The 115,343-nt window shown below is 63.3% G+C and carries 86 protein-coding genes and 3 tRNA genes (1 of these 89 running past the window's edge); 44 read left to right on the top strand and 45 right to left on the bottom strand.

The genetic code is table 11. The features are described from left to right. Together C8267_RS09095 and C8267_RS09090 are read left to right on the top strand one after the other, a co-directional pair. Nucleotides 1–1,360 carry the 3' portion of a hypothetical protein gene (locus C8267_RS09095; RefSeq protein WP_106634395.1) on the top strand. It extends 17 nt beyond the left edge of the window, so the window shows 1,360 of its 1,377 coding nt (coding positions 18–1,377); its start codon lies beyond the left edge, outside the window; its stop codon occupies nt 1,358–1,360. Then, a complete protein-coding gene (locus tag C8267_RS09090; protein ID WP_087360219.1) occupies nt 1,357–2,445 on the top strand; it encodes a trypsin-like peptidase domain-containing protein in 1,089 nt (362 codons plus the stop codon). Before C8267_RS09095 ends, C8267_RS09090 begins: the two co-directional genes overlap by 4 nt. A 105-nt stretch (nt 2,446–2,550) precedes the next feature. Here the strand turns inward: C8267_RS09090 and C8267_RS09085 are convergent, their stop codons facing one another. Continuing rightward, complete coding sequence (locus C8267_RS09085; protein WP_106634394.1) at nt 2,551–3,597, bottom strand: hypothetical protein; 1,047 nt, start codon at nt 3,595–3,597, stop codon at nt 2,551–2,553. Nucleotides 3,598–3,750: 153 nt separating this feature from the next. Between C8267_RS09085 and ftsY the strand changes: the two genes are divergently transcribed. The 5 genes from ftsY to rny all read left to right on the top strand — a co-directional run bounded on the left by ftsY (nt 3,751) and on the right by rny (nt 8,856). Beyond that, on the top strand, nt 3,751–4,764 hold the full coding sequence (gene ftsY, locus C8267_RS09080) for a signal recognition particle-docking protein FtsY (RefSeq protein WP_087360213.1): 1,014 nt from the start codon (nt 3,751–3,753) through the stop codon (nt 4,762–4,764). A gap of 49 nt (nt 4,765–4,813) precedes the next feature. Beyond that, nucleotides 4,814–6,112, top strand: coding sequence for a 30S ribosomal protein S12 methylthiotransferase RimO (gene rimO / locus C8267_RS09075; RefSeq protein WP_087360210.1), 1,299 nt, complete (start codon nt 4,814–4,816; stop codon nt 6,110–6,112). 5 nt (nt 6,113–6,117) lie between these two features. Next, nucleotides 6,118–6,501: a hypothetical protein gene (locus tag C8267_RS09070; RefSeq protein WP_317046026.1), complete on the top strand. Its 384-nt coding sequence runs from the start codon at nt 6,118–6,120 to the stop codon at nt 6,499–6,501. Between the two features lie 3 nt (nt 6,502–6,504). Then, complete coding sequence (locus tag C8267_RS09065) at nt 6,505–6,810, top strand: cell division protein ZapA (RefSeq protein ID WP_087360204.1); 306 nt, start codon at nt 6,505–6,507, stop codon at nt 6,808–6,810. A gap of 498 nt (nt 6,811–7,308) precedes the next feature. Continuing rightward, nucleotides 7,309–8,856 (top strand): ribonuclease Y, encoded by a 1,548-nt coding sequence (gene rny / locus C8267_RS09060; protein WP_087360201.1) that lies wholly within the window; start codon nt 7,309–7,311, stop codon nt 8,854–8,856. Between the two features lie 260 nt (nt 8,857–9,116). On the opposite strand, the gene C8267_RS09055 is transcribed toward rny, so the two are convergent. From C8267_RS09055 to C8267_RS09045, 3 genes are read right to left on the bottom strand one after another with little or no spacing between them, the layout of a single operon-like run. Then, nucleotides 9,117–9,851, bottom strand: a complete 735-nt coding sequence (locus C8267_RS09055) for a DUF6064 family protein (RefSeq protein WP_087360198.1) — start codon at nt 9,849–9,851, stop codon at nt 9,117–9,119. After that, nucleotides 9,848–10,351 carry a threonine/serine exporter family protein gene (locus C8267_RS09050; protein WP_106634393.1) on the bottom strand — a complete coding sequence of 168 codons (504 nt, stop codon included), beginning with the start codon at nt 10,349–10,351 and terminating at the stop codon, nt 9,848–9,850. The genes C8267_RS09055 and C8267_RS09050 overlap by 4 nt, the downstream gene beginning before the upstream one ends. Continuing rightward, nucleotides 10,348–11,115 (bottom strand): threonine/serine ThrE exporter family protein, encoded by a 768-nt coding sequence (locus C8267_RS09045; protein WP_106634392.1) that lies wholly within the window; start codon nt 11,113–11,115, stop codon nt 10,348–10,350. The genes C8267_RS09050 and C8267_RS09045 overlap by 4 nt, the downstream gene beginning before the upstream one ends. A 137-nt stretch (nt 11,116–11,252) precedes the next feature. Here C8267_RS09045 and C8267_RS09040 point away from each other — a divergent pair, with 137 nt between their 5' ends. Next, complete coding sequence (locus C8267_RS09040; protein WP_106634391.1) at nt 11,253–11,882, top strand: HD domain-containing protein; 630 nt, start codon at nt 11,253–11,255, stop codon at nt 11,880–11,882. Between the two features lie 272 nt (nt 11,883–12,154). Here C8267_RS09040 and gcvT read toward each other — a convergent pair whose 3' ends face one another. Both gcvT and C8267_RS09030 read right to left on the bottom strand, forming a co-directional pair. Next, the gene (gene gcvT / locus C8267_RS09035; protein WP_106634390.1) at nt 12,155–13,255 is read right to left on the bottom strand and encodes a glycine cleavage system aminomethyltransferase GcvT; all 1,101 of its coding nucleotides are present in this window, start codon (nt 13,253–13,255) and stop codon (nt 12,155–12,157) included. Nucleotides 13,256–13,415: 160 nt separating this feature from the next. Next, nucleotides 13,416–14,624, bottom strand: coding sequence for a hypothetical protein (locus tag C8267_RS09030; RefSeq protein ID WP_087360183.1), 1,209 nt, complete (start codon nt 14,622–14,624; stop codon nt 13,416–13,418). Nucleotides 14,625–14,822: 198 nt separating this feature from the next. Here C8267_RS09030 and C8267_RS09025 point away from each other — a divergent pair, with 198 nt between their 5' ends. The 3 genes from C8267_RS09025 to C8267_RS09015 all read left to right on the top strand — a co-directional run bounded on the left by C8267_RS09025 (nt 14,823) and on the right by C8267_RS09015 (nt 20,169). Then, nucleotides 14,823–17,810 carry a PEP/pyruvate-binding domain-containing protein gene (locus C8267_RS09025; RefSeq protein WP_106634389.1) on the top strand — a complete coding sequence of 996 codons (2,988 nt, stop codon included), beginning with the start codon at nt 14,823–14,825 and terminating at the stop codon, nt 17,808–17,810. Nucleotides 17,811–17,903: 93 nt separating this feature from the next. After that, nucleotides 17,904–19,241 (top strand): NADP-specific glutamate dehydrogenase, encoded by a 1,338-nt coding sequence (gene gdhA / locus C8267_RS09020; protein WP_087360177.1) that lies wholly within the window; start codon nt 17,904–17,906, stop codon nt 19,239–19,241. Nucleotides 19,242–19,581: 340 nt separating this feature from the next. Beyond that, complete coding sequence (locus tag C8267_RS09015; RefSeq protein WP_087360175.1) at nt 19,582–20,169, top strand: DUF4840 domain-containing protein; 588 nt, start codon at nt 19,582–19,584, stop codon at nt 20,167–20,169. A gap of 121 nt (nt 20,170–20,290) precedes the next feature. Here C8267_RS09015 and C8267_RS09010 read toward each other — a convergent pair whose 3' ends face one another. From C8267_RS09010 to C8267_RS08980, 7 genes are all read right to left on the bottom strand, one after another. Continuing rightward, nucleotides 20,291–21,538, bottom strand: coding sequence for a phosphatase PAP2 family protein (locus C8267_RS09010; protein WP_106634388.1), 1,248 nt, complete (start codon nt 21,536–21,538; stop codon nt 20,291–20,293). A 154-nt stretch (nt 21,539–21,692) separates the two neighbouring features. Beyond that, a complete protein-coding gene (locus C8267_RS09005; protein WP_106634387.1) occupies nt 21,693–24,275 on the bottom strand; it encodes a calcium-translocating P-type ATPase, PMCA-type in 2,583 nt (860 codons plus the stop codon). Between the two features lie 22 nt (nt 24,276–24,297). Next, the gene (gene rodA / locus C8267_RS09000; RefSeq protein WP_106634386.1) at nt 24,298–25,740 is read right to left on the bottom strand and encodes a rod shape-determining protein RodA; all 1,443 of its coding nucleotides are present in this window, start codon (nt 25,738–25,740) and stop codon (nt 24,298–24,300) included. After that, complete coding sequence (locus tag C8267_RS08995; protein ID WP_106634385.1) at nt 25,730–27,556, bottom strand: peptidoglycan D,D-transpeptidase FtsI family protein; 1,827 nt, start codon at nt 27,554–27,556, stop codon at nt 25,730–25,732. The genes rodA and C8267_RS08995 overlap by 11 nt, the downstream gene beginning before the upstream one ends. Beyond that, nucleotides 27,553–28,071 (bottom strand): rod shape-determining protein MreD, encoded by a 519-nt coding sequence (locus C8267_RS08990; protein WP_106634384.1) that lies wholly within the window; start codon nt 28,069–28,071, stop codon nt 27,553–27,555. Before C8267_RS08990 ends, C8267_RS08995 begins: the two co-directional genes overlap by 4 nt. Nucleotides 28,072–28,073: 2 nt before the next feature. Next, nucleotides 28,074–28,937 (bottom strand): rod shape-determining protein MreC, encoded by an 864-nt coding sequence (mreC, locus tag C8267_RS08985; protein WP_087360161.1) that lies wholly within the window; start codon nt 28,935–28,937, stop codon nt 28,074–28,076. A gap of 179 nt (nt 28,938–29,116) precedes the next feature. Next, complete coding sequence (locus tag C8267_RS08980) at nt 29,117–30,136, bottom strand: rod shape-determining protein (RefSeq protein WP_087360158.1); 1,020 nt, start codon at nt 30,134–30,136, stop codon at nt 29,117–29,119. Between the two features lie 179 nt (nt 30,137–30,315). On the opposite strand from C8267_RS08980, the gene C8267_RS08975 reads away from it, so the two are divergent. Together C8267_RS08975 and C8267_RS08970 are read left to right on the top strand one after the other, a co-directional pair. Next, entirely contained in the window at nt 30,316–31,323 is a 1,008-nt protein-coding gene (locus tag C8267_RS08975; RefSeq protein ID WP_106634383.1) for an NAD(P)H-dependent glycerol-3-phosphate dehydrogenase, read from the top strand. Between the two features lie 3 nt (nt 31,324–31,326). Continuing rightward, a complete protein-coding gene (locus C8267_RS08970) occupies nt 31,327–32,658 on the top strand; it encodes a glucose-6-phosphate isomerase (RefSeq protein WP_106634382.1) in 1,332 nt (443 codons plus the stop codon). Nucleotides 32,659–33,082: 424 nt separating this feature from the next. Here the strand turns inward: C8267_RS08970 and C8267_RS08965 are convergent, their stop codons facing one another. Then, nucleotides 33,083–33,541 (bottom strand): lipocalin family protein, encoded by a 459-nt coding sequence (locus C8267_RS08965; RefSeq protein ID WP_158699768.1) that lies wholly within the window; start codon nt 33,539–33,541, stop codon nt 33,083–33,085. 549 nt (nt 33,542–34,090) lie between these two features. Further along, nucleotides 34,091–34,657 carry an elongation factor P gene (gene efp / locus C8267_RS08960; RefSeq protein WP_087360147.1) on the bottom strand — a complete coding sequence of 189 codons (567 nt, stop codon included), beginning with the start codon at nt 34,655–34,657 and terminating at the stop codon, nt 34,091–34,093. A gap of 219 nt (nt 34,658–34,876) precedes the next feature. Here efp and C8267_RS08955 point away from each other — a divergent pair, with 219 nt between their 5' ends. Next, complete coding sequence (locus C8267_RS08955; RefSeq protein ID WP_106634380.1) at nt 34,877–35,947, top strand: hypothetical protein; 1,071 nt, start codon at nt 34,877–34,879, stop codon at nt 35,945–35,947. 329 nt (nt 35,948–36,276) lie between these two features. Here C8267_RS08955 and C8267_RS08950 read toward each other — a convergent pair whose 3' ends face one another. Continuing rightward, nucleotides 36,277–36,849, bottom strand: a complete 573-nt coding sequence (locus tag C8267_RS08950; RefSeq protein ID WP_087360142.1) for a polysaccharide deacetylase family protein — start codon at nt 36,847–36,849, stop codon at nt 36,277–36,279. Nucleotides 36,850–37,016: 167 nt separating this feature from the next. Here C8267_RS08950 and C8267_RS08945 point away from each other — a divergent pair, with 167 nt between their 5' ends. Then, nucleotides 37,017–38,012 (top strand): DUF4837 family protein, encoded by a 996-nt coding sequence (locus C8267_RS08945; RefSeq protein WP_106634379.1) that lies wholly within the window; start codon nt 37,017–37,019, stop codon nt 38,010–38,012. Between the two features lie 41 nt (nt 38,013–38,053). After that, nucleotides 38,054–39,469: a cardiolipin synthase gene (gene cls / locus C8267_RS08940; RefSeq protein ID WP_106634378.1), complete on the top strand. Its 1,416-nt coding sequence runs from the start codon at nt 38,054–38,056 to the stop codon at nt 39,467–39,469. A 162-nt stretch (nt 39,470–39,631) separates the two neighbouring features. Here the strand turns inward: cls and clpB are convergent, their stop codons facing one another. Further along, nucleotides 39,632–42,232 (bottom strand): ATP-dependent chaperone ClpB, encoded by a 2,601-nt coding sequence (gene clpB / locus C8267_RS08935; RefSeq protein WP_106634377.1) that lies wholly within the window; start codon nt 42,230–42,232, stop codon nt 39,632–39,634. A gap of 296 nt (nt 42,233–42,528) precedes the next feature. After that, nucleotides 42,529–42,942: a hydroxyisourate hydrolase gene (gene uraH, locus C8267_RS08930; protein WP_199792095.1), complete on the bottom strand. Its 414-nt coding sequence runs from the start codon at nt 42,940–42,942 to the stop codon at nt 42,529–42,531. Nucleotides 42,943–43,256: 314 nt separating this feature from the next. On the opposite strand from uraH, the gene C8267_RS08925 reads away from it, so the two are divergent. The 10 genes from C8267_RS08925 to C8267_RS08880 all read left to right on the top strand — a co-directional run bounded on the left by C8267_RS08925 (nt 43,257) and on the right by C8267_RS08880 (nt 62,160). After that, nucleotides 43,257–45,119 carry a DNA polymerase III subunit gamma/tau gene (locus tag C8267_RS08925; protein ID WP_106634434.1) on the top strand — a complete coding sequence of 621 codons (1,863 nt, stop codon included), beginning with the start codon at nt 43,257–43,259 and terminating at the stop codon, nt 45,117–45,119. Nucleotides 45,120–45,216: 97 nt separating this feature from the next. After that, a complete protein-coding gene (tyrS, locus tag C8267_RS08920) occupies nt 45,217–46,512 on the top strand; it encodes a tyrosine--tRNA ligase (protein ID WP_106634375.1) in 1,296 nt (431 codons plus the stop codon). A 13-nt stretch (nt 46,513–46,525) separates the two neighbouring features. Next, nucleotides 46,526–46,879 (top strand): dihydroneopterin aldolase, encoded by a 354-nt coding sequence (gene folB, locus C8267_RS08915; protein WP_106634374.1) that lies wholly within the window; start codon nt 46,526–46,528, stop codon nt 46,877–46,879. A 297-nt stretch (nt 46,880–47,176) separates the two neighbouring features. Continuing rightward, complete coding sequence (locus C8267_RS08910) at nt 47,177–48,526, top strand: sodium-dependent transporter (RefSeq protein ID WP_106634373.1); 1,350 nt, start codon at nt 47,177–47,179, stop codon at nt 48,524–48,526. A 505-nt stretch (nt 48,527–49,031) separates the two neighbouring features. Further along, complete coding sequence (locus tag C8267_RS08905) at nt 49,032–50,438, top strand: calcineurin-like phosphoesterase C-terminal domain-containing protein (protein ID WP_106634372.1); 1,407 nt, start codon at nt 49,032–49,034, stop codon at nt 50,436–50,438. Nucleotides 50,439–50,489: 51 nt separating this feature from the next. Then, nucleotides 50,490–52,676: a calcineurin-like phosphoesterase C-terminal domain-containing protein gene (locus C8267_RS08900; protein ID WP_106634371.1), complete on the top strand. Its 2,187-nt coding sequence runs from the start codon at nt 50,490–50,492 to the stop codon at nt 52,674–52,676. An 18-nt stretch (nt 52,677–52,694) separates the two neighbouring features. Then, a complete protein-coding gene (locus C8267_RS08895) occupies nt 52,695–55,337 on the top strand; it encodes a BACON domain-containing protein (protein WP_106634370.1) in 2,643 nt (880 codons plus the stop codon). An 84-nt stretch (nt 55,338–55,421) separates the two neighbouring features. Further along, nucleotides 55,422–58,757: a SusC/RagA family TonB-linked outer membrane protein gene (locus tag C8267_RS08890; RefSeq protein ID WP_106634369.1), complete on the top strand. Its 3,336-nt coding sequence runs from the start codon at nt 55,422–55,424 to the stop codon at nt 58,755–58,757. A gap of 13 nt (nt 58,758–58,770) precedes the next feature. Further along, nucleotides 58,771–60,441, top strand: coding sequence for a SusD/RagB family nutrient-binding outer membrane lipoprotein (locus C8267_RS08885; protein WP_106634368.1), 1,671 nt, complete (start codon nt 58,771–58,773; stop codon nt 60,439–60,441). Between the two features lie 21 nt (nt 60,442–60,462). Continuing rightward, nucleotides 60,463–62,160 (top strand): BACON domain-containing protein, encoded by a 1,698-nt coding sequence (locus tag C8267_RS08880; RefSeq protein WP_106634367.1) that lies wholly within the window; start codon nt 60,463–60,465, stop codon nt 62,158–62,160. Between the two features lie 120 nt (nt 62,161–62,280). Here C8267_RS08880 and C8267_RS08875 read toward each other — a convergent pair whose 3' ends face one another. The 3 genes from C8267_RS08875 to C8267_RS08865 all read right to left on the bottom strand — a co-directional run bounded on the left by C8267_RS08875 (nt 62,281) and on the right by C8267_RS08865 (nt 64,660). After that, the gene (locus tag C8267_RS08875; protein ID WP_234025738.1) at nt 62,281–62,571 is read right to left on the bottom strand and encodes a DUF721 domain-containing protein; all 291 of its coding nucleotides are present in this window, start codon (nt 62,569–62,571) and stop codon (nt 62,281–62,283) included. Next, nucleotides 62,568–63,656 carry a DNA replication/repair protein RecF gene (gene recF, locus C8267_RS08870; RefSeq protein WP_106634433.1) on the bottom strand — a complete coding sequence of 363 codons (1,089 nt, stop codon included), beginning with the start codon at nt 63,654–63,656 and terminating at the stop codon, nt 62,568–62,570. The genes C8267_RS08875 and recF overlap by 4 nt, the downstream gene beginning before the upstream one ends. A gap of 113 nt (nt 63,657–63,769) precedes the next feature. Further along, a complete protein-coding gene (locus C8267_RS08865) occupies nt 63,770–64,660 on the bottom strand; it encodes a helix-turn-helix transcriptional regulator (protein WP_087360100.1) in 891 nt (296 codons plus the stop codon). A 150-nt stretch (nt 64,661–64,810) separates the two neighbouring features. Here C8267_RS08865 and C8267_RS08860 point away from each other — a divergent pair, with 150 nt between their 5' ends. From C8267_RS08860 to ribH, 3 genes are all read left to right on the top strand, one after another. After that, nucleotides 64,811–65,482, top strand: coding sequence for a YczE/YyaS/YitT family protein (locus tag C8267_RS08860; RefSeq protein ID WP_106634366.1), 672 nt, complete (start codon nt 64,811–64,813; stop codon nt 65,480–65,482). A gap of 121 nt (nt 65,483–65,603) precedes the next feature. After that, nucleotides 65,604–66,287, top strand: a complete 684-nt coding sequence (locus C8267_RS08855) for a tetratricopeptide repeat protein (protein WP_106634365.1) — start codon at nt 65,604–65,606, stop codon at nt 66,285–66,287. Between the two features lie 15 nt (nt 66,288–66,302). Further along, complete coding sequence (gene ribH / locus C8267_RS08850; protein ID WP_087360091.1) at nt 66,303–66,833, top strand: 6,7-dimethyl-8-ribityllumazine synthase; 531 nt, start codon at nt 66,303–66,305, stop codon at nt 66,831–66,833. A 496-nt stretch (nt 66,834–67,329) separates the two neighbouring features. On the opposite strand, the gene C8267_RS08845 is transcribed toward ribH, so the two are convergent. The 3 genes from C8267_RS08845 to C8267_RS08835 all read right to left on the bottom strand — a co-directional run bounded on the left by C8267_RS08845 (nt 67,330) and on the right by C8267_RS08835 (nt 71,819). Next, entirely contained in the window at nt 67,330–68,517 is a 1,188-nt protein-coding gene (locus tag C8267_RS08845; RefSeq protein WP_106634364.1) for an OmpA family protein, read from the bottom strand. Between the two features lie 185 nt (nt 68,518–68,702). Next, the gene (locus C8267_RS08840; protein WP_087360085.1) at nt 68,703–71,255 is read right to left on the bottom strand and encodes an adenosylcobalamin-dependent ribonucleoside-diphosphate reductase; all 2,553 of its coding nucleotides are present in this window, start codon (nt 71,253–71,255) and stop codon (nt 68,703–68,705) included. A 189-nt stretch (nt 71,256–71,444) separates the two neighbouring features. Further along, nucleotides 71,445–71,819: a RidA family protein gene (locus C8267_RS08835; protein WP_087360082.1), complete on the bottom strand. Its 375-nt coding sequence runs from the start codon at nt 71,817–71,819 to the stop codon at nt 71,445–71,447. A 153-nt stretch (nt 71,820–71,972) separates the two neighbouring features. Between C8267_RS08835 and C8267_RS08830 the strand changes: the two genes are divergently transcribed. Beyond that, on the top strand, nt 71,973–72,419 hold the full coding sequence (locus tag C8267_RS08830) for an META domain-containing protein (protein WP_106634363.1): 447 nt from the start codon (nt 71,973–71,975) through the stop codon (nt 72,417–72,419). 322 nt (nt 72,420–72,741) lie between these two features. Here C8267_RS08830 and C8267_RS08825 read toward each other — a convergent pair whose 3' ends face one another. The 5 genes from C8267_RS08825 to C8267_RS08805 form a co-directional block, all read right to left on the bottom strand. Further along, nucleotides 72,742–73,740, bottom strand: coding sequence for a malate dehydrogenase (locus C8267_RS08825; RefSeq protein WP_087360076.1), 999 nt, complete (start codon nt 73,738–73,740; stop codon nt 72,742–72,744). A 210-nt stretch (nt 73,741–73,950) separates the two neighbouring features. Continuing rightward, entirely contained in the window at nt 73,951–74,547 is a 597-nt protein-coding gene (gene recR, locus C8267_RS08820; protein WP_106634362.1) for a recombination mediator RecR, read from the bottom strand. A gap of 228 nt (nt 74,548–74,775) precedes the next feature. Continuing rightward, complete coding sequence (locus C8267_RS08815) at nt 74,776–75,657, bottom strand: tetratricopeptide repeat protein (RefSeq protein ID WP_106634432.1); 882 nt, start codon at nt 75,655–75,657, stop codon at nt 74,776–74,778. 52 nt (nt 75,658–75,709) lie between these two features. Beyond that, complete coding sequence (locus tag C8267_RS08810; protein ID WP_442778178.1) at nt 75,710–77,554, bottom strand: BatD family protein; 1,845 nt, start codon at nt 77,552–77,554, stop codon at nt 75,710–75,712. A 99-nt stretch (nt 77,555–77,653) separates the two neighbouring features. Continuing rightward, nucleotides 77,654–79,267, bottom strand: a complete 1,614-nt coding sequence (locus C8267_RS08805) for a fumarate hydratase (protein WP_087360064.1) — start codon at nt 79,265–79,267, stop codon at nt 77,654–77,656. 448 nt (nt 79,268–79,715) lie between these two features. On the opposite strand from C8267_RS08805, the gene C8267_RS08800 reads away from it, so the two are divergent. Continuing rightward, the gene (locus C8267_RS08800; RefSeq protein WP_087360061.1) at nt 79,716–80,708 is read left to right on the top strand and encodes a class II fructose-bisphosphate aldolase; all 993 of its coding nucleotides are present in this window, start codon (nt 79,716–79,718) and stop codon (nt 80,706–80,708) included. A gap of 402 nt (nt 80,709–81,110) precedes the next feature. On the opposite strand, the gene C8267_RS08795 is transcribed toward C8267_RS08800, so the two are convergent. Further along, the gene (locus tag C8267_RS08795) at nt 81,111–81,716 is read right to left on the bottom strand and encodes a superoxide dismutase (RefSeq protein ID WP_106634361.1); all 606 of its coding nucleotides are present in this window, start codon (nt 81,714–81,716) and stop codon (nt 81,111–81,113) included. 192 nt (nt 81,717–81,908) lie between these two features. Here C8267_RS08795 and C8267_RS08790 point away from each other — a divergent pair, with 192 nt between their 5' ends. Further along, a complete protein-coding gene (locus tag C8267_RS08790; RefSeq protein ID WP_106634360.1) occupies nt 81,909–83,285 on the top strand; it encodes a tryptophanase in 1,377 nt (458 codons plus the stop codon). A 298-nt stretch (nt 83,286–83,583) separates the two neighbouring features. Here C8267_RS08790 and C8267_RS08785 read toward each other — a convergent pair whose 3' ends face one another. The 4 genes from C8267_RS08785 to C8267_RS08770 all read right to left on the bottom strand — a co-directional run bounded on the left by C8267_RS08785 (nt 83,584) and on the right by C8267_RS08770 (nt 90,533). Further along, nucleotides 83,584–84,576 carry an aspartate-semialdehyde dehydrogenase gene (locus C8267_RS08785; RefSeq protein ID WP_087360055.1) on the bottom strand — a complete coding sequence of 331 codons (993 nt, stop codon included), beginning with the start codon at nt 84,574–84,576 and terminating at the stop codon, nt 83,584–83,586. Nucleotides 84,577–84,754: 178 nt separating this feature from the next. After that, nucleotides 84,755–87,190 carry a transglycosylase domain-containing protein gene (locus tag C8267_RS08780; protein ID WP_106634359.1) on the bottom strand — a complete coding sequence of 812 codons (2,436 nt, stop codon included), beginning with the start codon at nt 87,188–87,190 and terminating at the stop codon, nt 84,755–84,757. Nucleotides 87,191–87,225: 35 nt separating this feature from the next. Then, a complete protein-coding gene (locus C8267_RS08775) occupies nt 87,226–90,186 on the bottom strand; it encodes a hypothetical protein (protein WP_106634358.1) in 2,961 nt (986 codons plus the stop codon). Then, nucleotides 90,183–90,533 (bottom strand): translation initiation factor, encoded by a 351-nt coding sequence (locus C8267_RS08770; protein WP_087360046.1) that lies wholly within the window; start codon nt 90,531–90,533, stop codon nt 90,183–90,185. The genes C8267_RS08775 and C8267_RS08770 overlap by 4 nt, the downstream gene beginning before the upstream one ends. A gap of 104 nt (nt 90,534–90,637) precedes the next feature. Between C8267_RS08770 and C8267_RS08765 the strand changes: the two genes are divergently transcribed. Next, nucleotides 90,638–91,732 (top strand): DUF4435 domain-containing protein, encoded by a 1,095-nt coding sequence (locus C8267_RS08765; RefSeq protein WP_087360043.1) that lies wholly within the window; start codon nt 90,638–90,640, stop codon nt 91,730–91,732. Nucleotides 91,733–91,897: 165 nt separating this feature from the next. Here C8267_RS08765 and C8267_RS08760 read toward each other — a convergent pair whose 3' ends face one another. The 3 genes from C8267_RS08760 to C8267_RS08750 form a co-directional block, all read right to left on the bottom strand. Next, nucleotides 91,898–92,608 (bottom strand): hypothetical protein, encoded by a 711-nt coding sequence (locus C8267_RS08760; RefSeq protein WP_143256071.1) that lies wholly within the window; start codon nt 92,606–92,608, stop codon nt 91,898–91,900. Between the two features lie 76 nt (nt 92,609–92,684). Then, nucleotides 92,685–93,938, bottom strand: coding sequence for an aspartate kinase (locus C8267_RS08755; RefSeq protein ID WP_087360639.1), 1,254 nt, complete (start codon nt 93,936–93,938; stop codon nt 92,685–92,687). 396 nt (nt 93,939–94,334) lie between these two features. Continuing rightward, the gene (locus C8267_RS08750) at nt 94,335–96,467 is read right to left on the bottom strand and encodes a prolyl oligopeptidase family serine peptidase (RefSeq protein ID WP_106634357.1); all 2,133 of its coding nucleotides are present in this window, start codon (nt 96,465–96,467) and stop codon (nt 94,335–94,337) included. Nucleotides 96,468–96,582: 115 nt separating this feature from the next. On the opposite strand from C8267_RS08750, the gene C8267_RS08745 reads away from it, so the two are divergent. From C8267_RS08745 to gcvH, 3 genes are all read left to right on the top strand, one after another. Further along, nucleotides 96,583–97,410 (top strand): 2,3,4,5-tetrahydropyridine-2,6-dicarboxylate N-succinyltransferase, encoded by an 828-nt coding sequence (locus C8267_RS08745; protein WP_087360034.1) that lies wholly within the window; start codon nt 96,583–96,585, stop codon nt 97,408–97,410. Nucleotides 97,411–97,449: 39 nt separating this feature from the next. Further along, the gene (locus tag C8267_RS08740) at nt 97,450–98,199 is read left to right on the top strand and encodes a biotin--[acetyl-CoA-carboxylase] ligase (RefSeq protein WP_106634356.1); all 750 of its coding nucleotides are present in this window, start codon (nt 97,450–97,452) and stop codon (nt 98,197–98,199) included. A gap of 384 nt (nt 98,200–98,583) precedes the next feature. Then, nucleotides 98,584–98,961, top strand: a complete 378-nt coding sequence (gene gcvH, locus C8267_RS08735) for a glycine cleavage system protein GcvH (RefSeq protein WP_087360028.1) — start codon at nt 98,584–98,586, stop codon at nt 98,959–98,961. Between the two features lie 669 nt (nt 98,962–99,630). Here the strand turns inward: gcvH and greA are convergent. Then, nucleotides 99,631–100,107, bottom strand: a complete 477-nt coding sequence (gene greA, locus C8267_RS08730) for a transcription elongation factor GreA (RefSeq protein ID WP_106634355.1) — start codon at nt 100,105–100,107, stop codon at nt 99,631–99,633. A gap of 1,111 nt (nt 100,108–101,218) precedes the next feature. Here greA and C8267_RS08725 point away from each other — a divergent pair. The 6 genes from C8267_RS08725 (at nt 101,219) to C8267_RS08700 (ending at nt 107,958) form a co-directional block, all read left to right on the top strand. Then, entirely contained in the window at nt 101,219–102,037 is an 819-nt protein-coding gene (locus tag C8267_RS08725) for an outer membrane protein assembly factor BamD (protein WP_087360023.1), read from the top strand. Nucleotides 102,038–102,039: 2 nt separating this feature from the next. Next, the gene (locus tag C8267_RS08720) at nt 102,040–102,414 is read left to right on the top strand and encodes a DNA-directed RNA polymerase subunit omega (RefSeq protein WP_087360020.1); all 375 of its coding nucleotides are present in this window, start codon (nt 102,040–102,042) and stop codon (nt 102,412–102,414) included. A gap of 14 nt (nt 102,415–102,428) precedes the next feature. Then, nucleotides 102,429–103,649 carry a bifunctional phosphopantothenoylcysteine decarboxylase/phosphopantothenate--cysteine ligase CoaBC gene (gene coaBC / locus C8267_RS08715; protein ID WP_087360017.1) on the top strand — a complete coding sequence of 407 codons (1,221 nt, stop codon included), beginning with the start codon at nt 102,429–102,431 and terminating at the stop codon, nt 103,647–103,649. A gap of 103 nt (nt 103,650–103,752) precedes the next feature. After that, complete coding sequence (gene recN, locus C8267_RS08710) at nt 103,753–105,444, top strand: DNA repair protein RecN (protein ID WP_106634354.1); 1,692 nt, start codon at nt 103,753–103,755, stop codon at nt 105,442–105,444. Nucleotides 105,445–105,934: 490 nt separating this feature from the next. After that, complete coding sequence (locus C8267_RS08705) at nt 105,935–106,423, top strand: RNA polymerase sigma factor (RefSeq protein ID WP_106634353.1); 489 nt, start codon at nt 105,935–105,937, stop codon at nt 106,421–106,423. Between the two features lie 26 nt (nt 106,424–106,449). Then, complete coding sequence (locus C8267_RS08700) at nt 106,450–107,958, top strand: zf-HC2 domain-containing protein (protein ID WP_106634352.1); 1,509 nt, start codon at nt 106,450–106,452, stop codon at nt 107,956–107,958. Nucleotides 107,959–108,189: 231 nt separating this feature from the next. On the opposite strand, the gene groL is transcribed toward C8267_RS08700, so the two are convergent. Together groL and C8267_RS08690 are read right to left on the bottom strand one after the other, a co-directional pair. Then, nucleotides 108,190–109,818, bottom strand: coding sequence for a chaperonin GroEL (groL, locus tag C8267_RS08695; RefSeq protein ID WP_087360005.1), 1,629 nt, complete (start codon nt 109,816–109,818; stop codon nt 108,190–108,192). A gap of 4 nt (nt 109,819–109,822) precedes the next feature. Beyond that, on the bottom strand, nt 109,823–110,092 hold the full coding sequence (locus C8267_RS08690) for a co-chaperone GroES (RefSeq protein ID WP_087360002.1): 270 nt from the start codon (nt 110,090–110,092) through the stop codon (nt 109,823–109,825). 223 nt (nt 110,093–110,315) lie between these two features. Between C8267_RS08690 and C8267_RS08685 the strand changes: the two genes are divergently transcribed. After that, nucleotides 110,316–110,391 (top strand) — tRNA-His (locus tag C8267_RS08685). Between the two features lie 501 nt (nt 110,392–110,892). Here the strand turns inward: C8267_RS08685 and rpsT are convergent. The 5 genes from rpsT to C8267_RS08660 all read right to left on the bottom strand — a co-directional run bounded on the left by rpsT (nt 110,893) and on the right by C8267_RS08660 (nt 114,526). Continuing rightward, nucleotides 110,893–111,144: a 30S ribosomal protein S20 gene (rpsT, locus tag C8267_RS08680; protein ID WP_087359999.1), complete on the bottom strand. Its 252-nt coding sequence runs from the start codon at nt 111,142–111,144 to the stop codon at nt 110,893–110,895. Nucleotides 111,145–111,436: 292 nt separating this feature from the next. Further along, nucleotides 111,437–111,508: transfer RNA gene (locus tag C8267_RS08675), tRNA-Glu, on the bottom strand. A 95-nt stretch (nt 111,509–111,603) separates the two neighbouring features. Continuing rightward, nucleotides 111,604–112,371 carry an ABC transporter ATP-binding protein gene (locus tag C8267_RS08670; RefSeq protein WP_106634351.1) on the bottom strand — a complete coding sequence of 256 codons (768 nt, stop codon included), beginning with the start codon at nt 112,369–112,371 and terminating at the stop codon, nt 111,604–111,606. A 13-nt stretch (nt 112,372–112,384) separates the two neighbouring features. Next, complete coding sequence (locus C8267_RS08665) at nt 112,385–113,386, bottom strand: FecCD family ABC transporter permease (RefSeq protein WP_106634350.1); 1,002 nt, start codon at nt 113,384–113,386, stop codon at nt 112,385–112,387. A 3-nt stretch (nt 113,387–113,389) separates the two neighbouring features. Further along, on the bottom strand, nt 113,390–114,526 hold the full coding sequence (locus C8267_RS08660; protein ID WP_106634349.1) for an ABC transporter substrate-binding protein: 1,137 nt from the start codon (nt 114,524–114,526) through the stop codon (nt 113,390–113,392). 126 nt (nt 114,527–114,652) lie between these two features. Here C8267_RS08660 and C8267_RS08655 point away from each other — a divergent pair. Further along, nucleotides 114,653–114,727 (top strand) — tRNA-Pro (locus tag C8267_RS08655). Nucleotides 114,728–115,343: the final 616 nt, after the last annotated feature.

Below are 115,343 nucleotides of genomic sequence, written 5' to 3'. Positions count from 1 at the left end.
ATTCACCCCCTCGGTCATCCCCTCGACGGCCAGCCGCCTCGACCCCGACGCCTTTGACCGCAGTCTGGAGGCCTTCAACGAGAAACGCTACCGCGACTCGTTCCTCGCGCTGCTCGACTTCATCGGCAAGGGGCTGCGCACGCGCTACGGCAACGCCGATGCCACCGCATTCGAGATTCCCCACGGCTCCATCGTGGTCCGCATCCGCACCGACGGCGGGCGGCTGCGCATCGAGGCCCCCTTCCTCGAACTGCCCGGGAAGGGGCGCATCCCGCTGCTGCGCCAGGCCGCCGTGCTCAACATCTGCGGCATGGACCTGCCGCGGATTGTACTGCGCGGCGAGCGCCTCTACTTCGAATACGAGTGCCCGATGACGCTCGTCCACCCCGCCAAAATCTACTACGTGCTGCGCGACATCTGCCACACGGGCGACCGCTACGACGACGAGTTCGTCACCAAGTTCCACGCCCGCCGCATCTGCGAGCCCCGCATCGAGCGCTACGACGCGGAGATGGTCGCCCGCCTCTGCGACGCAATTCGCGCCGCCTGCGACGAGGGGCTGCGCGAAGCCGCCGCCTTCCAGAACGAGCGCAACTACGGCTACGCATGGAACATCATCGCCACGACGCTGCTGCGCATCTGCTACCTCGCCCGGCCGCAGGGGCAGCTGCTCAACCAGCTCGACCGCGCCATCCACGAACTCGACCGCGAGGACATTCCCCTTCCGGAGGTGGTCTCGCGCGGCTGCTCGTTCGCCCGCACGCTCGGCGCCATGAGCGACGAGGAGCTCGCCGAGGGGCTCTACCGCATCGAGACCTTCATTCCCGAGAAGAGCCGCGCCACACTCAAGAGCATCCAGGACGCCTTCTCGGAGAGCGCCGCACGGTGCGCCGAAGCGCTCGAACGCAAGGATTACGCCGTCTGCTGCCTCTCGACCGTCTACAAGTTCTATGAGATGTACTACAACAGCGACGTGCCTGAGCAGGTCGACGCCGTCATCTCGCAGGCGCTTGCCCAAAGCGCCTCGCGGCCGCTCGAGGAGGCCGCGCCGCTGCTCAACGACGCCATGGAGTGCATCATGGAGGGCGACTTCGGCGAAGAGGAGGATGGCGACGACGACCCGTCGGCGAAGGCCTCGGCCGGCGAAACGACCCCGTCGGGCGAGGCGTCCGCATCGGAGGCGCCCGACACGGGGGCCGGCGCCGGAGAGCCCACGCCGCTGCAGCGCGAAGCCATGACCGGCGTCCTGCTCCAGAGCGGTTTTCTGGAGCGCTACATGAAACAACGCATCCACGGAACGGAAGCCCCGGACGCCGCCGGCGCCGCGGAGCGCCCCGACCCTAAACAGACCGAACGATGACTGACCGCAATTCGCTCTATGCCGCCGTGCTGAAGGTCAACCATGCCGGCGGTTCGGGAAGCTGCTTCTACCTGAAGCGCCACAACCTCTTCGTGACCAACTACCACGTCATCGAGGGGTTCCACACGGTCGCCCTGCAGGACAACGACCGCCGCGCGTGGCGGGCCCACGTCGTGCTGGCCAACCCGGCCCGCGACATTGCGCTGCTGGCCGCCGAGGGGGACTTCTCGACGCTGCCCGAGCTGACCCTCGCCACAGAGGAGCCCCTCATCGGCGACAAAATCCGCGTGGCGGGCTACCCCTTCGGCATGCCCTTCACCCTCACCGAGGGGAGCATCTCCTCGCCCGACCAGCTGATGGATGGGAGCCACTACATCCAGACCGACGCGGCGGTCAACCCCGGCAACAGCGGCGGCCCGATGCTCAACCTCCGCAACGAGGTCATCGCCATCACGGTGAGCAAGCTCACCGATGCCGACAACATGGGCTTCGGCATCCCGGTCGATGCCCTCCGCCCGATGCTCGAGCGCACGGGCGAACTCGACGCGACGACCTACCGAGTGCAGTGCCCCGGCTGCGACGAGTTCATCGCCGGCGAGGAGGAGTACTGCCCCAGCTGCGGCGTGCGGCTGCCCGAGGGGGTCTTCCGCGAGCGGGGGCTCACCGACCTGGCGCAGTTCTGCGAAAAGGCGATTGCCGCAATGGGGGTCGACCCCGTGCTGGCCCGCATCGGACAGGAGTCGTGGCGCTTCCACAAGGGGAGCTCCGAAATCCGACTCTTCGTCTACGAGGACTCCTACCTCTTCTGCACCTCGCCCATCAACATCCTGCCCAAACGCGACCTTGAACCGGTGCTCACCTACCTGCTCTCGGCCGACGTGGCCCCCTACAAGCTGGGGCTCGAGGAGAACCAGATTTACATCGCCTACCGGGTCCACCTGACCGACATCTTCTCGGACGAGGCGCCGCGCATCGGCCGCGAACTGACGGGGCTGGCCCTCAAGGCCGACGAGCTGGACGACTACCTCCACGAGAACTACGGCTGCGACTTCTCGGAATACGCCCGGCGCGAGGAGCAGAACTGAATCGAAGCAGGTCGAGGACCGATACGCTGAAAAACAGGAGGTCGGCACACCTTCGGGGTGTGCCGACCTCCGTCGCATCATGCAGACCAGGCCGCCGCAGCCGCATCAGAAGCGGTGGACCGCCCGCACGAGGTACTTCGTACCCTTCTGGATTTCGTTCAAATAGGGCGGTTCGAGCCCCAGATGGTTCATCCATACCCGGCGGGCATCAATCTCGGTCGACGAGAGGTAGTAGATGGAGCGGTCGAGCTTCCGCCCGCCGTGCTCCCGCAGCGTGGTGTTGAAGCGCTCGCGGGCGTCGCGGTCGAGCCGCATGCGCGAGCCGCCGTTGTAGTTGTGCCCCAAGGTGAGCAGCTCGTCGATGGCGGGCAGATACCACCCCTCGCCCTTGCGGTGGCACCACTCGAAGGCCGGGAAGTCGGACCACGCAAGCCCGTCGCGTTCGATGACCCGGGCCACAGCCTCCATGTTTTTTCGCCCGTCATCGCGCGAATCGGCCCCCACCGTCTGCAGCCGCTCCTTGTGCAGCAGGCACCACGGCAGGAAGAGCTCGTCGAGCGAGAGCACCAAACCGTGCAGCCCGTCCTCCGTCACGGCGCATACGACGCCCACGACACCGTCCACTTCATAGTAGTCACTCGGCCGGTAGCTGCGCACCGTGCGCACGCCGGAGGTCTGCTCCGGCTGTGGTTGCGGCTGAGGCTCCGGTTGCAACTGCGGCTCCGGCTGCGGGCCATCCGCCGGCGCAGCCGGAACGGGAGCCGGAGTCGGGGTAGCAGGAGCGACCGGTGTAGAAATCGGAGCCGGGACCGGAGCAGGCACCGTGACCGGGGCGGACGTCGGAGCGGAGTCCGGTGTCGGGGCAGAGTCCGGTGTCGGGGCAGCCGGAGCAACCGGAGCCGGAGTTGGGGTCGGGGCAAATTCATCCCGCTCGCCGTTGGGATATTCGATGTAGCTGACCTCGCCGACGGGCAGCACGTAGGTCGGACCGTCGGGGTTCGTGAAGCGCTTGTAGCGCACCGTTTCGGGTGAAATCTCCGTGACGAGGACCTTCAGCCGCTGTCCGTCGCGACGGACCAGCAGGTCCTGCGCCCCGGCCAGCGAGAGCCCTCCGAAGAGCAGCGCCACCAGGCAGATGAGTGCACGTTTCATCGTTTGCGAATGGTTGTTTCTGACAAAGATAGCGTTTTTTCGCAAACCTCGCCGCCCGGGCCGCCTTCCCGACCGAAAAAGCGGGCCCTCTCGACCGGCATTTGTTTGGTTTTGCGCGCGCAGGGTATTATCTTTGCACAAAACATCTACAGAATGGGATTTTTCGACATTTTCAAGAAGAAACAGTCCGCCGAAGCCGCTCCCGAGCAGGCTGAACAGCAGCGCGAGGAGCTCACCGCCGGACTCGAGAAGACCAAGACGGGCCTCTTTTCGAAGCTGGCGCGCGCCGTGGCCGGACGCTCGACCATCGACTCGGAGGTGCTCGACAACCTGGAGGAGGTGCTCATCACCTCCGACGTGGGGGTGGAGACGACCGTCAAAATCATCGACCGCATCGAGAAGCGCGTGGCGCGCGACAAATACATGAACGCCTCGGAGCTGCAGAAGATTCTGCGCGAGGAGATTGCCGACCTGCTCGAACAGTCGGTGGGCTCGGCCGAGAACTTCGGCCTCGACGTGCGCGAGGGCGAGCCCTACGTGGTGATGGTCGTCGGCGTCAACGGCGCGGGCAAGACCACCACCATCGGCAAGCTGGCCGCCCAGCTCACCCGCATGGGACGCAAAGTCTACATCGGCGCGGCGGACACCTTCCGCGCCGCGGCCATCGACCAGCTGGCCGTCTGGGCCGAGCGCGCCGGGGCGACGATGATTCGCCAGGAGATGGGCTCCGACCCCGCCTCGGTGGCCTTCGATACGCTCAAGTCGGCCAAGGCCAACGGCGCCGACGTGGTGCTCATCGACACGGCGGGCCGTCTGCACAACAAAATCGGCCTGATGAACGAGCTGACGAAAATCCGCAACGTCATGTCGAAGGTCATCCCCGACGCGCCGCACGAGGTGATGCTCGTGCTCGACGGCTCGACGGGACAGAACGCCTTTGAGCAGGCCAAGCAGTTCACCCAGGCGACGAAGGTCACCTCGCTGGCCATCACCAAGCTCGACGGCACGGCCAAGGGGGGCGTGGTCATCGGCATCAGCGACCAGTTCCGCATCCCGGTGCGCTACATCGGCATCGGCGAGGGCATCGACCAGCTGCGCATCTTCGACCGCCGCGAGTTCGTCGACGCGCTGTTCGGCGACGGGAAGCAGGGCGCACCCGCAAAATAGCGCCCGGCCGGCACGCCGGCATGCAAACCTCAATACGAGAGAAACAACGATGCGCAAAATCAACGTCATCACGCTCGGCTGTTCGAAAAATACGGTGGACAGCGAACATCTGATGGCCCGCCTCGAGGCGGCGGGCTACGAAGTGGTCTTCGACAGCGACCGGACCGACGCCAAGGTCGTGGTCATCAACACCTGCGGATTCATCGGCGACGCCAAGCAGGAGTCCGTCGACATGATACTCCGTGCGGCGGCGGCCAAGAAGGCGGGCAAAATCGAGCGGCTCTTCGTCATCGGCTGCCTCTCGGAGCGCTACGCCGACGAGCTGCGGGCCGAGCTGCCCGAGGTCGACGACTTCTTCGGCGCCCGCGACTGGACGGGCATCGCCCGCGCGCTGGGCGCCCCCGAGGGGGAGGAGCTGGCCACCGAGCGTCACCTGACCACGCCGCGCCACTACGCCTACCTCAAGATTTCGGAGGGGTGCAACTGGCGCTGCGGCTACTGCGCCATTCCGCTCATCCGCGGCCCGCACGTCTCGGTGCCGATGGAGCAGCTGCTGGAGGAGGCGCGCAAGCTCGCCGCCGGAGGCGTGAAGGAGCTGATGGTCATCGCCCAGGACACGACCTACTACGGCATCGACCTCTACGGCCGCCGCCGGCTGGCCGAGTTGCTCCGCGAACTCTGCCGCATCGAGGGGCTCGAGTGGATACGGCTCCACTACGCCTACCCCACGGGCTTCCCCGAGGAGGTCATCGAGGTGATGGCCAGCGAGCCGAAAATCTGCAAATACCTCGACATCCCCTTCCAGCACATCTCCGACCGCCAGCTCACGGCCATGAAGCGCCACCACACCAAGGCCGAGGCCTACGAGCTCATCCGCAGGCTGCGCACGCGCATTCCCGACATCGCGCTGCGCACGACGCTGCTGGTGGGCTACCCCGGCGAGACGGAGGAGGATTTCGAGGAGCTGCTGCAGTTCGTGCGCGACATCCGCTTCGAGCGGCTCGGCGTCTTCGCCTACTCCGAGGAGGAGGGGACCTACTCGGCGCTCGAGCTCAGGGACGACGTCCCCGACGAGGTCAAGCAGCAGCGCGTCGAGCGCATCATGACGCTCCAGCGCGAAATATCGCTCGAGAACAACCTCCGCCGCGTGGGCCGCACCGGCCGCGTCATCATTGACTCGCGCCAGGGCGACTACTACGTCGGACGCTCGCAGTACGACTCGCCCGAGGTGGACCAGGAGATTCTGATTCCGGCCGCCGGGGGCCGCATGCTGCGGGGGCACTTCTACCCCGTACGCATCGTCTCGGCAGCCGAATACGACCTCTACGGCGAGCGCGCGGAGGCATAAAAAATTTGCTTTTTCCCGTTCTTTTGCATACCTTTGAATTGCGAAAGTCATCCATTCCGACGACCATGGCCGACAAGAGCGTGATAGTAAACATAGAAGCCCGTGTCAGACAGCTCATGGGCGAGCACCGCGACGCCGTGCGGCTCAACCGGGAGCTGACCGCGGAGCGGGACGCGCTGAAGGCCGAGAACCGTGCGCTGAAAGAGCGCATCCGCGCGCTCGATGCCGAGTTGGCGCGGGCGCAGCTTGCGGAGGGTCTGGCCGGAGGGGATGGCGGCAGAGAGAAGGCGCGGGCACGCGTAAACCGTCTTATGCGGGAGGTAGACAAGTGCATCGCCCTGCTCCGACAACCCGAAACGGGCGCCGAAGAGCGGCAGGCAACGAAATAACCGATGGCACAGCAGGCAATAAAGCTCAAACTGGCAGGCAAAAGCTACTCGTTCAAAATCGAGAGCGAGAAGGAGGAGTTGTACCGGCTTGCCGAGAAGGAGGTCAACCAGTACGTAGCCTCCATCAAGCAGAACAACTTCCAGGGCTGGACCGACCAGGACTACCTGGGGATGGCGGCGCTCAAGTTCGCCATTGCGCTGCTCGACCTGAAGCAGAGCCGCGAAGTGGGCGATGAAGACCTCAAGCGGCTGACGGCGCTCGACAACGAGCTCGACCGCTACCTCAACGCTCTGGAGCCCGAACGCTGACCCCGGGGCCGCAACGAAAGAGCCTCCGGACCACAGAAAGGGACCGAGGGAGTGAATCGAAGAAAAGGGCCGAGGAAGCGGACCAAGGAAGAGGGCCAAGGAAGAGGATCAAGGAAGAGGATCAAGGAAGGGAGCCGAAAAGGGGCCGGAAGGAAGAGCTGAAGATAACGGCCGGAGGGGCAAGAGCCACCGGACGACAAGACACAAGACGACAAGCGAACACAAGATAGAAAACCGTTCTTTTACATATTCGGAGGAAAATCTACCCGCATAGATTCCTTAAGCTTTGCGAAACTGAACACTTTTTACATTGGGGCAACTCGTCGGTGCTTCAAAATCAGGCCTTAACCCTTCGGGGTGCATGCATCGGCATGCCGTTGGAAGATTGCGATTCCCGGAGCCCCCACACTTGACTTATCGGCAGATTCGTCAAACGAGACAAGGAACTCTATGCGGTTTTTTTATGACCACAATTAACCTAATTATAAACACAGAGAGATGACAACCATCATTTTGACTGCCTGCATCTCCGCCCTCGTTGCCGTTGGCATCTACATAGCCATCACCAACTTCGTAACGAAAAACACCATAAAGAAACGTTGCGAGGCCGCCGTGAAGGAGGCCGAAGCCGAGGGAGAGATGCTCAAGAAGGAGCGTATTCTCCAGGCCAAGGAGAAGTTCATACAGCTCAAGAGCGAGCACGACCGCCAGGTAAACGAGCGCAACCAGAAGCTCGCCCAGAGCGAGCAGCGGGCCAAGCAGCTCGAGGCCAACCTGCAGAACCAGCAGCGCGAAGCGGAGAACAAGTGCCGCGAGAACGACCGCCTCAAGGAGCAGCTGCAGAACCAGCTCCAGCTCCTCGACCACAAGCGTGAGGAGCTCGAACAAATCAAGCGCGAACAGAACGTGCGCCTCGAACAGATTTCGGGCATGAGCTCCGAGGATGCCAAGAACATCCTCATCGAGAACATGAAGGCCGAGGCCAAGAGCGAGGCGGCCGCCTACATCAACGAAACGGTCGAAGAGGCGAAGCTCACCGCCACGAAGGAGGCCAAGCGCATCATCATCGCCTCGATTCAGCGCGTGGCGACCGAAACGGCCATCGAGAACGCCGTCACGGTCTTCAACATCGAGAGCGACGAGGTCAAGGGCCGCATCATCGGCCGCGAGGGGCGCAACATCCGCGCACTCGAGGCCGCCACGGGCATCGAGATTATCGTCGACGACACCCCCGAAGCCATCATCCTGAGCGGCTTCGACCCCGTGCGCCGCGAGATTGCCCGTCTGGCGCTCCACCAGCTGGTCACCGACGGCCGCATCCACCCCGCCCGTATCGAGGAGGTGGTGGCCAAGGTCCAGAAGCAAATCGAGGAGGAGATTGTCGAGGTGGGCAAGCGCACGACCATCGACCTGGGCATCCACGGCCTGCATCCCGAGCTGATTCGCATGATTGGCAAGATGAAATACCGTTCGTCCTACGGCCAGAACCTGCTCCAGCACGCCCGTGAAACGGCCAACCTGGCAGGCATCATGGCTGCCGAACTGGGCCTCAATCCCAAGCTGGCCCGCCGCGCCGGTCTGCTGCACGACATCGGCAAGGTGCCCGACGACGAGCCCGAACTGCCCCACGCAATCATCGGCATGAAGCTGGCCGAGAAGTACAAGGAGAAGCCCGAGGTATGCAACGCCATCGGCGCCCACCACGACGAGATTGAGATGACCTCGCTCATCGCCCCCATCATCCAGGTCTGCGACGCCATCTCGGGAGCCCGTCCGGGAGCCCGCCGCGAAGTGGTCGAGAGCTACATCAAGCGTCTGAAGGAGATGGAGGACATCGCGCTGTCGTACCCCGGCGTGATGAAGACCTACGCCATCCAGGCGGGTCGCGAGCTGCGCGTCATCGTCGGCGCCGACAAGCTCTCGGACCAGGAGTCTGAGAGCCTCTCGCACGACATCGCCAAGAAGATTCAGGACGAGATGACCTACCCGGGCCAGGTCAAGATTACGGTCATCCGCGAAACGCGCGCCGTCTCCTACGCCAAGTAGCGACCCGGCGGCCGCCCAAGGGAGGGGCGATACGGAATTGCCCGACAGGCCGGAAGGGCGTCCGGGCCGTTCCATACCGGGCCGTACGAACGGCGGCTCGAAGGATGCGCCGAAACCGGCTGCATGAAATCCTCCCGGGAAGAGCCAACGAAAAGAGCCTCCGACACGCGCGCGTGTCGGAGGCTCTTTTTATCTATTGGAATACGAAGGCGCGACCGTCCCAAACGCCAAAAAAGCGGAGCAGAAGCCGCGCGCCGGAATCAGCCGAGCATTCCCGCCACCTGGCGCCAGAGGGTCACGGCGAAGAAGAGCCCCAGCGCCGCGCACATCACCAGCAGCAGGCCGTTCATGACCCGCACGTCGGGCTTCGAATCGCCATGCACATGGGTGTCGATGTATTCGCGCAGGAAGCGGTAGAGGGCCGGCAGCAGCGCACAGGCGAGCAGCAAATCCTCGGGGATGCCGAAAAAGTAGATTTTCGAGAAGCCGATAAGCGCCCAGTGGCAGAGGAAGAGGATGACGAAGAGGTTCACCCGCTTCGAAAAGGCGAGCAGCAGCCCGATGGTGAAGACCGCCACCGAGCAGGGCATCACCGGCGAGGTCAGCGCCGGGAACTCCAGACCGCGCAGCAGCGAGAGGAGCGGATAGCAGAAGGGAACGGCGAAGAAGAACCACACCAGCCGGTCGTGGCGACGCGTACGCTCGAAGGTGGTGTAGCCCACCGCCAGGTCGTAGAGCCAGATGAGGGCCATCACCCCCCAGAAGAAGGCCATCACGCCGCTGTAGGCCCGCTCGCGGCAGGCCACCAGATAGTAGGCCACGGCAATCCACCCGTTGACGAAGACCAGATAGAGCTTCATGGCCAGCTTCGTCGCCCGCGACGGCCGCCGGTAGAGCAGCACCGTGAGGAGGATGCCCGCCGCCAGAATGGCCAGCTGCACGGGCCACGTCGTGGCGTTGTAACGCGCGATGGTCTGCCAGAAGAGTTCGTTCATGATTCGCTGTCGTACTCTTTGCGGCGCGTGAGCGAGTGCGCCCGTTTGTTGAAGAGAAAGATGGGGGCCGCAGCGCCTGCCGCAAGCATGAAGATGACGCTGCAGGTGACGAAGCCGTTGCGGACAATCTCAAGCAGATAGGTGCTGCTGGCGGCCGGATTGTCGATGTTCTGCATGAACATAATCATCGAGAAGACCGTCTTGTAGGCATACATGCCGGGAATCATCGGCAGCAGCGCCGGGATGAAGAGCACGGTCATCGGACAGAGGATGCGGCCGCCGAGCAGCAGGCTCCCCACGCCGATGACCACCGAGGCGCAGAGCGAGGCGCTGGCGATGTCGAGCCCCGCCTGCATCAGGGCGAAGCGGAACGCATGGCCGACGGCAGCCAGCAGCGCGATGACCGGGAAGGCGCGCATCGGCGGGTCGGAGATGGCTCCGAAGCCTATGGCGGCAATCGCCGCGAAGAATCCGTCGGAGAGGAGGTCGAGCAGCGTCATAGCAATCCGTTTTTGACAATCATGAGCGTGCACGACAGCCCGACGGCGATGCAGACGATGAGCATCAGCGCCGAGGTGAGGCGGGCGATGCCGTTGAGCACATGCCCCTCGACGATGTCGATGACGCCGTTGATGAGCGGCACGCCGGGGATGAGGTAGAGCACGCTCGTACCGATGGCTATCTCGGAGGTGGTCTCGAAAATCAGCGCCCCCGAGGCATACATCGAGGCGGTGAACGACGAGGCGATGAAGGTGACGTAGTGGTTGAATCCGCGCGCCTGCATCCGCTGCTTGAGGAAGAAGCCCAGCAGCGTCGCCGTGAAGACGAAGCCCATGGCGCACCAGTCGCCGCCGAAGAGACGGCAGAACGAGGCGTTGGCAAAGCCGACGAGCAGTAGCGTGAAGACGGGGTCGAGCCGCGACCGGGTGATGATGCGCTCGTAGCGGGCGCGGATTTCGGGGAGCGACAGCCGACAGTCGTAGGCCTCCCAGCTCAGGGCGCTCAGCTCGGCGTTGAGCTCGAAGCTGATGGGACGGGGCGGAATGTCGGCCACCTCGCTGTAGACCTCGCGGCTCTCGTCGTCGTAGACCGAGAAGGTCATCTCCTTCTGGAAGGCCGAGACCATCACCCGCACGCCGAGTGCCGCCCCGAGCCGTTTCGAGTTGCGCACCACGCGCGAGGTGTGGACCCCCGAGCCCATGAGCCGCGTGGCATACTCGGCGATGAACTGCGCAATCTCCCTCAACTCCGCACTTGTCTTCATACCGCAATAGTTTCCAGGGGACAAAGATAGTAAAAGGGCCGTGCAAAACGCCATGACGCAGGCAATTTTTGCCCCTAAGGCGCACTCCCGGCGAGGCAAAGCTCCGCAGCGAGCGGATTTTTGGCTATCTTCGCACCATGAAACCCACCCCGAGCCTTGCAACCTACATCGAAGCGGAGATTATCCCCCGCTACGACTCGTTCGACCGTGCACACGACCGGCGGCATGTCCGCTCGGTCATTGACCGCAGCCTGACGCTGGCCCGAGAACTGGGGGCAGACCCCGACATGGCCTACACCGTGGCCGCCTACCACGACACGGGACTTGTGGCCGGACGTGAGCGCCACCATACGGTTTCGGGCGAGATTCTGGCGGCCGACACCGCGCTGCGCCGCTGGTTCGACGAGGAGCAAATCGCTGCGATGCGCTGCGCCGTCGAGGACCACCGCGCCTCGGCCAAGGAGCCGCCCCGCAACCTCTACGGCCGCATCGTCGCCGAGGCCGACCGCCTCATCGAGCCGATGGTCATCCTCCGCCGCACGCTCCAGTACGGGCTTGCCCACTGCCCCGAGCTCGACCGCGCGGAGCAGTATGCCCGCTGCCGGGCCCATCTGCACGAGAAGTACGGCGAAGGGGGTTACCTCCGCCTCTGGCTCCCCGATACGGAAAACGCCCGCGCGCTCGAACGGCTGCGCCGCCTGCTCGACGACGAGGCTCAGCTCCGCACGCTCTTCGAGCGGCTCTACGACGAGGAGTCGGGACGCTGAGCCGCCCCCTCCGGAACTTCCACCCCGAACCAGTCCATCCCGAGGCGTCAGAAGCAGCAGCCAGCGGCAGGCAGCAGGGCGTAGACCCGAGACTGCCGGACCCAAGGCGTCCGGACCCGAGGCGCCCCTCCCCGCAGCGCCCTACCCTGCCCCACCGTAAATCCTGCCCCGCCGCAGATGCCGTATAAAATAAAGAAGCGGTCCCGGTTCCCGGGACCGCTTCTTTGTCTCAGCGTGGGCAGCACCCGCTGCGGGCGCCGCACAACGGACCGCTATACGAAGGGGAGCTTCACCACCTCGGCGCGCAGCAGACGGCCGCGCACCTCGACGGCGATTTCCGACCCCGGCTTCGCGAACTCGGGCTTCACGTAGCCCATGCCGAAGCCCACCTTCATGCAGGGGGACATCGTACCCGAGGTGACGTGGCCAATCTCCGCACCGTCGGGCGAGGTGAGCTTGTAACCGTGGCGCGGAATGCCGCGGTCGATGAGCTTGAAGCCCACCAGACGGCGCGTCACACCCTCGGCCTTCTGACGCTCCATGAGCGGACGGTCGATGAAATCCTTGCCGTCGACAAACTTGGTAATCCACCCCAGACCCGCCTCGATGGGCGACGTCGTGTCGTCGATGTCGTTGCCGTAGAGGCAGAAGCCCTTCTCCAGACGCAGCGTGTCGCGCGCACCCAGACCGACGTTCTTCAGACCGTACTCGGCACCGGCCTCCCAGAGCGCCTTCCACAGTCGGTCGGCATCCTCGTTGGCCACGTAGATTTCGCAGCCGCCCGAGCCCGTGTAGCCCGTGATGGAGAGGATGGCATCGCAGCCCGCCACCTTCATCTTGCGGAAGGTGTAGTACTCCATCTGCTCGACCGGCTCGTCGCACATCTTCTGGACGACCTTCATGGCCAGCGGTCCCTGCACGGCCAGCTGGCAGATTTCATCCGAGGCATTGTAGAGCTGCTTGCCCGGACCCGCCTCGAGCCCCATCTTGGCCCCCTCGGCGCAGATGTGGGCCCAGTCCTTCTCCGTATTGGCGGCGTTGACCACCAGCAGGTAGGTCTCGGCGTCGATGCGGTAGACCAGAATGTCGTCGACGATGCCGCCGCGGCCGTTGGGCATGCACGAATACTGCACCTTGCCGTCGTAGAGCTTCGACACGTCGTTGGTCGTGATGTGCTGCAGCAGCGCCTCGGCCTTGGGCCCCTTGACCCAGATTTCGCCCATGTGGCTCACGTCGAAGACTCCCACGCCGTTACGCACGGTCATATGTTCGTCGTTGATGCCCGTAAACTCGATGGGCATGTTGTACCCCGCGAACTCGGCCATCTTGGCCCCCGCCGCGAGGTGGTACTTGGTGAAAGCGGTTGTTTTCATTATGGTTGTTTTAGGTTCGGTCAATTCGTTTTCCTAAGATTTTCCGGCGCGCCGGCATCCTCCGCCGAAGGCCGCCCCCGAAGAGAGCTGCACGGAGAGGACACTTCCCGGAGCACCGCACGGCCGGCCCGGTGCACGCCGCGCGCGGCGCCCCGCACAGCTACTCGTCGCGCCGCTTGACGCCCAGCCGCGGACAGCGGTGGAACTCCTTCGTGCGGTCGAACAGATAGCGGTAGGTGGTGTGGACCTTGTGGCGCGTGGCGCAGACGTAGGTCTCAATCATGCGGTTCATCACCGGATTGAAGTCGCCAATCCACGCCAGCTCGAGCGTCTTGTAGCGCGTCTGCTGCTCCATCATGAAGTGCCAGTACTTGACCATGATGGCCGACTCGACGCCCTTGCCGTGGAACTCGGGCGCGATGCCGAAAATCACGCCGAAGATGCGGTCGCTGCGCTTGCGCACCTTCAGCTCCCAGAGCAGCTGCAGCTTCTGCCACCAGCCGAAACGGCCGTTGAAGCGGCCGATGATGCGGTTCAGGTCGGGCACCGTGATGAAGAAGCCGATGGGCTCGTCGTTGAAATAGGCAAAGAAGATGATGTTGGGGTCGATGAGCGGCTTCATCTGGCGCATCATGTAGAGCGCCTCCTCCTGCGTCATGGGCTTCACCCCCGAGAAGAGCGCCCAGGCCTTGTTGTAGACCAGGCGGAAGTTCTCGGCCTCCTCCTCCAGATTGTTCATGTCGATGGTCTCGACGTGGTAGCCCGGCGTCGAGTAGAGCCGCTCGGCGCGGTCGAAAATCCGGGCGCTCGTCTCCGAGACGTTTGCACGCCAGATGTAGCTGTTCTGGTTGAAGTAGTTCTGGAAGCCGTAGTTCTCGAACAGCTCCTTGTAGTAGGGCGGGTTGTAGGGGTTGCGGTAGAGGGGCTGGAACTCGTAGCCCTCGACCAGCAGGCCCCACCAGTCGCGCCGCTGTCCGAAGTTGACCGGGCCGTCCATCGCCTCCATGCCGCGGCTGGCCAGCCACATGCGCGAGGCGTCGAAGAGCATGTCGGCCACGCGCTGGTCCTCAATCGACTCGAAGAAGCCGCAACTGCCCGTGGGCTGCTCCTCGAGGGCCGCCTTCTCGCGGTTGTAGAAGGCCGCGATGCGCCCCACCACCTCGCCCGAGGCGTCGCGCACCACCCAGCGGATGGCCTCGCCGTCGGCGAACAGGTCGTTCTTCGCAGGGTCGAAGACCTCGCGGATGTCGACATCGAGGGGGCAGACCCAGTTGCGGTTGCCCTTGTAGATGCGTTTGGGGAGGTCGAGCCACTCGCGCTCGAGGGCCGGCGTGGTGACCTCCTGCAGAACATATTTATCGGAATTCATCTCCTTGAATTTTCGTAAGTCTACGCAAAGATAACAATAAAAACCGATTTGCATCGGCTCCCCCCGATTCATTTCGGGAAAGTCGCCCTTTTGCCGCCCGCAGCGGGTCACAACGCACCGACGAAATGGCTCCTGCTATTGGATATCACGCCCTTTATCTTTATATTTGTATATTCGACAATGTCTAAACCGACTGCCATGGAGAATACCCCCGAAGAGCGGCTGCCCGAGAGCCGGGAGCCCTACCGCTTCATGAAATACCGGATTCACAAGATTCTGCTGGTCTGCTGCAGCTACGACGGCTACATCCTCGAGGAGGACGGCCACATCGAGTCGCAGATTAACCAGGAGTACCTCGAACTCAACCTCTCGAATCCCCCCTCGTTCACCCGCGTGAGCTCGACAGCCGAGGCGCTCGAGCTGCTGGACGAGGATGACTCCTACGACTTCATCCTGACGATGTACAACGTCGGCGAGCCCGACGTCTTCGCCTTTGCCCACATCGTCAAGGAGCGCCACCCGCGCATCCCCATCGCGCTGCTGACCTCCTTCTCGAAGGATATCTACCGCCGCATCGAGGAGCGCGACCGCTCGGCACTCGACTACATCTTCTGCTGGCACGGCAACACGGAGCTCATCATCGCCATCATCAAGCTCATCGAGGATGCCATGAACGCCCGCGAGGACATGCTCCAGGGGGGTGTCCAGGCCATCCTGCTGGTCGAGGACTCCATCCGCTTCTACTCGACCTACCTGCCCGAGCTCTACAAGCTCATCCTGCTGCAGAACACCGAATTTCTGAAGGATGCGCTCAACGAGCAGCAGCAGGTGCTGCGCAAGCGCGCGCGGCCCAAGATTCTGCTGGCCACTTCCTACGAGGAGGCGGTCGACCTCTACGACCGCTACCGCAACAACCTGCTGGGCGTCATCTCCGACGTGGGCTTCGTCCTCCACCGCAACGACCCCTCGCAGAGCGAGAAGCGCGACGCCGGCATCGACCTCTGCCGTCACATCCGCGAGGACAACCCGCTGATGCCCATCCTGCTGCAGTCGTCGCAGACCGAATTCGAGGAGATTGCCCGCCAGCTGGGCGTGGGCTTCATCGCCAAGAACTCCAAGACGCTGCTCTCGCAACTGCACGAATACATCTCCCGGGAGTTCGCCTTCGGCGACTTCATCTTCAAGGACCCCGCCACGGGGGCCGTCATCGGCAGCGCCCGCGACCTGAAGCAGATGCAGGAGATGATTGCCACCATCCCCGACGACGCCTTCGAGTACCACACCTCGCAGAACCACCTCTCCAAGTGGCTCTACTCGCGCGGTCTGTTCCCGCTGGCGGCCGCCATCCGCCGCCACAACAAGAGCCACTTCGCCACGCGCGAAGCGCACCGCCGCGCCATCGTCAACCTCATCAAGGACTACCGCACGCTGCTCGGGCAAGGGGTCATCGCCCGCTTCGACCCAGAGACCTACTCCGACGCGGTGGCCTTCGCCCGCATCGGCGAGGGGTCGCTGGGCGGCAAGGCGCGCGGCCTGGCCTTCATGAACTCGATGCTCATCAAGTACCGCCAGTACGACAAGCACGAGGGGGTACGCATCCTCATCCCCCGCTCGGTGATCATCGCCACCGACTACTTCGACGAGTTCATCCGTCTGAACGGTCTGAAATACATCATCTCGCAGGACCTGCCCGACGACGTGATTCTCTCGGAGTTCGTCGGCTCGACCGTGCCGGTCAAGCTGCAGGAGGAGCTGCGCGCCTACATCCGCACCACCTCCGGACCGCTGGCCGTGCGCTCATCCTCCAAGCTGGAGGATTCGCACTACCAGCCCTTCGCCGGCATCTACTCGACCTACATGATTCCCCACGTGGACAACGAGGGGCAGATGCTCCGCCTGCTGCTCAAGGCCATCAAGAGCGTCTACGCCTCGGTCTACTTCGCCGCCTCGCGCGCCTACATCTCCTCGTCGCAGAACGTCATCTCGGAGGAGAAGATGGCGGTCATCATCCAGGAGGTCTGCGGCACGGAGCAGGAGGGGCTCTTCATGCCCACCTTCTCGGGCGTGGCCCGCTCCATCAACTACTACCCCATCGGCGACGAGACGCCCGAGGAGGGCATCTGCAACGTGGCGATGGGCCTGGGCAAGCTGGTGGTCGACGGCGGCCGCACGCTCCGCTTCTCGCCCAGCCATCCCCGCAAGGTGCTCCAGACCTCGACGCCCGAGCTGGCGCTGCGCGACACGCAGAGCGAGGTGCTGGCCCTGAGCCTCCGCCCCGAGGAGTTCCGCACCTCGATTGACGATGCGGTGAACCTCCACCGGCTCGACCTCACGCAAATCTCCACGCTGCGCAACGCCCGCTACGTCTGCTCGGTGTGGGACCGCGAGAACGAGCGCATCTCGGACAGCCCCATGGACCCTGGGCGAAAGGTCATCACGTTCAACAACATTCTGAAGTACAACACCTTCCCGCTGGCCGACATCGTCTGCGACATCCTGCGCATGGGCACCGAGGAGATGCGCTGCCCGGTCGAGGTGGAGTTTGCCGTCAACATGGACGTCCCGGCGGGCCAGCAGCGGATTTTCAACCTGCTGCAGATTCGCCCCATCATCGACAACCAGGACAACCGGCCGATGGACTGGTCGACGGTCGACACCTCCGAGGCGCTCATCTACGCCGAGAGCGCGCTGGGCATCGGCGCCATGCACGACCTGGCGGACATCATCTACGTGAAGCCCGAGACCTTCGACACGCTCTCGACCGAGCACATCGCTCAGGAGCTGCTGGAGTTCAACCGCAGCATGCGCGAGGAGGGGCGCTCCTATATATTGGTAGGCCCGGGCCGCTGGGGCTCGTCGGACCCCTTCCTCGGCGTCCCGGTCAAGTGGACCCACATCTCCGAGGCGAAGGTCATCGTCGAGTGCGGCATCGAACGCTTCGAGGTCGAGCCCTCGCAGGGCACCCACTTCTTCCAGAACGTCACCTCGCTGGGGGTGGGCTATCTGACCATCAACCCCTTCCGCGGCGACGGCAGCTTCCGCATCTCGCGGCTCGACGCCCGGCCAGCGCTCCGCGAAGGGGAGTTCCTGCGCCAGGTGCGCTTCGAGCGGCCGCTGCGGGTCTATATCGACGGACGTTCGAACAAGGGCATCATCGCCGAGTGCCCGGCCGATGAGACCGTGTGACGAATTTGCTAAAATTTTCCATGGAGAGTTACAATCTATCGGGAATAATACTATATTTGTACTAAACAACAACCAACTAAAACTTCACAGACTATGAATGTAAACAAACTGATGGCCGAGCTCGAGAAGAAGCACCCGGGCGAGAGCGAGTACCTGCAGGCCGTTCGCGAAGTGCTGATGACCGTAGAGGAGACCTACAACCAGCATCCGGAGTTCGAAGCCAACCGCATTGCGGAGCGCATCGTTGAACCCGACCGCAGCTTCACGTTCAAGGTGGTATGGGTGGATGACAAGGGCGAAGTGCAGGTCAACACCGGCTATCGCTTCCAGTTCAACAACGCCATCGGTCCCTACAAGGGCGGTTTGCGTTTCCATCCCTCGGTGAATCCCTCGATTCTGAAGTTCCTGGGCTTCGAGCAGATTTTCAAGAACGCGCTGACGACGCTGCCGATGGGCGGTGCGAAGGGCGGCTCGGACTTCAACCCCAAGGGCAAGTCGGACCGCGAGGTGATGCGTTTCTGCCAGGCCTTCATGACCGAACTGTGGCGCCACATCGGTCCCGAGACCGACGTTCCGGCCGGTGACATCGGCGTGGGCGGCCGCGAAATCGGCTACCTCTACGGCATGTACCGCAAGCTGGCGCGCGAGAACACGGGCGTGCTGACGGGCAAGGGCATGACCTACGGCGGTTCGCTGATTCGTCCCGAGGCTACGGGCTTCGGCGCCGTATACTTCCTGCGCCAGATGCTTGAAAAGGCCGGTATGGACATCAAGGGCCAGACCATCGCCATTTCGGGCTTCGGCAACGTGGCCTGGGGTGCCGCTACGAAGGCTACCGAGCTGGGTGCCAAGGTGGTGACCATTTCGGGTCCCGACGGCTACATCTACGACCCGGCCGGTCTGGACAAGGAGAAGATTGCCTACATGCTCGAGCTCCGCGCCTCGAACAACGACGTTGTGGAGCCCTACGCCAAGAAGTTCCCCGGCTCGCAGTTCTTCCCCGGCCGCAAACCGTGGGAGGTCAAGGTCGACATCGCCATGCCGTGCGCAACGCAGAACGAGCTTGACGGCGAGGATGCCAAGAAGCTGCTGGCCAACGGCGTGAAGATTGTTGCCGAGGTTTCGAACATGGGTTGCCGTCCGGAGGCCATCGACGCCTTCATCGCGGCGAAGATTCCCTACGGCCCGGGCAAGGCGGTGAACGCCGGCGGCGTGGCTACGTCGGGTCTCGAGATGACGCAGAACGCACAGAAGCTCAACTGGACGGCCGAGGAGGTCGATGCCAAGCTGCACCAGATTATGTCGTCGATTCACCACGCCTGCCTCGAGTACGGCACGGAGAAGGACGGCTACATCAACTACATGAAGGGCGCCAACATCGCCGGCTTCATGAAGGTTGCCAAGTCGATGGTTGAGCAGGGCATTCTCTAATCGACGAAAACTACGGAGCGACCCCTGTCGCTTCGACCAAAGACTCCGAGGAGGTTCGGCATCTGCCGGACCTCCTCTTTTTGCGCGCCCCGGACAGATGCAGCCCGCTTCGGCCCGGCTATCTGCTCCGCCAGAACCGGCTTCACCGGCTGTCTGCTCCACCGGTGTCTGCTCCACCGGCATATGCCGCGGCAAATGCCGGGCAAACACTCCCGCCCCGCAAAACCCTTGTGATGGAAAACCGCCTCCCGGTGGGGAAAATCCGACGGTCCGTTGAATTTATTTGACCAAGAGACCGCCCGTCGCTACATTTGAGCCGTATCACCAAAAACAAACGACCATGAAACATCTGTGCAGATTGACGGCTACGGCCCTTTGCCTCCTTGCGACGGCGCTCTTCACCGCCTGCGGCAACAGCAACAAAAAGGAGTCGCCGACTCCCCTCTCGCTCTCCGACATGACGGGCGAATATGCGGGCACCTTCGACTTCACCCCCTCACCGAGCAGCCTCAACCCCTCACCCGAGGCGCAGAACGGCGTCGAAGTATCGCTCCGCGTGGAGGATGGCCGCATCGTCATTCCCCGCTTCCCGGCCTCAACCCTCGTTACGGCCCTCCTGGGCGAGGAGCAGGCCGCACAGTTGCTCACCATGCTGGGCGACATCTCCTACGAGGTGGAAATCGGCACCCCCACGGCCGACGATACGCAACTCTCGGCCGCGCTGACCGCGCCCCAGCTGCGCATCGACCTGGCAGGCGTGCTCGTCGTCCTGATTGACATCGAGGCCCCCGCAAAGATGACCTTTACCCGGTCGGGGACGCTCGCCTTCACACTCAGAACCACTCGCTGTCAGCTGGGTGAGGGCGCAAGCGCAGGCGAGCCCTTCGAACTGGTCAACGAGCTGAAGTTCAAGCTGACGCGGAAGTAATCCGCGACGCAGCAACCGCACGAAACGGCCGAGTCCCCGAACACCGGAAGGAGTTTGGGGACTCGGTTTGTTTTCAGAAAGCGCCTCTGCGGCGGAGCGGCAGAGTCTGCAGGGCCGCGCCTCAGAAGACGGCCGCCACGGCAAGGCCCAGCGTCACCCGATGCAGCCGTTCGTGCGACGAGCGCACCATCGGCGGCGCCATGTCGTAGTCGAGCAGGAAGCGCACGCCGAAGTTCTGCGAGGCAAGGTAGGTAGCCGACACGCCCGTTCCGAGCTGGAATCCGCCGCAGCCCCCCAGGCGGGTCGTATCGGTGTTGCAGCTCTTGTAGCCCTCGTAGCCGCCCAGAAGCTTCGACCCCAGGAGCCACCGCACCGAGAAGGGGTAGGAGAGGTAGAGTCCGGCGCTGGCCGAGGCGCACTTGAGGTTCTCGGTCTGCGAGACATTGTTGACGCTCACGCGCAGATACGACGACGAGAGACGTCCGCCGATGCCCCAGTAGGGTGTGCGGAACCACGCCCCCTCGACCCCCACCGAGGGACCCGACATCAGCTCGACGCGCGTGGAGGGTCCCAGCCGGTAGCTGCCCGGCATGGTCGAAAGTCCGAGCGAAAAGCTCAGGAACGAGGGGCAGCGGTAGCGGTCGTAGACAAGCATCGTCTCCTCGACGTTGAGCCCGCGCCGCTTGTAGATGAGGTCGGCGAAGAAGTAGCCCAGCTCCGTGGCAAGGATGCCGATGCCGGCCCCCACCATCACGTCGCTCACCCAGTGGCGGTTGTTGAGCTGGCGAGAGACGCCCGTCAGCGTGGCCACCGTATAGCCCCCGACACTCACCCAGGGCGAGAGGTGGCCGTACTCCTTGTGGAGCATCGTGGCCGCCATGAAGGCCGTCGCCGTATGTCCCGAGGGGAAGGAGTTGCGCGTCGAGCCGTCGGGGCGCATCACCTTGCAGGAGTACTTGAGCGAGTTGACCGCCGTGGCCATCAGCGCGGCGGAGAAGGCATCCGAGACCAGCATGCGCCCCCACGAACTGCGGCTTCGCACGCCGAAGGCCTTCATACCGAACATGGTGGCCATGGGGAGGTACTGCACGTAGTCGTTGTAGTGGTAGTCGAACGAACGGGCATGGTCGTTGCGCAGCTCGCGGAAATCGTCATCGAAGGGCTTCATGACCAGGCCCCCGACGATGAGCGGCACGGCGACGAAGGTCATGCGGTAGGCGCGCGTCGAGCTGCGCCGGTCGATGCGGCGCTCGTAGGAGGCCGAGGCGGGGACAAGGCAGGTGCGGCCGGTGCTGTCGGCAATCTGGCCGCATGCGTGCCGGGGTGCAAAGAGCACCGCCAGCATGAGCAGTAAAAGGGCTCGTGTCATCACTGTTTCGAAACCTGTTTACCGGATATCCGCGTTTTGTCTCCGGTCGGGACAATACCGCAAACCGGGGCCAAACCTCCCCGCAACACACACATCCGCACATCAAACATTCGGGCTGCAGGCTCCGGAGGGTATCGGAACCCCGACCCGCAAACTACCGCGCCCGGCGGCGCCGGCCGAGGGTACGAACCACCTCGCCGCCGATGGCAATGAGCGACGTGGAGCCGATGACGGCGGCCCACTCGCCCCACGAGAGCGGCACGGTACGGAAGACCGCCCCGCCGAACTCGACAATGAGCACCTGCCCGACGGCAATCACCAGCAGGATGAGGAAGAATTCACGACAGTCGTGCCAGTCCTTGAAGACCGAATGGCGCGTCTCGAAGCCCTTCGCATTGAACATGTTCCAGAACTGCATGAAGACGAAGGTCGAGAAGAAGAGCGTCAGCTCGCGGACGGTCATCTCACCGCTGCCGAACGACCAGTAGAAGAGCATGCCCAGCAGCACGACCACCATCACGCCGCCGCACGTGAAGAGCGTCCGCGCCATGGCGGGCGTAATGATGAACTCGTTGCGCGGACGCGGACGGTCGCGCATCACCTCGGGGTTGGGCGGCAGCGAGGCCATCGCCATGGCGGCGAAGGTGTCCATGATGATGTTCACCCAGAGAATCTGCACCACCGTGAGGGGCATGTCGGTGCCGAAAATCGCCCCGACGAAGCAGATGACAATCGCCGCGAAGTTGATGGTCAGCTGGAAAAGGACGAAGCGCTGGATGTTGCGGTAGAGCGACCGTCCCCACATGACGGCCGTGGCAATCGAGGCGAACGAGTCGTCGAGCAGCGTGATGTCGCTGGCATCCTTTGCCACCGAGGTGCCCGACCCCATCGAGAGGCCGACGTTGGCGAAGTTGAGCGCCGGGGCGTCGTTCGTACCGTCGCCCGTGACGGCCACCACCTCGCCGCGCTGCTGCAGCAGACGCACCAGCCGCTGCTTGTCGAGCGGGCGGGCGCGCGACATAATCTTGAGCTCGCCGACGCGTTCGAGCAGCTCCTCGTCGCTCATGGCGGCGAACTCGGTGCCGGTCATGTGGTTGTGCTCGCCGTCGACGGCGTCGTTCCACAGGCCGATTTGGCGGGCAATCTCACGCGCCGTGGCCGGCGTGTCGCCCGTGACAATCTTGATGGCGATGCCGGCCCCGAGACAGCGCGCGACGGCCGCCGGAACATCCTCGCGCACGGGGTCCGAGATGGCCGCCACGGCCGCAAAGCGGAGTCCGCCCGCCTCGACGGCCTGAAGGGCATCCTCTTCGGTGCACTCGCGCCAGGCAATGCCCAGCGTACGCATGGCGCGGTTCTGAAAGGCCAGCAGCCGCGTCTGAACCTCCTCGTCGCGCCCGTCGGGCAGCGACATCGAGCGCACAATCTCGGGGGCACCCTTCACGCAGAGGATGCGGCGCCCCGAGAGGCCGCTCTCGATGATGGTCGCCATGTACTTGCGCTCGGTGGAGAAGGTGAGGCGGTCGATGATTTTCGCCCCCTCGCGCAGCTGCTCGTACGACACGCCGCGACTGCGCATCCACTCGAGCAGCGCCCCTTCGGTCGGGTTGCCGATGATTTTGCCCCCGGCATCGAGGAAGGCGGTCGAGTTGAGGGCAATCAGCTCGTCGAAGGCCTGCTCCGGCAACTCGTCGTAGCAGACCAGCTCGTCGACGTGCATCTTGTTCTGGGTCAGCGTACCGGTCTTGTCGGTGCAGATGACCGTCACGGCGCCCATCGTCTCGCAGGCGTGCATCTTGCGCACCAGGTTGTGGGTCTTGAGCATGCGGCGCATCGACATGGCGAGCGAGAGGGTGATGCTCATGGGGAGCCCCTCGGGGACGGCCATGACGATGATGGCCACCGAAATCATGAAGATGTGGAGCACATGCTGCGAAATCTGCAGCCAGTCGCCCTCGAGCAGATGGCCCGCAAAGAGGGCCTTGCCCAGCATGACGCAGAAGATGGCGCACGAGAGGCCGATGCCGAGCTTGCCGATGAGGCGCGAAAGACGCGTGAGCTGGCGGTTGAGCGGCGTCTGCTCGTCGCTCTCGATGGTCGACTGCTCGGTCACACGCCCCGCCTCGGTGCGGTCGCCCACGGCCGTCACGACCATGCGGCCGTAGCCGTCGACGACCGTCGTGCCGCGCATGGCCACGTTCGACGGATAGGTGGCCTCGGCATCGAAGTGGGCCTCGTCGGTGGTCTTGTCGACCGACGGCTCGCCCGTCAGCGTCGACTCGTTGATGCTCAACGACACGGCCTCGACCAGCTCGCCGTCGGCCGGTACCGTCTCGCCGCTCTCGATGCAGACCACGTCGCCCACCACCACGTCGCGGCGCGGCACTTCGCACACCGCACCGTCGCGCACCACCTTGACCGGGATGTCGTCGTTGACCTGGTTGAGCCGGCGGAAGCGCCGCATGGCGTCCCACTCGAACCAGAAGCCGACACACGTGGCCAGGATGATGGCGCAGATGATGCCGATGGATTCGGTGAAGTTCTTCTCGACGAAGGCGATGGCCAGCGAGAGCACCGCCGCGAAGAGCAGCACCTGAATGATGGGGTCACGGAACTTGTCGATGAAGAGTTTCCACGCCGAGTCGTCCTTCGGCGGCGTGATGACGTTGTCGCCGTGGCGCTGCCGGCTCTCGGCGACCTGCTGCGGGGTAAGTCCCCGGGGGTTGTAATCTTTCATTCGGGAGGAGGTATTTGTGGGTTCAGAACTTGTTGAGGCCGAACTGCCGCGTCGAGGCATCGAGCCGCACGGCGATGAAGAGCAGGATGGTGAAGGCGATGAGCGACGAGCCGCCGTAGCTCATGAAGGGGAGCGGAATGCCCATCACGGGCATCAGCCCCACCGTCATCCCGACGTTGACCATCACGTGGAAGAGCAGGATGGCCGCCACGCAGTAGCAGTAGATGCGGCCGAAGGGCTCCTCCTGCCGCTCGCCCATCCGCATCAGCCGCAGGATGAGCAGACAGAGGAGCGTCAGCACGACCATCGTCCCCACGAAGCCCCACTCCTCGCCCACTGTGCAGAAGATGAAGTCCGTATGGCGCTCGGGCACGAAGCCGTACTTGATTTGCGTCCCCTCGAGGAACCCCTTGCCGAAGAGGCCGCCCGAGCCGATGGCGATTTTCGACTGGTTGACGTTGTAGTCCACCCCGCGCGGGTCGCTGATGATGCCCAGGAAGCTGAGGATGCGGTTGCGCTGGTGCTCCTTGAGAATCGAGTTGAAGATGTAGTCGGTCGTCGGCAGGAAAATCATCGAGCAGACGAAGAGCCCCATCGTGATGAAGATGTTGCGCAGGTTGGCGCGGTAGGCGTAGACGGCGACGAAAATCAGCGAGAGGAGCGTCACGGTGAGCAGGCAGTGGTAGAGGTCCATCGCGCCGGGAGCCACGAGCGACAGGATGACGTAGAGCAGCCCCGAGGCGAGGGCCAGCGCGGCGAGGAAGACCAGACGCGAGCGCCACCGGCCGTTCATCATCGCCTCCGAGAGCGTGCAGACCAGAATCATCAGCACGAGCAGCGTCATCGGCGCCAGCAGGAACGAGAGGATGAAGAGGGCGGCGACGAAGAGCACCGGGATGCAGAGCCACTTGTTCAGCCCCTCGCGGTAGAGGACGAAGAGGAACGAGCAGAGCACGACACCCGAGCCGGTGTCGTTCTGCAGGATGATGATGAAGAGCGGGATGCAGATGACCATCCCCACCTTGAAGAGGTTGCCCGGACGGTCAATCGAGAAGGAGTAGGCGCTCATGACGCGCGCCACGGCCAGCGCCGTGGCAATCTTGGCGAACTCGACGGGCTGCACGCGGAAGGAGCCGAACTCGAACCACGCCTTGGCGCCGTTGACCTCGCGGCCGAAGAGCAGGGCGGCGACCAGCAGCCCAAGGCCGATGAAGTAGGCCGGATAGGCGAACATGTGGAAGTAGCGCACGTCGAGCAGCAGCAGCACGACGGCCGTGGCCCACGCCACGCCGACCCAGATGAGCTGCTTCATGTAGAAGTGCGAGAAGGAGAAGAAGTCGCCCGTCCCTTCCTCGTACGACGCCGAGGTAATCGAGAGCCACCCCGCGATGACGATGAGCACGTAGAGCAGGACCGTACCGAGGTCCACGCCGTAGAAAATCGAGTTGGTCCGGTTAGCGGTCATATGCGGGGTAGTAGATTTTCATGTTCTTGATATACTCGACCAGTTGCGGGCGCTTGACCGTATCGGTCAGGTAGTACTCCTCGAGCAGGCTGGCGATGGGCAGGGCGGTCGTGGCGCCGAAGCCGCCGTTCTCGACATAGACCGAGATGGCGATTTTCGGGTTGTCCTTCGGGGCGAACGAGAGGAAGGTCGAGTGGTCGCGGCCATGGGGGTTCTGCGCCGTACCCGTCTTGCCGCAGACGTCCCACCCGTCGAGACGCGCCATACGCGAGGTTCCGTCGACATGCACGCCGCGCCACATGCCCTCGACAATCGGTTCGAAATACTTGGGCTCGACCATCGTGTAGTGGCGCTCGTAGAAGCGGCGGTCAAGCGAATCCTGCCCCTCGATTTTCTTGACGATGTGGGGGATGTAGTAGTAGCCGCGGTTGGCGATGATGGCCGCCAGGTTGGCCATCTGCAGCGGCGTGCAGCCCAGCTCGCCCTGGCCAATCGAGAGCGAGAGCACCGTGAGCGAGTTCCACGAGCCGCGGTAGACGCGGTCGTAGTAGGCGCGGTCGGGCACGTAGCCGTTGCCTTCGCCCAGAAAGTCCGAACCCAGCTTGCGGCCGAAGCCGAAGCTCTCGACATACTTGCGCCAGACGTCGAAGCCCTCCTTCACGCTGCCGTACTTCGGGTTGTCCAGAATGTCGCGGAAGACGTAGCAGAAGTAGGCGTTGCACGAGGTCGAAACGGCAAAACGCAAATCGAGCGGCGAGGGGTGGGCGTGGCAGCGCATCTTGAGCCGGCCGGCCGAGTAGCCCTGGTTGCAGATGTGGCGGTCCGACGGCTTGAGCACACCCTCCTGCAGACCGATGAGCCCCTGCACCAGCTTGAAGGTGGAGCCCGGAGGGTACTTCGCCCGCACGGCGCGGTTGAACATCGGGCGCCGCTTGTTGCGCACCATCTCGGCGTAGTGCTTGCTGCGCTCGCGCCCCACCATCTGGTCGGGGTCGTAGGTCGGCGAGGAGACCATCATCAGAATCTCGCCCGTCGAGGGCTCGATGGCCACCGCGGCGCCCACCTTGCCGGCCATCAGCTCCTCGGCGAAGAGCTGCAGGCGGGCGTCGATGGTGCTCACCAGATACTTGCCCGACTCGGGCAGCGTGTCGTACATGCCGTTCATGTAGGAGCCCTTGATGGCGCCGTGCGTGTCGACCTCCTGGATGCGCACCCCCTTGCGGCCGCGCAGCAGCGGCTCGTAGGCCGACTCCACGCCGCTCATGCCGACATAGTCGCCCGGCTTGTAGGAGGGGTTGCGGCGAATCATGTCGGCGTTGACCTCGCCCACGTAGCCCAGCAGGTTGCCGCCCACCTTACGCGGATACTGACGGACGGTGCGGTAGACGGTATAGAAGCCCCGGAAGTTGCCCTCGTCGAAACGCAGCTTGTCCTCCTTGGGGATGAAGTTCATCACCAGCCGCGCGGCACGGGGCCAGCGGCGTGCGGCGGCGAGCTCCCGCTCGAGCTTCTCGCGCGGAAGGCCCAGCACCGAGCAGAGGCGCGTCGTATCGAAGCCCGCCTTGTCGATTTCGCTGTAGACGACCATCAGGTCGTAGCACTCGCGGCTCTGGACCAGAAATTCGCCGTTGCGGTCGAAGACCTCGCCGCGCGTCGGGTACTCGACCACATGACGCAGGGCGTTGGCCTTGGCCAGCTCGACGTAACGACGGTCGAAGAGCTGGATGTAGGCCAGCCTCAGGGCAATCACCCCGAAGATGACGAGCACCACCGCCTGCAACACCCGCATGCGGGCCATTCCTTCACCACCGGTCATACGCGTACGGAGAGTTTCGAGGTGAATATGCGGGCGATGAGCCAGATGAAGCCCACCGATACGGCGCCGCTCACCGCAATGCGCACCACCGTATGCAGCAGATGGCTCCACGAGAGCGACTCGAGCAGAAAGAAGAGGGCGTGGTGTACGGCCACCATCGTCACCAGGTACTCCAGGAAGCGGCGCGAGCCGAAGCGGGCCACCGAGGGGATGCCCCCCTCGCGGGCGTTCTCATGGCCGTAAAACGAGTCAATGAGGGCCGGACGCAGCAGCGCCACGGGCAGCGTGGCGGCGGTGTTGAGCCCCGCACCGTCCGTAGCCCAGTCCATCGTCACCCCCGTCAGCAGTCCGAGCAGCAGCAGCACGACGGGCGGAATGTCGAGCGGCAGCAGGATGATGAAGGCGACGTATATGAGCGGATTGAGGTAGACGCTGATGGCCAGGTTGTCGAACAGGAAGACCTGGAGCAGTGCCGAAACGGCAAACAGGGCGACATAGGGCAATGTTCTGTACATGGCTATTCGCGTTCGTTTCGTTCGTTTTGTTGTTTGACACGCTCGCTCTCACGCAGACGGCGCGTCTCGGCAAGCGAGGTGTTTTCGACCAGAATCACATCCGAAAGGCTCGAAATCTCGGCCGCCAGACGCACCCGCACCCGGTAGGTGGTCTTCGTGTCGTCCAGCTCGGCCTGCTCAACCCATCCGATGAGGATGTCGGCGGGGAAGTACTCCGAGAAGCCCGTCGAGACAACCTCGCGTCCGGGCTGCGGGTCGGCATACTTCGAGAGTTCGTCCATCACCACCTCGTACTGGTTCCGGCCGTCCCAGTAAATCGAGCCGAAGTACTCCTCGCCATCGAGCTTTCCGCTGGCGCGGAACGAGGTGTTGAGCGCCGACATGGCCACCGAATAGTGCTCCGAGCAGTCGATGACGTAACCCGCCATCGCACCGTCCGACGAGAGGACGGCCATGTCGGGCACCACGCCGTCGCGCAGCCCCTTGTCGAGCGTGATGAGGTTGCGGCGGCGGTTGACTGTATTGGAGACCACGCGCGCCGTCATCAGCCGGTAGGGCGACTTGGGCAGCGAATCGACGCAGGAGGCCTGCCACGCCTGCTCGTCGGCCGCCTCGTAGCGGGCCAGACGCGTTTCAAGCTCGACGACGCGGTCGAGCAGGCGGCGGTTCTCGCCCCCCAGCGTGAAGTAGTGGCGGATGCCGGCGAAGAATCCCTGTACGCTCCCCACGACCTGATTCGAACGCGAAAGCAGGCGGGCCTGAGTGTAGGCCGTCGAGTGGGCGTAGTAGCGCACGGCAAGACCCTCCAGCAGCAGGAAGAGCAGCACTACGTAGATGCTCCGTATGAAGGCCAAAAGTTTATGCAAGGTTCCGTCGTTTTAATCAAGATTGCGGACAGCAATTGCCCGCAATCCATAGGTTTGACCCTAAGCAGGTTACAGCGACGCCCCATTCGGAAGCGGCTCTGCGGTCCGCATTTTCCCGTGCACCCGTCCGGCACACCCCGCCGCCTCGCGGCACGGCCCGCCCCGGGAGCGTCTTCCCGTTACCGCATGAGGAACGAGAAGCGGTTGATGTTCTTGAGCGCGATGCCCGTACCGCGTGCAATGGCGCGCAGCGGGTCCTCGGCGATGTGGAACGGAATGCCCGTCTTTTCGCTCAGACGACGGTCGAGCCCCTTGATGAGGGCGCCGCCGCCGGCCAGGTAGATGCCGTTCTTCACGATGTCGGCATAGAGCTCGGGGGGCATCGACTCGAGGACAGTCATCAGCGCCGCGTCGATTTTCGTCAGCGACTTCTCGAGCGCATAGGCGATTTCGCGGTAGCTGAGCGATACGGTCTGCGGCAGGGCCGTCAGCATGTTGGGACCCGTCACGACGAAGTCCTCGGGCTCCTCCTCCAGGTCGGAGACTGCGGCACCGATGGCGCACTTGATGGCCTCGGCCGTACGCTCGCCGATGCGGATGTTGTGCTGCTGGCGGACGTAGCTCTGGATGTCGCTCGTGAAGACGTCGCCGGCCACGTTGATGGACTCCGAGCAGACGATGCCGCCGAGCGAGATGCAGGCAATCTCCGACGTACCGCCGCCGATGTCGATGACCATGTTTCCTTCGGGGGCCTCAACGTCGAGTCCGGCGCCCAGCGCCGCGGCCATCGGCTCGTAAATCATGTAGACCTCGCGGCCGCCGGCATGCTCGGCCGAGTCGCGCACGGCGCGAATCTCGACGTTGGTCGAACCCGACGGGATGCAGATGACCATCCGCAGCGAGGGGGCGAAGAGGCTGCCCGAGGTCTTCACCTTCTTAATCATGCCGCGCAGCATGAGCTCCGTGGCGTTGAAGTCGGCAATCACGCCGTCCTTGAGCGGACGGATGGTCTTGATGTTCGGATTGGTCTTCTCGTGCATCTGGCGGGCCTGATGACCGATGGCGACCACCTTGCCGGTGTGCACGTCGAGGGCCACGATGGAGGGCTCGTCCACCACGACCTTGCCGTTATAGATTATCAGCGTATTGGCCGTTCCGAGGTCGATGGCCAACTCCTGTGTCAAAGAAAACATTCCCATATTTATTCGCTCAACTTTCTTATTGTCAAACAGGTAAGAGTTCGTATCCGTAAAAATTCCCGGGGCACGCCTCCCCAGGAGCATATACACGGACAAAGGTAGCAAAAAGCAGGGGGATTTTTACATTTTTTATTAAGTTTTTTTTATTTACTTTTGTATGGCAAACAACAACCGACCGCATGGAACACCCAATCGGACACGAGGCCCGCTGCGCCGTCATCGGGTACGGCAGCTGGGCGACGGCCATCGTCCGCCTGCTCACCGAAAACAACCTCCGCACCGGATGGTACGTACGCAACCCCGAGGTGCTTGAATCGCTGCGCACCGAAGGGCGCAACCCCCGCTATCTGAGCGACGTGGAGTTCGACACGACGCGCATCGCACCGTCGGACAACCTCGACGAGGTGGTTGCCGCCGCCGACGTGGTCATTCTGGCCACTCCGTCGGCCTATCTCAAGGATTTTCTGGCGCCGCTGACCGTACCGCTGCGCGACAAGTTCGTGGTCTCGGCCATCAAGGGCATCGTTCCGGGCGACTACCAGACCGTCGTGGAGTACATCCACGACCACTACGGGCTCTCCTACCGCCAAATCGGCATCGTCACGGGCCCCTCGCACGCCGAGGAGGTCTCGCGCGGCAAACTCTCCTACCTGACGGCCGTCTGCGCCGACGAGGAGAACGCCCGGCGGCTGGGCGCCATGTTCGCCACGTCGTACATCCGGCTGAGCTACTCGACCGACCTCTATGGCATCGAATATGCAGCCATCCTGAAGAACATCTACGCCCTGGCGGTGGGCATCGCCGTGGGGCTGGGCTACGGCGACAACTTCCTGGCGGTGCTCATCTCGAACAGCGCCATGGAGATGGACCGTTTTCTCGAAGAGAGCTACCCCGCACCGCGCAACACCCACGCCTCGGCCTATCTGGGCGACCTGCTGGTGACCTGCTACTCGGTCTACAGCCGCAACCGCCGGCTGGGGCTGCTCATCGGCCACGGCTGCACGGTGAAGAGCGCCCTGAACGAGATGACGATGGTCGCCGAGGGCTACTTCGCTTCGGAGTGCATCCGCCACATCAACACGCGCCACGGCGTCGAGATGCCCATCGCCGAGATGGTCCACGAGGTGCTCTACAACGGAGCTTCGCCCCGCCGGCTGATGCAGGAACTGACTTCTAAACTTATCTGAGATATGAATGCGTTAAAACTGGACATCACCAAGTCGGGCGTCACGATTACTCCCGACATGGAGAAGGCGGCGCTCGAAGCCAATGCGCTGCTCTACTCGGGCAAGGGCGCCGGCAACGACTTCCTGGGGTGGGTGCACCTTCCCTCGTCGATTTCGGCGGCCGACATCGAGGCCATCGAGGCCGAGGCGGCCAAGCTGCGCGCCAAGGCCGACGTGGTCATCTGCATCGGCATCGGCGGCTCGTACCTCGGCGCCAAGGCGGTGCTCGAGGCGATGAGCGACCCCTTCCGTCTGCTGCACAAGGCTCCCCAGGGGCCGACCGTACTCTTCGCCGGGCAGAACATCTCGGAGGACTACACCTACGAGCTGCTCGATGCGGTCCGCGACCACTCGATTGCCGCCATCGTCATCTCGAAGTCGGGCACGACGACCGAACCGGCCATCGCCTTCCGGCTCATCAAGGCCGAAATCGAGCGGCGCTACGGCAAGCGTGAGGCGGCCGAGCGCATCGTCGCCGTGACGGACAAGGCTCGCGGCGCCCTCAAGACGCTGGCCACGAAGGAGGGCTACCCCACCTTCGTCATCCCCGACGACGTGGGCGGACGCTTCTCGGTGCTCACCCCCGTAGGGCTGCTGCCGCTGGCCGTCGCCGGCGTCAACATCGCCGAGCTGGTGCGCGGCGCCCGCGAGATGGAGCACGCCACGGGCGAGGAGGTTCCCTTTGCCGAGAACCCCGCGGCCCGCTACGCCGTGGTGCGCAACGAGCTCTACCGCAGCGGCAAGCGCATCGAGATTCTCGGCTCGTACGAGCCCCGGCTGCAGTACATCAACGAATGGTGGAAGCAGCTCTACGGCGAGAGCGAGGGCAAGGATGGCAAGGGGCTCTTCCCGGCCAGCGTGACCCTCACGGCCGACCTCCACTCGATGGGTCAGTACATCCAGCAGGGTGAGCGCATCCTCATCGAGACCATCATCTCGGTGGCAAAGCCCGCCCACGAGGTGCACATCGAGGCGGATGCCGAGAACCTCGACGGATTGAACTACCTGGCCGGCAAGCGCATCTCGGAGGTGAACCGCATGGCCGAGCTGGGTGTCCAGATGGCCCACCTCGACGGCGGCGTTCCCAACCTGCGGGTCGAGATTCCGGCCATCGACGAGCACGCCATCGGCAGCCTGCTCTACTTCTTCGAGAAGGCGTGCGGCATCAGCGGCTATCTGCTGGGGGTCAACCCCTTCGACCAGCCCGGTGTCGAGGCCTACAAGAAGAACATGTTCGCGCTGCTCGAGAAGCCCGGCTACGAGGAGGCCACCAAGGCCATCAAGGCCCGGCTGTAGGCAGCCCAGGAGAGGGGGGAAAAAAAAGAAAAGCGAAAACAAAAAAATCCGCTCCTCCGCGACACGCGAAAAAATCCCGGTTCCATCCAGAACCGGGATTTTTGTATCCGACAAGAGAGTCTGCCGGGCGGCTGTTGCGACACCGGACAACGACTGGCAAGACCCACCCTCGGGTCCTGCCAAACCGAAGAGCCGCCACCTCTCACCCCGCCCAGACAGCTCCGGCCGGGCAACTCTCCTTCCCGCGGAACAAAGCCAAACAACCCGCCTCCCCACGGAACAGGGCTCCCGACCCCGGCCGGGCAGGTCCCGAGCCCCGGACATTCGGAGAGACTGCTACACGGAGCGACGCCCCCTCCGGAGACAAAAAGAGAGGCGGACGCCCGTACCCGGACATCCGCCTCGTTGCATCTGATGCTGTCTGTTAGAGGAAGCGCTCCTCGGCCGGAATTTCGACAAAGGCCGTGCGCGTCATTACCCAGTCGGGAATGGTCGTCGCGTTGAACTGAGCCGCCTTGCCGTTGGACTCGGTGAGGGTCAGCGAGCTGCCCGAAAGTTTCACCGAATAGCTCTCCTTCCACGCCTTGCCGTCGGAATAGGTTCCGCTGAGCGAGCCGCCGCTATAGTTGTAGTTGCCGGTCAGTTCGGTATAACCGGCCTCGTTGATGTTCTGATAGAGTGCAAAGGTACCCCCTTCGTTGAAGCGGATATAGACCTTCTCGGCCATCTCCTGCGACCCGGCATACGAAGCAAGCACCCAGTCGCCGACGATACCGTCGTTGCCCGACGGCGAACCGCCGCCCTTGTTGTCATCACTACCGCCGCAACTGCTCAAGGCGAAAGCGGCAAACATCACGATTACGAATTTAGTCCAAATTTTCATACTATAAAGCCGCCCGGATTTGGTTTTCAGCGGATGCGGACCTACAAATATAGTCAATCCGCCTGAAAAACCAAAAGCTCCTCCGAAAAAAAACGCCGAAAGGGTCCACATCCGAGTAAAAATTCCCTTTCCGCAACATTTTCCGGCCAAAGCGGACAAACGGCCCGACACCTGCACGGCACCCCTCCGTCCGCTCCCCGTTCTTCCTCCGTTCACTACCTTTCCCGACCTGTTCCCGGCCTTCCACAGGACCTCTTTCTCCAACCGTCCCTTCGACAACCCCGAACACTCCCGGTCTTACGCCCCGTCCGTCCCTTGCTGCCGATGGCCAAGGCCTTACCCCCCCATCCGTCCCTGCGGAGGGGCGGCCTTTTACCGGGTCGAAGCTGGCGAGGGGGACGCTTTGCCCGCCCCGGCCCGACGACAGTGCTCACCGGAGCCGGCAGCCCCCGCTGTCGGAAAACAGAGGCGGACGGAGCACGATGCTCCGTCCGCCAGCTCGAAAGGGGTTGCGCCGGAGGCTTTCCGACGCATGCCGCACCTATATAATTACTTGATGCGCTCGTAGTACTCGCGCGTGCGGGTATCGACACGAATCTTGTCGCCCGTATTGATGAAGAGCGGCACGCGAATCGTGGCACCCGTATTGACAACGGCCGGCTTGAGCGAGTTGGTCGAGGCGGTATCGCCCTTGATGCCCGGCTCGGTGTAGGTCACCTCCATGTCGACAATCGGAGGAAGCTCGGCCGAAAGCACCGTCTCCTTCTCGGTGTGGAACATCACCTCGACAATCTGGCCGTCGGCCATCAGGTCGTAGTTCTGGATGAGGTTCTTGTCGATGTTGATCTCCTCGAAGGTCTCGGTGTGCATGAAGTGGGCGCCCAGGTCGTCCTCGTAGGTGAACTGGTAGGGGCGGCGCTCCACGCGCACGGGTTCAATCTTCGCACCTGCAGTGAAGGTGTTGTCCACCACGCGGCCGTTCTCCAGGTTCTTGAGCTTCGTACGTACGAAAGCGGGGCCCTTGCCCGGCTTCACATGCTGAAAGTCCACAATCTGGAAGGTCTTGCCGTCCAGCTCGATGCACATGCCGATTTTGATGTCTGCAGTCGTTGCCATAGGATTATCTTTTTATGTTTGTATTCGCGCCGCGAAGTTAGTAAAAAAATCTGAATTTTCCACCACCCCGTCCCGCGGCCTTTCGTCGAAACCGCCACAAATGCACCTTCCGAAGCGGCAGGCGTCCCGGAAGTTTCCTTTCGAAACTCGAAAGTTGCCTAATTCGTCCCGTTTTTTTACCTTTGTGTCTGGTTTTATTAACAACAAAAGGTTAAGTTTATGAGAAACGCAACTCGATTATTCCACCTCCTGGGCATTGCGCTGCTGAGCTTCACGCTGGCAGCCTGCTCGGATTCGGGCGACAACGACCCGACACCCTCCCCCGACGGCGGCGGCGACGGAACGACACTCGTGCCCACGCAGGACGTAACGACGGAGGCCTACTACAAGGGCGACCTCTACGGCACCTCAACGGGCAACCTCTGGATTAACTTCATCTCGAAGATGGAGTACGACGCGTCGGATGGCGACTACGTCGGTCCGGGCTATATCCTCTGTCTGGACTTCAACACCACGCTGGCCGAGAATGCCGATTTCGCCACGCTGGCCGAGGGCACCTATACGTGCAACTATGCGTCGGACAGCCACGAAGCCTTCACACTCAACGTCGCCTACGGCGACAGCTACCTGCTCCGCTACGCCGAGGGCGGCGGTTCGGAGAACTTCGATATCACGGGCGGAACGGTCACCGTAGCCCTCCGCGAAGGATACTACTGCATCGACGCACACCTGACGCTGAGCGACAACTCCGACTACGACTACTCGTTCGTCGGCGAGCTGTCGTTCCTCAACCGCTCGGACGAGGGGCAGATGAGCAACCTCACGGGCGACGTCACGCTGAGCGGCATGACGCAGGCGCTGGCCGGCTACTACGGGGCAGCCTTCACCGACACGTCGGACTACTACACAATCATCATCGCCGGACCGGACTACGACCTGGACGTCAACTACGGAGCCTCGGACGCCCTGATGCTGACGCTCAACGTCACCCCCGGGAGCACGGATGGGATTCCGTCGGGCAGCTACACGGTCGTCGACACCTCGACGGCCATCGACTTCTACCCCAACACCGCGCTGAGCGGCATCTATGACCCCACCTACGGCGGCTACTTCGGCACGTGGTTCTTCTCGACCACCGGGAAGTTGGAGGCGTCGCTGCGCGGCGGCGAGGTGAAGGTAACCAACAACGGCGACGGCACCTACGTCTTCGACATCTCGCTGCAGGACGGCTACGGCCACCGCGTGTCGGGCAGCTGCACGGTCCCCTGCCGCGTGGAGGACTGGTCGTAGCGACACACACTTCCGCAGGAACACGGACCCAAGCAACGAAGAGACCGGCTTTCCCCGAACGGGAAAGCCGGTCTCTCATTTTTCCACAAGGCAATCGGGCGGCGGCGCAGCCAACAGCGGAGGAGGGGGAGCAGACAGAAGAGGGGAACGACGAAACGGGCCGATGACAGAACGGCCGGCCGCAGAACCGACCGACGAAAGGACAGCCGGGCCGGCAGTACCGGGCCGGACGCAAGGGGAGGGGTGGCGGAACAGCCCGCCGCAGAACCGCCCGGAAGCGGCCCCGGGCCCTCTATCTAACAGGCCGGAAGCGACACCGGGCCCTCCGTCTACAGTTCAATCGACTTGCAGCGGAGCCCCATCTCGCGAATCCGCTCCAGCGTCCGGGGCAGCGCATAGCGCATGTTGCGGAAGGACTTCTCGCTGTCGTGAAAGACCACGATGGAGCCCGGCGCCAGATACTTGGTCACGTTCTTCAGACAGGAGCGCGGCGAGAGGCGGCGGTTGTAGTCGCGCGAGATGATGTCCCACATCACCAGCTTGTAGCGCTGGCCGAGCAGCCGCGCCTGCGCCGGCGTGATGCGGGCATAGGGCGGACGGAACAGCTCGCTGTGGATAAAATCGTTGGCAAAATCCACATCCTCCGTATAGCGCTCCAGGCTCATGCCCCACCCCTTCTGGTGGGAGTAGGTATGGTTGCCCACCTTGTGGCCGGCGTCGAGGATGCGCTGGAAGAGGTCGGGATACATCTCGACGTTCTTGCCCAGCACGAAGAAGGTCGCTTTGGCATCGTACTTGTCGAGCGTCGAGAGAATCCACTCGGTAATGCCGGGCGTCGGGCCGTCGTCGAAGGTGAGGAAGACCCCCTCCGCATCGTCGATTTCCCAGATGAGGTCCGGCATCAGGCGCCGGATTATTTTCGGTGGTTTGAGTCGCATGGCAATCGGTTCCAGAAGCAAAAATAGTGAAAATCCCTCCCATTCCGAAAAAATATATCTATATTTGTAGGGTGTGCAGTACTCTGTCTGCACAGAGCGCCGCACACCTCAATCCATTAACCGACCATACCATGAAAAAGAGACTGCTGCTCGCACTGGTTGCCCTCGTCGCCCTGGCGGGAACCGGCTGCGACGCCTTCCACAAACTCAACAACGACCATAAGAAGAGCGCCCAGGGGCGCCCCTACGAACTGATTGTCGTCTGCCCGCAGGACAAATGGACGGGCGAACTGGGCGACACGCTGCGCAGCGTGCTGACGGCCCCCGTCCCCTACCTCAACCAGACCGAACCGCACTTCGACGTGCTGCGCGTCACCGAGCGGGGCTTCTCGGGAATGGTGGCCGACCACCGCAACATCCTCAAGGTGGTGACCGACCCGAAGCTCGACTCGACCACGGTGGCCGTCCAGTACGACGTGACGTCACGGCCGCAGATTGTCCTCACACTCCAGGGCCCCGACAACCGCCACCTGACCGACTACGTCTCGGCCCACCGCGAGCAGCTGCTCGCAGTGCTCGAGAAGGCCGAGCGCGACCGCGCCATCGAGAGCGCCCTGCGCTACAACGAGACGGGCATCCAGAAGGCCATCCTCAAGAACTTCGGCGTCGAGATGACCGTGCCGAAGGGCTACATCCTGGCCGCCGACCAGCCCGACTTCCTCTGGGCACGCTTCGAGTACCCCGAAGCCAGCCAGGGCTTCTTCATCTACTCCTACCCCTACGCCGGCAAGGAGGCGCTCACCCCCGAGGCGCTCATCGCCGCCCGCAACCAGTTCGCCGCCCGCATTCCGGGACCCTCCGACGGCTCCTACATGACCACCTCGGAGCTCTTCGTGCCGGGCTACCGCATCTTCAAGCTCGAGGGGCGCGTCTGGATTGAGATGCGCGGCTTCTGGGATGTCGAGGGCGACTTCATGGGCGGTCCCTACGTCAGCTACACCACCGTCGATGAGCGTACGGGCCGCGTCTTCACGCTCGACTGCTACGTCTACTCGCCCCACCTGCACAAGCGCAACTTCATGCGCGGCGTCGAACATCTGCTCTATCTGGTGAAGTTCCCCGACTGAGCCTCCGACCCGCCGACCGACCTTCCACCCCCGCCCCGCCGATGCCCCCGCTGCTGACATACCTCCTCTTCGGAATCTACGCGGTCACGATTCTCGGCATCGTTCTGGTCATCATCACCGACAACCGGAACCCGCTGAAAACCGTGCCGTGGATTGTCGTGCTGCTCTTCGCACCGGTTGTGGGGCTGCTCTTCTACTTCTTCTTCGGACAGAACCTCTCGAAGCGGCGCATCCTCTCGCGCCGCATGCGCAAGCGCATCCACATGCAGCTGCTCGAGGCCGGGCCCGACGAACGGAAGGAGCTCCCGGCCCAGTACCGGCCGCTGGCCCGCCTGCTCGGCAACGCGGGCCACTCCATCCCGCTCTGCGGCAGCCGCATCACCCCCTATGTCGACGGCGCCTCGAAGATGGAGGCGCTGCTGGGCGACATCGCCGCGGCGCACGACCACATCCACCTCCAGTACTACATCCTCAACGACGACACCACGGGGCTCCGCCTGCGCAACGCCCTGATGGCCAAGGCGCGCGAGGGGGTCGAAATCCGGATTCTCTACGACGACGTGGGGAGCAGCAGCGTGCACAAGCGCTTCTTCGAGGAGATGCGCCGCGCCGGCATCGAGGTGCGCCCCTTCCTCCACGTCAAGTTCCCGCTCTTCACCAGCAAGGTCAACTACCGCAACCACCGCAAGATTGCCGTCATCGACGGCCGCACGGGCTACATCGGCGGCATGAACATCGCCGACCGCTACGTCGTCGGCACCGACTGGGGGACGTGGCGCGACACCCACTTCCGCGTCGAGGGGCCCGGCGTGGCGGGGCTTCAGGCCTCGTTTCTGAGCGACTGGGCCGCCACCACGCGCATCCGCCTGCGAGACGAACGCTACTACCCCCGCACCGAACGCTTCACGCACAACATCATGCAGGTGCTCCCCAGCGGCCCCTTCGGCAAGTGGCGCACGCTGCTCCAGGCCGACAGCTACGCCATCGCCAACGCCCGCCGGCGCATCTGGATTGAAACCCCCTACTTCCTCCCCTCCGACGTGCTCAACACGGCGCTCCAGACCGCCGCGCTGGCCGGCATCGACGTGCGGCTGCTCCTCCCGGCCCGCTCCGACTCGCGGGTGGTCGACCTGGCGACCCACTCCTTTCTCGACGACATGCTCAAGGCCGGGGCGAAGGTCTACTTCTACCAGCCGGGCTTCCTCCACTCGAAGCTGCTGCTCATCGACGACGGATTGTCCGTCATCGGCTCGGCCAACATGGACTTCCGCAGCTTCGAGCACAACTTCGAAATCAACGCCTTCGTCTACGACGGCGACTTCGCCGCCGTGATGGCCGACATCTTCCACCGCGACATGGAGCAGAGCCGGCTCGTCACCCCGGGCGAGTGGTTCCACCGCCCCCGTTCGCGCCGCTTCGCCGAGTCGCTCATGCGGCTCTTCTCGCCGCTGCTCTAACCCCCTCCCCCCGGCCGAAACCTCCGCCACAGCACATCCACACCCACCCCCAACCACAAAAAACAGCGTAAGCCGCGCCCGCAAAGGTCCCTTCGGACATGGACAAAAAAAAACGGAGCCGGGATTGCTCCCGGCTCCGCACCGTCCGAGGACGGTTTTCGGCTAATTGGCAAAAGTCAGACCCTTATCGTCGGCGTCGATTCGAATCGGCTTGTCGCGATGTACCTCGCCGGCCAGAATCCGCTTCGACAAATCGTTGACGATGTAGCGCTGGATGGTACGCTTGACAGGACGGGCTCCGTAGAGCGGGTCGTATCCTGCCGTGGCCACCCACTTGCGTGCGGCTGCCGTATACTCGAGCTTGATGCCGTTCTCCTCGAGCATGTGGCGCACGATGCCCAGCTGGATGTCGACGATGCGCTCGATGTCGGCATGCGTCAGCGGCTCGAACATCACAATCTCGTCGATACGGTTCAGGAACTCGGGCTTGAGCTGCTGCTTGAGCAGTTCGATGACCTCGCGGCGCGTCTTCTCGATGACCTCCTCAGGGAGCTTGTCGCCGTGGAAGGCCGAGGCGAAGTTCTCCTGGATAATCTGCGAGCCCATGTTCGACGTCATGATGATAATCGTGTTGCGGAAGTCGACCGTACGACCCTTGTTGTCGGTCAGTCGTCCGTCGTCGAGCACCTGCAGCAGGATGTTGAAGACATCGGGGTGCGCCTTCTCGATTTCATCGAGCAGCACGACCGAGTAGGGCTTGCGCCGCACGGCCTCGGTGAGCTGTCCGCCCTCGTCGTAACCGACGTATCCCGGAGGCGCACCGACCAGACGCGAGACGCTGTGACGCTCCTGGTATTCGCTCATGTCGATTCGCGTCATCATCGAGTCGTCGTTGAAGAGGAACTCGGCCAGCGCCTTCGCCAGCTCGGTCTTGCCCACACCCGTCGTACCGAGGAAGATGAACGAACCAATCGGCTTGCGCGGGTCGTTCAGTCCGGCACGCGAGCGGCGCACGGCGTCGGAGATGGCGGCAATGGCCTGGTCCTGGCCTACGACCCGCTTGTGAAGCTCCTCCTCCATGTGGAGCAGCTTCTCGCGCTCCGAAGCCAGCATGCGCTGTACGGGGATGCCCGTCCAACGCGATACCACTTCGGCGATATCCTCGGCGTCGACCTCCTCCTTAATCATGGCGTCACCGCCGGCCGAAGCCAGACGGAACTCCTCCTGCAGGGTTGCAATCCGCTTCTGGGCCTCCTGAATCCGGCCGTAGCGAATCTCGGCCACACGTCCGTAGTCGCCCTGACGCTCGGCCTGCTGCGCCTCAATCTTGAGCCGCTCGATTTCGTCCTTGTTCGACTGAATCTTCTTCAGCAGGTCACGCTGGCTCTGCCACTTGGCGCGCAGCTCCGAGTCCTTGGCCTTCAGCTCGTCGATTTCGTGCGTCAGCGTCTCGACACGCTCCTTGTCGTTCTCGCGGCGAATCGCCTCGCGCTCGATTTCGAGCTGGCGGACACGGCGGTCGAGCGTATCAATCTCCTCAGGCATCGAGTTCATCTCGAGCCGCAGCCGCGAGGCGGCCTCGTCGACCAGGTCGATGGCCTTGTCGGGGAGGAACCGCGAGGTGATGTAACGCGTCGAGAGTTCGACGGCGGCCACAATCGCCTCATCCTTGATACGCACCTGATGGTGGTTCTCGTAACGCTCCTTCAGACCGCGGAGAATCGAGATGGCATCCTCGCGCGAAGGCTCGTCGACCATCACCTTCTGGAAACGGCGTTCAAGCGCCTTGTCCTGTTCGAAGTACTTCTGGTACTCGTCGAGGGTCGTGGCGCCGATGGTGCGCAACTCGCCGCGCGCCAGCGCCGGCTTGAGGATGTTGGCGGCATCCATCGCACCCGACGACTTGCCGGCACCGACCAGCGTGTGAATCTCATCGATGAAGAGCAGAATCTCGCCCTCGCTCGAAACGACCTCCTGCACGACGGCCTTCAGTCGCTCTTCGAACTCGCCCTGATACTTCGCGCCGGCAATCAGCGCACCCATGTCGAGCGAGTAAATCACCTTCGACTTGAGGTTCTCGGGCACGTCGCCGTCGACAATACGGTGGGCAATGCCCTCGGCGATGGCCGTCTTGCCCACACCGGCCTCACCGACCAGAATAGGGTTGTTCTTCGTACGGCGCGAAAGAATCTGCAGCACGCGGCGAATCTCCTCGTCACGCCCGATAACGGGGTCGAGCTTGCCCGAACGAGCCAGCTCGTTGAGGTTGATGGCGTACTTACCCAGTGCGTCGAACTCCTGCGAGGAGGTCTGCGAGTCGACCGTCGCCCCCTTGCGGAGGGTGCGGATAGCCTCGATGAGCTCCTTCTCCGATGCGCCGTAGCGCTTGAGCAGCTCGGAGACCTGACCGCGCTCGGCCACGAGCGCCAGCAGCAGGTGCTCGACCGACGCATACTTGTCGCCGAAATTCTTCGTGAAATCGACGGCGCGCTGTACGACCTTCGACGTATCCTGCGCGAAATACTGCTCACCGCCGCCCTGCACCCTCGGGAGGGAACCCAGCAGACGGGTCGTCTCCTCGCGCAACATCTTGACATTGACGCCCACACGGCCCAGAAGGAAGGTCGCCAGCGCATTGTCCTCGCGTATCAGCACGCTCAGCAGGTGCACCGGCTCCACGGCCTGCTGCCCCCGCTCCTGTGCAAGAGTAATTGCAGCCTGCAACGCCTCCTGCGCCTTGATGGTTAAAGTGTTGATATTCATATTGCGTTGTTTTTGTTAGTTTCAATGTTCGCCCTCCATACCCGCAAAACCCCTGCCAGGCCATAAAAACGCGTTTCGAGACGCTCCGGAGGGGCTTTTTGTCACTTTTTGACACCTTTTGTCACGTCACGACTGCCATGTGTCCGCCAAAATGGCGGCTCCGACACGAAAAGGGTTGTCAGCAAACGAAAAAGGCCTGCAACCGCCGCCCAGGCGGGTTGCAGGCCTTCACACGGCGCCGCACAAGGGCGAAGAGCGAACAGGCAATTCCTATTATAGGAAGGCTTCGCCGGCGGTCAGTTGCCGCGGTAGGTGGCGTAGCCGTTGGCCGACATGGTGATGGGGATGTGGTAGTGGCCGTCGCCCTCGATGCGGAAGGTCACCTCGACCCAGGGGTAAATCGAGCGGAGTCCCTGCCGGGCGAAGTAGGCTTCGGTCTCGAAGCGCAGCCGGTAGAGGCCGTTGCGGGCCTCGCCGGCCGGCAGCAGGTCGGCCACCCGGCCGTTGGCATCGGTCCGCCGCTCGGCCACCCGCTGCCAGAGGCCGTCCCCCTGCAGTTCCTCGAGCACCACCGCCACATCCGACGCCGGCCTTCCCAGCGAGACGTCGAGCATGTGGGTGCTCAGCCGGTAACCCGGCTCCGCGGCCGAACTCCACTCAGCGCACAGCAGCGCCGCCAGCGCCACGGCAATCATTCGAATCGTACGCATAACTTTTCTTTTTTTGAAAGGTTAATAAACCATAGTTAAATAATCGAGCCGGGGCACGGCCGGCGCAGCCATCCATCCACCTGCCCCTCGGGGGAGGGGCAAGATAGGAAAATTCGGCCGGAGAACAATACCCTCCGCAGGGATTTTTTCCAATGGGCAGCCCCGCCCTTCGCCGGAGCGCCTCCGCCGGGCCGTCCCCGCACCGTCGCTCCGCCTCCGTCCCCGCCTCCGCTCCCGCCTTCACCGAAAGATTGCCGGTAAAAATCGAGGGCCGCGTTCGATTCTTCACGCTTATTTCGTATCTTTGCTGCATCATGAGTGATTTCATCGTCAGCGCACGCAAATACCGCCCCGCGACCTTCGCTTCGGTCGTCGGGCAGAAACATATCACCTCCACGCTCCGCAACGCCATCGAACGGGGACAACTGGCCCATGCCTACCTCTTCTGCGGCCCGCGCGGCGTGGGCAAAACTACCTGCGCCCGCATCTTCGCCAAGGCCATCAACTGCCTCCACCCCCACGGAGCCGAGGCCTGCAACGAGTGCGAATCGTGCCGCGCCTTCAACGAGGGGCGCTCGCTCAACATCCACGAGCTCGACGCCGCCTCGAACAACTCGGTCGAGGACATCCGCACGCTCATCGACCAGGTGCGGGTCATCCCCCAGGTGGGCCGCTACTCGGTCTTCATCATCGACGAGGTCCACATGCTCTCGGCGGCCGCCTTCAACGCCTTTCTGAAGACGCTCGAGGAGCCCCCCGCCCATGCGATTTTCATCCTCGCCACCACCGAGAAGCACAAAATCATCCCGACGATTCTCTCGCGCTGCCAGATTTACGACTTCAACCGCATCCGCGTCGAGGACGGCGTCGAGTACCTCAAGTACATCGCCTCGCAGGAGGGCATCACCTACGACGAGGAGTCGCTCAACCTCATCGCCCAGAAGGCCGACGGAGGCATGCGCGACGCACTGTCGATGTTCGACAAGGCGGTCTCGTTCTGCGGCACGACGCTCCGCTACCCCGAGGTGGCCCAGACGCTCAACGTGCTGGACTACGACACCTACTTCAACGTCACGCAGCTGCTGCTTGAGGGCAACTACGTCGAGGCGCTGGTCGCCTTCGACCAGGTGCTCTGCCGCGGCTTCTCGGGGCAGACCTTCATGGCGGGGCTCAACCGCCACATGCGCGACCTGCTGATGGCCAAGCGTCCCGAGACGCTGCGCCTCATCGAGATGACGGGCACGCTGCTCGAACGATACCGCACGCAGGCGGAGGCCTGCAGTGTCGAGTTCCTCTTCGGAGCCATCTCCATTCTGACGGAGCTTGACGGAAAGATACGGCAGTCGTCCAACCAGCGGCTGCTTGTCGAGCTGGGCCTGATGAAAATCTCAGGTCTCGGCCAAAAAAAAAATAATCCCCTGACCACCGACGCCGACTACCCGCTTCCGGAGCTCGACGGACCCGCACCGCGGCAGCATACGGCAACCGCAGCAGCAGCGTCAACTGCCCCGGCAGCCACCCGGCCCGCACCGCAACCGGCCGGCGCAGCAGCCTCCCGACCCGCGGCAGCCCCGACCCCGGCAGCGGCACAACCGCAGAATCCGGAAGGGGCCCCGGCCCGCAGCAACGCAACGGCTGCCTCCGCGCAACCAGGCGCCGCTCCAAGCGCCGCAACAACCGCTCCGGCCGCTGGTTCGGGCATGGGAACAGCCGCAGCCCGGCCGCGGCGCAGCCCGCTGGGGACATCCCTCTCGGAGCTGCTGGCGACGACGGACCCCGCCGTCGAGGCCGAAGAGGCCACGGCTGCCGCACCGGTCATCGACCCCCAGAGCGAGGCAAAGCTCCAACGGGCGCGCGAAGCCATCTTCGCCCTCATCCGAGAGAAGCGCCCCCGCTTCGTGGCCGCCTTCGAGCAGATGCAGTTCATCGGCAACACCATCTGCGTGAGCGTTCCGACGGCGGCGCTGCGCGAAGAGATGCTCCGCTCGAAGACCGAGATGCTGATGCGCATCGTCGAGCTGGCCGGCATCCACGGCACCATCGACCTCGAGGTCAAGGTCAACGAACAGATTCGCGCCTCGCGCCCCATCAAGCTGGAGGACCGCATGCGCTACATAACCGAAAAGAATCCGCTGGTGGCCGAGCTGCGCAAGGCGCTCGACCTCGAGGCGGAATAAGACGGGCGGCACGCCGCCCCACCCCGCGGAGCGGAAGCCGACGCCCCGACCGACGCGCGGCAACCGCACAACGAAGCAAGAAAGACAACGAAACGATATGAAAAACTTCATCGAAGAACTCGAATGGCGCGGCATGATTCACACCATCATGCCCGGCGCAAAGGAACAACTCGAAAAAGAGATGACGACGGCCTACCTGGGCATCGACCCCACGGCCGACTCGCTGCACATCGGCCACCTGGTGGGCGTGATGATTCTCAAGCACTTCCAGCTGTGCGGCCACCGTCCGCTGGCCCTCGTGGGCGGCGCCACGGGCATGATTGGCGACCCCTCGGGCAAGTCGCAGGAGCGCAACCTGCTCGACGAGCAGACGCTGCGCCACAACCAGGAGGCCATCAAGCGGCAGCTGGCCAAGCTGCTCGACTTCGACTCGGACGCCCCCAACGCCGCACGCATGGTCAACAACTACGACTGGATGAAGGACTTCACCTTCCTGGACTTCATCCGCGACATCGGCAAGTGCATCACCGTCAACTACATGATGGCCAAGGATTCGGTCAAGAAGCGCTTCAACGGCGAGGGTGACGGCATGTCGTTCACCGAGTTCACCTACCAGCTCGTGCAGGGCTACGACTTCCTGCACCTCTACCAGACGATGAACTGCAAAATCCAGCTGGGCGGCGCCGACCAGTGGGGCAACATCACCACCGGCACGGAGCTCATCCGCCGCAAGCTGGGTCCCGAGGCCGAGGCCTTCGCCATCACCTGCCCGCTCATCACCAAGGCCGACGGCACGAAGTTCGGCAAGACCGAGAGCGGCAACGTATGGCTCGATGCACGCTACACGTCGCCCTACAAGTTCTACCAGTTCTGGCTCAACGTGAGCGACGAGGATGCCAAGCGCTACATCAAGATTTTCACGCTGCTCGACCGCGAGACCATCGAGGCGCTCATCGCCGAGCACGAGGCTGCGCCCCACCTGCGCGTGCTGCAGAAGCGGCTGGCGGAGGAGGTGACCACCATGATTCACTCGCGCGAGGAGTACGAGAAGGCCCTCGAGGCGTCGAACATCCTCTTCGGCAGCTCGACCTCCGAGGCGCTGCGCCGCCTCGACGAGAAGACGCTGCTGCAGGTCTTCGAGGGGGTTCCGCAGTTCCGCATCGCCCGCTCGGAGCTCGGCACGCTCCCCTTCATCGAGCTCTGCGCCGGACGGACCAACATCTTCCCCTCGAAGGGCGAGTGCCGCAAGATGGTCCAGGGCGGCGGCGTGTCGCTCAACAAGGAGAAGGTCACCGACCCGATGCGCATCGTCACGGAGGAGGAGCTCATCGCCGGCAAGTACCTGCTCGTACAGCGCGGCAAGAAGAACTACTATCTGGTCATCGCCGAATAGCTCCGAAGGGGTCATGCTCTACGACATCGAACTGACACGCATGGAGTTCCGGGCCTACCACGGCTGCTACGACCTGGAGCAGCAGGTCGGCAACCGCTTCACGGTCGACCTGGTCATCACGGCCGAGCTGGGCGACGCCGCCGAGTGCGACGACGTAACGCGGACGGTCAACTACCTGACCGTCTACGAGACGGTCCGCCGCCAGATGGGCATCACGCAGCGGACCATCGAGCGGGTGGCCGCCAACATCATCGAGGCGCTCTACGCCGACTTCGCCCAAATCCGGCACGTAAAATGCAGGGTTTCGAAGCTCGCACCGCCGCTGGGCGGCAAGCTGGAGAAGGTCAGCGTCGTGCTCGAGCGTTAAGGGCCGGGCATCCCGACGCAGCCAGGACGAGCGGAGCGACCCCAACCCTTCCCGACGGAAGGCAAGGCCGCTCCGCTTGCCGTATCCGTGAAGGGCAGCACCGCAGGGGGGGGGCGAGCACCGCGCAACAGCCGCCCCACCGGGGCCTCAGGAGCAGGCGCCCCGTGACCGCCGCAACACAGGGGTTCGTAACCTGGCACCGCGCAACAACCGCACCGCAGAGGCCTCAGGGACAGGCACCGCTGCAACCGCCAACCACAACCGAGAGAAGAAAGCATCCATAAATCTTAGAATACCATGACACACCACCACCATCGCGTCACACTGGGCGGCAAACTGAGCGCCGTGCTGGTCGCCGCCGGGAGCTCCGTAGGGCTGGGCAACATCTGGCGCTTCCCCTACGTCGCCGGAGAGAACGGCGGCGGAGCCTTCCTGCTGATATATATAGGTTGCGTACTGCTGCTGGGACTCCCCATCATGGTGGCCGAGTTCGCCGTCGGCCGCTCGACGCGCCGCAATGCCGTGGGCGCCTACCACGCGCTCGACCGCCGCTGGAGCTTCATCGGCTACAACAGCGTGCTGGCCGCCTTCCTCATCCTGGGCTTCTACTTCGTGGTCTCGGGCTGGACGGCCGAGTATACGGTCCACTCGCTCACGGGCGAGCTGGCCCGCCATACGACGGCCGAGGAGTATGCCTCGCTCTTCGAGCGCTTCATCACCAATCCATGGCGGCCGCTGCTCTACACGCTGCTCTTCATCCTGGCCACCCACGCCGTCATCGCGCTCGGCGTCCAGAAGGGAATCGAACGCTCAGCCAAGGTGCTCATGCCGCTGCTCTTCGTCATCCTCATCGCACTCTCGATTCACGCGCTGCTGATGCCCGGCGCCGGCGAGGGGCTCCGTTTCCTCTTCTACCCCGACTTCTCGAAGGTGACCGCCTCGACGCTGCTCACGGCGCTGGGCCAGGCCTTCTTCTCGCTCTCGGTGGGCATCGGCACCATGGTGACCTACGCCTCCTACTTCAAGCCCGACACCAACCTGCGCCACACGGCCCTCAACGTCTCGCTGCTCGACACGCTGGTGGCCGTACTGGCCGGCGTGATTATCTTCCCGGCCGTCTTCACAGCCGGCATCGCCCCCACGTCGGGCCCCTCGCTGGTCTTCATCACGCTGCCCGGCATCTTCAACGGCATGCCGCTGAGCATGGTCTGGTCGACGGTCTTCTTCCTGCTGCTGGTCGTCGCCGCCATCACCTCGACCATCTCGCTGCACGAGGTCATCACGGCCTACCTGCACGAGGAGTGGCACCTCTCGCGCCGCGCGGCCGCCTGGCTCACCACGGGCGCCACGGCACTGCTGGCAACGCTCGCCTCGCTCTCGCTCGGAGTGCTCGGCGGCTGGCGCATCTTCGGGCTGACGCTCTTCGACGCCCTCGACTTCGCCACAGCCAACATCCTGCTCCCGCTGGGCGGTCTCTTCACCTGCCTCTTCGTCGGCTGGAAGCTCGACCCCGCGCGGCTGCACGACGAGGTGACCAACGGCGGGAAGCTCCGCTTCCGCATCTACGGGCTCTTCATCTTCCTGCTGCGCTGGGTCTGCCCCATCATCCTGCTGCTGGTCTTTCTGGACAACCTGGGGCTCTATTGAACCGATTTTATAAATTTTTAAAAACGGACGTCTCCTCGAATGCGGGAGCGTCCGTTTTTCTCTTCCGAAGCCTCTGAAAAGGGGCGAAAAGAGCACGAAAGTTTCGTTTTGAAATGATTTTCCGCCTCCTCCAAACCAATTTCAAACTCGAAACAAGCCATTAACGACCAGAAAGCAAGGAAATGTCACCCGAAGTACACCGTCTGAAGTGGCGTAAGAGGTGAGCCCCGTGGCCGTAATTGTAACAAAACAGAGCCCGTTTTGAACGAATCTATACTCCCTTTCGACAAAATGGAGTGCAAAAAGGATATCCTTTGTTCCAATAACTCCCACGACAAGGGGCTATTGTCCCGCCGAAAGCGCCTCTTCGTTACAAAGCAGTGAATTCTTTGCAAAAGAATCGTTATCTATTTTGAAATATAAAATATAATCCCTACATTTGTTTTGAAATAAAATAAAAATTATTACGCATCGCAACTACTCCGTTAAAAAACGCCCCCTGTCCATGAAAAGAATACTTCTTTGCCTTCTGGCAAGCATTCTTTGGCTCGGAACCGTTGCACGCCCTGTGAAGGGCCGCGTCACCTGCGAAAAAGAGCCTGTCGGTAACGTCCTGCTTACCGACGGCCATACCTTTGCCCGCACCGATGCGAACGGAGCCTACGAACTCGACCTCGCAGAGGGGGCCCACTTCGTGGCGATGGTGACTCCGGCGGGCTACGTCGCCCCCGCCGAGGAGGGATTCCCCCGCTTCTACCGCGTCGTCGAGGAGCGCACGTCGCGCTACGACTTCGAGCTGCTGCGCTGGGAGGCCCCCACGGCCGGATACGAACTGCTGGCCATCGCCGACCCGCAGCCCAAGAGCCGCAACCACTTCGAACGGCTGGAGCAGGAAATAATACCTATATTAAATAAAAGATGCGCCCGCGCCGCGGCTGCCGACCGGCCGCAGGCCGCGCTGATTCTGGGCGACATCGTCTGGGACTCGCCCGAGCTGATGGCCGGCGTAAAGGGACTCTTCGGACAGCTGGGCATCCCCGTCTACCCGCTTATCGGCAACCACGACCACGACCGCGCGGTGAGCGACGACGACGCCTCGGCCGAGAACTACCGCCGCTGCTTCGGCCCGACCTACTACGCCTTCGATTTGGGCCGCACCCATTACATCGTCCTCGACGACATCATCTACCACGGCGACAAACACTACGACGAGCAGCTCGACACGCTGCAACTCGCCTGGGCCGCCCGCTATGCCCGCCTGCTGCCGACGGGCTCGCGCGTCTGCATCGCCATGCACGCACCGGTCTACAAGTCATGGCTCAACCACACGATGGAGAGCATCGAGCCGCTTCTGGCGGCTTTTGCCGGCTTCGAACTCCACTTCATCACGGGCCACACCCACATCAACTCGAACTACGAGGTGCGCGACGGCGTCACGGAGCACAACGTGGCGCAGCTCTGCGGCAACCTCTGGCACGACCCGATGAATGCCGACGGCACGCCGAAGGGCTATCAGCTCTTCCGCGAGTCGGGCGACGACTTCGAGTGGCAGTACCAGAGCCTCGACGAACCGGCCGACCGGCAGCTGCGTCTCTGGCTCCCGGGGCAGGTCGAGGGCTATGGTGACCGACTGGTGGTCAAGGCGTGGAACTGGGACCCGCACTGGACGGTGGTCTGGTATGAGGACGGCCGCTACCGCGGCGCCATGCAGCGCATCCACATCGCCGACCCCGACTATACGGCCCGCCTCGACTCGCTGCGCAGCGCCGGCGTACGGCTCGCGCATGCACAGAGCGCCCGCCCCACCAACTTCTACTTTGCGGCCCGACCCTCGGCCGACGCCCACGCGGTCACCGTCGTCGCCACCGACCGCTTCGGACGCCGATACACCGAGCAGCTCCGCCTCCGGTGACCCGCTCGAAACAATAACAACCCTATGTAAAAAACCAAAACCCAATACCGTATGAAAAAACTCCTTACACTACTTACCATTCTGTCGCTGTCGTGTACGCTGCTTTGCATCTCGGGATGCGAGGACAGCGGCGACTCCGTCTATGTGGACGAGGGACGACTGGTATCCGACGTGGTAATCAACACATCGATGGATGTGTTCAAGGGCATGGAGGTCCCCATCGAAGGCCAGGGCTTCGAATCGGGCGACCAGATGATGCTCCGCGCCGAGACCGACCTCGAGGCAACAACCGAGGTCTCCTCGTCGAACCTTCTGACCTTCACGCTCCCCGACGAGATTGAGGACGGACACACCTACAAGTTCGTCCTGCTCCGCGGCGACGACTACCAGGTACTCGGCGCCTCGACGCTGACCGTCAAGCTGGTCATCAACGTCGAACTCGACGAGACGATGTCGGCCTCGTGGGGAGCTCCCGCCGTCATCCGCGGCGAGGGATTCCGCATGACCGACGTGCTGGTGCTCGACCAGGCCGGCGGCTCGCATGAAATCACGCCCAGCGAGGTGGACGACCAGTCGGTCACCTTCATCATTCCCGAGGGCGTCGCCGAGGGTGAGAGCACCTTCACGCTGCGCCGCGGCGAGGAGACCCAGGAGCTCGGCACGACCGAACTCTTCCTCTCGACCTCGGCCGTCGTTCCCGACAAGGAGGGCATGACCATCAAGGGCATCGTCCACAGCAACGGACAGGGCATTCCCAACGTGCTCGTATCGGACGGCGACCTGATTACCCAGACCGACGAGAACGGCTTCTACTGGCTCGCTTCGGAGAAGCGCAACCAGCTGGCCTTCATCATCCTGCCCTCGGGCTACGACGTGCCGACGCAGAAGGCGATGCCGCAGTTCTGGAAGCCCTGCACGCTCGACGCCTCGACCTGCGAGCAGCTCGACTTCAAGCTCATTCCGACGCAGAACGACAACCACACGATGCTCGTGGCTACGGACATGCACCTGGCCAACCGCAACACGCCGCTTGACCACGTACAGTTCGCCGACGGCTTCGCAAGTGAGATTACGGCCAACTACAACAGCTTCGCAGGCAAGGTCTACATGCTCAACCTGGGCGACTTCTCGTGGGACCTCTACTGGTATTCGAACAAGTGGGCGCTGCCCGAGTGCAAGGCTGCCATCGAGGACTTCAACTTCCAGGTATGGTCCGCCATGGGCAACCACGACAACGACCCCTACGTGGCCGATGACTTCCTGGCCGAGGCACCCTACCGCCAGTACATGGGCCCGGTCTACTACGCAATGAACATCGGCAAGATTCACTACATCATGCTCGACGATACGCAGTATACCAACGACGGCGGCTCGCAGGGCGTCGTGGGCGACCGTGAGTACAACCGCACCTTCACCGCCAAGCAGCTTGCCTGGCTGCGCGAGGAGCTCAAGTACGTCGACAAGTCGACCCCGATTGTGGTCGGCGCACACTGCCCGCTCTACAACTACTCGGGCATCGACCGCGTAACCACCGCCGTAACCAACGTGAGCGAGGTGCTGAGCTGCTTCGACGGCTTTAAGAACGTCACCTTCGTCACGGGCCACACGCACGTCAACCGCAACATCCAGTCGCCCTCGTTCAGCAACGTCTACGAGCAGAACGTGGCGGCCGTCTGCGGCACCTGGTGGTGGACGCGCAACTACGCCGGCATCAACATCTGCACGGACGGCTCGCCGGCCGGCTACAAGATTTACACGGTCAACGGCACCGACATGAAGTGGCAGTACAAGGGCGTCGACCTGCCCGTCGAGCGTCAGTTCATGACCTACGACATGAACGAGGTGAAGAACTACTGGGCAACCGACGAGGAGGCGCAGAAGGCCTTTGATTCGGGCAACCTGCCCAACCGCCGCAACGACTACAACTCGGTGGGCGAAAACGAGGTATTCATCAACGTTTGGGCCTACGAACCGGGCTGGGACATCACCGTGACGGAGAACGACCGCCAGCTCGACGTCGAGCAGGTATGGATGCGCGACCCGCTCCACACGATTTCCTACGACATCCCGCGCGGCGTCTCGAACTCGCTCTCCTTCCCCTCGGGATACTGCCCGCACATCTTCTCCGTGACGGCTTCGTCCGCGAACTCGACGCTCGAAATCTCCGTCACCGACCGCTTCGGCAACGTCTACACCGAGAGCATGACGCGCCCCAAGGCGTTCAAGTCCGATTTCTAACCGCAAAAATCATAACCCATGAAAAGATTACGCAACAAATGGTTTCTGCCGCTCTTCTGCGCAGCGCTCCTGGCAACGGGAGGCTGCTCGGAGGACGAGACGGAGAGCAGTTCGCGCGAGCCGCTGCCCCCGACCATAACCACAGAGAACATACCCGACCAGGGCTTCTCGTTCCTCTATACGGCACAGGAGCCCCAGACCTTCCTGCTGAGCAGCGACGCCCCGTGGGAAATCACCAAGACGGAGGGCTGGTTCGTCGTCACCCCCAAGGAGGGTGAGGCCGGCACCGGGCTCGAAATCTCGGTCATTGCCAACGAGAACACGGGCGAGGAGCGCACGGGTGAATTCACCATCCGCGCCAACAGCGGCAACCACCTCCATCCGGTCTACACCGAGATGACGGTCCAGCTGCGTCAGGACGCCTTCAACGCCGCAGGACTTACCGTCGAGGGGATAACCGACGACCAGATGGTCTTTATGGCCGAAGAGTCGGCTCCGACGACGTTCTACGTAACGGGCTCCTTCGACTGGACCATCACCCTGAGCGACGACTCGTGGGTGAGCGTCTCGCCGATGCAGGGCACGGCTCTGGAGCGCACGGCCGTCCGCGTGACCCCGACGCCCAGCACCGACCGCCAGCGCCACGAGGCCACGATGACCATCACCGTTGCCGACCCGGCACTCTCGGAGAACACCGCGACGCGTGAAATCAAGCTCATCCAGATGCCGCCCGCCGACACGCACCCCGAAGGCACCGTCTTCCTGAAGGACGACTTCAGCTGGATTACCGCAAACTGGGTTGAGCCCTACACCAAGTACGGCTGGCCGTCGGTTGCCATCGACGGCAAGAACAACAACGAATTCGCACTGACCAACTCGTCGATTGCACCGGTGGTTGCCGAGAAGGGCTACACCACCAGCGCTTCGGTCTATGCCCGCTACGAGGGACACATCAAGCTGGGCAAGACGGCCACCATGGGCTCCATCACCACGCCCGTCCTTTCCGGCATCGACGCCGACAAGGCGGCAACGCTGCTCGTGCAGTTCGACGCTGCAGCCTACTCTTCGGCCGGCGGAACGGTCGACAACGGCGACACGCACTTCTATGTATCCGTCACGCCTCCGGCCACCATCGGCGACCTGGAGCAGAGCGAGGCAGCCATCGAGGTGACCAACGTCTGGAGCTGGAAACGCTACTCGGTACTCGTCTACGGAGCAACCTCCCAGACGCAGATTACCTTCGGCAGCGAGCGTACGGTCAAGTGCCGCCTCTATCTGGACAACATCTCCATCACGCGTGCAGCCGATGAAGGGGCCGAGGCTCCCGCACCCGAGGATGTGGAGACGCCGCTCGACAAGGAGATTGTCGACAACTCGCCCGCAGGAACCTACAACGCATCGAACGAGGTTTCGAAGGAGGGTGCCACGCTGCTCTACTCCGTCCGCGTGAACAAGGCATGGAGCGCCCAGAGCGACTGCGACTGGCTCACCATCACGGCCGTACGCTGCGGCTCGACCGGTACGGGCACCGACAACGGCGCATCGCTCTCGAACGGCGTCGCCACGGTTTCGGGCACGGCTCTTCCCTACAACCAGACGCTTCTGAGCGTGAGCGAAAACAAGACGACCGAGGCCCGCACGGGTCACATCACCATCCAGGCCGAGGGTCAGACCATCGAGACGATTACCGTCAAGCAGGAGGCCGGTGACCCCGCCAGCTTCGACATCACGGGACTTGCCGGCAACAGCCTCTCGCTTGCCGCCGACCCCGCATCGAGCGATGCAAGCGTAACCTTCACCGTGAAGGGCACCCACGACTGGAAGGCCACGGTACCCTCGGATGAGAGCTGGTACACGGTATCGCCCCTGCAGGGAACCGCCGGAGAGGCCGTCGAGGTGACTGTAAGCGCCGTCGAGAAGAACGAGGGCGCCGCACGCACCGGGTCGTTCAACCTCCGCATGGAGCCCGCCGGACTGGAGCCCGTCACCGAGACCATCACCGTGACGCAGAACTCGCCCGAGGAGATGTGGGACCTCGCAACTCCCGTCCAGTGGAACTTCTCCGCCGACAACATGGGCAACTACAAGGAGTTCTTCGAGGGCCTGGCCAGCGACCCGACCGCCAAGAACGCACTTCCGGCCGACCAGGGTCCGGGCTACATCTCCTTCTCGCACAACTATCCGGGTCTGCCCGAAGAGTGCGAGCGTCTGGTCGGCAGCACGGGCCATCCCTACATAACCGGTGCATGGCCGGGTGACTACTGGAGCTTCCGCGTACCCGTCGCCTCGCTCGCAGCCGGGACGAAGATTCACTTCACGGGCCTGACCCGCACATCCAAAACCGGACAGAAGTACTGGAAACTGGTCTACAACGACGGCGGTGAGTGGAAGCCTGCCGCAACGCTTCTGACCAAGGAAGTCAACGGCCAGACGGTCGAGTACACGCATGCCATGGCAGACGACGGAAACACGAACATCGGTGTGGATGTCACGGTGACCTACTCCAACGCCATCACCAGCGGCAACGTCGAGTTCCGCTTCATCTGCATGGCCAACGCACAGTCGAGCAACGAAGCGGCACTTTCGGCACCCAACGGCGGCACGAGCCGCTGGGCCGGCGCCGGAACGGCCGACAGCCCGCGCATCGAAGTGGTGCACTAACCAGCCGAATACCGGGGCGACGGAGACTCCGTCGGGCAGCCGTCGCCCCGTTTCCATCCGAACTAATAAACAAAGAAACGCGATATGAAGCTAAAATTTTACCTAAGGAACTTACTCGCGACCCTCGTGCTCGTACTGATTGCGGGCAGCGCATGGGCGCAGAGCCGACGCGTTACGGGTATCGTCTACGACACGGACGGCAAAACGCCGATGGTCGGAGCCACGATTCTGGTCAAGAACACGACCAACGGCGTCATCTCGGGTATCGACGGCAGCTACACCATCGAGGTGCCGGGCGACGATGCCACCCTGATTTTCCAGTCCCTGGGCTACGACTCGCAGGAGATTACGGTCGGCCCCCGCACACGCCTCGACGTAACGCTCAAGGAGGCTTCGCAGAAGATTGACGAAGTGGTCGTGACGGCCCTCGGTCTGACCCGCTCCGAGAAATCGGTGGGTTACGCCATCTCGAAGGTCGACGGCGACATCCTCACGCAGTCGACCACCTCGAACTGGGTGAGCAACCTCAACGGCAAGGTGGCCGGTCTGACCATGTCGTCGGCCGGTACGGGCCCCGGCGGCACGATGCGTGTCACGCTGCGCGGCGACTCGTCGCTCAACTACGGCGCCAACGAGGCGCTCTACGTCATCGACGGTATTCCGATGATGAGCAACACGGTCGCTTCGGGCTCGGGCGCCAACTACGCCAACTCGGATGCCCCGGTGGACTTCGGTAACGGCGTGACGGACATCAACCCCGACGACATCGAGAGCGTCTCGGTGCTGAAGGGCCCGGCCGCAGCCGCCCTTTACGGTTCGATGGCCCAGAACGGCGTCATCCTCATCACCACCAAGCGCGGCCGCGAGCAGAAGGGTATCGGCGTGACCTACAACGGTACGGTATCGTTCGAGAAGGCCGGCTTCTGGCCCGACTTCCAGACCGAGTACGGTCCTTCGGCCGTCACCACGTCGCTGACCAACCGCGAGGCTTCGGCCTGGGGTCTTCCCGCCTCGATGACCGACGACGGCGTCGCCGTTCGCCAGCAGATTTCGCGCTACACCTACGGTGAGCACTTCGACCCCAACAAGATGCGTTACCTCTATCTGTCGAAGAACTGGGAGACGGGCGAGTTCACCCGCCTGCCGTGGGTCTATGCCGACGACTGGTATACGGGCCTCTTCGAGACGGGCGTGACGTGGACCAACAGCGTCACCATCGACGGTTCGACGGGCAACGGCACCAGCGCCCGCTTCTCGTTCACCGATACGCGCAACGACTGGATTATGCCCAACACGGGGTACAACCAGCAGTCGTTCGCCCTGGCGCTGAACCAGAAAATCAGCAAGCGCATCCAGTTCTCGGCCAAGGTCAACTACGTGCGCAAGGACAGTGACAACATGCCCATGTCGGGTTACAGCCAGGCATCGCCCATGTACGGCCTTATCTGGGGCTACAACGTCAACCCGATTTCGGCCTACCGCGACGAGTACATGAAGGGCCGCTACACGATGGCCAACTTCAACGCCGGTAACTCCGAGGACAAGTACAACGTCACCTCGGGTCTGGTCTACAACAGCCTCGAAGGCCACAACCCCTACCGCGTGCTCTACGAGGAGCTCAACAAGCTCGACCGCGACCGCATGTTCGGCAACGTGAACATCTCCTTCGAGATTCTCCCCGAGCTGACGCTCAACCTGCGCGGCGGCGTGGACATGAACATCGAATGGCGCTCGCAGCAGAAGCCCAAGATGTCGCTCGACTACCCCGAGGGTATGTACCGCACCAAGGAAATCCGCCAGTACGAGTACTCGTCGGACTTCCTGCTCAAGTACGACAAGAGCTTCTGGGACCGCTTCCACCTGACGGCAGCCTTCGGCGGCAGCACGCTGCGCAACAAGTACTACTCGATTACGACGGAGGCTTCGCAGCTGCTGGTCGAGGGCCCGGGCATGTACTCGTTCGCCAACTCGGCCGTGGCGCTTGACGTCTCGCCCTACCGCAGCAACAAGGCCATCCACAGCCTCTACGGCTTCCTGAACCTCTCGTGGGACGATACCTACTTCCTCGACGTGACGGCCCGCAACGACTGGTCGTCGACGCTCCACCCCACGCAGTGGTCCTACTTCTATCCTTCGGTGAGCGCCAGCATCCTGCTCGACAAGGCGCTGAAGTTCAACTCGCGCTGGGTCAACATGGTCAAGCTGCGCGCATCGTGGGCAAGCGTCGGTAACGACACGAGCGTCTTCTCGCTCTACCCCGACTACTCGACCACGGACTACCCCGGCGGATTCACGCTGCCCACCACGCTGCCCAACGCCCTGATTCGTCCCGAGCAGACCAACAGCTGGGAAATCGGTCTTGACACGAAGTTCTTCGAGAGCCGACTCAACATCGACCTGGCCCTCTACAAGACCTCGACCACCGACCAGATTATCAGCGCCTCGCAGAGTGCCGAAATCGGTGCCACGGCAATGAAGATTAACGCCGGCCGCATCGAGAACAAGGGTATCGAGGTTTCGTTCCGCGCCGTGCCGGTCCGCACGAAGGACTTCACGTGGGAAATCAACGGTAACTGGTCGCTCAACAAGAACAAGCTGTGCGAGCTGCAGGATGGCTGGGACCCCCAGACGCCGCTGCAGACCTCGACCTCGACGACCATCGGCGGACGTGTCTACATCTACTCCTACGTAGGTCAGGCCATGCACCAGATTTACGGTAAGGACTGGGTACGCGCCCCGGAGGGCTCCTACTACACCGACGAGAACGGCAAGCAGATTGACTGCTCGGGCATGCCCATCATCAACGAGAAGACGGGGTATCCCTCCTTCACCGACCCCGACCAGTACATCGCACAGGTCAACCCCGACTGGCGCGCCGGCTTCGGCACGACGCTCCGCTACAAGGGGCTCTCGCTGAGCGCCACCTTCACGGCACAGGTCGGCGGCAACGCCTACTCGGCAACCAACTTCGCACTCTCCTACCAGGGCAAGCTGAAGAACTCGCTCGAGGGACGTGACGACGGTCTGATTGTTCCGGGTGTCAACGCCGTGACCGACGCCGACGGCAACGTGACCTACAAGAAGAACACGACCATCACCGAGAACGTCTACACCTACTACCAGACCTACAAGTGGAACCGCGACAACGCCCGGACGAACACCTTCAGCACCGACTTCCTCAAGCTCAAGGAGCTGCGCCTGGACTATCAGCTGCCCGCCAACCTGGTCAAGAAGACGCGCTTCCTGCAGGGTGCTTCGATTGGCTTCTTCGCCACGAACCTCTTCTGCATCACCGACTGGCCGCAGTACGACCCCGAGGCTGCCAGCCTCGTGAACGGCACGGATATCTACCCCGGTATCGAGACCGTCACCTTCCCGATGACGCGCACCTACGGTTTCAACCTCAAACTTCAGTTCTAAAACGATGCAAGCCATGAAATACTTGAAACATACGCTCTACACCGCCCTGGCCGCCGTGGCCGTGACGGCCTGCACGGGGGATTTCGAGGAGTACAACACCAACCCCAACAAGCTTACGCAGGGCTCCATCACCCCCATTTCGATGTTGGAACCGCTGCTCTACTCGGCTACCAACTCGTTCGACGACTACATGCTCGCCATCGCCAACGAGATTTCGCAGGTGACCGTCGCCAAGTCGACGCCGCGCCGCGAGCACTGCTACAACCTCAGCAACCAGAACTTCCAGCAAATCTGGAATCTCTGCTACAAGTGGGCCAAGAATGCCGACCACATGTATGAGCTGGCCGTCGACCAGAACCAGCCCAACTTCCAGGCCATCGGCCTCACGCTGAAGGTCTACTACATGTCCATCTGCACCGACATGTTCGGTTCGGTAGCCTACACCGAGGGTCTGCGCGGCGACGAGGGCATCCTCAAGCCCCACATCGACTCGCAGAAGGAGGTCTACGAGGCCATGATGGCCGACCTGGAGACCGCCAACTCGCTCTACGACCCCTCGCAGGAGATGGACGACCCGACCAAGGATGCCATCTATGCCGGTGATATCTCCAAGTGGAAGAAGTTCACCAATACGCTGCACCTGCGTCTTCTGATGCGTGTGAGCGGCCGCAACGACGCCTTCACTCCGACGGTCGGCGAACGCATCCGCACCATCATCGATGACCCGACGACCTATCCCGTCTTCACGTCGAACGCCGACAACGCGACGGTGAAGTTCTCGGGCACGGCAATCTACTACCGCAACTACTTCAACACCACCACCTTCCCCAACGACACGAGCCTTTCGGGCGACCACCACGTATCGAGCCAGTTCCTGGGCATGATTTACAATGCCGAGACGGGATTCGCCGACCCGCGCATGTACGTCTGGATTAAGCCGCGCTACGTCAACAACGAAATCCGCGAGATGGTGGGTGCCCTTTCGGGCTGCACCATCGAGTTCAACTCGAACTCGATTCGTTCGGACAAGGAGCCCTATCTGCACTACGAGACCCTCGTACGCGACACCAACCCCAACCACATGCTCGACTACGACGAGCTGCTCTTCATCAAGGCCGAGGCGGCGATGAAGGGTTGGATTTCGGGCGAAGCGAAGGAGTACTACGAGGCAGCCATCACGGCATCGTGCGAGAAGTGGAACGAGTACGGACAGTATGCCGCCTACCCGATGCTCAACGAATCGGGCACGCTGACCCTCTCGACCATCTCGATTGGCTCGAAGGAGATTTCCGCCTTCCTGGCCAGCGACGAGGGCAAGTGGGACGGCACCGAGCAGCGTCTGGCCGAGCAGAAGTGGCTGGCCCTGTTCTGGGTGGTCGGCTTCCAGATGTACCACGAGATGCGCCGCACGGGCTATCCCGAGTGCATGACCGGTGAGGGCACCATCGACCTGGGCTACACCGACGGCAAGTTCATCGCCCGTTACGCCTACCCGCAGATTGCCGTGGCCAACAACCGCGCCAACTACGAGGCTGCCTTTGCCGAGCAGGGCGCCACGCTGGCCGACAACAACATGATTCTGCCCGTATGGTGGAGCGGCCAGGCCGTCGCCAAGGATGCCGGTACGCCGTGGGAGCACTCCTTCCGTCACAACATCATTGCCGACGAGAGCCAAATCGAATAATCCTTCAACCGCAGAACGATTATGAAAACCATAGATTTATTCCGCAAGATACGCCGGGGGGCGGGCGTTGCAACGCTCCTGCTGGCAACGCTGTTCTCGGCGTCGTGCAACGACGACGACACGTCGACGGGAACACCCTATTTCCGACTCGAAAACGTGGTGGTGTCGAGCAAGATGGTCACCTCGTCGTCCGAACTGGGCTTCAACGTGGAGGCCATGGTCGGCGACCCGACGCTCGAGCTCATCCGCTACGACATCCGCTCGAACTGCGACTGGACGGTCGAGGCCAACTCCGAGGATGCCGACTGGCTCCTCATCTGGCCCGACCACGGGTCGCGTGACGGCAAGGTACGCTTCTGCGTAACGGACAACGACAACCCGCTGCCGCGCTCGACGACGGTCGTATTCCGCTACGCCGACGGCCGCCAGACCGAGGCTACACTGGCGGTGGTACAGGCAGCCAACGTTCCGCACATCACCATCTCGGTCGACAACACGGCCACGACGGAGATTGTCGCCGGACGCGCCGCACAGAGCTACGACATCAACGTGAACGCCAACGTCGACTTCTTCTATTCGATGGAGCAGAACGACTGGGCGAAGCTCACCGAGACGGGCAACGGCACCTTCAAGCTCGAGGTTGCGGCCTATCCCGAGCAGCCGACCGAGCTCGAGCGCAGCTGCGCCATCACCTTCGAGGGCGTAGGCGAGTACAAGTCGACGACCAACCGCATCGACATCCTGCAGACGATTCGCCCGAAGATTGAGGTGACGAGCGAGGACCTCGACACGTCGGACAACTCGCTGCCTCCCTTCGCCGCACAGGGCGCCAAGCCGCTCTCGGTAACCATCAAGTCCAACTGGGACTGGACGGCCACCACGGAGGCCGACGCCTGGTACAGCGTATCGCCCGCTGCGGGTGAGGCCGACCAGGAGTACACGCTCACCATCACGCCGACCGACAACACGGGCGACATGCGCTACGGCATGGTATCCATCCGCACGGCCGAGGTGCTGGGCGTGAGCGCCACCTTCGACATCACGATTTCGCAGGAGACCGGCGCCGGGTCGAGCGCTCCGATGACGGGTCTGGACAGCCCCGTGGAGTGGTTCTTCAACGGAGCTTCGGGCACCGACTACACCACGCCGACCAAACAGTTCGTCGAGGAGAACAACCTGCGCGCCGTCACGGGCGTCGGATACCTCTCCTACACGCACACCTACGTCGACAGCCAGGGTAACCCCGACCCCGACTGCGAGCGCTTCATCGGCGGTACGGGCCAGCCCTACATCACGGGTGCATGGCCGGGCGACTACTGGCTCTTCCGCGTACCGGTGAAGAACTTCAAGGCAGGCACCAACGTCCGCTTCTCGGGCGTCAGCCGCATCTCGGGTACGGGTCAGAAGTACTGGAGACTCGAGTACCTCGACGGTACGACGTGGAAGGCTGCTACCGAGCTGAAGACGGCCACCTTCAACGGTGAGGAGATTTCCTACACCCACATCCTGCCCACCAGCACGCCGAACCTGGAGGTATCGGCCACCGTATCCTTCAAGCGTGCAATCCCCGACGGCGAGGTACAGTTCCGCTTCATCTGCGCCGCCAACTGCACGGGAGGCAACCTGGCACTGGAGAACCCCAACGGCGGTACGTGCCGCTGGGCAAGCTCCGAGGATACGGGCTACAAGGACAGCCCGCGCATCGAGGTTGTCGAGTAACACCCCGCACTCAGCAGACAGAAAGTCCGGTGCTCCAGATGGAGCACCGGACTTTTTTTGCATAAGGAGCATCGCGGCGGCTGTACCGAACATGGACACGCCCCGTCTCCCTCCCCCGGGTCAGCGGACGACCACCGAGCGGACGAGTGCCACCCCCGAGCGGCGGTTGATTTCATCGCGCAGCGCCTCACGCTGGTAGAGCAGCTCGGAGCGCAGCACGCTCGAGCGCAGCGTGACGTAGAGCACGCCCCGCTCCAGGCGCAGAGAGGTTGTCTGGGCAGCGGCCGCCTCACCCACGATGGCACGCCACGTATCGGGCAGCTTGCCTTCAGCCACCTTGGCGGCAACGTAGGGGCGCTTGAAGAACTCCTCCAGCAGGTCGCCCATCAGCATGGTCTTCGTCCGTCTCATTGTTTGATGGTTCCATGCTCGACCTCGAAAAGGGTATAGTCTGCGCCTGCGCGGTCGAGAATCGTACGCAGACGCGTCGGGTTGCAGTCTGAAATGAGAATCTGCCCGAAGCGCTCCTCCGACACCAGGCGGATGAGCTGCTCGACGCGGCCGGCATCGAGCTTGTCGAAGAGGTCGTCGAGCAGCAGAATGGGGCGCTCGCCGCAGGCCTCGGCCACGACGGCGTACTGCGCCAGCTTGAGGGCGATGAGGAAGGACTTCTGCTGCCCCTGCGAGCCGTACTTGCGCAGCGGATAGCCGCCGATGCGGAGCACCAGGTCGTCGCGGTGGATACCCGAGGTGGTGAACTCGTTGGCCAGGTCGCGGGCGCGCGAGGCGAGCAGCAGCTCCTCGAAGGGGCGGTCGTTCAGCTCCGAACGGTACGTGAGCTCGACCTGCTCGCTGTCGCCCGAAAGACGGCGGTAGCACTCCTCGACGAAGGGCCTCAGGCGGGCGACATACTCGCCGCGCCGCGCATGGATGAGCCGTCCGTGCTCGGCGAGCTGGCGGTCGTAGATGGAGAGCATCGTCTCGTCAGGCATGTGCTTGAGCAGCCGGTTGCGCTCGGCCAACACGGCGTTGTAGCGCATGACGGCCGCCAGATAGGGGCGGTCGAGCTGCGCGATGAAGCCGTTGAGGTAGCGGCGCCGCTCGTCGGCCGCATCGCTGATGAGCGCCGAGTCGGCCGGCGAGACAATCACCACGGGGACGAGCCCCACGTGGTCCGACAACCGCTCGTACTCCTTGCCGTTGCGCTTGAGCACCTTGCCCCCCTTGCGGGCAAAGGAGCAGGAGACCTGCTCGGTGCGTCCGGCGTCGGTCAGGTAGCTCCCCTCGACCACGAAGAAATCTGCGCCGTGGCGGATGCTCTGACCGTCGGTCATGCCGAGCGACGACTTGCACATCGAGAGGTAGTAGACCGCCTCCATGATGTTGGTCTTGCCGGCGCCGTTGTCCCCCACGAAGCAGTTGACGCCGGGGCAGAGCCGGAGCTCCTCCTGGGCAACATTCTTGAAGTTGAGCAGCGATAGTCTCTTGAGATACATGGCCAATCGGACATTATGCAGGTGCGCCTCCGGCGCGCCGTTTCAGGTACAAAGATACGACAAGCGGCAGGGACCGCCAAATTTATTTCAACCGCCAACGGAATCTGACGCAATCAGACTCCACGGCTGCGGCGGAAGGCGAGCGGCGTGCAGCCCACATGGCGGCGGAAAAACTTGCAGAAGACGGCCGCATCGCCGAAGCCCAGCTGCGCCGCCACCTCACCCACCTGCAGCGTCGTCGTGAGGAGCAGGTTGCGCGCCTCCATGAGCTGCAACTCGCTGAGGATTTCGTTCACGCTGCGCCCCGTCTCGGCCCGCAGCACGCGCGTCAGATACTGCCGGCTCACGGCCAGCCGGTCGGCATAGAAGCCCACGGAGTGCTCCTCACGGAAGTGCTTCGTCGCCAGGGCGTGGAACTCACGCAGCAGTCGGTCGCGGCGGCTCACATGTTCGCGCACCACCGTCTTGTGCGACAGCCAGTCGGCCACATCGAGCAGCAGTGCCTCGCAATGGACCTGCACCCTGCGCCGCAGGAAGCGGTGGTCCGAATCGAGCAGCGACATCAGCGCTTCGAGTTCGCTGCGCAGATGCTCGGCGGCATAGGGGCTCAAACGGAGCGTGCAGTCGTCGTCGCGGCGCATGGTGAGCAGCAGCTGCGCAACGATGCGCGACAGGGCCGGCTCCTCGGCCCAGAGCGACTCGGAGAGCGACAACGCCATATACTCGAGGTCGGAGGACAAACTGCGGTGGTCGGTCAGATAGTCCGGACCGTGCAGCAGGACGGTTCCTGCCGACAACGATACGGGACGCCCGTTGAGGCGGATTTCGGAGTGTCCCGCGGTGAGCAGCACCAGCATCAGCTCGCGGTTGAAGTACCGCTCGTTGTGCGGATAACGACGGTTGTCAAAATTGCCCACAAAACAGACAACCTCGTCGTCCAGATGCGGCAGCTGAGGCCAGTGATGCAGCAGCTGCGCATTATCGTAGGTTCGCAATTCACTCATCGGGCGGTTGGTTTTACTCTATAAAGGTACGATTTATTTCCCGATTGACAAAAAAAGGACGGATACGGTCAATACTTTTTGCCCAAAAAGCAAGACCTTTGCAGGCTGGAACCGGTCCTGACCGGCCCTTCCCCAAAAAAGATTCTGCCCATGGAACCGAAACAGCTGGCCAAACGCTACGCCATCTTCATCGCAGGGCTCTACTTTCTGGCCCTCGGCATCGTCCTCATCGTCCGCTCGTCGCTCGGGACGACCCCCATATCGAGCGAAAACTACGTGCTGAGTCTGCACACGACCCTCACGCTGGGCTGGTGGACCTTTCTGACGAACCTCATCCTCATGGGCGGGCAGTTCTGGCTGCTGCGCGGCCGCACGACCCGCCGCGACACGGTCGAGATACTGCTGCAGCTCCCCTTCTCGTTCCTCTTCGCCCTCTTCATCGACCTCAACATGGCACTCACCGAAGGGCTCGTTCCGGCAGGCTACGCCGCCTCGCTGGCGCTGCTGCTCTTCGGCTGCCTCGTGCAGTCGGTAGGCGTGGTGCTCGAGCTCAAGCCCCGCGTGGCGATGAAGAGCGCCGAGGCCTTTGTCAAATACGCCGCACAGCGCTACGGGCGGGAGTTCGGCCGTGTCAAGGTGGTGTTTGACATCACGCTGGTGCTCATCGCCGTGGTGCTCGGACTGCTCTTCTCGGGGCGCATCGAGGGGGTTCGCGAGGGTACGGTCATTGCCGCCTGCATCACCGGCTACATCGTCTCGTTCCTCAACACGCGGGTGATGACGCGCCGCACGCTCGGACGGCTGCGTTCGGCACTGAAATAGGCCCACTTCGGCACGCCGCACAGGGCAAAAAAATCGGAGCACGGCATTGTACTTTGTGAATAGTTTTGTATCTTTGCTGCCTACTGTATGAAATTATAAACCCAAAACACCGATATTTTCTATGGCAAAGGAGCAAGTCGCCGGGCAGGAAGCTCTCAGCACGGCGATGAACAAAACGGAATTTTTCTTCGAGAAGAACGGCAAACTGATGTCGTACATTTTCCTCGGACTGCTCATCCTGGCAGCCCTCATCTTCGGATACCGCACCCTCATCGTGCAGCCGCGTGCCGAGAAGGCCGCCGAGATGATTGCCCAGGCACAGACCCGCTTCGAGGCCGAGAACCCCGACTATGAGCTGGCCCTGAACGGCGACGCCAACGGCGCCGGTTTCCTCGACGTCATCGACCAGTACGGCTCGACCCCCTCGGGCAACCTGGCCAAGCACTACGCCGGCATCTGCTACCTGAAGAGCGGCGATGTGGAGCAGGCAGCCCTCTATCTGGCGAAGTTCTCCCCCGTGAAGGGTCTTCCCGGCGCGCTGATTAACGCCCAGAACTACGGGCTGCAGGGCGACGTAGCCGTCGAGCAGGGCAACTATGCCGCAGCGGTGAAGTTCTACGAGAAGGCCGTCAAGGCAGCCGACAACAACATGACCGCTCCGCTCTACCTGCGCAAGGCAGGTCTGGCCGAGAAGGCCCAGGGCAACAACGAGCGTGCTGCCGCACTCTTCCAGCGCATTCTGGACAACTACCCCTCGTCGATGGAGGCCCGTGAGGCCGAGAAACTCCTCGGAAGCATCAACTAACAAGGGAGCAACCACATGGCAACGAAAAACCACAACCTCTCGCAGTTCGATTCGCCGCTGCCTTCGGCCGCCGACATGCGCTTCGGCATCGTCGTGGCCGAGTGGAACCGCGAAGTGACCGAGGCGCTGCTCGAGGGCGCCGTCAGGACGCTGCGCAGCGCCGGCTGCCCCGACATCAACATCCAAATCAAGTATGTCCCCGGCACGTTCGAGCTCTCGCTCGGCGCCCAGTTCTTCGCCGAGTATACCGACGTGGATGCCGTCATCGCACTGGGCTGCGTCGTGCAGGGCGACACGCGCCACTTCGACTTCATCTGCCAGGGCGTAACGCAGGGCATCACCCAGCTCCAGATTCAGTGGAACATGCCCATCGCCTTCGGTGTGCTGACGGTCAACGACATGCAGCAGGCACTCGACCGCTGCGGCGGCCGTCTGGGCAACAAGGGTGACGAGGCCGCTGCCGCCGCCATCCAGATGGTGAAGCTCCAGATTGACATGGAGGCCGCATCGCCCAACCGCGAACCCGACCGCCGCAACATCAACTGACAAGGGCGGAGGTGCGGAAGCGCTCCATCCAACCCCAAACGAGGGACCGACAACCGTGTCGGTCCCTCGTTTTTTCATGCTCTCCTTCAAATTTGCGGCAGCAACAGCGCTACGCATCTCCATATCCGCAGGCCAGAGCCACTACTCCATCGCATCCCGACAACCCCATATCGCAGGCCCGACGCCTCTGCCGCATCCCAACAACCACAAACCGCAAACCACAGACACCGCAGATAGTCCAAACGCCCGCACCCTGCTGCCGGGTCACACACCCCTTGAGCCGGAGACACGCCACTTCCATCCACAGCATCCTCCCTGCCCCACCCCTGCACCCAGCCGGGCGACACGCCCGGCACCACCCGGCAGGCTGCTTCCGGCGCCGGCCGACGGTCCCCTTCTCGAAAGCCGGCACACAGGCGACAAAAAAAGAGCGCATCCCGCTGCAGCGGAATGCGCCCGACCCGACGAAACCCGCCGGGAGGATATCGGTCGCCCGTTACTTGATAATCACCGAACGGTTGGCCTCCTTGAAGTCATAGGGGCTCTCCGAGTCACCCAGACCCTCGTAGGTCAGCTGCTTGGGGTTGACGCCGTTGGCCACCAGGAAGTCGTAAACGTTCTTGGCGCGGTTTTCGGCCACACGCTTGTTGCCGGCCGGCGTACCGGTCTGCTTGTCGGCATGGCCCTGAATCTTGTAGACACGCTCCTCGGGGCCGTTCTTGATGACCTCGGCCATCAGCAGCAGACGGGTCTTCTCCTTCGAGGTGAGCTTCGACATGCTGTAGTCGTAGAAAATCACCGACATCGGGCTGGGATTGAGCTCCTGGGCGGCAGCTTGGGCAGCCTTCGCCTCGGCAGCACGGGCAGCGGCGTCGGCACGCTCGGCATCGGCACGCGCAGCCTCAAGTTCGCTGTTCAGACGCTCGTTCTCGGCCTTGGCCTCCTCCAGACGGGCATTGCCGTCGGCCACGGCGCGCTGGAAGGCCTCCACTTGCTCCTCGGTCACACCCGGCACACCACGCTCCCAGACGCGGCGGTTGAAGCGGTAGGTCACACCTGCCGTGGCACCCAGACCGAGCAGCACGGTGCTCGACGTCTTGGCCGGGCAGACGCGGTCGTGGGTGATGAAGCCCTTCAGCTCGAGGTTGATGTCGAAGGCGGGCGATACGCGGAACTTGTTCAGAAGGCCGTAGGCCACCGCGAAGTCATCCTGCGTCGAGGTTGCGAACTTCGACTGAATCTCGTCGGTGAAGTTGCTGACCATGTAACCGAAGCCGACGAAGGGGACGGCATAGTAGACCCGGTCGTCGCGATAGCCGCCAATCCAGTTCGAGAGGTTGACCGCCAGGTCGACGTGACCGAACAGGTAGGGCCATCTGGCCTTGCCCAGGTCGGGGTCGAAGTTACCGAGCTTGCCGCCCTGCAGCTGAACGCGGACTCCGAGCACGGGGTTGAGCCACTTCAGCAGCGAGACGTTGCCCTCGAAACCGAGCCGTTCGCCGAAACTTCCGGCGTTGGTGCCCGTCGTGAAGGCGGTTCCGGCTCCGAGGCCGACCGAAACCTCCCAGTTATCCCAAAAACCGTTGGTGACGAAACCCGACCAACTCGGATGCTTGGGTTCCTCACCTGCCGTTGCAGCGAAAGCCGTTGCAACCAAGACACATGTCAGGAATAGTTTTTTCATGCTTCTCATTTGATTTAAGTCCGAAACGAATATTAAAATTCTTTACAAATATAACGATAAATCTGCGGTTTACATATCGTGCACGCAAAAAAAGTCGGTCTCGGCACTAAAAAAAGGGGCCGGGATACGCATCCCGGCCCCTCTGCCGCCCGGAGAGGCCCATTTGCCCCTCCCGCTATGAGGCATCAACCGCACTTCGAATAGCCGCACGACATGCAGGTGATGCAACCGTTCTGGTAGGCCATGTTCTCCTGACCGCAGCTCGGGCACTTGCCCTTGGTCTTCGTGCCGTCGACGATATACTGCTTGAGCGCCCGGCAGACACCCGTCTTCCAGGTGTTGATGGACTCGCTGTCCAGATGGAGCGACTCGATGAGCGAAACGGTCTTCTCAATGGGCATGCCGTGGCGCAGCACACCCGAAATCAGCTTGGCATAGTTCCAGAACTCCTCGTTGAACAGACGCGAGATGCCGCCGATGGTGTTCGTATAGCCGTAGCGGTCCGTATACTGGAAGTCGTAGCGCTTCGTGCCGTCGGCCTCGCGCACCTTGATGATGTTGCCCTTGGTGATTTTGCGGGGGATGTACATGGCGTCCTCCTCGATTTTACCGGTGAAAATCTCGTAGGGGCGTCCGTCCTGCAGACCCACGAAGGCAATCCAGTCCTCCGAGCCGTTCTTGAAACGCACAATGTCGGCCGGAATCGACTTGGGACGCTTGAGCACCTGTCCGGGATGCTCCTCGCAGCGAGACTTCTTCTGCGAGTTCTTGTCGAGCAGCACGCCGTCGCGGCAGCCGTCACGGTAGACCGTCACGCCCTTGCAGCCGCTCTCCCATGCCGTCCGGTAGACCTGGGCCACCAGCTCCTCCGAAACGTTGTTGGGCAGGTTGACCGTCACCGAAATCGAGTGGTCGACCCACTTCTGGATTGCACCCTGCATCTTGACCTTGGCCACCCAGTCGATGTCATTGGCCGTGGCGCCGTGGTAGGGCGAGGCTGCCACCCAGCGGTCAAGCTCCGCATCGGAGATGGTCGCCAGCTTCGAGGTGTCGTAGCCATTAGCCTCAAGCCACTTGACGAAGTTGTGGTGGTAGACGTTGTACTCCTGGAACTTTTCGCCCGTCTCGTCGACGTAGTCCACATGCGTGTCCACGTCCGAGGGGTTAATCTTGCGGCGCCGCTTGTAGACCGTGCGGAAGACCGGCTCGATGCCCGAGGTGGTCTGCGACATGAGCGACGTGGTGCCCGTCGGGGCGATGGTCAGCAGGGCGATGTTGCGGCGTCCCTTCTCGGCCATCTCGGCGTAGAGCTCCGGGTCGGCCTCGCGGATGCGGGCAATCATCGGGTTGTTGCGCTCCTTCTCGGTGCTGTAGATGGGGAAGGCGCCGCGCTCGCCGGCCATCGTCACCGATGCGCGGTAGGCAGCCAGCGCCAGGGTCTTCTGCACCTCGACGGCGAAGTCGATGGCCTCGTCCGAGCCGTAGCGCAGCCCCAGAGCGGCCAGCATGTCGCCCTCGGCCGTGATGCCCAGACCCGTACGGCGGCCCTTGGTGGCCATCGTGCGGATTTTCTTCCAGAGGTTGAGCTCCACGCTGCGGATATCCTCGTCCTCGGGGTCAGCCTCGATTTTGGCGATGATGAGCTCGACCTTCTCCAGCTCCAGGTCGATGATGTCGTCCATCATGCGCATCGCCTTGTTCACATGCGATTTGAAGCGCTCGAAGTTGAAGCTGGCCTCCTTCGTGAAGGGTTTGTCCACATAGCTGAAGAGGTTGATGGCCAGCAGACGGCACGAGTCGTAGGGGCAGAGGGGAATCTCGCCGCAGGGGTTGGTCGAGACCGTCACGAAGCCCTCGTCGGCATAGCAGTCGGGGACGCTCTCGCGGATAATCGTATCCCAGAAGAGCACGCCGGGTTCGGCCGACTTCCAGGCGTTGTGGATAATCTTCTCCCACAGCTTGCGGGCGTCGATATCCTGCTGGTAGAGCGGCGCGGGCGAATTAATCGGGAACTGCTGGTGGTAGGGCTTGCCCTCGATGGCGGCACGCATGAACTCGTCGTCGATTTTGATGGAGACGTTGGCGCCCGTCACCTTGCCCGTGTCGACCTTGGCGTCGATGAAGCGCTCGGCGTCGGGGTGCTTGATGGAGAGCGTCAGCATCAGCGCACCACGGCGGCCGTCCTGCGCCACCTCGCGCGTCGAGTTGGAGTAGCGCTCCATGAAGGGGACGATACCCGTCGAGGTGAGCGCCGAGTTGAGCACCGGGCTGCCCGTGGGACGGATGTGCGAGAGGTCGTGACCCACGCCGCCGCGACGCTTCATGAGCTGCACCTGCTCCTCGTCGATGCGGAAGATGCCGCCGTAGCTGTCGGCCGGATGCTTGTGGCCGATGACGAAGCAGTTCGAGAGCGAGGCCACCTGCAGGTTGTTGCCGATGCCGGTCATCGGGCCGCCCTGGGGAATCACGTAGCGGAAGTGGTCGAGCAGTTCGAAAACCTCCTCCTTCGACATGGGGTTGGGATACTTCCGCTCGATGCGCTCGATTTCGGCGGCGATGCGCTCGTGCATCTGGCGGGGGGAAGATTCGTAGATATTGCCGAACGAATCCTTCAACGCATACTTGCTCACCCACACCGTGGCGGCCAGTTCGTCCCCGTCGAAGTATTTTTTCGATTCGGCAACCGCATCGTTGTAGGCAACTTTCTTCAAAGGTGCGGTTGTTTCGGTTTTTGACATATGATTTATCTTTTTCTCGGTTTATCAGTCAGTTGGAACACTTCGTCTCAAAATACGGTTTTACAAATTTGCCGTTTTTTTCGGTAAAAAACAATTAAAAGAAATCAATTTTATGAAAAGTTATCTACAGCACCGCAAAAAAACGCGCCCGGCCTCACCGGAGCGCGTTCGAGCCTGCAGCCCGCCGAATCAGCGAACCGCCACGGCGTCAATCTCGACGCTGGCGCCCATCGGCAGCCGGGCCACCTCATAGCACATGCGCGCCGGCATCTGCTGCGTGAAGAACTCGGCATAGACGGCGTTCATGGCGGCAAAGTCGCCCATGTCCTGCAGCAGCACGGTCGTCTTGACCACCGCCTCGAGCGAGCTGCCCGCCTCCTCGAGGATGTGGCGCAGGTTGGTCAGCGACTGGCGCGTCTGCGCCTCGATGCCTTCGGGCATACGGCCCGTCGAGGCGTCGATGGGCAGCTGCCCCGAAACGTAGATGGTGCCTGCCGCCTCGACGGCCTGCGAATAGGGACCCACGGCCTTGGGAGCCAGGGGCGATGCGATAATCTTTTTCATAGTGGAGGGTGGTTGTTTCGGACAAAGATACGGAATCGTCCGCTCATTTACAACCTCCGCCGGGTCGAATCGGAGGAAAAGCGTCCCCGAAGTTGTCCGTCCGCGGAACAATCCGTATCTTTGGGCGTCGAACGACCAAAAAAGACATACGTCATGAAACATCTTCTCTTCAAGAGCGGTCTGGCCGCACTGCTCGTGCTCTTCACGGCGGCGGGCTGCTGCCCCTGCCGCTCCTACCAGCGCCGCACGCAGCGGCCGCTCGTGGGGACCGAATGGCAGCTTATCCAGCTGGGCGGACGCCACTTCCAGCCCGAAGAGGGGCGCTACACGCTCCGTTTTCTGGAGGAGGAGCGGCGCGTGGCCGGCGTCGGCGCCTGCAACCAGCTGACGGGAAGCTACACGCTGAGCGAACGCCGCGCGCTGAGCATCTCGCCGCTCGCCTCGACACGCATGGCCTGCCCCGACGGAGCCGATGAAGCGGCCTTTGCCGAGGCCATCGAGTCGACCACCCACTACGAGATGGACGGTCCGATGCTGCTGCTGCTCTCCAACGGTGACCTGAAGGCGGTCTTCCAGGCCAAACCGGCCAAATCGGAATAGCGCCCGACCTCCGAGGCACTGCCCTCCCCGCGGCTCCGCGGTTCAGAGGTTCAGAGGTTCCGCGGGTCGCGGGTCGCGGGTCGCGGGTCAGAGGTTCCGCGGTCCGAAGACTCGGAGGTCCGAAGGCCCGGAGGCCCGGAGACCCGGAGGCTCCGGCCACGCCTCGGTCCGCTCCGGCCCACCCCGGTTCCGCCAACGCTTCGTTCCGACCCGGTCCGTTCTGGTCCGCTCCGGTCCGCGTTCCGACAGTTCACCCCGCTCCACAACAAAGCCGGCCCCCCTGACGGGAAGCCGGCTTCTTTTTGTCCGGAGGTGACTCCGATTACTTGAGGTTCGGGTTCAGCTCGCCCCACTTGTCCATAGCGGGCAGCACACCCATCTCAATCACCTCGTCACGCAGCGTGCAGAGGTGCTTGTAGCTCTCCTTCAGGGCTGCATGCTCCTCGGGAGTTCCCTTTACATCCTTGTAGTGGGCGCCGTTCTTCGTAATCTCGCACTCCATGGCCATCATGATGTGGTCGAACTCGCCGTTGTGTACATAAACACCGGCAGGATAGTCGAACGGTTTGCCGCCCATGGCTGCTGCAATCATGCAAATCGAGACGTATGCCGGGCTCTGGAACGACGAGCGGCCACGCAGGTCGATGATGTGCTTGCCGCCCTGGATGACGCGCTGCTGAAGTGCGTGCCAGTCCTCAACGGGCATCTTCGTGCCGATGAGCTCCGACAGGGGCTTGCCGGCAACCATCGTCGTCGATGCGAATACGGCCATCTGCTCGCCGTGGCCGCCGTACGTACGGCAGTTCTTCACCTCGTCGGGCGAAATCTTGAAGTACTTGGCCAGCTCCGAACGCAGACGCGTCGAGTCAAGAGCGGCGAGGGTGGTCACCTGCGAGGGCTTCAGACCCGAGTAAATCAGGGTAATGAGACCCGTGATGTCGGCCGGGTTGAAGATAACGACCACGTGCTTTACATCGGGGCAGTAGGCCTTGAGGTTCTTACCGAAATCCTCGGCAATCTGAGCGTTGCCCTTGAGCAGGTCCTCACGCGTCATGCCGGCCTTGCGGGCAGCGCCGCCCGACGATACGACATAGGCAGCGCCCGTAAGAGCCTCCTTCACATCGGTCGTCCAGGTGATGTTTACACCCTCGAAGGCGCAGTGGTAGAGCTCCTCGGCAACACCTTCCAGTGCGGGACCGAAGGGGTCATAGAGGCAAATGTTCGGCGTAAGGCGCATCATCAGAGCCGTCTGTGCCATGTTCGAACCAATCATGCCGGCTGCGCCGACGATGGTCAGTTTCTCGTTCGTCAGAAATTCCATAATCGTTCTGTTTTAAAAGTTGAACACCTATTTTTTGTAAAACGTCTTTCGTTTCTCTTTTCCATCATCCCGGCCTCACGTCCCGGCCTCCGCATCGCCGGTCATTCCCGGCAGAACTTTTCGTATCGCGGCGACCCTGGCAGACCTTTCGGCAGTCCGAAGCCTGCTCCCCCGCGGGGTCCGGGAGTCTCCCCCCCTGCGGCCCGGCGCCTACTCCACCTCGCGGCGGTTCATCAGCGCATGAGCGATGGTCAGCTCGTCGACGTACTCCAGCTCGTCGCCGAAGCCGATACCCCGGGCGATGGCCGTCACCTTCAGCCCCTCGAACTGCCTGAGGCGGTTCATCAGGTAGAAGAGCGTCGTCTCGCCCTCGACCGAGGTCGAGATGGCCAGAATCACCTCCGTCACGCCGCCCCGTGCGATGCGGTCGACAAGCAGGTCGATTTTCAGGTCCGAGGGGGCGATGCCCTGCATGGGCGAAATCACGCCGCCCAGCACATGGTAGAGCCCCCGGTACTGGTGCGTGTTCTCAATCGAGAGCACGTCGGCAACCTGTTCCACGACGCAGATGGTCGAGTGGTCGCGTTCGGGGTCCGCGCAGATGGGACAAATCTCCTCGTCGGAGAGGTTGTTGCACTGCGCGCAATACTTCACGTCGTCGCGGAAGCGGTTGATGCTGCGGGTCATGTCGTGGACCGATTCGGGCTCCATGCGCAACAGGTGGATGGCCAGCCGCAACGCCGTGCGGCGCCCCACTCCGGGCAGCTTCGTCAGCTCGCCGACGACATCCTGAAGAAGTCGTGACAATGTCTTATCTCGTTCTAAACAGTTCTACATCTGCGGCCCGGGTCCAATCCTTCCGGGACCAATCCTTCCAATTCCAATTCTTCCGGGTCCGAACCTTCCGGCCCATCTCCTTCCGAATCCGAGCCTTCCGGCCCCACTCCTTCCGAATCCGAGCCTTCCGCCCAACTCCTCCCGGGTCCTCCATTCCGCCCCGGAGCCTGTATCTCCCCCCCCGGCGCTGCCGCAGGGTCAGATGACCTCGATTTTCGAGCGCTCGAGCCACCCCTTCTTGCCGTCGGCAATGACCACCTCGCACCAATCATCCAGACGGTCGGTGACGGTCACCTTGGTCCCTTCGTGGAGCACGAAGAGGTCGGTCGACGACTTGTCGGGCGAACTCTTGACGGCCGTCGACGCGGTCATCACCACGGCCTGCGTGTCGTCAAGGATTTCATGCCGCTCGCCCGCTGCAAACCACGTTGTTACGACGAAGAGCAGGAAGGCCACGAGCGTTCCGTAGAAGCCCGCCTTGCGCAGCGGCAGCCGCTGTGCCAGCAGGTAGAGCAGGAAGAGCCCCAGCGCCGCCAGCAGCGCCACAAGCGAGAGGATGCTCCACGAGGTGCACCCCATCACGTGGCGCACGGCGCGCAGCCACGAGGCGAGGAAAAACTCCGGAATCGCCTCGATGTTGTCCTTGGTCATCGCCTCGGCAACCCCCAGGTTGTAGCGGATGTCGTCGTTGCCCGGCGCCAGGCGCAGCGCGCGGTTGTAGTTGAGAATCGCCTCACCCAGCCGCTCGTCCTTGAAGCAGGCGTTGCCCAGGTTGTAGTAGAGCTTCGCCGAGCCGAGTCCGCGGGCCAGAATCTGGTTGTAGACGTCGATGGCCGTATGGAAGTCCGAGTTGATGTAGGCCGTGTTGGCCTTGTCCCACAACTGCGCCTCGGTCAGCGCCGTCTCGTTGTCCGCCGTCTGCGCCGCTGCGGCCGTTGTCACCGCATCGCCCTCGGCCCCCTCGGCGGCGGCCGTCTGCACCGTATCCGGCACGCCCGCAAGCGAGTCGGCAGGCTCCGCAGCCCGGAGCGTCACCGCCATGCCGAGCAGCGCCACCGCGCAGATTGCATATCGTTTCATCGCTTTCATCGCTCTCCGTTGTTCAGTCATACACTTGGTTTCCCGCACGCCGCTACCGTTTGATGATTGACTCAATGTGCGAAATCAGGTCCACACCCTCGGCATAGACGTCGCTCATGCGCGACGACTCGACGGGCGAATACTGCGCCTCGTCGCAGCGCGTGATGATGGCCGTGAAGCGCTGCGAGTCCTCGGCCGGCACGCCCCGCTTGTGGAGCTCCTCGCGGACGTTCTCCTTCGTGAGGCTGGCCACGGGGATGTTGAACTTGTCACCCATGTATCCCCACAGCGCCCGCAACATCTCCTCGTAGAAGGCGTGGCGGTTCTGCTCGGTCATGTAGTGCTTGGCGGCACGGAAGCGCTGCACGGCGACCTTGTTGGCGCGCCGTCCGCGCAGCAGGGCCACGTTCTGCGAGTCGCGAATCCGCTTGCGCAGCGCCACGTAGGCCATGGCGAAGAGGAGCAGAATGCCCCCCAGCAGCACCCAGTAGGCCGCGCTGAAGAGGAAGGGCGACCGCATGGGCCGCAAGCCGGCTCCGCCCAGCTTGATGAAGCGGATGTCCTGCCCCAGCAGCTTGACCTCCTCCTTCGACATGCCGCGTCCCTGCATGACCAGCGCCGCGTCGCCGCCCCCCTTGGCATCGGGGGTGATGTCGAGCGTCAGCGCCTTGGAGCGGAGCGTCACGTACTGCATCCGCTCGGGGCTGAAGTAGGAGAACTCGACCGGTTCAATGTCGTAGGTCCCTTCGGCACGCGCGATGAAGGGGTACTCGAACTGGCGGTATCCCGACGTTCCGGCCACGGAGCTCTTGAGCGATTCGGTCGTCTTGACGTTGTACTGCTCGAACGAGCCGGGCAGCGTGAGCTTGGGCGCCTGCACGAAGGTCAGGTTGCCCGTACCCGAAATCTTCACCGTATAGGTCGCGGCCGAGTTGGCGGCCAGATGCGTCTCGGGCAGCGTCGCCTCCATCGTATAGTTGCCCACCGCGCCGCTGAAGCTCTCGGGCGCACCGGCCGGCAGCTCCTTGACGTTGACCGTCACGCGCTGCGTGGCCACCTTGCGGGGCACGTTGTAGATGTCGGGGCCGCCTCCGAAGAAGGGGTCCATGTTGCGGCTGTTCTGCACGACCACCTGTGCCAGCAGCGTCAGCTCGGCCGGCTCGATGACCAGCTTGCCCGCCTGCTGGGGGTAGAGCAGGTATTCGCGCACCACCTGGGCGTTGTAGACCTTGCCGCCCAGCGTCTCGCGGCCGGCACGCGGCACGGAGTTGACGTCGAGCTCCTGGGCCCAGAATCCGTTGAACGAGGGCCAGCTTTCGCCCTGAGAACCGACGATGGGCACCCGCGTGTAGAGCTTGAAGCTCACGCGCAGCGGCTCACCCTTGTAGACCGACGTGCGCGACACCTCGGCACGCAGCAGCACGTCGTCCTTGGCCAGCTGCCCCTGAGCGGCTGTCTGACCGCTGTCCGGGGCGGCCGACTGGCCGCCGCTGCCGCCATGCTGCGCGGAGGAGCCGGAGCCCGCTTCGCGGACAATCTCCACCGGCACGGGGTCGGTCGAATAGGTCGTCCCGTCGACGGCAATCGAGGCGCTGCCGATGGTGACGTTGCCCTCGGCCTGCGGCAGCAGCACGTAGGTGATTTTGTATTCGACGGTCTTGTCCATCGAGCCGTTGACGATTGAAATCCGCTGCCCCTTCGAGACGGCCGGGCCCGCCAGCACGTCGAACCCTTCGAACGAGGGGGCCGAGAAGGTGCTTTCGTCGGGCTTGGCGTTGAGCGAGAACTCCACGCGGAAGGCCTCGCCCACGGCTACCGTCAAGGGAGCATGGGTCTCAAAAGTGACCTTCTCGGCGCCGTACGCCGAGAAGACCGCCAGCACGGTGAGTGCCGTCAAGAATATTTTCGCTAAGAATGCTCTCATCGATTCGTATAGACTCGCTTTTTGCAACTATAACGACGCCCGTGCACCGTTATTATATGCGAGCGGAGGATTTTAGTGCTTGAATTCGGCGAAAAAGTCGTTGCCCTTGTCATCCACGATGATGAAGGCGGGGAAGTTCTCGACGTAAATCTTGCGCACGGCCTCCATGCCCAGCTCGGGGAAGTCAACCACCTCAACCGACTTGATGGAGTTCTTGGCCAGGATGGCTGCCGGACCGCCGATGGAGCCCAGGTAGAAGCCGCCGTTGGCCTTGCAGGCGTCCGTCACGGCCTGCGAGCGGTTGCCCTTGGCCACCATCACCATCGAGCCGCCATGCTTCTGGAAGAGGTCCACGTAGGGGTCCATGCGGCCGGCCGTCGTGGGGCCGAACGAGCCCGAAGCCATGCCCTGCGGCGTCTTGGCCGGACCGGCATAGTAGACCGGGTGCTTCTTGAAGTACTCGGGCATGGGCTTGCCTTCATCGAGCATCTGCTTGATGCGGGCGTGGGCGATGTCGCGCGCCACGATGAGCGTACCGCGCAGGTTCAGACGCGTCTTGATGGGGTACTTGGTCAGGATGGCGCGCACCTTGTCCATGCCTTCGTCCAGGTCGATGTCCACGGCCGGCGACATGGCGGGAGCCTCCTTGGGCAGGAAGCGGGCGGGGTTCTTCTCGAGCTGCTCGAGGAAGATGCCCTCGGGGGTAATCTTCGCCTTGATGTTGCGGTCGGCCGAGCAGCTGACGCCGATGGCCACGGGGCACGATGCGGCGTGGCGCGGTGCGCGGATGACACGCACGTCGTGTACGAGGTACTTGCCGCCGAACTGGGCGCCCACGCCGCTCTCGCGGCAGATTTTCAGCACCTTCTCCTCCCACTCCAGGTCACGGAAGCAGCGGCCGCCCTCGTTGCCCGAGGTCGGAAGCTCGTCCAGATAGCCGGCCGAAGCCTTCTTGACGGTCGAGAGGCACATCTCGGCCGACGTGCCGCCGATGCAGATGGCCAGGTGGTAGGGCGGGCAGGCCGACGTACCGAGGTCGAAGATATGCTGCTTGATGAACTTGGTGAGCGACTCCTCGTTGAGCAGCGCCTTGGTCTGCTGGTAGAGGAAGGTCTTGTTGGCCGAGCCGCCGCCCTTGGTGATGAAGAGGAATTCGTACTCCATGCCGGGCTTGCCGCCGTAGATATCAATCTGTGCCGGGAGGTTCGTTCCCGAGTTCTTCTCGTCAATCATCGAGAAGGGGACCACCTGCGAATAGCGGAGGTTGCGCTCCTTGTAGGTCTCGTAGACGCCGCGGGCGATGCAGCGGGCGTCGTCGGCGCCGGTCCATACGTCCTCACCCTTGTGGGCGATGCAGATGGCCGTACCGGTATCCTGGCAGGTGGGCAGCTCGCCCTCGGCGGCCACGCACTGGTTGAGCAGCATCGTGTAGGCGACGAACTTGTCGTTGTCGGTCGCTTCGGGGTCGTCGAGGATGTTGCGCAGCTTCTGCAGGTGCGCCGAGCGCAGGTAGAACGACACGTCGCTGTAGGCGGCCTTCGAGAGCAGCTCGAGGCCCGCGGGGTCGACCTTCAGCACCTTGCGGCCGTCGCACTCGACCACTTTCACGTAATCCTTCGTCAAAAGACGGTACTCGGTTTTGTCCTCCCCGACGGGGAACGGCTCCTGATAGATGAATTCAGACATGGCTCGTTATGATTATATTGTTGTTTGCCGTTGTTGGTTGTGTAGTCCGCCGGGGGCGCGTCGCCCCCTTCGGTCACCGCAAAAATACAAAATTCTCCCGAAATACCGCAACAAAACGGGGCGGATTGTTATTTTTTTCACAAACCGGAGAAACCGGAGGGTAAAAATTCCGGCCGCTGCCCGCAAAACCCCTCGAAAAACCCCACGGCAGAGCGCTCCGGAGCACTTTCCTCCCCTTTTTCCGCCCTCCCGAGCGGAGGGCGCCGGGCCCCGCGCGGCGGCCCCGGCGCGCTCCTCCCCCACCGATATATAAATCCTCGCCTGCGAAGCGGGGCCGCACGCTCGCCGCGGGCGATTTTTTTATGCGGAGACTCCGTTTCTTAAGAATATTTATTAACTTTGTGGCGGTTTTTGAGACTAACAATTTTTTCACATAAACTCATTACTTATGGTATCGTACAAAGATTTGGGTCTGGTAAACACCCGTGAGATGTTTGCCAAGGCAATCAAAGGCGGTTACGCGATTCCTGCATTCAACTTCAACAACATGGAGCAGATGCAGGCCATCATCCAGGCTTGCGTCGAGGCTTCGTCGCCGGTGATTCTGCAGGTATCGTCGGGCGCCCGCAAGTATGCCAACCAGACGCTGCTCCGCTACATGGCGCAGGGCGCCGTGGAGTACGCCAAGGAGCTGGGCAAGAACATTCCCATCGTGCTGCACCTCGACCACGGAAACTCGTTCGAGCTCTGCAAGAGCTGCATCGAGATGGGCTTCTCGTCGGTAATGATTGACGGTTCGGCGCTTCCCTACGATGAGAACGTCGCCCTGACCAAGAAGGTGGTTGACTATGCACACCAGTTCGACGTAACGGTCGAGGGTGAGCTGGGCGTTCTGGCCGGTGTCGAGGATGAGGTCGCTTCGGAGCACTCGCACTATACCAACCCCGACGACGTGGTTGACTTCGTATCGAAGACCGGCGTTGACTCGCTGGCCATCTCGATTGGTACGTCGCACGGCGCCAACAAGTTCAAGCCCGAGCAGTGCACCCGCAACGCCGACGGCATCCTCGTTCCGCCCCCCCTGCGTTTCGACATTCTGAAGGAGATTGAGAAGCGCATCCCGGGCTTCCCCATTGTGCTCCACGGGTCGTCGTCCGTTCCGCAGGAGTATGTCCACATCATCAACACCCACGGCGGTGCGCTGAAGGATGCGGTAGGTATTCCCGAGGAGCAGCTGCGTGAGGCTGCCAAGAGCGCTGTCTGCAAGATTAACATCGACTCGGACGGCCGTCTGGCCATGACCGCTGCCATCCGCAAGATTTTCGTGGACCAGCCCGCAGAGTTCGACCCCCGCAAGTACCTGGGTCCGGCTCGCGACGAGCTGAAGAAGCTCTACAAGCACAAGTGCGAGAACGTCCTCGGTTCGGCCGGCAAGGCTTAATCGAAGCGCGCTTCGCAAACAATTTCCGGAGGCCCCGAGCGGGGTCTCCGGATTTTTTATGCCCGCGCGGCAGGGGCGGAGGCTGCCGCGGCGGGTCACACCAACGGGACGGGCGCACAAGAGGCAGGGCAAAGGGGAGGGACCAAGCCGGGAAGGCAGGCGGGAGGGTCCGCCGGAAACAGACGGGACAACGGACAACGGACAACGGACGGGCCGTGCCGGGCGTCGTGGACCCGAGTCCCGACGGAGCAGAACCGCCCACCCGGCTGGACCACCGCACCTTCACACCTTCACACCTTCACACCGCCGCACCACCGCGTATCGCCGCACTGCCCGTCCGGACGCGCATAGCCGCAGCGCCGCCCGCCGGGACGCCTCTCCGCAGTGCCCCGCTCCACGGCGCTACCGCCCGTAGCGCTCGCCGACGGTGCGCCAGTCGATGCGCTCCCAGAGGGCCTTGACGGCATCGGCGCGGCGGTTGCGGTAATCGATATAATAGGCGTGCTCCCAGACGTCGATGCAGAGCAGCGGCACCAGCCCGTCGCAGAGCGGATTGCCCGCATTGGCGCGCGCCTCGACCCGCAGGCGGCCCGAGGAGACCTTCGACAGCCAACACCACCCCGAGCCGAAGAGGCCGACGGCCGTGTCAATCATCCGCGTGCGGAGCGCCTCGAACGAGCCGAAGTCGCGCTCCACGGCTGCAAGCAGCGCCCCGTCGGGCGCCGTCTGAGGCGCGGGCGAGAGCGAACGGAAGAGGAAGGCGTGGTTCCACGCCTGGGCGGCGTTGTTGAAGAGGGGACCGTCGGCCGAGCGGACCACATCCTCGAGCGGCTGGCCGGCAAAGGGGGTGTCGAGCGACAGTTCGTTGAGTTTGGCAACGTAGGTCGCATAGTGGCGGTCGTGGTGGTAGCGCATCGTCTCCTCGGAAATCTGCGGCATCAGCGCATCGTAGCCGTAGGGCAGCTCCTCAATCTCGAAGCGGGAGCTCTTCATTGCATCGTTCGTCATGGTGTTATTCCGTTTTTGGTTTGGTCAATTATCCGTGAACTCCGCTCCGCTGACGGCCGGCAATTCGGCACATGCGGAACGGAAAGCCTCTTTTTGCGAACAAATAGGATGCCGGCGGCGTGTTTGTCGAAAATTTTTCCTATTTTTGAAGGAAAAGCCAACAAACCGTAACCTTAAAACCCATTTTTCATTATGAAACTACCCTATGCCGAGCCTTACAAAATCAAGATGACCGAGGCCATCCGCACCTCCACGCGCGAGGAGCGCGAAACCTGGATTCGCGAGGCGCACTACAACCTCTTCAAGCTGCGCGCCGACCAGGTGACCATCGACCTGCTGACCGACTCGGGCACCGGCTCGATGAGCGACCGCCAGTGGGCCGCCATGATGACCGGCGACGAGAGCTATGCGGGAGCCACCTCCTACTTCCGGCTCAAGGAGACCATCGAGCGCATCTTCGGCATGCCCTACTTCCTGCCGACGCACCAGGGCCGCGCAGCCGAGAACGTCATCTTCTCGGCGCTGCTCAAGGCGGGCGACATCGTGCCGGGCAACTCGCACTTCGACACCACGAAGGGCCACATCGAGTTCCGCAAGTGCCACGCCGTGGACTGCACCATCGACGCGGCGGCCGACACGCAGCTTGAAATCCCCTTCAAGGGCGAGATGGATACCGCCAAGCTGGAGAAGATTCTCAAGGAGAACCCCCGCGAGAAGGTTCCCTGCGTGGTGCTGACCATCACCAACAACACGGCCGGCGGACAGCCCGTATCGATGCGCAACATCCGCGAGACGGCCGAGGTGTGCCGCCGCTACGGGGTGCCCCTGCTCATCGACTCGGCCCGCTTCGCCGAGAACGCCTACTTCATCAAGACGCGCGAGGAGGGCTACGCCGACAAGAGCATCAAGGAGATTGTGCGTGAAATCTACACCTACGCCGACATCATGACCATCTCGGCCAAGAAGGACGGCGTGGTCAACATGGGCGGTTTCGTGGCGATGCGCTCCGAGGAGCTCTTCCGCTCGGCGATGATGTACAACATCATGTTCGAGGGCTATGTCACCTACGGCGGCATGTCGGGCCGCGACATGGACGCACTGGCGGTGGGTCTGGACGAGAATACCGAATTCGAGCAGCTCGACGCCCGCATCCGCCAGGTGAAGCTGCTGGGCGACCTGCTCGACGAATACGGCGTGCCCTACCAGCGTCCGGCCGGCGGCCACGCCATCTTCCTCGACGCCAAAAAGATTCTGACGCACCTGCCCAAGGAGCAGTTCATCGCCCAGACGCTGGCCATAGAGCTCTACGTCGAGGCGGGCATCCGCGGCGTGGAAATCGGCTCGATTCTGGCCGACCGCGACCCCGAGACCCACGAGAACCGCTACCCGGCCCTCGAGCTGCTGCGTCTGGCCATTCCGCGCCGCGTCTACACGGACAACCACATCCGCGTGATTGCCGCCGCCTGCCGCAACATCTACGAGCGCCGCGAGTCGATTACGACGGGCTACCGCATCACCTTCGAGGCCCCCATCCTGCGCCACTTCACCGTGGAGATGGAGAAAATCTGACGCCTCCGCGGCTCCGCCCCGGCAAATCCGGGGTCGGGTCCGAAAAACCTCTGAAAACCGACAAGGTCCGGCCACTGCGGCCGGACCTTTTTCATGCACCGTCTTCATCCCCCCTTCCCGGCCGCCGGGCCCCGGCCGCAAGCGCCGGCACGGACACCCTTCCGCCGAACGGCATACCGAACCCGGGCATCCGGTCTTGTCCGCCGCCGCTTCACTGTTCCAAAAACAGAACGGGTCCCCGGCAATCCGGGAGCCCGCTTTGTATCGTTTGCCGCGGCATCGGCCGCCGCCGGCCACGTTAAATCAGCGTCTCGAGAATCTGGACGGCATTGAGCGCCGCACCCTTGCGGATTTGGTCGCTCACGCACCAGAAGGTCAGACCGTTGTCGCAGGTGAGGTCCTTGCGGATGCGGCCCACGTAGACGGGGTCCTTGCCCGCGATGAAGAGCGGCATGGGATAGACCTTCTCCGAGGGGTTGTCCATCAGCACCACGCCCGGAGCCTCGGCAAAGGCCCGGCGCGCCTCCTCGACCGAGACGGGACGCTCGGTCTCGAGCCAGATGCTCTCCGAATGGGCCCGCATCACGGGCACACGCACGCAGGTGGCCGACACCCGCACGTCGGAGTGCATGATTTTGCGCGTCTCGTTGAACATCTTCATCTCCTCCTTCGTGTAGTCGTTCTCGGTGAAGACATCGATGTGGGGAATCACGTTATAGGCGAGCTGGAAGGCGAACTTCTCGACATGCGGCTCGCGGCCGGCCCCCAGGTCGGCATACTGCGCCACCAGCTCGTCCATGGCGGCGGCACCCGCACCGCTGGCCGACTGATAGGTCGAGACGTGGACGCGGCGGATGTGCGACAGGCGCTCGATGGCATTCAGCGCCACGACCATCTGGATGGTCGTGCAGTTGGGATTGGCGATAATCCGCCGCGGCGCATTCTTCGCATCCTCGGGGTTCACCTCGGGAACCACCAGCGGCACGTCCGCATCCATGCGGAAGGCGCTCGAGTTGTCAATCATCACCGCACCGTAGCGCGTAATGGTCTCGGCAAATTCACGCGAGGTGCCGGCCCCGGCCGAGGTGAGGGCAAAGTCCACACCCCGAAAATCGTCGTTGTGCTGCAGCAGCCGCACCGTAAGGTCGCGGCCCCGAAAGCGGTAGCTCCGCCCCGCGCTGCGCTGCGAGCCAAACAGAAGCAGCTCGTCGATGGGAAGTTCGCGCTCCTCGAGAATCCGGAGGAACTCCTGGCCAACGGCGCCGCTGGCCCCCACAATAGCAATTTTCATAACCAACCTTTATATTAAAACCTTTCTTGTTTCCAATTTGCCGCGCCGACGGGTCCGATGCGGTGCAGTGCAGTGCGGCAGCTCCGGCCCTCTCCGGCCTTCGGTGTGCGTCCCCTCCGGACCGCCACCGATCAGCAGGCACCCGGTGTGCATCCGCCCCCGACCTGCGGCCCCGGGGTCAGTTGAAGAACATCTCGTCCTCCTCCTCGTCGCCGGGCTCGCCGCCCGACGAAGAGGTGAGCTCCTCGTCGCAGTCGTAGTGGGGCATCATGGCCGGACGCACGAAGCGGTCCGTGCGGTTGATGCCCAGCCGCGGGTCGTCGTAGACCCGCTTGAGGAAGTCGCCCACGATGGGCAGCGCCACTACGCTGCCCTCACCGCGCGCCAGCAGGTGCACCGACTGGTCCTCGCCGCCTACCCACGCTCCGGCCACAATCTTCGGAGCCACGCAGACGAACCACGCGTCGCGGTTCTTGTTCGAGGTACCGGTCTTGCCGCCCAGCTCGACGCCGTCGAGGCCGAACTGCCACTTCAGACGCCCAGCCGTACCGCCGTTGACCACCCCCTGGAGCATCGTCAGCATCGTATAGGCCGTACGCTCGCTGATGGCATCCTGCGACTGGGGGATGAAGCTGGCAATGAGGTTGCCCTGCCGGTCCTCGATGCGCGTGACGAAAATCGGGTCCGTATGGACGCCCTCGTTGGCAAAGGTGGCAAAGGCGCTCGTCAGTTCGTAGACGTTCGACTCCGAGGGGCCGAGGCAGAGCGCCGGCACGGGGTCGATGTAGCTGCGGATGCCCATGTTGTGGATGAAGTCGGCGACGGCGGCCGGCTGCTTGGCCTGCTTCATAATCCAGGCCGAGTAGTTGTTGCGGCTGTGGGCCAGACCCCAGCTCAGCGGGTGCATCTCGCCCAGCTGCTCGACGCGGCCCGCCTCCTTGGGCGACCAGGCCGTGCCGTTGGCCGTCTCGATGGTCACCGGAAGGTTGGGCACCGGCGTGCAGGGGCTCAGCCCCAGGTGGTCGATGGCGAAGGTGTAGACGAAGGGCTTGATGGTCGAGCCAATCTGCCGCTTGCCCTGCTTGGCCATGTCGTACTTGAAGTAGCGGAAGTTGGGGCCGCCCACATAGGCCTTGATGAAGCCCGTGCGCGGCTCGACGGCCACGAAGGCGGCACGCATGATGCGCTTGTGGTGGAGAATCGAATCGCGCGGCGTCATCACCGTGTCGCGGTCGCCCTTGTAGGTGAAGACCTTCATCGCGCAGGGCTTGTCGAAGCTGGCCAGCACCTCGCGCTCGCTCACCCCGGCGTCGCGCATCTCGCGGTAGCGGTCCGAGTAGCGTATGGCCTGGCGCATGATGCGCTCGCGCTCCTCGCGGTCGGCATCGACGAAGAGCACCTTCGTGCGGCGGTACTGCGCATCCATCTTGGGCTGAATCTCCTGCTCCATCTGCCGCTGCACGGCCTGCTCGGCGTAGGCCTGCATGACGGAGTTGATGGTGGTGTAGATTTTCAGACCGTCGCGGTAGATGTTGTAGGGCGTGCCGTCGGCCTTGCGGTTCTTCAGGCACCAGCCGTAGATGGGGTTCTGCTCATACTCCTTGCGGGCCACCTCGTAGTCCCACTCGTTGTAGAACTGGTTGCGGCGGGGCGGCTCGGCGTTCATCACCAGACGAAGCATCTCGCGGAAGTAGGTCGCGGCCCCCTCGTTGTGCGAGACGGGCTTGTAGTTGAGCACGATGGGCAGCGCCGAGAGCGAATCGGCCTGGGCGCGCGTCAGCGCCCCGGCCTGCTGCATGCGTGTGAGGACCAGGTTGCGGCGCGCCAGAGCGCTCTCGGGATTGCGCACCGGCGAGTAGCGCGTCGGGGCGTTGACCACCCCCACCAGCACGGCGGCCTCCTGCACGTTCAGTTCGTGGGGCTCCTTGTTGAAGAAGGTATGGGCCGCCGACTTGATGCCGTAGGCGTTCGAGCCGTAGGCCACCGTATTGAGGTACATGGCGGCAATCTCCTCCTTCGTGTAGTTGTATTCGAGCTTGAGGGCCGTAATCCACTCCTTGAGCTTCGAGACGACGAGCTTCGACGTGCGGGCGATTTTGCCGCGGTGGCGCGCCGTGTCGCGCGGGAAGAGGTTCTTGGCCAGCTGCTGCGTGATGGTCGAGCCGCCGCCCTGCGAGGTGTTCTGCAGCAGCACGGTCTTCACCGCAACGCGGGCCAGCGAAGGGATGTCGATGCCCGAGTGGCTGCGGAAGCGGGCGTCCTCGGTGGCGATGAGCGCCGCCACGACGGGGGGCACCTCATGGCCGCCCAGCCGGATGTGGAGCGTCGAGTCGGCCGGATAGAGCTCGTCGTACTGGACGTAGGAGCGGTTCTGGACGAAGAAGGTGCCGAGCACCTTGCCGTCTTCGGAGTAGATTTCCGTCGCCAGGTTGCTCTTGGGGTTCTCCAGCTCCTCGAACGACGGCAGCCGTCCGAAGAGGCCCGTCGCCGTCAGCAGCAGCAGGAAGACCAGCAGCGCCACGGGTGCGAAGGCAATAATCCAGAGCCAGCGGATGAGCCGGGGTGAAGCCTTGATGAACCGGGAGCGGGCTCCCGCCTTATTGTTTTGTGTCATGGGACCGAATTTTGCGGTAAAGGTACGAATTTTTCTCAGAAGGGAAGCCCCAATGCGGCAGTAATCCACACGCCGCCCGTACTGGGGCGGTAGCACGAGAGCTTGACGGTCGAGGTGGCCGAGGCCGGCATGCGGAAGAGGTTGACGTCGAAAATCAGGTCACCGCCCACCGACCAGATGCGCCGGCGCGTCGCGGCACCGGGGTAAATCTGCCCCTCGCCCTCGGGGGGCGCAGCGCGGTAGCGCCACGGCTCGGTGGTGAGGAACTGCGCGTAGTCGCCCCCCACGTTGAGCCGTATGCGCTTGAAGTAGAGCACCGAACCGATGCCCCCTTCGGGATAGCAGAGCGGGAACTGGTAGTCGACGGCCGCGGCAAAGTAGTCGTTCGAGACGATGTCGGCCGACGTGAAGCCGCGCGGCACGAGGCGCGTCGAGCGGTAGCTCAGCGGCGCATAGCCCGACGGGAACTTGTAGCCGCCGACCGAGGTCTGGTACGTGGCGGCCACCGTCAGCGAGTTGTGGGGCAGGAATCCGGGGGTGTAGAGCTTGACGTAGCCCGAGAGCAGGTCGCTGAAGTGGCGGTCCGAGGGGTTGAACGTATAGCCGGCGCTCACCGTATAGCCCCACGGCGAGACGAAGTCGCGGTGGGCCAGCCGCGTGAGGTCGGAGTAGCCCACCGAGAAGGAGAGGCTGTGGAGCCCCTCGCGGAAGCCGATGTGCTCGATATTGGTGATGGAGCCCGTCTCCTCGTCCCAGCGGATGTTGCCCACGTTGGCCACCATGCCGTTCGAGAAGTTCCACCCCGTGGCGACGGAGAACTGCCGCGTATGGTAGCCGCGCTGGAGGTAGAGGGGCAGCGTCGCCGTGAGCCCCACCGAGTAGTACTTGTCGGGGCTGGGCGTGCGCTGTCCGCCCAGACCGTAGAACATCTGGTTGCCGCCGTAGGCGGCATCGAGGTCGAAGCGCACGCCCAGCCCGAAGTAGCGGACGCCCAGCCGGAAGAGCGACCCCTCGGAGCGGTTCCAGCCGTAGGAGAAGAAGCCTTCGGTGTTCGAGAGCAGGTTCTGCGAGACAAGCGTCACGCCCAGATTGAGGCTGATGTTCTTCTCGTCGGCCACCTCGAAGGGGTCGAACGCCGCGGGCATCCAGCTGTGGACGTTGACCAGGTTGGGAAGCTTCGGATAGCGCTTGGTGCGGAACTTCGGCTCCGCGGCCAGCGAGTCGGTATAGACGAAGTGCACCGTGTCGAGGTTGACGACGCCCCACGAGCGGCGCGGCGGGTTGACGAGGTTGAGCGGCAGCCGTGCCGGCTCGACGCGGCAGGCGAGGCTGTCGGCCGCCTGGCGCGTGAGGCGGTATCCGAGCCGGTCGTAGGTGGTCATCAGCACCTCGCCGCCGGCGGGCATCGGCTCGAAGGAGCCGTACTTCGAGGTCGAGAGGCGGTACTCGGTGCCGCGCTCCAGGTCGAAGCAGTGGACCTCGTCGCGTCCCGACTGGATGGAGCCGAACCAGAGGCGGCCGCCGCCGGCCCGCAGGTCGCTCAGCGTGATGTAGGCTCCGCGCGTGAGGGGCTCGAGCCCCCCGGCACCGATGCGTCCGAGCCACATGCCCGAGTCGTCGGTCACCAGCACGTAGAGCGCCCGCGTAAGGTCATCCCACGCCAGTCCGTGAATCTCGGTGAGCCCCTCCATGGCGAAGCGCTCCTCGCGCTCCCCGCGGCGGAGCACCACCGTGTAGCGGCCGTCGGGGTTGTATTCGACCCACGCCAGCGCATCGTCGCCCGCACCGGTGGGATAGAGCACGTTGCGCCGCCCGGCGAAGGTGCGCGGACGGCCGTCGGCGAGGTTCATGTAGCAGAGCTGCGAGTTGACCCGCTGCTCGAAGAGCTTCGAGCGCCGGTATTCGGTCCACCAGACCCGCCCGCCCGCAAGGGCCGGACGCGTCGAGACCGACCCGACGTAGCAGACCGTGCGTTCCTCGCCCGTACGGGTATCGACCCGCACGAAGCGGGCCGGGCGGTCGAAATCCTCCTTGAGCGCCAGCACGACCGTGTCGCCCAGCGGCAGCGGCCAGCGGTAGGTGGTGTGATTGCCCTCGGGCAGCCGGACGAGCGACTGCGCGCTGTCGTCCTGCGCGGGAAGCGAATCCCAGTGGTGGCGCAAATCGTCGAAGGTCTCGCGGAAGAGGCGCGAGACGTTCGTGTCGTAGTACTTGCCCAGCGCCACGCGCGTGATGGCGAAGACGTAGGGGTTGCGCGAGCCGTAGCGCGCCACGTTGTTCCACACCTCGGGACCGTAGCGCTCGCAGGCGTAGGAGCAGAGCTGGTAGCCCAGCTCGTAGTGGTCGGGTATGTAGTCGCGGTAGGAGCCGCAGAACCACTTGTCGATGTTGCGCCGCCCGTCGCCCACGCGCTCCATGGCGCGGTAGGCCAGCGTGAAGGAGGGCTGCAGTCCGCGCCCGAACGACGACATCTGCGTCTCGGACATCACGGCGTCGCCCTCCATCGCCCAGAAGGGCATGCAGAGCAGGCCGATGGTCGACCCCTGCTGCCCGAGCAGGTAGCTCAGCGCGCGGATGACGCCCCGGTCGAGGTTGTTGTACTGCACGGCGTGGCGGTACTCGTGGGCCACGAGCTGCTTGAGCCACGGCATCGAGTAGCCGTCGATGGCCGGCGAGGAGAGGAACTCGACGCGCTTGGGGAGGTACATCACCAGTCCGTTCGACTGGAAGTTCTCGGGGTGGATGACAAAGGGAATCCGCATCGGGCCGTGGGTGAAGCCGTAGGAGATGTCGGGCTGCACCGTACGGATGTAGAAGAGCGTATGGCGGGCGATGTTGGCCGCCGTGTCGGGATAGATGACCCGCACGTCGCGCGAGCGCATCGTGCTCCACTTCAGCCCGACGGGGTCCGAGCCCCACGTGTAGTACTGGGCCGAGGCGCGGTGCACACAGCAGAGGGCGCCGACAAGCAGCAGTATGGCCACCAGCCGTTTCACTTCCCGCCCGCCTTTTTGCACCGGTATCCGTTCTGCAGCAGGATTTCGACCACGCGGTCGCGGTGGTCACCCTGGATGATGATTTCGCCCTCCTTGGCCGAGCCGCCGACACCGCAGCGGCTCTTGAGCAGGCGGGCCAGCTCGCCGAGGTCGGCCTGCGTGCCGACGAAGCCCCGCACGAGGGTCACCTGCTTGCCGCCCCGCTGCTTGCGGTCGAGCCATACGCGCAGCTCCTGCTGCGCGGGGGGAAGCGTTGCGGGCTCCTCTTCGCGGGCCGTTTCGAAGTGATAGTCGGGGTCGGTCGAGTAGACCATCCCGAGCCGGGCTTTCCAGTCGTTGTCTGCCATGGTGGAATCGGGGTCGGAAAAATTGCTCCGAACGTAGCAATCTAACGTCGGAGGGGGTGTTATATTTTGCGCAAAAATACGAAAATTATTATCTTTGTTTGCGTATGGCTACCAACTTCAGCGAAAAACTGCGCCGGTGGAACCCCTTTGCGCGCCCGGCGACGCTCGAGGAGCTGCCGCGGCCCCTGCCGCCGGCCGACCCCGCGCAACGGCTGGTCCACGTCTATGTCGAGGGCTACGAGGACGTGGCCTTCTGGCGCGGCGTCTTCGACCACTTCCAGAACCCCTACCTCCGGTTTGAAATCTCGGTGCCCAACCGCGCCGACCTGCCCAAGGGCAAGAAGGTGCTCATGAGCATGATTCCCCGCTCGTCGGAGGAGATGCTGCTCTGCGTCGATTCGGACTTCGACTACCTCTTCGACCAGGCCACCGAGCAGTCGCGCGAGGTCAACGGCTCGACCTTCATGTTCCACACCTACGCCTACGCCACCGAGAACTACCTCTGCTACGCCCCCTCGCTGCACAACGTCTGCGTCAAGGCGACCAAGAACGACACCCACATCTTCGACTTCGTGCGCTTCATGCACGAATACTCGTGCGCCATCTACCCCGCCTTCCTCTGGTACGCCTACTCGGCGCGCCTCTCGTCCGAGGGGGTCTTCACGCTGGCCGACTTCAAGTCGACGGTGCGCATCGGCTACCTCGACATGGAGGAGAACGGCGCCAACACGCTGGCCTGGGTGCGGCGCAACGTCGAGAAGCGCGAGCGGCACCTGCGCGGCCGCAACCCGCGGATGGTCGAGCCGATGAAGGAGTTCGAGGAGCAGCTCCGCGCACGGGGGCTCCGACCCGAGAACACCTACCTCTTCATGCACGGCCACACGCTCATGGACAACGTGGTGCTCGTGCTGCTCAACACCGTCTGCGAGAAGCTGCGCCAGATGTCGGTGGCCAAAATCACCTCGTCGGACAAGAAGGGGGTGGCCCTGAAGAACGAGATGTCGAACTACACCAACTCGCTGCGGTCGATTCGCGACGTGCTGCTCGACAACGAGAACTATACGCGCTGCCCGCTCTACAAGCGGCTGCACAACGACATCGAGCGCTACCTCGAGCACACCATCTGGGAGATGAAGCGCCGCGGCGAGCTGCCCGAGGATTCGGTGCTCACCATCGCGCGCAACCTCAAGCAGAAGTAGCCGCGCGGGCGGCGGCCGGGTGCTTGCAGAGGCCGTTCCCAAAAGGCAAGCGGCGCCATACACCACTCAAAAACCGGGCCCGGAAAACAGATGAAGGGAAGGCTCCTGTCCAGCCTTCCCTTCATTTTTTGCATGCGCCCGGCGGCGCGTATCCTCCGTCAACAATCAGTACCGGATTCGCTTCTGACCGTGGCAGACGCGGCACTGTCCGGACCGGTTGCAGGAGAGGCAGGGATAGACATCCCCGTCGCGGCCCACGAAGTGCCCGTTGCCGTGGCAGGCCGGGCACAACCCCGTACCGCCGCACGCCTTGCAGGTGGTGTAGCCGTGGCGCGACGTATCGCCCGAGGAGCCGCTGTCGTAGGAGTCATAGGAGCCGTTGCTGCCCGAGCCTCCGCCGTAGGAGCCTCCTCCGCCGCCCGCCGCGGGCGAGCTGCCGTAGTTCTGCTCGTAGAGCTCGTTGAAGCGCCCGGGCGAGAGGCGGATGGTGTACCACGTATCGTTGTAGACCGCCTGCGAGCAGTCCCGCGCAAGGTAGAAGCGCTCGCTGTTCTTCGACTTGCAGACGTCGCCCGTCGGCATCATCACCGGAAAACCGCCCATGCCGACCGACTGCGCCCTGTATTCCGGAGCCAAAGTATACCCCTCGAACGAGAACCACTCGTCGCTCGTCCCCGTGCAGAGGAACAGATGCGATGCATAACCCAGCATCACGGAGGCCACCGCATCGCCCTTGTTGTCATACATGAGGCTGACGGTCATCAGACGGCCGTCCTCCCGGCCGAAATAGAACTTTTTTCCGCTGGGAAAGGATTGCGCCGTCGCCGTCGCAACGGAGGCCATCCAAAGGAGCAACAAAAATCCAATCCGTTTCATATCCATTCGCTCATTTCATGCTTCCTTATGTTTCATGGGGCGGCGGAGGGAGCCCCTGCCGCCGCGCGTCCCGTCGTCAGCGCTTGCGCACCACGCGCACGGTGGCCTGGGTCGACTGCCGGATGAAGACCTGCGGGCCCTTGGCATAGCGGCGCCACAGCTCGTCCGTATAGCCGCGGATGGTCAGCAGCTCCATGTCGCCCGTCTTCATCACGTCGAACCCGTTGGCACGCAGGGCGTTCACCGCCTCGTCGATGTGCCACGAGTTGTCGACGCAGAGGCTCAGGTTGACCGCCGAGTTGTGAATCAGGTTCGTCTTGAGGCGGAAGCGCTCGAAGAGCGAGAAGATGGTGGCGAAACGCTCCTCGAGCACGAACGAGAAGTCGCGCGAACGAATCGTCAGCAGCACCTGGTTCTTCTTCAGAATCAGAATCGGCACGTCGACCGGCGCCGACATGGCGCGGATGACCGTACCGGGCTTGCGCTTGTCGCCGAAGGGGCGCACGTAAAGCGGGATGTTCTTGTTCTGCAGCGGTTTGATGGTCCTGGGGTGGATAATCTGGGCGCCGCTGTAGGCCAGTTCGATGGCATCGAGGTAGTTGAGCTCGGCAATCTGCACGGCGTCTGGAAAAATCTTGGGGTCGGCGTTCAGCACGCCGTCGACATCCTTCCACACCGACATCGACTCGGCGTCGAGGATGTTGGCCGCCACGGCCGCCGAGTAGTCCGAACCTTCGCGGCCGAGCGTGGCGGTCGTTCCGTCGGGGGCGCCGCCGATGAAGCCCTGGCCGATGAAGACCCGCTCGGGGCGGCCGGCCAGCTCGGCCCGCAGCAGCGGCGCCGAGGCGGCGATGTCGATGGCCGCATCCTTGTGGCGCATCTCCGTGCGGAAGCAGCGCCGCATGTCGACCCAGTGGTTGGCAACGCCCGCCGCATTGAGGTACTCCGAGACGATGGTCGTCGAGAGCAGCTCACCGTAGGCGACAATCGCATCGTACCACAGCTCGGCATCCTCCGCCCGGTAGACGGTCTGCGTCGCCACCCGTTCGAGCTCGGCAAAGAGCTCATCAACCCGCTCGAGCCGTTTGGGACCGTGCCACAAATCCTCGATGATGCCGGCGTGGTAGTCGCGCAGTGCGGCAATCTGCTCCTCCGAGAGGGCGCGGTCGCCCCGCTGCAGCCCCGTGAAGACCTGCTCGAGGGCGTTGGTCGTCTTGCCCATGGCCGAAACAACGATGAAGAGGTTCTCCTCTCCCGCAATGATTTTGTGGAGGTTGCGTACGCCGTCCGCATTGCGGACCGAGGCTCCTCCGAACTTGTAGACTTTCATGCTGTCAAACTTCATTTCGACCGCTGCCGGACGGGCCGCTCCCCCATCCTCGGGGGCCGGCTCGTCCGGCAGCAATCGCACAACGTATTGTTCTCAAAAAATAGCTCTTTTCCCGCCTCCGGGGAGGAGGCGTCAGCCGCTCGCAGCGGGTGTCTTCCGGCGGCAGCTTCGCAGCAAATACTTCCCGGCGGACGCTTCACCGCAAGCGCTTCACCGCGGGCGCATCCCGGCAGCCGCATCACGACAGGCCCCTAACCGACCCGCCGCGCTCCTTCCCGAGGTTCCGACAAAATCCGCCCGGAGGTTCCGACAAAATCCTCTCCCGAGGCTCCGCCGAACTCCGCCCGAAGGTCCCGCCGAAATTCTCTCCCCGGCGGCCCCCCCCGCCGCGCGGGGTTACTTCACCGCACGGTAGGGCACGCCGATGTTCTGGAAGAGGAAGGCGTACATGTCGGCCGCCTCGTCGATGCGCTTCGAGGTGGGCTTGCCGGCACCGTGACCCGCCTTCGACTCGATGCGGATGAGCACCGGAGCCTCGCCCGCCTGGCAGTGCTGCAGCTCGGCAGCGAACTTGAACGAGTGGGCCGGGACGACGCGGTCATCGTGGTCGGCCGTCATCACCAGCGTGGCGGGATACTTCACCCCTTCGCGGATGTTGTGCAGCGGCGAGTACTTATAGATATAGGCGAACTGCTCCTCGTTGTCCGACGAGCCGTACTCCACGGCCCAGCCCCAGCCGATGGTGAACTTGTGGTAGCGGAGCATGTCGAGCACGCCCACCTGCGGCAGGCAGACGGCGTAGAGGTCGGGACGCTGCACCTCGCAGGCGCCCACCAGCAGACCGCCGTTCGAACCGCCGTTGATGGCCAGACGCTCCGACGAGGTATACTTCTGGGCGATGAGCCACTCGGCCGCCGCGATGAAGTCGTCGAAGACGTTCTGCTTGTTCTCGAGCATGCCGGCCTTGTGCCAGGCCTCGCCGTACTCCGAGCCCCCGCGCAGGTTGGCCACGCAGTAGACGCCGCCCTGCTCGACGAACATCATCGCCGAGGGGTTGAAGCCCGGCGTGAGGTTAATCTGGAAGCCGCCGTAGCCGTAGAGCAGGCAGGGGTTCTTGCCGTCGAGCTTCAGGTCCTTGCGATGGGTGATGAACATCGGGACCTTCGTGCCGTCCTTCGAGGGGTAGAAGACCTGCTCGGTGACGTAGAGCGAGGGGTCGAAGGCCACCTCGGGGGCCTTGTAGAGGGTCGACTCGCCCGAGGCGATGTCGTAGCGGTAGAGCGTTGCGGGCGAGGTGTAGTTCGAGAGTGCATAGTAGAGCTCCGTATCCTCCTTTTCACCCGAGAAGCCGCTCACGGTGCCGATGGCCGGGAGCTCCACTTCGCGCAGGAGCTTGCCGTCGTAGTCGTACTGCGCGATGCGGTTCTGGGCATCCTGCAGGTAGGAGGCCCAGAGATAGCCGCCCGCCGTGCCGACACCCTCGAGCAGGTTCTTCTCATGCTCGGGAATCACCGTCTCGACCTTCGAGGGGTCGTTGAGCGAGATGCGCTTGAGGGCGTAGTTCAGAGCACCGTCGTTGGTCACGAAGTAGAGGTTGTCCTCCCGGCAGTCGACGGGCGCATAGTCGTGGGCAAAGCCCTTGAGCAGCGTGCGGAACTGCTTCTCGGAGCTCTTGCGGCAGAGCACCTCGGTGCCCGACGTACCCTCCGAGCCGATAATGAAGAGCCACTTGCCGTCCTCCGAGGGCCAGGCCGAGAAGTAGCGCAGCGGATGCTCGCGGTCCTCGTAGATGAGGCGGTCAGCCGACTGGGGCTTGCCCAGCTCGTGGTAGTAGACCTTCTGGAACTGGTTCTGCGACGAGTAGACACCCTCCTTCGGGGCGTCGTAGGCGCTGTAATAGAAGCCCTTCGAATCGGGCGTCCAGGTGGCGCCGGAGAACTTCACCCAGTTGATGCTGTCGTCGGTCAGCTTTCCCGTCGCGGTATCCATCACACGGATTTCGACCCAGTCCGAGCCCGACGCCGCGGCGGCATAGGCCATGTAGCGGCCATCCTTCGAGAAGGAAATCGCCGCCAGCGCCACCGTACCGTCCTCCGAGAGGGTGTTGGGGTCGAGAAAGACTTCGCCGGGCTGGCCGGGCTCCTGCGTGCGGTAGATGACCGCCTGATTCTGCAATCCGTCGTTGTAGGAGTAGTACCACCAGTCGCCGTGCTTGACGGGAGCCGACTCCTTGGCATAGTTCCACAGCTCGGTGAGCCGCTCGCGGATGGCTCCGCGGAAGGGTATCTGCGCGAGGTAGTCCTCCGTCACGGCATTCTCGGCCGCAACCCAGGCGGCCGTAGCCTCCGAATTGTCGTCCTCGAGCCAGCGGTAGGGGTCGGGAACCTCCACGCCGAAATAGTTGTCCACCACGTCGCCGCGCTCGGTGGCAGGATAGGGTAAGTGCTTGATGTTCATTTTGCTTCCACAACTTGCCAGCATCGCCGCTGCGCCGAGCAGCAACACCGCACCGGAGAATTGTTTCCTCATAATCGACGGATTAAGGTTAATATCGGGACAAAGTTAGGAAAAAGTTGAGAGACTCGGACGCCGGAGTCGAAGATTTTGCATAACTTTGGGCTTCCGAAACAACGAACCAACGAGCATGTACAGCGAACTGAAACAAATCATCGAGCAGGCGTGGGAGGAGCGCGCGCTGCTCAGCGAGGAGTCCGTCCGCGAAGCCGTCCGCCGGACGGTCGACCTGGTGGACAAGGGCCAACTGCGCACGGCCGAGCCTCTGGACGAGGAGCGGAGCCTCTGGCAGGTGAACGAATGGGTCAAGAAGGCCGTCATCCTCTACTTCCCGCTCCAGCCCATGCGCAAGATGCAGGCCGGCGAGCTGGAGTGGTACGACAAGATGGAGCTCAAGCACGGCTACGAGGAGCTGGGCGTGCGCGCCGTGCCCCACGCCGTGGCGCGCTACGGTGCCTACATCGCCCCGGGCGCCATTCTGATGCCCTCGTACGTCAACATCGGCGCCTATGTCGATACGGGCACAATGGTCGATACGTGGGCCACGGTGGGCTCTTGTGCACAAATCGGCAAGCAGGTCCATCTGTCGGGCGGCGTGGGCATCGGCGGTGTGCTGGAGCCCGTGCAGGCGGCGCCGGTCATCATCGAGGACCACTGCTTCATCGGTTCGCGCTCGATTGTGGTCGAGGGGGCCCACGTCTGCCGCGAGGCGGTGCTCGGCTCCAACACGGTCATCACCGGCTCGACCCACATCATCGACGTCACGGGGCCGGAGCCCGTCACCTACAAGGGCTACGTACCGCCCCGCTCGGTGGTCGTTCCGGGCAGCTACCGCAAGCAGTTCCCGGCGGGCGAATACAGCGTCTCGTGCGCCCTCATCATCGGCCGCCGCAAGGAGTCGACCGACAAGAAGACCTCGCTCAACGACGCGCTGCGCGACTTCGGCGTCAGCGCCTGACCCCGCCCGCCGTCCGACGACCCTAACCCGACACGACACATGATTTACCACATCCGACAGACCACCTCGACCAACGACGAGGCCCGCGATGCACGCTACCGCCACGGCGACGTGGTGTGGGCCGAATGGCAGAGCGCCGGCCGCGGACAGCGCGGCCACACGTGGCTCTGCCCCGAGGGGCTCAACATCACCTTCTCGGCCATCCTCGAGCCGACGTTCCTGCCCGCCCCGGAGCAATTTCTCTTCACCGAGGTGGCGGCGCTCGCTCTGGTCGACGCGATGCGCGACTACGGCATCGAGGCCCGCATCAAGTGGACGAACGACCTCTACGTAGGCGACCGCAAGTGTGCGGGCATGCTCATCGAGCACGACCTGCGCGGAGCAAACCTCGCCCGCAGCATCGCCGGCATCGGCCTCAACATCAACCAGCGGGAGTTCGACCCGTCGCTGCCCAACCCCACCTCGATGGCGCTGGCCGCGGGCCGGGAGTTCGACCGCGAGGAGGTGCTCCGCTGCTGCATCGACCACCTGATGGCGCGCTACGCACAGCTCGAGGCGGGCGACCGCGAGGGGCTGCAGCGCGACTACCGGGCGCGGATGTACCGCCTCGGGGAGCGCCACCTCTTCCGCCTGCCCGACGGCACCCTCTTCCAGGCGGTGGTCGAGGGGGTGCGACCCACGGGCGAGCTGCAGCTGCGCCACGACGACGGTACGCTGCACGAATACCTCTTCCGCCAGGTCGAGTTCCTCATCGAGGGGCGCGACCCGCAACCCGCCGGGGAGCACTGACCCGCGCCGGAAGGCACGGGCCGGGGCCGGGAAACGCCGGCCGGAACCCGGGAGCGGGCAAGCCGGAACCCGGGAGCGGGCAAGCCGGAAAACGGAATGCGCCGGCCGGGAAATGCGGACAGGAGAACGAGGATGCGCGAACCGGAGCGCAGGATGCACCGGCCGGGAGATACCGCTCCGCTGCGGACGTTGGCAGTGGAGAGACGACAGCCCGCCGCCCCGGTTGTGCGGCACCGTTGCGCAAGGGAAGAGCTCGGCCGCTGCCGCCCCCATGTGCGCCCCGAAGGAGGGCCAGGGTGTTAAAAAAATAACAAAACCCTTGCCCATCCCGAAATAACTGCTATATTTGCATTGGAAAATTCACAACACAAAGCTCGTAATACCATGAATGTACCTACCAATCTGAAATACTCGAACGACCACGAGTGGTGCCGCGTCGAGGGTGACGTTGCCGTTATCGGCATCACGGATTTCGCACAGAGCCAGCTGGGCGACATCGTCTTCGTAGACGTGCCGACCGTAGGCGAGACGCTCGCCGCCGGCGAGGTGTTCGGCTCGATTGAGGCCGTGAAGACCGTCAGCGACGCCTACCTTCCCGTCTCGGGCGAGGTGCTCGAGTTCAACGAGGCCGTCGACGCCGACCCCTCCATCGTCAACAAGGACGCCTTCGGTGAAGGCTGGCTCGTCAAGGTCCGCATGTCGGCCCCCGAGGAGTACGACAAGCTGCTCACCCCCGCCCAGTACGAGGAGCTGATTGGTTAGCGACGGGCGCCGGCAGGCGCCTCCCCTCTCCCCTTTCGGAACAATGCGCCGCAAGGTGTCGAAAGCGCCCCGAATCGCGGGCGCCGGGGTGTGGTGTCCCCATCTCTCCCCTCCCGCGCCGAGTAGCCGTTCCATTCTGAGCGCAGCCCTCCCCCAAAAGAGTGCTGAGGCTGTACCCGAAAAAGAGCACCGCTGCACCCGGGATGAGCTGCAAAACAAGGACGGCAACAGAATTGCACCGGGAGCGGAAACGCCCCGACAAGGTATCCGGACCGTGCTGCATCCGTCTCCCTGTTTCATATAGAAGACCGCATTCCCCAAGGGGTGCGGTCTTCTCTTTTTCTACAAACGAGAACGGGAGGGGACCACACAGAAACGCGTGCGGAACCGGCCGCCCGTCAACGCGGCTGTCCCGATACCGCCCCCACACCAACGCTGCCGCCATACTCCGGCCGCACCCAACCGCCCCTCTACACCGTCGCCCAGTACCGGGTGCAACCGACCGCCCCGCCAACCCAACATCCGCACTCATCCACCTGCACCCCTATACACACAAAAAGGGCCGCCCGAAGAGCGGTCCTGCAGGAAGTCTTCCCCACGGGGAAGACTGTATGTATCGGCTGGTCCGAAAGCGGCGGCGGCGAACCGTTCCGAGCTACATGCGAGGCATCAGATGCTGATGTCGAGTATCTCGAAATGAATCGTCCCGGCCGGAACGACGACATCGACCGAGTCGCCCTTCTTGTGGCCGAGCAGCGCCTTGGCAATCGGCGTACCGATGGCCAGCTTGCCTTCGCGCAGATTGGCCTCGTGCTCGGCGACAATCGTATAGACCACCTGCTTGCCGTTGTTGTGGTTCAGCAGCGTCACCTTGCTCAGAATCTGCACCTTGCTCTTGTCGATTTTCGACTCGTCGATGACGCGCGCATTGGCCAGCGTATCCTCCAGCTTGGCAATCCGCATCTCGAGCAGACCCTGTGCCTCACGCGCCGCATCGTACTCCGCATTCTCCGAAAGGTCGCCCTTGTCGCGTGCCTCGGCAATTGCGGCCGAAATCGCCGGACGTTCGACGGAACGCATGTGGTCGAGCTCGTCCTTGAGCTTCTTGTACCCTTCCGCCGTCAGATAGATAATCTCTTTTGCCATAAGAATGATAATCCAATAAAAAACAAGAATCCCGGCCTCGAAAGGCCAGAACCCCTATACTTAACCGAAACAAAGATAGGAAGGATTTTCCGATTTTCCAAATTATTTCGCAGAACTTCTCGCCGGCGACGCATCGCGCCCCGACCGACCACGCGGGGTGCCGCCGCAGCCCATCTGTCCGCCCGGCCGGCGCATGGCGGCGGAAATGGCAGGCAGCGGGTGGTGGCAGATTGCGGAGAGTAGCGGGGGTGGCAGGCAACTGTTGCGGCGGGCGGTAGCGGCGGGTGAGAAGCGGCGGGGGTGCAGGCAACAGCGGATGATGACAGGCAGGGGAAGGAGGAAGGAGGCAGGCGGCGGGCGGTAGCGGCGGGCGGCAGGTAGTAATGACAAGCGGGGAAAAGCGACAGACAGTGGAGACGCAGGCTGTGAGGACGCAGTCAGCAGCGGAGGTAGCGGGCGGCGGGTAATGACAGGCAGGGGGAAGGCGACAGCAGCGGGAAGGCAGACAGCGACAGGGGTGACAAGCAACGGTGGCGGAGGTAGCGGGCGGCGGGTAATGGCAGGCGGCGAGTGGTGGCAGGCGGCGGGTGGTGGCAGGCGGCGGGTGGTGGCAGGCGGCGGGTGATAGCAACGAACAGCGGAGGCGAATAGCGGAGGCGATGGGTGACGCGTCCGAATCCGGCCCCTCCCCGAAAGAGAAGCTCGCCGCCCCGCCGCAGCCTGTTCCCTCCGACAAAGAAGCACGCCGCCGGCACCCGGGCCGTTTCCGGGGAGCGGCAGCAACCACCGCCCCGCAGAGCATCCGTTCGAACCCGTTCTCTCCTCGAAAGAGAGGCTCTCCGCCCCGCCGCAGCCCGTCCCCTTCGACCAAGAAACACACCGCCTGTTCCCGGACCGTTTCCGGGGAACGGCAGCAACCACCGCCCCGCAGAGCCTCCGTTCGAACCCGGCCTCTCCCCAAAAGAGAAGCCCGCCGCCCCGCCGCACCCCCCGCCCTCCGACCAGGAAGCACGCCGCAGTCCCTGCCCCAATGCGTGAGGCAATAATTTTTTTGGCGGTTCGTTAATTTATATGTAACTTTGCGCGTTAAAGCGCCGTAAACGAACTTTCGATGAAGCACACTCTCTCACTCATTGCTGCCGGCCTGCTGCTGGCGACCCTCTTCACGGGCTGCGCCGGCGTCAGCTCGATTCTCAAGAGCGGCAAGCCCGACGTCATGTACGACAAGGCGCTCGAATACTACGCCAAGGAGAAGTGGACGCGCGCCTCGACCCTCTTCGAGGGGGCGCTGCCCTACTACTCGGGCACCACGCGCGAGGACAGCATCTCCTTCTTCAACGCCCGCTGCAAGTACAAGAACCGCGACTACGAAACCGCCTCGCTGCTCTTTGACGACTTCCGCCGCAAGTTCGGCCGCAGCGTCTTCATCGAGGATGCCGAGGGTATGTTCGCCCTCTGCTACTACTACCTCGCGCCGGGTCCCTCACGCGACCAGACGATGACCAGCCAGGCCATCATCGCCGTCAACGAGTTCATGTCGCGCTACCCCGACAGCAAACAGGTGGAGAACTTCAAGAGCATCAACGAGGAGCTCACCCAGCGGCTGCACGACAAGGCCTATCTGAACGCCTACACCTATTACAAAATCGGCAAGTACAACTCGGCCATCGTCGCGCTGAAAAACGCCCTGAAGAAGTATCCCGAAAGCACGCACCGCGAGGAAATCATGTACCTGATTGTCGACGCAAGCTACCGCTACGCCAGCAACTCGATTGAGGAGAAGCAGACGGACCGCTACCTCTCGATGCTTGACTCGTACCTCTCCTTCAAGGAGGAGTTCCCCGAATCGAAGCACATCCGCGAGCTGGAGCGCATGGCCAAGCACGCCAAGGATTATCTGGACCGGAACAAGAAAGACAACAACATATAGTCATGGAGATTAAGAAAAACATTCCCAACAACACCATCACGAGGAAACTGGTGGACTTCGACCGCGAAACGGGCAACGTTTACGAGTCGATTAACATCATCGCCCGCCGCGCCAATCAGATTTCGACCGAGCTGAAGAACGAGCTCAGCCGCAAGCTGGCCGACTTCTCCTCGCCGACGGATGCCACTCTGGAGGAGACGTTCGAAAACCGCGAGCAAATCGAAATCTCCCGCTATTACGAGCGGTTGCCCAAACCGACCATCATCGCCACCGAGGAGTTCCTCGACGGAGAGCTCTACTACCGCATGGGCGGCAAGGACGGCAAGGAGGCCAAGGAGAGCGGCAAGGAGGAGAAGCCGACCACGAAGGAGGCCTGAGCGGGCTGTCGACGATGGATTCACGGCATACGACGTGCCCCTCGCTGCAGGGGCGCCACATACTGCTGGGCATTACGGGAAGCATAGCTGCCTACAAGGCGGCTGTGCTCTGTCGTTTATTGAAGACGGCCGGCGCCGAAGTGCGCGTGGTGATGACGCCGCTGGCCAAGCAGTTCATCACCCCGCTGACGATGGCCACCCTCGCGAAGAACCCGATTCTGGTCGAGTTCTTCGACCCCGAGAACGGCGCCTGGAACTCGCACGTCTCGCTGGGCGAGTGGGCCGACTGCTACCTCATCGCCCCCGCTACGGCCAACACGCTGGCCAAGATGGCCACGGGCGTGGCGGACAACCTGCTGCTGACGACCTACCTCTCGGCGCGCTGCCCGGTGGTCGTCGCCCCGGCCATGGACCTCGACATGTTCGCCCACCCCGCCACGCAGGCCAACCTCGCGACGCTGCGCAGCCGCGGCGTACGGGTCGTCGAACCCGAGGCCGGCGAGTTGGCGAGCGGACTTACGGGCAAGGGGCGTCTGGCCGAGCCGGAGCACATCGTCGAGGCGGTGACGCGGCTGCTTGCCCCCACGGCGAAGAGCCTCGAGGGGCGGCACTTCCTCGTCACGGCGGGAGCCACCATCGAGGCCATCGACCCGGTGCGCTTCATCTCGAACCACTCGTCGGGCAAGATGGGCTACGCCATTGCTGGCGAGCTGGCGGCGCGAGGCGCCCGCGTGACGCTCGTCAGCGGCCGCACGGCACTCGCCTGCCCCGAAGGGGTGGAGCGCGTCGACGTCCTCTCGGCCGAGGAGATGTACCGCGCCGCCACAGAGGCCTTCGCCGCATGCGACGGCGCCGTGATGTGCGCCGCCGTGGCCGACTACACCCCCGAGCAGGTCTCCGCGACCAAGCTCCGCAAGGGTGACGGCGAGCTGGTCATCCGCCTGCGCCGCACGCACGACATCGCTGCCGAGCTGGGCGCCCGCAAGGAGGGGCGGATGCTGGTGGGCTTTGCGCTGGAGACCGATGACGAGGAGGCGCACGCCGAGCAGAAGCTCGCGCGCAAGCACTTCGACTTCATCGTCCTCAACTCGCTGCGCGACGCCGGGGCCGGCTTCCGCGGCGACACCAACAAGGTGACCTTCATCGACCGGACAGGACGCGAACCGCTGCCGCTGCTCACCAAACGCGAGGTCGCGGGCCGCATCGTCGACCGAATCGAAAAATTGCTGAAATAACAGACGGGCGGCTCCTTCTCACGAAGGGGCCGTCGCTGCCCCGGGCCCCGGGCTTCGCCCCGCAGGGCCCGACCCGACAAACGTCATAAACACCTCAATCGCCATGTTACGCCGACTTTCGGTCGAGAACTACGCGCTCATCGAGAAGCTCGAACTCGAGCTGGACCCGCATCTGAACATCATCACCGGCGAAACGGGCGCCGGCAAGTCCATCCTGCTCGGCGCACTCGGGCTGCTGCTCGGCGCCAAGAACGACGGTGCGGCCATCAAGGATACGACCCGCAACTGCAAGGTCGAGGGGCTCTTCGACCTCACGGGCCGCGACCTGCGCCCCCTCTTCGAGCGCAACGAGCTCGACTACGAGGAGCAGTGCACCCTCACGCGCGTCATCACGCCGGCGGGCAAGAGCCGCGCCTTCGTCAACGACATGCCCGTGTCGCTCACGCAGCTGCGCGAGCTGGGCACGCAGCTCATCGACATCCACTCGCAGCACCAGAACCTGATTCTCTCCTCGGAGGAGTTCCGCACCTCGGCACTCGACACCGTGGCGGACGACGCTGCGCTGCGCGCCGAATACGGCGCCGCCTACGCCCGCCAGAGCGAGCTGCGCCGCCGTCTCTCCGCCCTCGAAAAGGCTGCGGCCGAGGGGCGCCGCGACGAGGAGTGGCTCCGCTTCCAGAGCGAGGAGCTCACGGCGGCCAACCTGCGCGAAGGCGAACAGGCCGAGCTGGAGGAGCAGCTCGCCGTGCTGGAGCATGCCGACCAGATTGGCGAGACGCTCACCACGCTGCGCAACCGTTTCGACGACGACGAGACGGGGGTGCTCGCCCAGCTCAAGAATACCGAGAGCGAACTCAACCGCCTGCGCGACCACTACCCACAGGCGGGCGACTACGCCGACCGGCTCCGCTCTGTGCTGGAGGAGCTGAAGGACATCGACGCCTCGGCGGCGGACGAGAGCGAACGGCTCGACACCGACCCCGAGCGGCTGCAGCAACTCTCCGCGCGCCTCGACACGCTCTACTCGCTCACGCAGAAGCACCATGCCGCCACGGTCGAGGAGCTCATCACCATCCGCGACGGCTACCTGGCCCGTCTGGCGGCCATCGACCACGGCGACGAGGAGCTCACGGCCTGCCGTGAGGAGCTCGCCCGGGCCACGGAGCAGGCCGAGAAGCTGGCCGAGCGGCTCCACAAGGCCCGCGAGAAGGCCTCGCCGGCCTTCGGCAAGGAGATTTGTGCGACGCTCGCGCGGCTCGGCATGCCCGACACGACCTTCCGCGTGGCGCTGGAGCCGACGCAGGAGCTCACCCCCTCGGGGCGCGACACGGTGACCTACCTCTTCTCGGCCAACCGCGCCATGACGCCCCAGGCCGTCGAGCGCATCGCCTCGGGCGGTGAGCTTTCGCGCGTCATGCTGGCCCTCAAGGCGATGCTGGCGCGGCGCATGCAGCTGCCGACCATCATCTTCGACGAAATCGACACGGGCGTCTCGGGACGGATTGCCGATGCAATGGGCGAAATCATCGCCTCGCTGGCCGAGACGATGCAGGTGGTCGACATCACCCACCTGCCGCAGGTCGCCTCGAAGGGCCAGACCCACTTCGTGGTCTACAAACGCGACGGACGCACCTCCATCACGCGGATGACGGCCGAGGAGCGGACGACCGAAATCGCCAAGATGCTCTCGGGCAGCCGCATCACCGACGCGGCCCTCTCGCAGGCCCGCATCCTGCTCGGCCAGCCGGAGCGCCCCGCACGCTCGCGCGGCGACGAGAGCCAGACGCTCTTCTGACACCCCTCCGGCCGGAGAGGAGGGGGAAAAAAAGAATGAAAACGAAAGCTCCCGCCGCCAACAACAGATACCCCAAGGGACCGCCTGCGGTCCCGCCGACACGAGCTCTTCACCCAAAAGGCCTCGGAAGCCGCAGCTTCCGGGGCCTTTTCCTTGATAGGGGCGCAAAGCCACAAGAGGCCGCATCGGAACAAAGGGCGAAGGCCCGAAGGGAAGAGGAGAGGGACATCGGAAAACAGAGAAGGGGGAAAAGCGGAAGAGCCGGGGAGCGGCCCCGGGAGACGGAGAGACGGAGAGACGGAGAGGCAGAGAGACGGAGAGGCAGAGAGACGGAGAGGACGAATAAGAGGCAGCAGAAAAGGGAGCGACCGGCGGCGGAGGTGCACGGAGGCCCTGCCGGCAATTTTTTCCGGCCGGCGATTCGTCCTTTTTCGCCTTGCGACGTCTTATAAGTGAACGCGCGTTCGAACACAAAAACAGACTGAAATCAATGAACACAACCCCAACCTTCACCGAAGAGGAGCGGATGGCGCTGCTCGAGGATGCCGCGGAGCGCTGGAGCGAGGCGCTCTTCCGCTTCGCGGCACTGAGGTGCGCCTCCCGCAGCGACGCCGAGGATGTCGTTCAGGAGGCCTTTCTCCGATTCGCCACCGCCACGACACCCGTCCGCAACGCCAAAGCCTACCTCTTCCGCATGGTGGCCAACGGCTGCAACGACCTGCTGCGCCGGCGCCGCCCCACCGAGCCGCTCCCGCCGACACTCGAAGATGACCCGAGCGAGGAGCACATGCTCGAAGCCGAGGCCCGGCGGCTTGGCACCCTGCTCGACCGCCTGCCTGCCGAACAGGCCGAGGTCATCCGCCTGCACACCTTCGCCTCGATGCGCTTCACCGAAATCGCCGAGACGCTCGAGCTGCCCGCTTCGACCGTCAAGTCGCGCTTCCACTACGGCATCGAGCGACTGAAAACCCTCCTGTAAAACCCTTCCAAAAAAATCCGAAAACCATGAAAACCGATAAGACCATGACGTGCCGCCGCTTCCGCGAGCAGCTGGACGAACTGCTCGCCGGCACCCTCTCCGACGCTGAGCGCCGCAGCATGGAGGAGCACGCAGCCGCGTGCGAAGCCTGCGCCGCCGCCCTTCGCGACGCCCGACGGGCGCTCGACGCCGCAACCCCCCACATCGAAATTACCCCGCCCGCAGGTCTCCGCGAACGGATTCTGGAAGCCGCCCGCCGACGACTGGCCGAGCAGGGAAGCGAACCCGGACTGGCCGCATCCGCCATCGCCGAATCTGCCGTGGCAGCCGACCTTTCAGCAGCAAAGCAGAACGCAGCCTCGGGCGCCACGGCCCGCCGCATGAAGATGCAGCCCATAAGCACCTCTCCGGAGCAGGCCGCCGACCGCAATGAGGCCGCCGCATCCGGCCAACCCCGCCGCCCCGTACGCCGCATCGTCGGCATCCTCTCGGGGGCGATGGCCGCCGCGGTCCTCGTCATCGCAGCCCTCACCCTCGGCTTCAACACCCCGGCACGCGCCGCGCGCAACAGCTTCGCTCAGGCCATCGTCGCGATGAACGGCGTGCGGAGCATCCGCATCGAACTGCACATCCGCACCGACGCCGACGAAAACTTCGACTACACCAACCCGCTCGACGAGCCGGTGCCCCACACCATCGAGGCGATTTACTCCCCGCAGCTGCTCTGGCGCATCGAGAAGCCGGGCCGCAAGGCGCTCTACGACGGGAAGCACACCTACCTCTGGTTCGACACACTGCGTGAGGGCGAGGTGCTCCCCTACTCGCCCGGCGTTGCGGGGATGCTCTTCCAGCTCATCGACCCCGGCCAGCTACTCTCGTTCGAGGAGCAGCTCACCCGCTCGCACGACGGCTCGCGCTACACGCTGCGCCGCGAGGGGGATACCCTCCGCCTGACGGTCCACAGCCCGGCACAGGGCGATTTCAGCCAGAGCGACTACATGCGCAACTCCTCCGTCGCCGAGAGCGACACGCGCCGCGAATACCGCTTCGACGCCGCAAGCGGGCGGCTGCTGGGTGGAAGCATCACCTTCCTCGCGGCCGACGGAAGGGAACGGACGCTGCTCGAGATTGACCGCATCGAGTACGACGCCCCGCTCGACGCCGCAACGCTCACCGCACTTCCCGAGGGCATCACCTGGAGGGAGCTGACCCAACCCGAGGCGGCGACCTCCCGCCTTGCGGGCATCGACGCCGGCCGGGCGGCACGGCTGATTCTCGACGCCTTCGCAACGTGGGACACCGAGATTCTCGACGAGGCGCTCTCGGCATATGGCGCCCGGGCCCGCCAGCTGCTCCGCAGCCGCTACGCCGGAGCTACTGTGGTGGAGTGCTCGGCCCCGGTCCGCTCGGGCAACTACCCCGGCCTCTTCATTCCCTGCCGGCTGCAAATGGCAGACGGCTCTACCGAGGAGCTCCACCTGGCGCTGCGCAACGACAACCCGCAGCGGAGCTGGGTCGTCGACGGAGGGCTCTGACCCCTCCGTCCGGCGAGGGGGCGTTCCACCGCGGGAAGGCAGTTCCGCCCCGCAACGGAAAGAGGCGGCCCCTTGCAACGGGACGAAACGCCACGGCATGCAAAGGTGACGGGCCAGCCCCGTCCTTCAGCCGCCCCCCCGAAAACCCGCAAACGGGCACAAAAAAACCGGGGCACCCCGCTGGGGTGTCCCGGTTTTCCGTATATGCTGTCCTGCGACAGCGGCCGACTGTTACATCATGCCGCCCATGCCGCCGGCGGGCATTGCAGGTGCAGGCTGCTCGGCCTTCTTCTCGGCCAGCACGCACTCCGTGGTGAGGAACATCGACGCAATCGATGCGGCGTTCTCCAGAGCCACGCGCGATACCTTCGTCGGGTCGATGATACCGGCCTTGAGCAGGTCCTCGTAGCGGTCGTCGCGGGCGTTGTAGCCGAAGGCTCCCTCGCCCTCACGCACCTTGTTGACAACCACCGAGCCCTCGCCGCCGGCGTTGGCGACAATCTGGCGCAGCGGCTCCTCGATGGCACGCTTTACGATGTTGATACCGGTCGTCTGGTCCTCGTTGTCGCCCTTCAGACCCTCGAGAGCGGCCGTAGCGCGGATGTAGGCAACACCGCCACCCGGAACGATACCCTCCTCGACGGCGGCACGCGTAGCGGCCAGCGCATCGTCGACGCGGTCCTTCTTCTCCTTCATCTCGACCTCGGTCGTAGCGCCCACGTAGAGGACAGCCACACCGCCGGCGAGCTTGGCCAGACGCTCCTGCAGCTTCTCCTTGTCGTAGTCCGACGTAGCCTTCTCAATCGAGGCACGAATCTGAGCCACACGGGCTGCAATGGCCTCCTTCTTGCCTGCACCGTCGACAATGGTGGTGTTCTCCTTGTTGAGCGTCACCTTGTCGGCCGTACCCAGCATCGAGAGGTCGGCATCCTCCATCTTCATGCCCTTGTCGGTCGAGATGACCGTGGCACCCGTCAGGATGGCGATATCCTCGAGCATCTCCTTGCGGCGGTCACCGAAGCCCGGCGCCTTGCAGGCGGCAATCTTCAGCGTACCGCGCAGCTTGTTGACCACCAGGGCCGACAGCGCCTCGCCGTCGACATCCTCGGCGATGATGAGCAGCGAGCGTCCGCTCTGAGCCACCGGCTCCAGGATGCCCATGAGCTCCTTCATGGTCGAAATCTTCTTGTCGGTAATCAGGATGTAGGGCTTGTCGAGCTGTGCCTCCATCTTCTCGGGGTCGGTAATGAAGTAGGCCGAGATGTAACCGCGGTCGAACTGCATACCCTCGACCACCTCTACGTGGGTATCGGTGCCCTTGGCCTCCTCGACGGTGATGACACCCTCCTTGTTGACCTTGGCCATCGCCTCGGCAATCAGCTTGCCGATGTAGTGGTCGTTGTTGGCCGAAATGGTGGCTACCTGCTCAATCTTGGCGATATCGGTGCCGACCGTCTGGCTCTGCTTGCGCAGCGAGTCGACAACCACCGAAACGGCCTTGTCGATACCGCGCTTGAGGTCCATGGGGTTTGCACCCGCCGTGACGTTCTTCAGACCCACGCCGATGATGGACTGAGCCAGCACCGTTGCGGTGGTCGTACCGTCACCCGCGTCGTCGTTGGTCTTCGAGGCAACCTCGCGGACCATCTGGGCGCCCATGTTGGCAAAAGCATCCTCGAGCTCCACCTCCTTGGCGACCGTCACGCCGTCCTTGGTAATCTGCGGCGCACCGAATTTCTTGTCGATAATCACGTTGCGACCCTTCGGGCCCAGCGTCACCTTCACTGCGTTCGACAGCGCATCGACGCCCTCCTTGAGAAGCTCGCGCGCCTCAACGTTATATTTAATCTCCTTTGCCATAGTCTTAGATAATCGCTAAAATGTCGTTCTGTTTCATCATGAGGTAATCGACGCCGTCGATTTGAATCTCCTGTCCGGCATACTTGCCGTAGAGCACCTGGTCACCGACCTTTACCTCCATCTGCACGTCCTTCGTACCGGGACCGACGGCAATGACCTTGCCAGCCAGCGGTTTCTCCTTTGCCGTGTCGGGGATAATCAGTCCACCTGCAGTCTTCTCCTCCGCGGGATTCGGGAGAATCAGCACACGGTCCGATAATGGTTTTACGTTCATAGTTCTATGTTTTTTATGTTGTTTGTTCGTAGTTTCGTGCAAAACGAATGCGTGACAGACTTCAACAAGAGCTGTGCCAAGCGGATTTTGGCAGGAAACGGGTGACAAAGCTACAGTCGCGACTGACATTTTGTCACGGGCGATTATTTTTTTCGCACTTTTGTTGCATGGACCGAAAAAACGTATTACATTTGCACTCCGAAAGACCCGAAGACGGTCACACGGTGGATGTAGCTCAGTTGGTTAGAGCGTCGGATTGTGGTTCCGAAGGCCGAGGGTTCGAGCCCCTTCTTCCACCCGAAGAGGTCTCCTCAAAGCGAGGAGACCTCTTTTTTTTGCGTCGGTACGGGCATGCCGGCTCGGAAGCCTCAACGCACGCTGCGCCCGACACCTGCCCCATCCCACGCCAGGTCTCTGCACCGCCCGCCGCAGCAAGAGGCTGCCGACAGCCACACAGCCCGGCCTCCGCCCGTCAACAACCGAATCTCCCGACCCACGCCGCAATCGATTCAAGGGCCGCACGCCGTTTCAGCCTCCTCCCCCCCCGACAGACGAGCCTCCGCCCGCCGACAAACGAGCCTTCCGCCCCACCGCCGCAGCGCGGATTCAAAGGCCGTACGCCGCGCCCCGCTGCACTTCCCGCTTCGCCACAACCGGCCCATCTTCCGCAACCGGCACTACCCGCACAAGCACCTCAACCTCCGCAACCGGCACCGGCCCCGCCCAAGCGCCTCGAAGCGGCACAAAAAAACAGCCGTCCCCGCGTTGGGGACGGCTGTCGTCTCTATGCTCGAACCGGCTTAGAGGGCGTTCACATGGAGCTGAAGCGCGCTCTTGAGGTTGCCGGCCTTGTTCTTGTGCATGATGTTGTGCTTGGCGAGCTTGTCGAGCATCGCGGTTACCTTCGGCAGAAGGGCCTCGGCGGCGCTCTTCTCGGTGGTGTTGCGCAGGGCCTTCACGGCATTGCGGGCCGTCTTGTGGTAGAGACGGTTGTGCGTACGCTTCGTCAGGGTCTGACGGATACGCTTCTTCGAAGACTTATGGTTTGCCATAACTTAAATTTTTGTTGTTCCTCTTTCGCTCTCCGGAGCTCCGCAGAAACGGGAGGCTTTCGACCCGCGCCACATGCTGTCGGCACGTTTCCGACCCCTCTTTCCGGTTTTACGTTTCACCGCCGCGCTCCGGATGCCGGCGGCACTCAGCGGCCGTAGCCGCTTGCGGATGGACCCGAGGGTCCGCTCCTGAACTAAAAACACCCGTCAGCGTTCGCCGCACCTTCGGAGAACCGGGGGTTCATTCCTCCCCCCCCCAACGTCTCCACCGGCACGTCTCGCGCCAAGCTCGTAGCCCATAGGAGAATCGAACTCCTCTTTCAAGAATGAAAATCTTGCGTCCTAACCGATAGACGAATGGGCCTTGCCGCTATCGCACCGCTCCGAGAAGGGGCTTTAGCGGTGCAAAGGTAAACAAAAAAGCGAAGCAAACAAAAAAAACCGCTGAAAATTATCGCCCTACCCCTTTTCGGCGGGTCGAACCGTCTGGCTCACAGGGTCAAAGGTGATGCCTCCGCCCGAGAAGAGACGCTCGATGTGGCCGCTGCGGACCATCTCCGGCATGGGCAGGTGGTGCAGGTGCGGCGTGTCGATGAGCGCCACCGAATCGCAGAGCGAGAGGGCGATGTCGAGGTCGTGCGTCGAGAAGAGGACGCACTTGCCCTCCTCGCGGGCGAGCCGCTGCAGCAGCGTGCAGAGCTCGTAGCGGTTGGGCAGGTCGAGGAAGGCCGTCGGCTCGTCGAGCAGGATGACGGGGGTATCCTGCGCCAGGGCCCGGGCGATGAGAATCCGCTGGCACTCGCCGTCGGACATGGCGTCCATCGTCTTGCGGGCGAAGGAGCTCATCCCCACCAGTTCGAGGGCGCGGGCCACCGTCTCGCGGTCGCCGCGCTGCATGCGGCCGAACCAGTTGGTATAGGGGGCGCGGCCCAGCGCCACCACATCCTCGCACGCGAGGTTGGCAATGCGCACCTTGTCGGTGGTCACGAAGCTGACGGTCGAGGCCCGCTCCAGGGGTGAGAGCTGCACGAGCGGCCGCCCGCAGAGGAGCACCTCGCCCGAGGCGACGGGCCCCAGTCCGGCCAGCGCCCGCAGCAGCGTACTCTTGCCGCTGCCGTTGCGCCCCAGCAGCGCCGTGAGGCTGCCCTGCGCAAAGGTGGTCGAGACGTCGTCGAGCAGCGTCCGCCGGCCGTAGCCGATGCCCAGATGTCGAAGTTCTATGCTCATGGTCGGGTCAATGTCAAAAGAGGTTGCGGTTGCGTACGACGACCAGTATCACCACCGGGATGCCCATCATGGCGGTGACGGTGTTGATGGGCAGCGTCAGGCTCTTCGAGAGCAGGTCGCAGAGGAGCAGCAGCGCCGAGCCTGCCAGCATCGAGGCGGGCATCAGCACGCGATGGTCGGCCGCCGCGAAGAGCATCCGCGCCAAATGGGGCACCGCCAGGCCGATGAAGCCCACCGGACCGCAGAAGGCGGTGACCGTACCGGCCAGCAGCACCGTCGAGAGGAAGAGCATCGTCCGCACGCGGACGATGTTGAGCCCCATCGTGCGGGCGTAGTTCTCGCCCAGCAGCAGCATGTTGAGCGGTTTGATGGAGGCCACCGAGAGGAGCAGACCCACGATGACGGGCGGCAGCAGCAGCCCGAGCTGCGAGGCCGTGACGTCGCCGAGCGACCCCATGGTCCAGATGACGAACGACTTGAGCGCCGCCTCGTTCGAGAGGTACTGCAGGATTTCGACCACCGAGCCGATGCCCGAGCCGAACATCATGCCCAGAATCAGAATCACCATGATGTCCTTGATGCGGCGCCCGACGGCCATGACGGACAGCAGCACCAGCGCCGAGCCGAGCCACGCCGCACCGGTCAGTCCGAGCGACTGCACCAGCGAGTGGTTGGCCACACCCAGCAGCGGCGCCCCCAGCAGGAAGAGCGCCACGCCCAGGCTGGCGCCCGAGCTGACGCCCAGCACGTAGGGACCCGCCAGCGGATTGCGGAAGAGCGTCTGCATCTGCAGGCCGCTCGCCGAGAGGGCCGCACCGGCAAAGAGCGCCGTAATGGCCTTCAGCAGACGGATGTTCAGCACGATATAGCGCGATTCGGCGGGGCAGTCGCCCCCCGTGAAGGCGGCCACGACGTCCGACGCCGGAAGCCGCACCGAGCCGACAAAGAGGTCGGCCACAAGCAGCGCCAGCGTCAAGAGGCCGAGCAGCAGGAAGCAGAGCGAGGTGCGCGACATGGGCTATTCCAGCTTTTTGTAGTACCAGAGCGAATCGCTCCGCCCCTCGAAAATCCGAATCAGGTCGGCCAGCACGCGGTCGGGATGGACGACGCCCGACTCCCAGAAGTCGGAGCCTCCGGCGGGGGTCTGGCGGCGGTTGTTGTTGAAGACGCGGCCGTTGCGGACGGCCGGCACCGAGGCGAAGCGCGGATTCTGCCGCACGAGCTCCTGCAGCGAGTTGGCCGCCCCGGTGTTGAACCAGTAGTCGGCCGAGTTGGTCAGCAGGTAGGCCTGCTCGATTTCGACCGCATGCGAGGCGTTGCCCCGCGCCTCGGGGCAGACGTAGGCGCCGCCGGCATCCTCGATGAGGCGCACCATGTAGCTGTCGGCCGAGGGAAGGTACCACGTGTCGCGGTAGGGGGTGTTGAGCATCACGCGGGGACGCTGCCCGGGCTTAACTCCGTCGCGCAGCGCCTCGTAGCGGGCACAGGTGGCATCGAAGAGGGAGCCCCCCTGCTCCATGCGGTCGGTCAGCTCGGCGATGACCATCACCCATTCGGCCTTGCCCAGCGGCGACTCCTCGACGTAGTCACCAATATATATATAGGGAATCCCCAGCTCGCGGAGCTTGTTCGTCACGGCCGTATCCTCGCCCGCCACGCCGTAGAGCAGCACCAGGTCGACGCGCATGGCCACCAGCAGCTCGAAGTTCAGGTTCGAGTCGTAACCCACGTCGCGCACCTCGCCGCAGAGCTTGTGGGCGGCGACATAGTCATTGGCAATGTAGTCGATGCCCGAGACCCCGACGATGCGCTCCACCTCGCCCAGCAGGTCGAACATCGCCACATGGCTCGACGACATGCAGACGACCCGCCGTACGGGCGCCTCGACCACCTGCCCCGGGAATCCGGCCGGCACCGGCTCGCCGTCACGCACGACGTAGAGGTACTGCACCTCGCCCGAGCCGCCCTGCCAGGGGTTGCGGACCGTTATGAGCGAGCTGACACTCCCCTCGCGGCTGCGGATATCGAAGCCCGACGCATAGCGGGGCGTGTAGCGCTCGACCGTGAAATCCTCCACGGCGAAGGGTCTTGAATCGCGGCAGCCGACGGCCGCAAGGGCCATCCAGAGCAGCCCGACGAGGAAAAATCGTTTCATATCGCACAAAAATAGAAAAAAATATTGCGAAAAAGTGTTGTTTTGAAAAAAATACACTATATTTGCAGTCCCAAACACGAGGTAAATGCTTCTCCGGAAGCGGGCCGCGGGTGAGGGAACAGGAATCGGGGCGTAGCTCAGTCCGGTTAGAGTACACGTCTGGGGGGCGTGTGGTCGCTGGTTCGAATCCAGTCACCCCGACTGAAGAAAAGGCTTGACAATCAACTGATTGTCGAGCCTTTTCCGTTTTTGGCAGGTCGTTCGGGCAAAGGCTCCAGTCCCCGTTTTTACATCATTTTGCGCGGGCGGTGTAAACCGTGGCGTAAACCGTCCGAAGGCTTTGGGCGCCACCATTTCAGTCCTTGCATCAAAAGCAGGGCTCTTTGTCATCAGAGAACATACACTTCCATCGCCCCATACGACACGCCGGGAAGAGCCGGACAAACGACGAATGCTCATCCTGCAGGGCGGCATAACGGACGGACAGACCATCTGCAAGATTCATGTGAAGCTGGAAATTTGCAGGAGAAGCGGTTGATTTCCCCTTGCAAATTTGCTCTTGATTCTTGAGTTCAACTTATAAATGCAACTTTTTGGGTGCGGATAATAAGCAATAAAAACATTTATTTTTCAGAGAGGAAAGAGAGACAATGTCCCCCTTTCTCTCACTCTGAATGGATAAAGTTTGCTATCTTTGCTTTAATTGTCCGTCCAAAGAAAAAAAAGTTGCAGATGAGCAAACATATAACCGAGGAACAAAGGTATGCAATTTCTATGATGTTGCAAATACCGATGAGCAAAAAAGCAATAGCGGAAG

This window comes from Alistipes sp. Marseille-P5061 (genome assembly GCF_900290115.1).
GTDB lineage: Bacteria > Bacteroidota > Bacteroidia > Bacteroidales > Rikenellaceae > Alistipes > Alistipes excrementigallinarum.
Note: the sequence above shows the minus strand (reverse complement) of the source record. Positions and strands in the feature narration are given on the sequence as shown.

What these genes read in the sequence shown, in the direction of transcription:
- C8267_RS09090 (WP_087360219.1), top strand. Translation starts at nt 1,357, where the DNA reads ATGACTGACCGCAATTCGCTCTATGCCGCCGTGCTGAAGGTCAACCAT.
- C8267_RS09085 (WP_106634394.1), bottom strand. Translation starts at nt 3,597, where the DNA reads ATGAAACGTGCACTCATCTGCCTGGTGGCGCTGCTCTTCGGAGGGCTC.
- ftsY (WP_087360213.1), top strand. Translation starts at nt 3,751, where the DNA reads ATGGGATTTTTCGACATTTTCAAGAAGAAACAGTCCGCCGAAGCCGCT.
- rimO (WP_087360210.1), top strand. Translation starts at nt 4,814, where the DNA reads ATGCGCAAAATCAACGTCATCACGCTCGGCTGTTCGAAAAATACGGTG.
- C8267_RS09065 (WP_087360204.1), top strand. Translation starts at nt 6,505, where the DNA reads ATGGCACAGCAGGCAATAAAGCTCAAACTGGCAGGCAAAAGCTACTCG.
- rny (WP_087360201.1), top strand. Translation starts at nt 7,309, where the DNA reads ATGACAACCATCATTTTGACTGCCTGCATCTCCGCCCTCGTTGCCGTT.
- C8267_RS09055 (WP_087360198.1), bottom strand. Translation starts at nt 9,851, where the DNA reads ATGAACGAACTCTTCTGGCAGACCATCGCGCGTTACAACGCCACGACG.
- C8267_RS09050 (WP_106634393.1), bottom strand. Translation starts at nt 10,351, where the DNA reads ATGACGCTGCTCGACCTCCTCTCCGACGGATTCTTCGCGGCGATTGCC.
- C8267_RS09045 (WP_106634392.1), bottom strand. Translation starts at nt 11,115, where the DNA reads ATGAAGACAAGTGCGGAGTTGAGGGAGATTGCGCAGTTCATCGCCGAG.
- C8267_RS09040 (WP_106634391.1), top strand. Translation starts at nt 11,253, where the DNA reads ATGAAACCCACCCCGAGCCTTGCAACCTACATCGAAGCGGAGATTATC.
- gcvT (WP_106634390.1), bottom strand. Translation starts at nt 13,255, where the DNA reads ATGAAAACAACCGCTTTCACCAAGTACCACCTCGCGGCGGGGGCCAAG.
- C8267_RS09030 (WP_087360183.1), bottom strand. Translation starts at nt 14,624, where the DNA reads ATGAATTCCGATAAATATGTTCTGCAGGAGGTCACCACGCCGGCCCTC.
- C8267_RS09025 (WP_106634389.1), top strand. Translation starts at nt 14,823, where the DNA reads ATGGAGAATACCCCCGAAGAGCGGCTGCCCGAGAGCCGGGAGCCCTAC.
- gdhA (WP_087360177.1), top strand. Translation starts at nt 17,904, where the DNA reads ATGAATGTAAACAAACTGATGGCCGAGCTCGAGAAGAAGCACCCGGGC.
- C8267_RS09015 (WP_087360175.1), top strand. Translation starts at nt 19,582, where the DNA reads ATGAAACATCTGTGCAGATTGACGGCTACGGCCCTTTGCCTCCTTGCG.
- C8267_RS09010 (WP_106634388.1), bottom strand. Translation starts at nt 21,538, where the DNA reads ATGACACGAGCCCTTTTACTGCTCATGCTGGCGGTGCTCTTTGCACCC.
- C8267_RS09005 (WP_106634387.1), bottom strand. Translation starts at nt 24,275, where the DNA reads ATGAAAGATTACAACCCCCGGGGACTTACCCCGCAGCAGGTCGCCGAG.
- rodA (WP_106634386.1), bottom strand. Translation starts at nt 25,740, where the DNA reads ATGACCGCTAACCGGACCAACTCGATTTTCTACGGCGTGGACCTCGGT.
- C8267_RS08995 (WP_106634385.1), bottom strand. Translation starts at nt 27,556, where the DNA reads ATGACCGGTGGTGAAGGAATGGCCCGCATGCGGGTGTTGCAGGCGGTG.
- C8267_RS08990 (WP_106634384.1), bottom strand. Translation starts at nt 28,071, where the DNA reads ATGTACAGAACATTGCCCTATGTCGCCCTGTTTGCCGTTTCGGCACTG.
- C8267_RS08980 (WP_087360158.1), bottom strand. Translation starts at nt 30,136, where the DNA reads ATGGGAATGTTTTCTTTGACACAGGAGTTGGCCATCGACCTCGGAACG.
- C8267_RS08975 (WP_106634383.1), top strand. Translation starts at nt 30,316, where the DNA reads ATGGAACACCCAATCGGACACGAGGCCCGCTGCGCCGTCATCGGGTAC.
- C8267_RS08970 (WP_106634382.1), top strand. Translation starts at nt 31,327, where the DNA reads ATGAATGCGTTAAAACTGGACATCACCAAGTCGGGCGTCACGATTACT.
- C8267_RS08965 (WP_158699768.1), bottom strand. Translation starts at nt 33,541, where the DNA reads ATGAAAATTTGGACTAAATTCGTAATCGTGATGTTTGCCGCTTTCGCC.
- efp (WP_087360147.1), bottom strand. Translation starts at nt 34,657, where the DNA reads ATGGCAACGACTGCAGACATCAAAATCGGCATGTGCATCGAGCTGGAC.
- C8267_RS08955 (WP_106634380.1), top strand. Translation starts at nt 34,877, where the DNA reads ATGAGAAACGCAACTCGATTATTCCACCTCCTGGGCATTGCGCTGCTG.
- C8267_RS08950 (WP_087360142.1), bottom strand. Translation starts at nt 36,849, where the DNA reads ATGCCGGACCTCATCTGGGAAATCGACGATGCGGAGGGGGTCTTCCTC.
- C8267_RS08945 (WP_106634379.1), top strand. Translation starts at nt 37,017, where the DNA reads ATGAAAAAGAGACTGCTGCTCGCACTGGTTGCCCTCGTCGCCCTGGCG.
- cls (WP_106634378.1), top strand. Translation starts at nt 38,054, where the DNA reads ATGCCCCCGCTGCTGACATACCTCCTCTTCGGAATCTACGCGGTCACG.
- clpB (WP_106634377.1), bottom strand. Translation starts at nt 42,232, where the DNA reads ATGAATATCAACACTTTAACCATCAAGGCGCAGGAGGCGTTGCAGGCT.
- uraH (WP_199792095.1), bottom strand. Translation starts at nt 42,942, where the DNA reads ATGCGTACGATTCGAATGATTGCCGTGGCGCTGGCGGCGCTGCTGTGC.
- C8267_RS08925 (WP_106634434.1), top strand. Translation starts at nt 43,257, where the DNA reads ATGAGTGATTTCATCGTCAGCGCACGCAAATACCGCCCCGCGACCTTC.
- tyrS (WP_106634375.1), top strand. Translation starts at nt 45,217, where the DNA reads ATGAAAAACTTCATCGAAGAACTCGAATGGCGCGGCATGATTCACACC.
- folB (WP_106634374.1), top strand. Translation starts at nt 46,526, where the DNA reads ATGCTCTACGACATCGAACTGACACGCATGGAGTTCCGGGCCTACCAC.
- C8267_RS08910 (WP_106634373.1), top strand. Translation starts at nt 47,177, where the DNA reads ATGACACACCACCACCATCGCGTCACACTGGGCGGCAAACTGAGCGCC.
- C8267_RS08905 (WP_106634372.1), top strand. Translation starts at nt 49,032, where the DNA reads ATGAAAAGAATACTTCTTTGCCTTCTGGCAAGCATTCTTTGGCTCGGA.
- C8267_RS08900 (WP_106634371.1), top strand. Translation starts at nt 50,490, where the DNA reads ATGAAAAAACTCCTTACACTACTTACCATTCTGTCGCTGTCGTGTACG.
- C8267_RS08895 (WP_106634370.1), top strand. Translation starts at nt 52,695, where the DNA reads ATGAAAAGATTACGCAACAAATGGTTTCTGCCGCTCTTCTGCGCAGCG.
- C8267_RS08890 (WP_106634369.1), top strand. Translation starts at nt 55,422, where the DNA reads ATGAAGCTAAAATTTTACCTAAGGAACTTACTCGCGACCCTCGTGCTC.
- C8267_RS08885 (WP_106634368.1), top strand. Translation starts at nt 58,771, where the DNA reads ATGAAATACTTGAAACATACGCTCTACACCGCCCTGGCCGCCGTGGCC.
- C8267_RS08880 (WP_106634367.1), top strand. Translation starts at nt 60,463, where the DNA reads ATGAAAACCATAGATTTATTCCGCAAGATACGCCGGGGGGCGGGCGTT.
- C8267_RS08875 (WP_234025738.1), bottom strand. Translation starts at nt 62,571, where the DNA reads ATGAGACGGACGAAGACCATGCTGATGGGCGACCTGCTGGAGGAGTTC.
- recF (WP_106634433.1), bottom strand. Translation starts at nt 63,656, where the DNA reads ATGTATCTCAAGAGACTATCGCTGCTCAACTTCAAGAATGTTGCCCAG.
- C8267_RS08865 (WP_087360100.1), bottom strand. Translation starts at nt 64,660, where the DNA reads ATGAGTGAATTGCGAACCTACGATAATGCGCAGCTGCTGCATCACTGG.
- C8267_RS08860 (WP_106634366.1), top strand. Translation starts at nt 64,811, where the DNA reads ATGGAACCGAAACAGCTGGCCAAACGCTACGCCATCTTCATCGCAGGG.
- C8267_RS08855 (WP_106634365.1), top strand. Translation starts at nt 65,604, where the DNA reads ATGGCAAAGGAGCAAGTCGCCGGGCAGGAAGCTCTCAGCACGGCGATG.
- ribH (WP_087360091.1), top strand. Translation starts at nt 66,303, where the DNA reads ATGGCAACGAAAAACCACAACCTCTCGCAGTTCGATTCGCCGCTGCCT.
- C8267_RS08845 (WP_106634364.1), bottom strand. Translation starts at nt 68,517, where the DNA reads ATGAAAAAACTATTCCTGACATGTGTCTTGGTTGCAACGGCTTTCGCT.
- C8267_RS08840 (WP_087360085.1), bottom strand. Translation starts at nt 71,255, where the DNA reads ATGTCAAAAACCGAAACAACCGCACCTTTGAAGAAAGTTGCCTACAAC.
- C8267_RS08835 (WP_087360082.1), bottom strand. Translation starts at nt 71,819, where the DNA reads ATGAAAAAGATTATCGCATCGCCCCTGGCTCCCAAGGCCGTGGGTCCC.
- C8267_RS08830 (WP_106634363.1), top strand. Translation starts at nt 71,973, where the DNA reads ATGAAACATCTTCTCTTCAAGAGCGGTCTGGCCGCACTGCTCGTGCTC.
- C8267_RS08825 (WP_087360076.1), bottom strand. Translation starts at nt 73,740, where the DNA reads ATGGAATTTCTGACGAACGAGAAACTGACCATCGTCGGCGCAGCCGGC.
- C8267_RS08815 (WP_106634432.1), bottom strand. Translation starts at nt 75,657, where the DNA reads ATGAAACGATATGCAATCTGCGCGGTGGCGCTGCTCGGCATGGCGGTG.
- C8267_RS08805 (WP_087360064.1), bottom strand. Translation starts at nt 79,267, where the DNA reads ATGTCTGAATTCATCTATCAGGAGCCGTTCCCCGTCGGGGAGGACAAA.
- C8267_RS08800 (WP_087360061.1), top strand. Translation starts at nt 79,716, where the DNA reads ATGGTATCGTACAAAGATTTGGGTCTGGTAAACACCCGTGAGATGTTT.
- C8267_RS08795 (WP_106634361.1), bottom strand. Translation starts at nt 81,716, where the DNA reads ATGACGAACGATGCAATGAAGAGCTCCCGCTTCGAGATTGAGGAGCTG.
- C8267_RS08790 (WP_106634360.1), top strand. Translation starts at nt 81,909, where the DNA reads ATGAAACTACCCTATGCCGAGCCTTACAAAATCAAGATGACCGAGGCC.
- C8267_RS08785 (WP_087360055.1), bottom strand. Translation starts at nt 84,576, where the DNA reads ATGAAAATTGCTATTGTGGGGGCCAGCGGCGCCGTTGGCCAGGAGTTC.
- C8267_RS08780 (WP_106634359.1), bottom strand. Translation starts at nt 87,190, where the DNA reads ATGACACAAAACAATAAGGCGGGAGCCCGCTCCCGGTTCATCAAGGCT.
- C8267_RS08770 (WP_087360046.1), bottom strand. Translation starts at nt 90,533, where the DNA reads ATGGCAGACAACGACTGGAAAGCCCGGCTCGGGATGGTCTACTCGACC.
- C8267_RS08765 (WP_087360043.1), top strand. Translation starts at nt 90,638, where the DNA reads ATGGCTACCAACTTCAGCGAAAAACTGCGCCGGTGGAACCCCTTTGCG.
- C8267_RS08760 (WP_143256071.1), bottom strand. Translation starts at nt 92,608, where the DNA reads ATGAAACGGATTGGATTTTTGTTGCTCCTTTGGATGGCCTCCGTTGCG.
- C8267_RS08755 (WP_087360639.1), bottom strand. Translation starts at nt 93,938, where the DNA reads ATGAAAGTCTACAAGTTCGGAGGAGCCTCGGTCCGCAATGCGGACGGC.
- C8267_RS08750 (WP_106634357.1), bottom strand. Translation starts at nt 96,467, where the DNA reads ATGAGGAAACAATTCTCCGGTGCGGTGTTGCTGCTCGGCGCAGCGGCG.
- C8267_RS08745 (WP_087360034.1), top strand. Translation starts at nt 96,583, where the DNA reads ATGTACAGCGAACTGAAACAAATCATCGAGCAGGCGTGGGAGGAGCGC.
- C8267_RS08740 (WP_106634356.1), top strand. Translation starts at nt 97,450, where the DNA reads ATGATTTACCACATCCGACAGACCACCTCGACCAACGACGAGGCCCGC.
- gcvH (WP_087360028.1), top strand. Translation starts at nt 98,584, where the DNA reads ATGAATGTACCTACCAATCTGAAATACTCGAACGACCACGAGTGGTGC.
- greA (WP_106634355.1), bottom strand. Translation starts at nt 100,107, where the DNA reads ATGGCAAAAGAGATTATCTATCTGACGGCGGAAGGGTACAAGAAGCTC.
- C8267_RS08725 (WP_087360023.1), top strand. Translation starts at nt 101,219, where the DNA reads ATGAAGCACACTCTCTCACTCATTGCTGCCGGCCTGCTGCTGGCGACC.
- C8267_RS08720 (WP_087360020.1), top strand. Translation starts at nt 102,040, where the DNA reads ATGGAGATTAAGAAAAACATTCCCAACAACACCATCACGAGGAAACTG.
- coaBC (WP_087360017.1), top strand. Translation starts at nt 102,429, where the DNA reads ATGGATTCACGGCATACGACGTGCCCCTCGCTGCAGGGGCGCCACATA.
- recN (WP_106634354.1), top strand. Translation starts at nt 103,753, where the DNA reads ATGTTACGCCGACTTTCGGTCGAGAACTACGCGCTCATCGAGAAGCTC.
- C8267_RS08705 (WP_106634353.1), top strand. Translation starts at nt 105,935, where the DNA reads ATGAACACAACCCCAACCTTCACCGAAGAGGAGCGGATGGCGCTGCTC.
- C8267_RS08700 (WP_106634352.1), top strand. Translation starts at nt 106,450, where the DNA reads ATGAAAACCGATAAGACCATGACGTGCCGCCGCTTCCGCGAGCAGCTG.
- groL (WP_087360005.1), bottom strand. Translation starts at nt 109,818, where the DNA reads ATGGCAAAGGAGATTAAATATAACGTTGAGGCGCGCGAGCTTCTCAAG.
- C8267_RS08690 (WP_087360002.1), bottom strand. Translation starts at nt 110,092, where the DNA reads ATGAACGTAAAACCATTATCGGACCGTGTGCTGATTCTCCCGAATCCC.
- rpsT (WP_087359999.1), bottom strand. Translation starts at nt 111,144, where the DNA reads ATGGCAAACCATAAGTCTTCGAAGAAGCGTATCCGTCAGACCCTGACG.
- C8267_RS08670 (WP_106634351.1), bottom strand. Translation starts at nt 112,371, where the DNA reads ATGAGCATAGAACTTCGACATCTGGGCATCGGCTACGGCCGGCGGACG.
- C8267_RS08665 (WP_106634350.1), bottom strand. Translation starts at nt 113,386, where the DNA reads ATGTCGCGCACCTCGCTCTGCTTCCTGCTGCTCGGCCTCTTGACGCTG.
- C8267_RS08660 (WP_106634349.1), bottom strand. Translation starts at nt 114,526, where the DNA reads ATGAAACGATTTTTCCTCGTCGGGCTGCTCTGGATGGCCCTTGCGGCC.